The sequence below is a fragment of the Micromonospora sp. CPCC 205739 genome (genome assembly GCF_036906795.1).
In the GTDB taxonomy this organism is placed as follows: Bacteria; Actinomycetota; Actinomycetes; order Mycobacteriales; family Micromonosporaceae; genus Micromonospora.
On sequence record NZ_JBAKHS010000009.1, the window covers coordinates 1 to 111,233 of the forward strand.

The window sequence follows — 111,233 nt, forward strand, 5'->3', positions numbered from 1 at the left end:
AAATCATAATTGGCACTGGCTTTACAAGCACCCTGTTGAGTTCTCAAAGAACAACCACACACCGCCCGGAAACCCTCCGCAGAGGACCCCCGACCCGGGGCATTTTCGCTCTGTCGTGACCGCCGCTCTCGCGCCGGGCACTTTTACTACGTTACCTCACCGTCTTCCCCGTGTCAACCGGTGTGTCCCGGTGTGTCACGCTTCGTACGGGTTGGCGCCCGGGATCGGGCGCAGCGGTTACCCACTGCGTTTGATCATCGGATTCGGCAGGCCGGCCGCTGCGGTTACCCGCACGCTCGCCCGGTGCCCTGCCGGTCGTCAACCTTACCCGGTCGGTTCCGCCTCACCAAATCCGCCTCGCGGCGAATCCGGGGCACCGCCCGGTCCAGGCTCACATGGGACTCAACCCATCCGACCCTGGGGTCATTGCCGCGCTCCGGCCTCTCAGGCTTTCGCCTGTTTCGTCCGTTCCGCGCTGGCAGAGAGAAAGTTACGCGTCCGCGGGTTTGATCGTCAAATCCGCGGGGTAGCGTCCCCCGTCACACTATCTCCGACGGCCTATACCCGCAGGTCATCGGCGCATCCCGCCCCTGACCGAGGTCCCCGGAGGGGCAAAGGTCCCGCCGACAGGGGTAGCAACGCACTGGGTGGAGCAGGGATTCCGGGGCGACGCTGTGGACATGACAGTTCTGGTGACCGGAGCGACCGGCCGGGCCGGCCGGCACGTCGCCCGGATGCTGCACGACAGCGGCCACCGCGTACGCGCCGCGGTCCCGGACCGGACTTCGACCGGGCCGTGGGACGAGACGGTGGCCTTCTCCTTCACCGACCCGGGCACCTGGGACGCCGCGTTCGCCGGCGTGGACCGGATGTTCCTGATGCGGCCGCCGCAGATCGGCAACGTCAAACGCGACATGCTTCCCGCTCTGGAGCGGGCCCGGCAGCTCGGCGTACGACGGATGGTCCTGCTCTCCCTCCAGGGGGCGGAGAGGAACCCGGTGGTCCCGCACCACACGCTGGAGAAGTGGCTGCGCGCGTCGGGGCTGGAGTGGACGTTCGTCCGGGCCGCCTTCTTCATGCAGAACCTCTCCACCACGCACGCCGTCGACATCCGGGACCGCGACGAGATCGTGCTCCCGGCGGGACGGGGCCGGACGGCTTTCGTCGACGTACGGGACGTCGCCGCGGTGGCCGCGCTCGCGCTCGCCGAGGAGGGGCACGCCGGGCGGGCGTACACGCCCACCGGATCGCGGGCGCTCAGCTACGCCGAGGCGGCCGAGACGCTCAGCGCCGAGTTGGGTCGGCCCATCCGATACGTCCCGGCGGGGCCGGTGCGGTACTGGCGCAGCGCACGCCGGCAGGGGATGCCGGCGGCGATGACCCTGGTGACGTTGGCGCTCTACACGACCTGCCGGCTGGGGCTGGCGGCCGGACTCACCACCGACGTACCGGACCTGCTCGGCCGCCCACCGATCGACTTCGCCCGGTTCGCCCACGACGAACGCGCCGCCTGGGTCCCCGCCCCCGCCGTCACGCGGGGCTGATCGCTCGCCGGTGACGACCGGCGAGCAGGCGGTCAGGCGGCTCGACGGCGGGCGGCGCGCCAGCCGCGTACGCCGAGCACCCCGACGGCGGTGCCGATCGCCAGCGAGGCGACGATCAGCAGGGCGTGCACCCAGAGGAAGCCGGTCGGAGCGCCGTCGCCCACCGTGCCGGTCGACCAGGCGCGCGGGTCGTTCCAGATGGCGACCGCGAACCTCGGCCAGATCACCCAGCTCCACACCCCGACCGCGACGAGGAAGACCGACCAGCCGCGCGACAGCACCATGGCTGGGAAGTATGCCAGCGGGCGGCGCCCGCTCGGCCGGTACCCGCAGCTCAGCCGCCCCAAGGCGGGTGGAGGGGTCCGCGACGACGCGGACCGCTGGGAAGCCCGTCGGTCAGAAGCAGGTGCCGATGCCGCCGATCGCCGGGTTGGCCCGGTCGTGGTGGTGCACCGTGCCGTCCGGGTCGGCCATGAGCCCGCCCCAGATGAGGCAACCACCGCGGACGTACGCGGGTGGGGCCGGCCGCGTAGAGCCGGTTGCCGTCGTCGGTCTGCGTGGGCAGGTACTGGGCGGCGAGGTAGACCTGGGTACGGGTCGGCATCCCGACGTACGCCGCCTTCACCGTCACCGTGCAGCCGTACCCGGTCAGCGGGTGGTAGAGCAGGTGCACGGTGCCGAGGCGGGCACCGGTCGTCTGGTTGCGGACGGGGTCCTGGTCGATCTGGAGGTAGCCGGGACCGCAGAGCGACTGCGCGGTGAACGGGTTGACCGCTGCCTGCGCAGGCCCGCCGGCGCCGACGAGACCCACAGCCAGAGCCGCCACGATTCCGATCCGCCGAATGGTGCGAAACATCTGCGTCCCCTTTGCTCGGTGCTGCCGGATGCAGGACCAGAATCGTCGGCGGCACCGGCCGGACGAATGTGCCGGGTGGACACCGCCCCACCCCACCGGGTGTGCCTGGAAACGATCACAGGACCGCTGAGCAGCGGCCCGACGGCGATGGACATGGACGGCCCCGAATATGACGTATTTCGCACCGCGCGTATCCGGGTGAGCGAGGAATTGCCGTACCGTTTCCCGCGCGCGCGGGCGGGGCACTTCCTCCGGGGACGACGACGAATCGGAGGTGTGCCGAGATGCAGCCGTTCAACCCGTGGACCTGGCGCGACCCGGCGGCGCTCGCCGGCGGGTACGACCGGACGGACCCGCCCGAGGAGCCCCGGCGGCGGCCGGAGCACGACGGCCCGGACGCCCCCGGCCCGGGGACCCCGGTGGACCTGGTGGGCTACCGGGTGGAGGCCACCGACGGCCGGATCGGCGCGATCGACGAGGCCAGCGACGACGCCGACGCCCGGTACCTGGTGGTGGACACCGGACCATGGATCTTCGGCCGCAAGGTGCTGTTGCCGGTGGGCACGGTCGCCCGGGTCGACCACCTGGCGCGGGTCGTGCACGTCGACCGCACCCGGGAGCAGGTCAAGGGGTCACCGGCCTTCGAGCCGGAGGCCTTCGGCGAGCCGGACTACCGGCGCCAGGTGGGCAGCTACTACGAGGAGAGCTACCGCAGCGGCTGACCCGCCGGCCGGACCCCCGGTCCGCCCCGCAGCGGTTACCGTGGACCCATGGTCCGGCCGGTCATCCTCGCGCCGGAGGCCGTCGACGGTCTCCCGCGTGACCTCGTGCCGTCCTTCCCGACCGACCCCGGCGACGGCCGGGAGCGGATTTTCGACGTGCTTCGTGCCGGTGGGTTGCGGTTCCGCGCCGGCGCGCGATGGCGGTTCGTGCTCTGACGAGCAGACCCCACCGACCCCGGCGCCCACGCCCGGGTCGATCGCGCGCGCGTGCGCGTCCGTCAATCCTCGGCACGAAAGGCGTACCACCATGTCCGTTTCACGGATGCTCACCGGGGACCGCCCCACCGGGCGGCTGCACCTCGGTCACTACGTCGGCAGCATCGCCAACCGGGTGGCGCTGCACCGGCGGCACGAGAGCTACTTCATCATCGCCGACCTGCACATGCTGACCACCCGCCACCGCCGCGAGGACATCGCCCAGGTGTCCCGCAACGCCCGCGAGATGGTCACCGACGTCCTGGCGTGCGGGGTCGACCCGGCCCGGGCGACCTTCTACCTCCAGTCCGCCATCCCCGAGGTCGGTGACCTGAACACGCTGTTCCAGAACCTGGTCACCGTGCCGCGCCTGGAACGGGTGCCCTCGGTGCGGGAGATGGCCCGGGACGCCGGCCGCGCGGAGATCCCGTACGGCCTGCTGGGTTATCCCGTCCTCCAGGCCGCGGACATCCTCTGCGTCAAGGCGCAGGTGGTGCCGGTCGGCAAGGACAACGCGGCGCACGTCGAGGTGACCCGCGAGATCGCCCGCCGCTTCAACCACCTGTACGGGGAGGTCTTCCCGGTACCGCAGATGATCGCCTCCGACACGCCCACGCTGGTCGGCACGGACGGCTCGGGCAAGATGAGCAAGAGCAGGGGAAACGCCATCGCGCTCGCCGACGACGCGGCGACCGTGCGCCGCAAGGTGCTGGCGATGTACACCGACCCGAACCGGATCCGCGCCGACGTGCCGGGCACCGTCGAGGGCAACCCGGTCTTCGCCTACCACGACGTGTTCAACCCGGACCGGGCCGCGGTGGGAGAGCTCAAGGACCGCTACCGGGCCGGCCGGGTCGGCGACGTCGAGGTCAAGGAGGCCCTGGCGGTGGCGCTGAACCGGTTCCTCGACCCGATCCGGGAGCGGCGCGCCCGGATCGAGGCCGACGCCGGCCTGGTCGACCAGCTGATCGTGGACGGCACCGAGCGGACCCGTGAGCAGGTCCGCCGGACCGTGGTCGAGGTCCGCCGGGCGATGGGGCTCACCGGGGCGTACCAGCAGGTGCGGCGCCGGGCCGAGCGCGCCCGCAAGGCCGCCACCTCTGCCTGACGGGTCGACGGGCCGGCCGGGGAACGCGGTGTACGCGTCGCCGGCCGGCCCGCTAGGCTCTCCGACATGACCAGCGCGCCTGCCCACACCACCGGAGCGTCCTACGACGTCCAGGTCGGTGCGGAGCGACGCCGGCGATCCGTCGCCCGCCCGCGCTGACCTTCTTCCCTGCGACCGGCGGATCGAGCCGCCGGTCATCGCCGATCGTCCTCGGTCCGCCCGCACTCTCCCGTGTCCAGATCCGCGTGACCGCGCGGATCCGAGCGAGAACGGCGTACCCATGGATCTTGAAAGGCTGCTCACCGACCGGCTGGCACCGGCGTTCGCGACCGTGGCCGGCGGCCCGGTCGATCCCCTGGTACGGCGCTCGCCGCGCGCGGACTTCCAGTCCGACGCGGCGCTGGCGCTGGCCCGGCGGCTGGGACGGCCGCCGCGCGACATCGCGGCGGCGGTGCTGGAGCACGCGGAACTGGACGACGTCTGCGCCGCCGCGGAGGTCTCCGGGCCGGGTTTCCTCAACCTGACCGTGGCCGACCGGACGCTGGCCGCGCTGGTGTCCGGGCTGGCCGGCGACGAGCGGCTCGGCGTGCCGACGGCGCCCGCGCCGGAGACCGTGGTGGTCGACTACTCGGCGCCGAACGTGGCCAAGGAGATGCACGTGGGGCACCTGCGCTCCACGGTGATCGGCGACGCGGCGGTCCGGCTGCTCGACTGGCTCGGGCACCGGGTGGTGCGGATCAACCACCTGGGGGACTGGGGCACTCCGTTCGGGATGCTGATCGAGCATCTGATCGACCTGGGTGAGGCGGAGGCGGCGCAGGAGCTGTCGATGGGCGACCTGGACTCCTTCTACAAGGCGGCCCGGGTGAAGTTCGACGCCGACGAGACGTTCCAGGAGCGGTCGCGGCAGCGGGTGGTCGCGTTGCAGGGCGGCGACGAGCGGACGCTGCGGCTGTGGCGGCTGCTGGTGGAGCAGTCCGAGCGGTACTTCCTCACCGTGTACGGGCTGCTCGACGTGACGCTCACCCGGAACGACTTCCGGGGCGAGAGCGCCTACAACGACCGGCTGGGCGGGGTCGTCGACGAGCTGGACCGGCTCGGGCTGCTGCGCGCGAGCGAGGGCGCGGACTGTGTCTTCCCGCCCGGGTTCACCGGTCGGGACGGCGAGCCGTTGCCGCTGATCGTGCGCAAGGGCGACGGCGGCTACGGCTACCCGGCCACCGACCTGGCGTCGCTACGGCACCGGACCGACGACCTCGGCGCCGCCCGGCTGCTCTACGTCGTCGGCCTGCCGCAGCGGCAGCACTTCGCCATGGTCTTCGCCGTCGCCGAGGCCGCCGGCTGGCTACGGCCGCCGGCCCGGGCCGTGCACCTCGGCTTCGGCTCCATCCTCGGCGCCGACGGGCGGATGCTGCGCAGCCGGGCCGGCGGCTCGGTGAAACTGGTCGGGCTGCTGGAGGAGGCGGTCGCCCGGGCCACCGAGCTGGCCCGGGCCAAGAATCCCGAGCTGGACGCCGAGGCCGCCGCCGAGATCGGCCGGGCCGTCGGCATCGGCGCGATCAAGTACGCCGACCTGGCCACCGACCGCGGCCGGGACTACGTGCTGGACTGGGAGCGGATGCTCTCCCTGGACGGCAACACCGCGCCCTACCTCCAGTACGCCTACTCGCGGATCCGTTCGGTGTTCCGGCGGGCCGGGACGGACGCGCGGCCGGAGGCGGAGATCCTGCTCGCCGAACCGGCGGAGCGGGCGCTGGCCTTCGAGCTGCTCGGCTTCGCCGGGGTGGTCGCCGAGGTGGAGCGGACTTTGGAGTTCCACCACCTCGCCGGCTACCTGCACCGGCTGGCCAGCACGTTCAGCGCGTTCTACGAGCGCTGCCCGGTGCTGCGGGCCTCGGGTGAACTGCGGGAGAGTCGCCTGGTGCTCGCCGACCTCACCGCCCGGACGCTGCGGCAGGGGCTGCACCTGCTCGGCATCCGGACCGTCGAGCGGATGTGACTCGCAATCGCGGGCGCACCTTAATCGTTTCTCACCAACGCCTGATTAATTGCGCAAAAGCCCGGCAACAATCGCAACAAATTGCACCTAGCGCCTTGTCCTTCATGGACTTACGGCCCATGGATCGGGGGTAGCGGCCGATGCTAGGAATGGAGCGACAGGGAACGCCGACGAGCCTCCGACAAGAATCGGCGGCCCGATCCCGGTGTCGGCATCACCGACCCCGGATTTGTCGCGCGTTCCGCCATTCCCACGAGGAAAGGGGTTCCATCATGCCTGCCATGCTGCGCGCCATCGGTCGGATCGTCACGGCGTTCGCGCTGCTCACCGGGGTTTCCGCCGCGACGCTCGCGGCCGCCGCACCGGCCCGGGCCGCGTGGAGCGACGCCCACCAGGTCACCGTCACCCGCACCGGCGGATTCGCCGGGGTGAACGAACGGTACGAGGTTTCCGCCGGCACGGTGCACGTCTACACGGCGAATTTGCTGGCGACGGTCGGGACCCGCGAATTCCGTCGCCTCTGCCCGGCGTACCCGGCGGGGACCGGCGCCGACCGGTTCCACTACACGGTCACCGTGACCTACCGCAGCGGAGTCACGAAGACGGTGTCCACGGAGGACGGCGCGGAGGCACCCGAACTGCTGTGGCAGGTGATCGACATGACCATGCAGATCAGTCGGGACCTCGCGCCGATCAGCTGATCCGGCGGTGCGCCGACCGGCCCGGGGTGGGCCGGTCGGCGTCACCCGCTCATCGGCTCGTCGCCAGGAACCCCTCGACCGTGGCGGCGAAGGCGGCCGGGTCGTCGACCCAGGGGAAGTGCCCCGCCTTCGGCTGCACCAGCACCTCGGCGTGAGCGAGCAGGCGGGCCAGCTCTCGTACGGACCTGGCTGTCGGCCAGATGTCGTACTCCCCGGCCACCAGCAGGGTCGGCACCGGCAGGGCGGCCAGCCGGGCGGGCAGCGCCGGGTCGGGCGCGAAGCCGGCGTAGAAGCCGTCATTGGCGGCCTCGGCGAACTGCGCCGGTTCGGCGGACGCCTGCGCCCGGGCCGCCGCGTCCCACCGGCCGTACAGCAGCGGAGCGGCCAGCCAGCGGTACCGCTGCTGCTCCTCGACGGTGGTGGCGTCGGCGTGCAGGGCGGTCACCGCCTCGGCGTACCAGGGTTCGTGGGCCCGCTGGGCGAGCACGTCGGCCACGCCGAGGTCCGACTGGATGTCCACCACCCGCAGCGACGGCGCCACAAGGACGAGGCGGTGGAGTCGGCGCGGACGCCGGTCCGCGTAGAGCAGGCAGATCCCGCCGCTGGCCGAGTGCCCGAGCAGGTCCATCCAGTCGAGGTCCAGGTGACGGCGCAGCGCCTCGATGTCGTCGACGAGCCGGTCGACGCGGTAGCTCGCCGAATCGGTGGGCACGTCCGACGCGCCGGTGCCCCGGTTGTCGAGCAGGATCAGCGTCCTGGTCGCGCTCAACCCGCCCAGCTCGCCCAGGTACTCGACGGCCTGACCGGGCCCGCCCGGGACGCAGACCAGCGGCGGACCGGAGCCGACGCACCGGTAGGCCAGCTCCGTACCGTCCCCCGATCGGAATCGCCGCATGGCGTCCGATCCTGCCACCGTCCCGGCTGGTGCCGGGCCGCCGGTCAGTCCGGGCTCGTTTCGAGATAGCCGGTGAGGTAGGTCAGCGACGCCGTGACGTCCTCGCCGGTGCCGTGCGGCCGGCGCAACTCGTCGACGTAGCAGGCGAGGTCGGCGAGCTTCCACCAGAGGGGATAGAGGCCCAGGCCGGCCTGCGTGACGGTCCGGCCGGTGGCCCGGGTGTAGCGGTCGAGGACATCGTCGACGTCGCCGCCCGGGTCATCGCCGAGCATCCGGGCGAGGGCGGGGGTGAGCATCCACAGGTCCCGTTCCGCCGGGGCGATCCGCAGGGTGTCCCAGTCGATGAGCCGCAGACCGGCGGGCGTACGCATGACGTTGCCGGGATGGGGTTCGCCGTGCGTGACCACCCAGTCCGCCGCGACGGCGCGTACCCGGTCGACCCGCCGGTCGAAGTCGGCGAGCAACCCCTCGACGTGCCCGGCGTGGGCGGCCAGGAGCGCGCGGACACGCTCGCCGTACGGCCCGCCGGTCCACTCCCGGTCGAGGTCCCGCAGCGCGGCCTCCAGCCGCTCCCGACCGGGCAGCACCAGATCCGTCCGGGGCGCGAGGCCCGCCACGACCGGCGTCGCCCGGTGCAGCTCGGCCAGCAGGTCGACCAGCTCGGCACGGTCCTCGGGCGGGTGCGCGCCGAACCGCCCGGCGGTGCCGGCCACCATCGGGAAGACCGACAGGGCGTAGCGCGGGGTGAGCCGCCACACCGCCGCGCCGCCGCCGGACGGCATCGGCGCGAGGACGAAGTCGAGACCGGCGTCCCGCAGGGCCAGCGCCGTGCCGAAGGACCGGCCGAGCCGGTCGAATGTCGCGTCCCGCCCGGCCTCCTCGACGCCGAGGTCGTCGACCTTGACGAACCAGGTGCTGCCGCGCCGGTCGGCCACGGACCAGTGGTAGCTGCCGGCGCCGACAGGGAGGTACTGGGTCGAGCCGGCCTCGATGCCCCAGCCCACGAGCACGCCTCGGATCAGCTCGGTCTCGGTCAGGGCCGCCGGCCGATCTCTCATGCGCCGGCATTCTGCCCGGGCCGGCGGGGCACCGACGAGCGTTTTCCAGTGCCGCAGGTCGATGCGGGGCGGTCAGCTCGCCGGGACGCGCCGCAGCTCAACCGGAGGGTTGGAAGACGGCGCGCACGCAGCCGTCGGTCCTGTTCTTGAACATGTGGTAGCCGCGGGGGGCGTCGTCGAGCGGCATGGTGTGGGTGGCGAGGTGCTCGGTGACCAGCTCGCCGCGCGCCATGCGTTGCAGGAGCATCGGGATGTAGCGGTGCCCGTGCTGCTGTGCGCCGCGCAGCGTGAGGCCCTTGTTCATCACGGCGCCGAGCGGAAACTCGTCCACGAGGCCGGCGAACATCCCGAGGAGGAACACGCTGCCGCCCTTGCGGCAGTGGTAGACCGCCTCCCGGGCGGCGATCGGGCGGTCTGACTCCGGGCGCAGGCGTTGCCTGATCCGGTCGTGCCAGTACCGCGGGCCGGTGCGGTGTGCCGCCATCCCGACCGCCTCGATGCACACGTCCGGCCCGCGGCCGCCGCTGCGTTCCCGCAGTTCGCCCCGGACGTCCTGGGTGTCGTAGTTGAGCGTCTCCACACCCAGGTGGGCCTCGGCCATCGTCAGGCGGTTGTCGAGACGGTCGATGAGGATCACCCGCTCGGCGCCGAGCAGCACCGCCGCCCGCGCGGCCAGCTGCCCCACTGCGCCCGCGCCCCACACGGCGACCACGTCGCCTGGCTGCACGCCACCCAGATGAGCGCCCATCCACCCGGTCGGGGCGGCGTCGGAGGCGAACACGGCCCGCTCGTCGCCGACCTCGTCAGGGACGGTGAAGGCGCCCTGGTCGGCGTAGGGGATGCGGATGTACTCGGCGTGGCTGCCGACGAAGCCGCCGAGGGCGTGGGGGTAGCCGTAACAGCCGCCCGGCGCGAAGCCCCACGCCGCCTCGGTGACCGCCGGGTTGGTGTTGCCGTTGTCGCACAGTGAGAACTGCTGCTGCCGGCAGTACCAGCAGCGGCCGCAGGACACGAACGAGCACACCACCACCCGGTCGCCCACGCGGTGCCTGCGCACCTGCGGGCCGACCTCGACCACCTCGCCGAGGAACTCGTGGCCCAGCACGTCGCCGCGCGCCATGTAGGGGATGTGCCCGGCCAGCAGGTGCAGGTCCGAGCCGCAGGTGACGGTCCGGCGGACCTTGACGATCATGTCCTGCTCGTTGCGCAGCTGCGGGTCCGCCACCTGGATCACCGCCAGCTCGTCGACGCCCCGCCACACCAGCGCCTTCACGGTCGCCCCACCCGGCGACGCTGCCGCAGGGCCTGGACGCCGTCGCGCAGCCGCACCGCCACCCCCGTACCGCGATCGCCCTGACCTGAAATCCCCACGCCGGACAACCCTTGCATATCGGACACCGGCTCGGGTGCGATCGGTTCGCCGCCGCCGTCGGACGGCTGCTGATCGCCGTGTGGGAGGCATTGCGGATCGGTCGGTTGCTGCACTTCGCTGCTGTACTGCTGCTCTGGTCGCAAGCGGCTAGATGACCACGACCCGCGAACACTCCCGCCGCCATCGACGAAGTAGGGATGAGCCCTCGCCGCGCATGGGGGGTGCGGACAGAAGGAGGACTCATGGGTGTGGTGTCACGAGACGTGCACACCGCTAGTGGGCAGACCGACGCCGAGATCATCAGCCGAATGCACGGGGATCCGGAGCTGTTCGGCGCGATTTTCGACCGCTACTACTCGGCGATCCATGGCTACGCGAGCCGGCGGCTGGGTCGCGACCTGGCCGACGACGTGGCGGGGGAGACGTTTCTGGTCGCGTTCGACCACTGGCGGCGATATGACACCACGCACGACAGCGCCCGGCCCTGGTTGTTCGGCATCGCGTCGAACCTGATCGCCGGTCACAAGCGGACCGAGGCGCGGCAGTACCGCGCGCTGGCCCGGGCGGATCAGGCCATCACGGCCGACCCGGACAGCGTCGATGGGCCGGCCAACCGGGTCGCCGTACGGCTGGACGCGCAGGCTGTGCGCGGACGGATCGCGGGGGCGCTGGCGGCGATAGCGCCAGCAGACCGGGAGGTGATTCTCCTGATCGCCTGGGCGGACCTGACCTGCGAGGAGGTCGCCTGTGCACTGGAGATTCCGGCTGGCACCGTCCGGTCTCGGCTCCATCGGGCACGCAAGCGGTTACGGGCGGCGCTGGGTGACGCCGACCCCACGGCAACCGGAGAGGATTCCCAGTGACCAACGACATCACGGCGCTGCGGGAGAGTTGGAGCGAGGCCGAGCCGCCGTCGCCGGATGCTCAGGCCCGGGCTCGGGCGGCGCTGCTGGCCCGGATCGCGGAGCGCGGGGGCACCGTGCCGAACCGGCCGGAGCAGGTCAAGCCGCGCGGCTGGCGCCTGCCGGGCTGGGCGTGGCTGTCTGGCTTAGCCACGTTAGGGGCCGCCGCCCTGGTAGCTGGTGTCGTCGCGGTCGGTAACTTTGGCCACGGGACTCCGCCGGCGGGTCCGCCGGCACGGCAACCCTCGTACGTGGCTGGCGGATCGATGGCCCAGACCTTCGAGTTGGCCGCCATGCACGCCGAGACCGAGCCGTTCACGCCGCCGCGTCCCAATCAGTGGACCTACGTCGAGTTGAAGATCGTCCGCGGCAAGCTCGCCGAGGACAAGGGACAGGCCACCAGCGAGACAACCCGGTCGTGGCAGCGGGCTGACGGCCGGCAGAGCGCCGACCTGATTGACGGCAAGCTCGAGATCACCATCGAGGCCCCGAAGGTTCCGCATTCCATGCCACCCCGGGACTACCCAACATTGGCCGGGCTGCCCACCGAACCGCAGGCACTACTCGACTGGCTGCGAGCCCAAATACCGCCCGGCATCGGCGACAGCACCCGACGCGACTCCCTCACGTACGTCGTGATCAACTCGATGCTGCGCGACAACGTCCTTCCGTCGAAGGTGAAGGCGACACTGCTTCGGGTACTGGCCCTGATTCCGGGTGTCACCCAGTCCACCAAGCCGGTCGACTTCGACGGACGCCCGGCGCTCGCCGTCGGCATGGTCCAGGACGGCTGGCGGCACGAGGACATCCTGCTCGACCCGATCACTCACGAGTTCCTCGGAAGTCGGACTGTTGTGGTCAAGGACCACACGACGCCTGAGGGAGTCAAGCTGAAGGCAGGTGATGTCGAGGTGGAACTAATCCGGGTCACCGGCAAGATCGTGAACGCGCCGGGCCAGACCAACTAACCATCGTTGACTGAGTGGGGCTCCATTCCTGGCAACAGGGGTGGGCCTTTCACTCGCGCGCGGGCGGACCAGCGGAAGCGGATCTCCTCGTCGGGGCAGTCGCCAGACCGTTCAGCCTCCCCGGACGGGGACAAGGTGGAGCGCCGCGGTACGTGAGCGGCGTTGACCCGCGCGGATGAGGTTACGGCCGATCCGCTCCCCACATGGAGTCGGGTTCTCGCACCTGAGCAACGACGAGGTCACGAATCGCTCGTGACGCCGAAGCTCTCTCGATTTCCCCCAGCCCTTCGGACACCTTCGCCCAACGGGTCAGGGACGAACAAACCAGAGCCCACTGATCGGAGGACAGCGTGACGGAGACGACCTGTCCGTCCGACGGCCAGCTTCCTGAACCCGGGACGCCTGGCGTCCAATGTGCCACCTGATCCCAGCCGGCAACCCGGACCTGGACACCGACGTCGACAACGCCCCGCGGGTCTCCGTTCTCCGCCTCGACGCTGACCTCGTTGTCCACGGTCCTATCGATGATCTGCCACTGCCTCGTGGTCAGCCCCACCGTGTAGCCGGGGGTAGCGTCGTCCGACGTCATGCCCCGCATCGTGGTCTGGAACTCAGATGGCGTCAACCCAACGCCGGACGGTTTGGCCCACACCCTGTGAGCGGCCATGACAGCAGTTTCGTCGGCGGCCAATCTGCCCCCCGGGTCGCTGCATCTGTCGCACATCAAGTGGCGGACGAGTGTCGCGGGTCTTTGTCGGATCCGGCGTCTGGAGCGTGTGCCCAGTCTTAGAGGTCCCGGGCCACGCGGACGATGAGTCTCCGGGCGTCTTCGCCGGTGACCGCTTCCTTCCAGAGTCGTTCGACGGCCTTGACGTATGCGGCGGCTTCGTCGTCGCGGTGGGTGGTCTCGCCGACGAAGGTTTCCACGATGGCGACGTCGTCGTACATCTGCAAGGAGTTCTGCGGGGTGGTGGCGAGTCGGACGCCGAGCGGCAGGATGCCGAAGCGGACGTTCGGTACGCCAATCACGGTTTGCAGGCGGTCGGGTTGGCCCCGCATGACCTCGGGCGTGCACAACAGCCACCGCAGCACCGGTTCGGCTAGCAGGAACTCGAATCGCTTGCTGGTGTCGTACAGGAGGCGCTGGCGCTGCATTCGGGTGGCGACGGCGGCGTCTACGTCGGTCACGTCGAGGTTGTGCAGCTCGACCATCTCGGTGAGTATGCGGCGCGCGTAGTCGGCGGTCTGGAGCAAGCCGGGTACGTACACCGTATCGAAGTGCCGAATCAGGCGCGACTCGGCGACAAGCTGACTGTAGCTGTCCTGGACAGCGGCCTGACCCTGGCGCATCCGACGACGCCAGTCGCGGTGCACCGCTTGGACCTCGCCGAGCATTCGGAGCAGATCCTGAGCAGCCTCGTCGGCTCCACAGGCACGCCCCAGGCGTGAATGTCGGCGGGTGAGGGCATCTGCCGACCGTTCTCCAGCCGGGAGACCTTCGACGGCGCCCAGCCGTTGGCCTCGGCGAGCTGCTTACCCGGCGTATTCGCGTGCATGACCTGCGCCATTCCTGCGCGACGCTGCTTTACGACCAGGGCGTGCGCCGCTCGAACGGATTCAGGACGTGCTCGGCACAGCTCCCCCACCGTCACCAAGTCGATCTACCTGGAGGCGACGCGCCGGGTGCAGCAGGACGCGGGAGACCGACTCGCCTCCTCTTCGACGCGTAGGCGTCGGGGTCAGCCGTGGGGGTCAGAAAGATCAAGGGCCGGTCTCCCGTGATGGGAAACCGGCCCTTGACCTGCTGTGCGCCCGAAGGGACTCGAACCCCTAAACCTTCTGATCCGTAGGAGCGTTCCATACCCGCCGCTACCCGCCTCGCCTCCCCGCTGGCTCATGGCCGGCGTTCACCCGATGGCGGCTGTTGGCGTCGTGCTGGGGTCAGACTGGGGTCAGAGACTGGCAGCTTGGGAATCGCACAAGATCGCGTCGACGTGCGCCGCTCCTCCTGCTCGCCTCGGCCGTAGGCGGCCTCACGTAGCCCCCGATGACGTCGGCTTGTGGCCCATGGGTGGCCCGTCTCAGGAGGCAGGCAGTAGGTGGTGTAGCAACGACGCGGCTTGTGATGTCACGAACGGGCCTCGCGACCCGGCATGCGGGTAGTGATTTCCTGCAGCGTCCAGCCGTTTCCGTCCGGGTCCTGGAATGAGGCGAACGAGTTGTAGCTCTTACGTTCGGGGTCGGGGCCGGGTTGGCGCGCCTCGGGCCAGAAAGCACCGCCGGGGCCGTGGTAGACCTCGGTGACGTCGACGCCCCGCTGGGCCAGCTCCTCCCGTGTGGCCACGACGTCGGAGGTCGCTAGCTCTAGGTGCCGCATCGACCCCGGTGCAGCGGCTATCGGCAGGCCTTTGCCGAACGCGATGGACGTATGGCCGTCACCAGTCGGGGTCACTTGCACGATGCGGACGTCGTCGCTGACCTTGATGTCTGCGTCCAGTCGCCAGCCCAGGCGATCCCGGTAGAACTCCAGCGCCCTGTCGACATCCGACACCGGGATCGTGACCACCTCAAGATTGACGTCCATCGTACCCACTCCTTGTCTGTCCTGTCTGCGGTGTTCTGTCCTGACGGCGGGAACCCTTTGGTCCTGGCCCCGGCCACCCGGGCTCCCGCCGGCCATCAGTCACCAAGACCGGATCAACGCCCCTGTGATCGAGGAGCGGGAGCGGCTACTGCCGCCGCTGTTCCTACCGCCGGACGTTACCCCCCGATTGGGCCACGTCGCGGAGGATCCGGAGGTTGTGCTGGCCGGATTTCCGTCGCGAGGGTCCGTGGCCCGCTGCCGGTGACGAGTGGTTCGGCGGAGCGCAAAAAGGCCAAGAAGGCGGCGACTGGCACGTCGGCCATGCCGAAGGCCAAGGGCAAGAAGGCGGGCAAGAAGCGTGGCTAGTGGCCCGTGGATGGCCCGCCGGGCGCTGCTGGCCGCAGCAATATCGAAGGCCCTGGCTGGACTCGCGTCCTGGCCAGGGCCTTTCGTGTGGAGCGGGTGACGGGAATCGAACCCGCACTGTCAGCTTGGGAACTGTCGATCTCCGGCAGGCCGCGGGCTTGGCGGCCTGGTCTCGGCAGTCTCGCGTGGCCTCGGCTGGCCCCTGATGTCCTCGCCTAATGGCACGGTTGACGAGACAAGCCATGATCGACGCGTGAACGTTGCAGCGAGAGCCGATGCCCAGCCGTTCGAGCTGGCGCTCGTCGCGCTGCTGGTCATCGTTCTCGGCCTCATCTCCGCCGGCCAAGGCTACGTGTACCGGTGGCGTCGATCCCGAGGTAAGGAACCCCTCCTCCCTGCCTGGGCCCCGGGTGGCTGGTGGCCTCGCCATCCAACGGCAACTCTTCGCGCCGGCTGGGCAACGACTGCAGTCGGCATCGCTCTGCTACTTCTCGCGCTCTACCGGCAGGTATCGGCCTAGCTGGAGCTAGGGCCGGAGCGTCAGTTTGGAAGAGCGTTCTCAAGCAGTCGTGATGTCCGAAACGCCTGCGGACGGCGGTCGACCCGGTTGCGTCTCGTGCCCGCTCATGCCCGCTGCGTGCCACGGTTACTGGCCCACGGATGGCCCGGCGGCTGACCGCCCCCACGGCGGCTGTTGCGGCAGACTTGGGCCTTGTGCCAACTCAGCCGCTGATTCGCCCGTGGGGGTCAGAAAGATCAAGGGCCGGTCTCCCGTGATGGGAAACCGGCCCTTGACCTGCTGTGCGCCCGAAGGGACTCGAACCCCTAACCTTCTGATCCGTAGTCAGATGCTCTATCCGTTGAGCTACGGGCGCTCGGTGCTTGGCCAGTCTACACACCCGGCTTTCGCGCGGAGACTCCGGGATTCGAACCCGGGAGGGGCTTTAAAACCCCAACCGCATTAGCAGTGCGGCGCCATAGACCAGACTAGGCGAAGTCTCCCTGGTGACCTCTGCAGACCACCGCGCCCGAGGATACAGGTCCGCCCCCACCGGGAGCAAAGCGACTACCAGGGTCACGTGTTTTCACCGTGTGCGCCGTCACGTTCGCGACTACGCTCCATCGACATGCAGGAGCAGACGCCGAGCGATCCGCCCCGCCGTGAGCCCTCCGCGGGGGCTCGCCGCCGCTCTCCGAAGGCCACCTTCACCCCGCCTCCCACCTCGGAGAAAGCGGCCGGTGCCGGCCGACGGGACGGTACGGAGGCCCCGCCGGGGAAGCGCCGCCCGGCGAAGGCGGCGCCGACGGTCCTGTTCCAGCCGCCCACTCCCGAACAGCCGCTGCCCCGACAGGCGGGAGCCACGGAGAAGGCGGCCGCCACCCCGCCCGAGACCGGCGTCACCGAGGTCGGCGCGCCCGAGACCGGCGCGACCGAAACCAGCGCGCCTGAAACCGGCGCGGGCCGGAACGCCGGCCTACTGACGGGCCGAGGGGAAGACGCCCGCCCCACCGACGAGACGCCAACGGTGACCGCCGACACACCAACGGGAGGCAACGCCCGCAAGGGGAGTACGCCGAAGACGCGGCAGACCATCCGGTCGACGAGCGGGGCGAGCGCTGGCACAGCGCCGCCGACGCCCGAACCGGCCACCGGACCGGACAGCGCGCCGACCGGCACCGCCAGGACGACCGCTGGAAAGCGAGCCGACGGTCAGCGCGTCGGCCGGTCCCGGAAGGCAGCCGACCAGTCTGATCCAGCGCTCACCCCGGCCCCCGCCGCACCGGGCACAGCCGAGCCGACCGGCCCGGTGAGTTCCGGCACAGCAACCCCGACGACGGCGGCAGCGCCCGACACAGCGCAGGACACCCTCGGCACACCGCCGGCGCGGAAGACCGCGAGAAAGGCCGTCCCGCGCAAGGCCACCGAAAACAAGGCCCCCGAGAGCAAGGCCACTGAGCCGAAGAAGAGCACGCCGAAGAAGGCAGCCCCCCGGAAGGCCCCGGCCGAGCCCAGCGCACCGACACCCACCGCCGCCGGAAACACCGTCCAGCCGCTCGCCCCGGAGCAACCGGCTGGCGAGTCGAGCACGGCGGCACTCGCGTCGGGGCGTACCCGGGAACTGGACCTGGCGGAGCTTCGGAGCCGGCTGCTGGCGCACCCGGGCTTCGCGCCGGAGCTGCTCGCCCTGGCCGCCGTGGAGGGGATCGGGCCGCGCGCCCGCGACTGGGCGCAGGGGCTGCGGGCGGCGTACCCGGATGCCGGGCCGGACGGGCTGGCCCGGCTGGCCAACCGGCGGTTCGTGCGGATGGCCGGGGCGGGTGGCGCGGCGGCGGCGGTGGCCGGGTTGTTCGCGCCGGTGGCGGAGCTGGCGGCGGTGCTGTGGAGCCAGGCCGGCCTGGTGCTGCACGTGGCGGCGGCGTACGAGCGGGACCCGCTGGAGCCGGAGCGGGCGGTGGAGCTGCTGGTGCTGACGCAGGTGCACCCGGATTCGGCGAGCGCGCGTACCGCGTTGGCGGCGGCGCGGGCGGCGGACGGGCCGGGGGACCGGCCATGGCCGCGCGCAGCGGAGGCCGCCTGGCGGCTGGCGGCGCCGCTGGCCGCGCAGGCGGGTGGTTGGGCGGCGCTGCGGCTGGCCTCCCGGCTGCTGCCGGGGGCGGCGGTGCTGGCCGCGGCGGCGGGCGACGCGGCCGCCGCCGAGCGGTTGGCGGCCCGCGCGGTGGCCGTCTACCGGCCGGTCAGAGCCAGCTGAACCACTCCTTGGGCAGCGACGCGTAGCCGACGAAGGCGACCACGTCGAGCAGGGTGTGCGCCACGATCAGCGGCATCACCCGTCGGGTGCGCAGGTAGAAGAGGCTGAACACCACGCCCATGATCGCGTTGCCGACGAACGCGCCGAAGCCCTGGTAGAGGTGGTAGGAGCCGCGCAGCAGCGCGCTGGCCGCGATGATCGCGGCGAGCCGCCACTGGAGCTGGCGCAGCCGGGTGACCAGGTAGCCGACCACGATCACCTCCTCCAGCACGGCGTTCTGCACGGCGGCGAGGATCAGCACCGGCACCGCCCACCACAGGTCGGGCAGACCGGCGGGGACCAGGGTGGCGTTGATCCCGAGCTGCGCGGCCGCCCAGAACAGCGCCAGGCCGGGCAGGCCGATCAGCGCCGCCAGGCCAGCACCCCGGGCCAGGTCGGATCCGGGTCGGCGCAGGTCCACCCCGAGCGTCCGCGCCGGGTCGCCGGGGTCCCGCGCCAGCAGGTGTACGGCGAGCAGCACCGGCAGCAGCGCGAAGACGATGCCGAGGAGCTGGTACGTCAGGTCCAGCCACGGCCGGGCCGACTGCGAGGTGTTGAGCGAGGCGGTCTGCTTCGACAGCGGCCCGTCTGCGGTCAGCTTCGCGATGATCGACACCAGCGCGTACACGGCCGACTGGCCGAGCGAGAGACCGAGCACCAGCAGGGTCTCGGTGCCGAGTACCCGGCGGGTCACCGGGCGGGTGAGCTCGTCGACGGTCACCGCACCACTCTGCCGCACCGTCGGGGGCGACGGGAACGGTCGCACAGCCTGTGCGACCGGTGGGCACGCTCCGTGGACATTCTATGCGGGCCCGATCCGCCGTCAGGAGGAGGAGCGCTGCCCGTGGACAACTTCGCAAGGCTGCTGAAGGAGAGCTGGACCCTGGTCGAGGAGGACCGGGATCGGCTGATAGGCCACTTCTACGCCCGGCTGTTCCTCCTCGACCCGGACCTGCGCAAGCTCTTCCCGGTGCAGATGGCCGCCCAGCGGGACCGGCTCGTGGAAGCCATCGTCACGGCCACCCAGGTGGTGGACGACCCGGAGAGCTTCGACGAGTACCTGCGCTCGCTCGGCCGCGACCACCGCAAGTACCACGCGACCGCCGCACACTACGAGACGATGGGCGTCGCGCTGCTGGACGCGCTGCGCAGCACCGCCGGCGACGGCTGGAACCTGGAGTACGACCAGGCCTGGCGGGACGCGTACGCGGCGATCAGCGAGAAGATGCAGGCCGGCGCCGCGGCCGATGACAACCCGCCGTTCTGGCACGCCGAGGTGCTGACCCACGAGCGGCACGGGCCGGACACGGCGGTGCTGACCGTGCGCGCCCTTCAGCATCCACTGGTCTGGAAGGCCGGCCAGTACGTCAGCATCGAGGCGCCCCGGTACGTGCCCCGGGTCTGGCGGACGTACTCGGTGGCGAACGCCCCCAACGACGACAACGTGCTGGAGTTCCACATCCGTACGCCGGCCGGGGCGGGCTGGCTCTCCGGCGCGCTGGTCCGCCGGACCAAGCCCGGCGACCTGCTCCGGGTGGCCGCACCGATGGGCTCGATGACGCTGGACCGGGAGTCGACCCGGGACATCCTCTGCGTGGCCGGCGGCGTCGGCCTGGCCCCGGTGAAGGCGCTGGTCGAGGAGCTGACCGGCTGGAACCGGACGCGCTGGGTGCACGTCTTCTACGGCGCCCGCCACTCCGACGACCTGTACGGCCTGGCGGGCCTGGAGGAGCTGGTGGCCGAGCACCCGTGGCTGTCGGTGACCCCGGCGTGCACCGACGACCCGGACTTCGACGGCGAGCACGGGGACATCGCCGAGGTGATCAGCCGGTACGGCCCGTGGACGACGCACGACTGCTACGTCTCCGGCTCGGCCCCGATGGTCCGGGCCACCCTGCGGGCGCTGGCCGAGGACGAGGTGCCGCCGCCGCACATCCGGTACGACACCTTCGGCAACCTGTAGCGACTTTCCTCCCCCCGAAAAAACCGGGTCGCGTGCCCCTGCCCCCTGGGGCACGCGACCCGGTCCCCGCCCGGCCCCTGACGGCGTCCCCCAGTGCCCCCCGGACGCCGTCAGGGGCCGGTCTCCCGGTATTCCTCCACCGGCACCAGCGGCACGCCCGGCGCCATCCGGTCGGTGTAGAGCCGCCCCTGGAGGTGGTCGACCTCGTGCGCCACCAGCCGGGCCATCCCGTACGCGAACGAGGTGATGATCCGGCTGCCGTCCCAGCGGGCGTGCTCCACGTCGATGCGCAGCGGCCGGGGCACCAGGCCCCGATGGTCGGCGAAGGAGAGGCAGCCCTCGTACTGCTCGTCGGTGTCCGGGCTGGCGGCGACCACCCGGGGGTTGAGCAGCACCACCGGCGCGGCGGACCGGTCGGCGGGGCGGACCACGGCCGCCGCCGCGTCGACGCCCACCTGCGGGGCGGCCAGGCCCATGCCGGCGCTGAACGGGTGCAGCTCGTCGACGCGGGTGAGCAGCGCGGTGAGCCGGTCGACCACCTCCCGGGCGGCGGACTCGTCGCCGGGCAGGTCGAACGGTCGGGCGGGGCGGCGCAGCAGGTCGGCGTCGCGGGGCAGCACGCCGAGGGCGCGCAGCCGGTCACCGGTCCGACCGGCGGGCGCGGTGCGCGCCGTGTCGGCCGGGTCGCTCCGGAACCGCCACTGGAGGCGGTAGCGGGAGTTGAGCGGCGGGTCGTCGGTGGCCCAGTCGAAGACGGCGCGGTCGCCGCGCTCGTGCCGGCGGACGGGGGTGCGCAGGGGACCCTCGTCGGCGGAGAGGGAGGTCTCCACCCCCCACACCCGGGGGTCCAGCGGCGCCGGCAGGTCCAGCCGGACCGTCAGGTGCCGGGTGGGCAGGCGTACGGCGCGCTGGAACCAGGGCCCCCACTTCTCCCGGCCGACGTGGTAGGCGTACTCGATCTCGGCCCGTTCGCCCGGGTGCAGCGGGAACGGCCCGTCGCCGTTCTCGAAGAGCAGCCAGATCTCCTTGTACGCGTCCCGGTCGTGCTTGGCCCGCCAGTGCATCGGCTCGCGGCTGCCGCCGTCGTCCCGGTACGCCCGCAGCCGCAGCTCGGCGAAGGTGAGCGGGTGTTCCCGGTGGTGCCGGTTGGAGCGGCCGGGGTCGTCGGGGTAGCGGTCGACGGCCACCCGGACGAGGTGTCGGGTGACCGGTTCGGTGCCGACGTTGTGCAGTTGGCGGCGCACCACGCAGTGGTAGCCGTCGTCGGTGTGGGTGAGGGTGGCGGTCTCGCGCTCGACGACCAGGCCGGTGCCCGGGGGCAGCCACTGGCCGGGGGGCGGCGGTTCGCGGTGCGCCGTGACCGGGCGGGCCTGGCGGAGCTGGTCGTACTCCCGGAAGCGTTGCCAGATCGCGCCGCTGGCGTCGAGGACGGCCTCGGCCCGGCGGGCGAAGTCCTCGGTGGGTCGGTGCCGGCGCCCCTCGACGTGGCTGACGTACGACGGGTCGAAGCCCATGAGCGTGGCGAGCTGCTTCTTGGAGAGTCCTCGCCCCGTCCGGTGCCGGGCGAGCTCCGCGGCGAAGGACTCGGCGGCCCGCTCCAGGGGGGAGGTCGTCATCAGCTTCCTCACGGCCGGGACGACAAGTCTTCACGTTCGACCACCCCGGCCGCACCTGAACTGCCACATTTCCGACGTTCGGCTTGACACCACGCGCGTTTCCTCCCCCACCCACCGGGTAGTACGCGGAGCCCGGGCCGGTTCGTCGCCAGCGCCGTCGGCGGAGTGACCCGGGCCTCTCGAACGGCCTTTGGTGAGGCTTCCCTTAGACCGACGGGTGTGGTTAGGCTAGCCTTAGCTGAGCGGACGCACTTCGGACAGGGAGACGAACCAGGTGACAGCGGTGATGCCAGGGCGCGAGCTCGCCCCGCCGCTCGCCCCGGTGACCGCCACCCTCCGGGCGATGTTCGGCACCGACCACCTGCCCGGCCTCGCGCCGGGCCTGCTGGTCGCCGACGAGGCCGGCTGGAGCCCCGCGACCGACCTGATCGACGGCACCCGCCTCCCCGAGTTCCTCGCCGCCGCGGCCCGCCGCTGGGGTGGCACTCCGCACGCCTGCGCCGCGCTGGCCTGGAAGTCCTACAGCTACTGGACCGCGCTGCCGGTGGTGCTGGGCTGGGCCTCGGCCCGCCGCGTGCCGCTGCTCGACCCGGCCGACGTGCTGATCCACTTCGAGGACCACCACCAGCTGCTCACCATGGGCCTGCGCCGCTCGACCGCGGTCGCCGTCCTCCCGAACGACCCGCTGGCGCTGGCCGGGCGCCCCGAGGTGCGGGTGGTCGCCGACGAGGCGGAGCTGCTCCGCGTGCTCCGCGCGTCGCTGCTCGACGCCCACCTCGCCCCGATGATCGCCGCGATCCAGACGGAGGTCCGGGTCGGCGCCCGTACGCTGCTCGGCTCGGTCGCCTCCGGCATCGCGCACGGCATCCTGCGCGCGGCGGACTCCCTTCCCGGCTCCTCGGTCCGCAGCATCGCCACCCTGCTCGAGGCGCTCGACCTGGCCGACCTGGTGGAGCTGGTGCCCGGTCCGACGGGCGAGCCGACGGTGCAGCGCCGGACCTGCTGCCTGGCCTTCACCCTGCCGAAGCCCAAGATCTGTCAGGGCTGCTGCGTACGCCCGTCCTGATCGCGGCTATCCGGTCAGCGCGCGGACGTCCCAGAGCCACACCCCGCCGGTCCAGGTGGGGGTGATCCCGGTCAGCTCGTTCATCGCCCAGCGCAGCGCGTCGGCGTTGCGGTGCGGGCCGAGGACCACCACCCCCGCCCGCCAGTAGCGCAGGTCCTCCACCGCCGCGGCCCGGTCCTGCCGGTTGATCGGCGGGACCCTCCCGGTCCGCGCGATGCCGCCGAAGAAGTTGCTCGTCCGGCGGAAGGGCGCGGTGAAGAGGGCGACGTCCGGCTCCGGCGCCCACGGCCGGGTGTCCGGCGCGAGGAAGTAGCCCCGGGCGATCGGCATCTCCAACCGGGTCCGGGACGACCAGCGCAGCGGGTCGGCGTACGTGTTGTCGGGCAGCGGCAGGGTGACGACGCTGCGCCCGCCGGCGACGTACGGGCGCCAGGCGCCGGAGGTGACGAACGCCGGGGTCGAGTCGATGCGGGTGACGGGCAGCGGGGTCGGCAGGTTCGGCAGCAGGGCCATCACCAGGACGGTGATCGTGGCGAAGCGGATCTGCGTCCGCGCGCCCGGGTGCCGGCGGGCGAGCTGACGGGCGTGTTCCGCGCCGAGCGCGAGCAGCACCCCGATGACCGGAGTGACGGCCAGCGACCAGCGGGTGGGCACCACGGAGTGCAGCAGCGGCAGCTCCTCCAGCAGTGCCCAGGGGGCGGGCACGCCGGTGTCCCGGCCGTTGAGCTGGACCTCCCGGCCGAGCGAGAGCACGGCGAAGAACAGCGCGAGGACGGCCAGGCCGAGCACCAGGGCGCTGCGCCGCAGCCACCAGACCAGGGCAACGGTGAGGACCACCAACGGCCACCCGAAGAAGGCGTTCTCCTCGGTGGCGTTGCGGGCCAGCGGGGCGGCGGAGCGGGCGTCCCCGGCCAGCGACTCCCGGGAGTAGGCCACGAAGGCGGCCAGGTCGGTGCGGTAGCCCCGGATCAGCCGGGACAGCCCGTGGTACGAGCCGGGGCCGAAGAGCTGCACGTAGAGCGGGTACGCCAGCAGCACGGCGGAGAACGCGGCGGCGACCCCGAGCCCGGCCAGGAAGGTGCGCGTACCGCGGCGCAGTTCGGGTCGGCCGATGGCGAGCGCGCCGACGATCACGCCCAACGCGATCGCGGTCATCAGCAGGATCTCGAGGTTGAGGAAGGCCTGCCAGACGATCAGCAGGCCCAGCAGGACGCCGTTGCGCAGCCACCGGCCGGGCTCGGCGAGCCGCAGGGTCCGCCAGGCGATCAGCGGGACGACGAACTGCGACACGATGTTCGGGTGCGCGTTGGCGTGCGACACCATGGCCGGGGCGAACGCGCAGAACGCGGCGCCCACCCACGCCGGCCCCCGGGACCGGGTCACCACCCGGGAGAGGAAGAAGTACCAGGCGGTCCCGGTGGCGGCCATTCCGAGGGTGAGAAAGAGGAGGAACGACCATTGCGGCCCGAAGAGCACGGTGACGGGCGTCATTGGTAGCGAAATGGACAATACGGAAGTATTTGCCATCAGGTTCACGCCGTCGGGCACGTTCATCCGGTCCGAGGTGAACGGATAGGCGAATTCGGTCACGACCCGGGCCCCGTGCGCCATCATCCACTCGAACTGCGACTGGTCGGACGGGTTGTCCCGCAGTGCGCCCCCGGGGCGCGTCCAGAGCCGCAGGGTCACCCAGAAGGCCAGCAGCAGGAAGCTGAGCACCGCGGCGGCGTCCCACCGCCACCCCTCCCGCCGGCGTAACCCGTGGTCGTCGCCGACCTCGGCGTCCCCGACGGCGGATCGCTGGGCCCCGGGGTCCGATTCGGGAGTAGTCATGACAATTCAGAGCGTAGTTGGCGTATGGCGCTGACGTGACATGTTCTGACGGACTGCGTACTATGTGCCGGGTTCGCCGACCCCCGATCACGTGCCCTCCCCCGACCGCATTTCGGCCACCACGGTGCCCCGTTTCCTCCGCCGCCCACGCGGATGATTCACTCTGTCGGTCCAGGCGCGGGTCGAGTCATATCGTGAGGAATCGACGCATGGCAGAAATCACTGGGGATCAGCGCGTCCAGTCGGAGGTCCTGGAGGGCCTCGCGACGGCGGTCAACCACCGGAGATGGTTCGTCGAGCTGGCCGTGCCCCACCTCGGTGACAACCCCATCGAGATCGGCAGCGGGCTCGGCGACTACGCGCTGGAGTGGGCGCGGCACGTCCCCCGCTTCACCGCCACGGAGGCCGACCCGGACCGGCTGGTCCAGCTCAAGGAGCGCCTCGCCGCGGAGCCCACCATCGAGGTACGGCAGATGCTGCTGCCGCACCCCGAGCGCGGCGACTACAGCGCGGCCGTCTCGTACAACGTGCTGGAGCACATCGAGGACCACGTGGGCGCGCTGCGCAGCATGCGCGACCTGGTCCGCCCCGGCGGCGCGGTGATCATCATCGTGCCGGCCTTCCAGTTCGCGATGGGCCCGGCCGACATCGCCACCGGGCACGTGCGCCGCTACACGAAGAAGACTCTGGCCGCGGCCATGACCGAGGCCGGGCTGACGGTCGAGACCATGCACTACGCCAACGCGCTCGGCCTGATCGGGTACTTCATGGCCACCAAGGTCTTCCGGCTGATGCCGAAGGAGGGCCCGATGGTGAAGGTCTACGACAGCCTGGTGCTGCCCGCGACCAAGGCCGCCGAGCAGCGCATCCGGCCCCCGTTCGGCCAGTCCGTCTTCGCCGTCGCCCGCGTCCCGGCCTGACCCCGGCGCCGGTGGTGGCCTCCCGCCGGTCGGGGGAGGCCACCACCGGCGTCGTCAGGGCGCGTGGCGCGCCCGGGTCACTCCTTGACCTGGTACGTCGGGCGGATGACCGCCCGGGCCAGGGTGTGGAAGGCCAGGTTGAAGCCGACGTAGGCGGGGCTGGCCGTCGGGCCGACGTCGAGGCGCTCGACGTCCAGCGCGTGCACCGCGAAGACGTACCGGTGCGGGCGGTCCCCGGGCGGCGGGGCGGCGCCGCCGTAGCCGGTGTCGCCGTAGTCGTTGCGGACGCTGAACGCGCCGCCGAGGTCGGTCTCCTTCGCCCCGGTGGGCAGCTCGGTCACCGAGGCCGGCAGGTTCACCAGCACCCAGTGCCAGAAGCCGCTGCCGGTCGGGGCGTCCGGGTCGAAGCAGGTCACCACGAAGCTCTTCGTCCCGGCCGGGAAGTCCGACCAGGCCAGGTGCGGGGAGACGTTCTCGCCGCCGGCGCTGCCGTGCGCGTACCGCGCGTCCATCGGCTCGCCGTTGTGCACGTCGTCACTGGTCAGGTTGAACGACGACACGGTCGGCAGCAGCTCGTACGGATCCGGGGCGATCGGTCGTTCCAGGGTCATCGGGGGTCCTTCCGGTGCGCATGATGTCCTGTGCCCTTCTTACCCCGCCGTCGGGCCGGAACGAACCGAAAGCGCCACCGCGTCCGGATCCCTCCGAGCCACGGCAACCGAGCGGCGACGAGACGTGAGGCGGAGGGTTACGGCCCGACAACGACGTTCGCGAGCGGCTCGCCCGCCGCGTACCGCCGCACCTGGTCGACCAGCAGCCGGCGGGCCCGGGGCGCCAACGCGGCGGTCAGGCCGCCGACATGCGGGCTGATCAGCACGTTCGGTGCGGACCACAGCGGGTGGTCGGCGGGCAGCGGCTCGGGTTCGGTGACGTCCAGGGCAGCCTGCAGCCGGCCCGCGCTGAGCTCGGCGAGCAGCGCCTCGGTGTCCACCACCCGCCCCCGTGACACGTTCACCAGCAGGGCGCCGTCGGCCATCCCGGCGAGGAAGTCCTTGTTCACCAGCCCCTCGGTCTCCAAGGTCAGCGGCGTGGCCAGGATGACGACATCCGCTCGTGGCAACAGCTCCGGAAGTTCGGAGACTGGTCGTACGCCGGGGCGGGCCCTCCGTGCCACCCGGCTGACTTCCACCTCGAACCCGGCGAGCCGGCGCTCGATCGCGGCGCCGATCGAGCCGTATCCGACGATCAGCACCCGGGCGTCAGCCAGCCCGGCCGACCAACCCGAGGCCCAGCGGCCCTCGCCCTGCGCCCGGACGAAGTCCGGCAGCCGGCGTCGGGCGGCAAGGGTGAGCGCCACGGCCAGCTCGGCGGTGGCTGCGTCGTGCACGCCCCGGCCGTTGGCCAGAGTCAGGCCGGGCCGCAGGTACGGCAGGACATGGTCGTAGCCGGCGGTCACGGTCTGCACCACTCTGAGCCGGGGCATCCGGACGATCGGCTCACAGAAGCGCGGATCGATGACCCCGTACGGAACCGCGTAGAACTCGACGTCGTCCAGATTGTCGGGCACTGGTTGAGTGCCGTCGTAGAGCGCGACGTCCAGATCGCCAAGCTCGGCCAATGCGTCGGGGTGAGAGATCAGGTAGCGCACGGCGACAATCATGCTGGATCGGGCCGGGCCGGCCATGCCGGCAGGCGCGCGACATCGCTCGCCATCCACAGACCCGCCCCCTGACCGGCGTCTGCGCTGGTTGAGGGGGCGTTCTTGCTGCTCCGGGGCGGAGGGTGTGGGATTCGAACCCACGAGGACGTTGCCGCCCTACCGGTTTTCAAGACCAGCGCCATCGGCCACTAGGCGAACCCTCCCGGACCGCCACCCTCGGGTGTACGGCCGGTGCCTAGTCTGCCACGGACGCCGCACGCCGGAACCGGCCTCCCACCCCTATTGGGAGGATGTCCTGGTGTGGGACACACCGACGATCGTGCTGATCACCGGGATCATGGCAGCTGGCAAGTCCACAGTGGCCGAGGAGCTGGCCCGACGGCTGCCCCGCTCGGTGCACGTGCGTGGTGACGTCTTCCGGCGGATGGTGGTCAACGGTCGGGCGGAGATGACCGCCGAGCCTTCCGAGGAGGCGTGGCGTCAGCTCCGGCTCCGCTACGACCTCGCCGCACAGACCGCCGACGGGTACGTCGAAGCCGGCTTCACCGTCGCACTCCAGGACGTGGTCGTCGGGCCGGAACTGCCGGCGATGGTGGAACGGATCCGGCATCGGCCGCTACTGCTGGTGGTGCTCGCCCCGCGCCCCGAGGTGGTCGCCGCCCGCGAGCGCGCGCGACCCAAGACGGGGTACGGCGACTGGCCGGTCGCCGACTTCGACGCCGGGTTCCGGGCCGACACACCGCGGATCGGGCTCTGGCTGGACACCTCGGAGCAGACCCCGGCGCAGACGGTGGACGAGATCCTGACCCGGGCGTGGAGCGAGGGGCGGATCGGGTAAGACTGGGCCATGCACGCGATCACGATCCCGGAACCCGGCGGACCCGAGGCACTCGTCTGGGCGGAGGTACCCGACCCGGAGCCCGGCCCGGGCGAGGTGGTGGTCGACGTGCGGGCCAGCGCGGTGAACCGGGCCGACCTGCTGCAACGGCAGGGGCACTACCCGCCGCCGCCGGGCGCGCCCGCGTACCCCGGTCTGGAGTGCTCCGGCGTGATCAGCGCGATCGGCCCCGGCGTGACCGGGTGGGAGGTCGGCCAGGAGGTCTGCGCGCTGCTGGCCGGCGGCGGGTACGCGGAGCGGGTGGCCGTGCCGGCCGGGCAGCTGCTGCCGGTGCCGGCCGGCGTGGACCTGGTGGACGCGGCGGCGCTGCCGGAGGTGGCCTGCACGGTCTGGTCGAACGTGGTGCGGCTGGCCCGGCTCGGCAGGGGCGAGACGCTGCTGGTGCACGGCGGCGGCAGCGGAATCGGCACCTTCGCCGTCCAGCTCGGGGTGGCGCTCGGCGCGACCGTGGTGGCGACGGCCCGCCCGGCCAAGCACGACCGGCTGCGGGAGCTGGGCGCCGCGCACACCGTCGACTACCGGGAGCAGGACTTCGTCGAGGAGGTCCGCCGGGTGACTGACGGCCGCGGCGCGGACGTCATCCTCGACATCATGGGCGCCTCCTACCTGAGCCGGAACGTGGCGGCGCTGGCCGACGGCGGTCGGCTGGTGGTGATCGGCATGCAGGGCGGCCGCAAGGCCGAGCTGGACCTGGGCGCGCTGCTGGCCAAGCGGGCCTCGGTGGCCGCCACCGCGCTGCGCTCCCGCCCGCTGGACGACAAGGCGGAGATCGTGCGGGGCGTCCGTGAGCAGGTCTGGCCGCTGGTGGAGGCCGGCACGATCCGGCCCATCGTGGACCGGCGGCTGCCGATGACCGAGGCCGCCGAGGCGCACCGGCTGGTCGAGTCGAACGACCACGTGGGCAAGGTGCTGCTCACGACGGCGTGACGGTGTCGCTTCCCGGGCGGGGCAGCACCAGCCGGGCGCCGGGCCCCTCGCCGGCGAGGGAGTCGCCCGGGTTGTAGAGATTGCAGCGCTGCAACGACAGACAGCCGCAGCCGATGCAGCCGTCCAGGTCGTCGCGGAGCTTGCCGAGCAGCCGGATCTTCTCGTCCAGCCGCTCCCGCCACACCCGGGACAGGGCGGCCCAGTCGTCGGGGGTGGGGGTGCGGGAGGCGGGCAGCGAGTCCAGCGCCTCGCGGATCTCGTCCAGCGAGATGCCGACCTGCTGGGCGATCCGGACGAACGCCACCCGGCGCAGTTCGGTGCGCGGGTAGCGGCGCTGGTTGCCGCCGGTGCGTTCGGCGCGGATCAGGCCGAGCCGCTCGTAGTAGCGCAGCGCGGACGGGGCCACGCCGCTGCGGGCGGAGAGCTGCCCGATGGTGAGTGATTCGTGCATCAGTCGCCTTGAGTTGAAGTTGACTTCAACTTGCAGGCTAGCCGCATGACCATCACCACCGCCACCGCCCCACCCGTGCCGGGGCCGGTCGCCGCGCCGCTGGAGCGGCTGCGCGCCGGCCGCGAGTTCGGCCCCAACGTGTACTCCACGATCGACGTGCTCTGGGTGCTCTACGACCGGGTCCTGCGGATCACCCCTCAGACCTTGGCGGACCCGGAGCGGGACCGCTTCCTGCTCTCCAAGGGGCACGCCGTCGCCGGCTACTACGCGGTGCTCGCCGCGAAGGGTTTCGTGCCGGCCGACTGGCTCGACGACCAGGGCGGCCCGGACAGCCGCCTCGGCGACCACCCGGACCGGCTGCTGGTCCCCGGCGTGGAGATCGGCTCCGGCTCGCTCGGCCACGGCCTCGGGCTGGGCGTGGGCACCGCGCTCGGACTGCGCGCCCAGGGCCGGACCGACCCCCGGGTGTACGTCCTGCTCGGCGACGCCGAACTGGACGAGGGCTCCAACCACGAGGCGATCGCGTACGCCGGGGCGACGGGGCTGACCAACCTGACCGCGATCGTGGTGGACAACCGCTCCGCCAGCCACGGCTGGCCGGGGGGCGTGGCCAGCCGGTTCACCGTCAACGGGTGGAGCGCCGCCACCGTCGACGGGCGCGACCACGAGGCCCTGCACGCCGCCCTCACCGGGCACGACCAGCACCGGCCGCACGTCGTCGTCGCGGTCGTCGAGAACGGGGAGTGAGCATGCGGGAGACCTTCATCGCCAGCGCGACCGAACTGCTGGCGGATCCGCGTACGACGATCGTGCTGGCGGACATCTCCGCCGACGCGTTCGCCCCGGCCGCGCGCCGCTACCCCGACCGGGTGGTGAACGTCGGCATCCGGGAGCAGTTGATGATGGGCGTGGCGGGTGGGCTCGCGCTGACCGGCCAGCGCCCGATCGTGCACAGCTACGCCCCGTTCCTCGTCGAGCGGGCGTACGAGCAGATCAAGCTGGACCTCGACCACCAGGGCGTGGGCGCGGTGCTGGTCAGCGTCGGGGCGTCGTACGACCGGGCGGCGGCCGGGCGGACGCACCTCAGCCCGGCGGACGTCAGCCTGCTCGACACGCTGCACGGCTGGACCGTGCACGTGCCCGGCCATCCGGATGAGGTGCCGGAGCTGCTACGCAGCGTGGTGTGCGGGCGGGACTCGGCGTACCTGCGACTGTCCACGCAGCGGAACAGCCGCCCGTACGGCGGAGACGGTGCGCTGAAGGTGGTGCGGGACGCCGGGCCGGGCGCGGCGCTGCTGGTGGCCGTCGGGCCGGTGCTGGACGCGGCCCTCGCGGCGGTGGCCGACCTGCCGGTCACGGTGGCCTACACCCACCGGCCGCGGCCGTTCGACACCGCCGGCCTGCGGGCGCTGGCGGGCACGGAGGTGATCCTGGTCGAGCCCTACCTGGCCGGCACCTCGGCCCGGGTGGTGTCGGAGGCGCTGGCCGACCGCCCGCACCGGCTGCTCAGCCTCGGCGTGGGCCGGTCGGAGCTGCGGCGCTACGGCACGGCGGAGGACCACACCCGCTGGCACGGGCTGGACGCCGACGGGCTGCGCCGCTCGGTGGACGGCTTCCTGCGGGTGCCGTCAGCGCTTGGCTGAGCCGGCGGGACGGCGGCGGGTGCGCTCCCGGCCGAGGATCCAGAGCGCCTCGACGCCGTCCTTCCAGGTGATCTTCTTGCCCTCCTCGCGACCGCGCGCCCGGTAGCTGATCGGCACCTCGTAGGGGCGGATGCGCTGACGCAGCAGCTTGCCGGTCACCTCCGCCTCCATGCCGAAGCCGCGGGAACGGATTTCGAGGGAGCGGTACAGCTCGACCGGCATCAGCTTGAAGCAGGTCTCCAGGTCGCCGATGTAGGAGTTGAACAGCACGTTGGCGGCCATCGTGACGCCCTTGTTGCCCATCACGTACCAGAAGCTGTAGGCGCTGTGGCTGCCGAAGGTGCGATTGCCGTAGACCACCGTGGCGCGGCCGTCGAGGACCGGGTCGAGCAGGCGCGGGATGTCCTGCGGGTCGTACTCCAGGTCGGCGTCGAGGATGACCATGTACTCACCCTCGGCGTTGTCCACCGCCGTCTTGATGGCCGCGCCCTTGCCGGCGTTGCGCTGGTGGGTGATGACCCGCAGCCGCGCGTCGTCGGCCCGGCCGAGGATCTCACCGGTGCCGTCCCGGCTGCCGTCGTCGACCACGACCAGCTCGATCTCGCACGGGTAATCGACCGCCAATGCCTGCTTGAGGGCATCCGCGATGCGTTCTTCCTCGTTGTAGACCGGCATGAGGATCGAGAGCTTCACGGGGATCTCCACGGTGGCGACAGTAAGTCGGCCCTAGCCTAGCCTGGCAGCTCAGCGCCAGTCAGGCCGCCACCACCGGGATCGGGCACCCACCCGTGCGGAACATGGTGTTAACTTCCGCCCATGTCGGCAGCCGGCTGGATGGTCGTAGTGGCGCCCGTCGCCGCATTCGTCGTGCTCACGTGGGTGCTGCGGCCCCGTCGTACAGCGGTCGCACCGCTGCGGCTGGCCATCGTCCGCGCCGCGCTGCTGACCGGCGTCTTCGCCGTACTCACCGTGGAACTGCTGGGTGCGTTGCGTGCGCTCACCCTGCCGGCCGTCGCCGGAGCCTGGCTGCTTTTCCTCGCCGCCACCGTGGCCGCCGCCCGCCGGCGCCAGCGCCGCGCGACGGTCGCGTCAACCGTGTCGGCGCCCGCCGCCCGGGCCGGCACGCTGGTCGGGGCGGCGACCGGCGCCTCGGCGACCGGCCCGGGGGCCGCCACGCCGGTCTCCCCGGCCGGTCCGTCCGGCGGCGCGGAGCCCGGGCCGGCGTCCGCGCCGGGCGGCCTCGCGTCGGCCCTGGCCGGCTGGCGGGCCCGGCTGGCCGACTTCCGGCGTACGGCGAGCCGGGGCGAGCGGCTGCTGGCCGGCACGGTCGGCGGGCTGCTGCTGGTGGAGCTGCTCGTCGCGCTGCTCGCCGAGCCCAACAACTTCGACTCGCAGACCTACCACCTGCCCAAGGTGGAGCACTGGGTCGCCCAGGGCAGCCTCGACTTCTGGCCCACCGCGATCCACCGGCAGGTGACGATCCCGCCCGGCGCGGAGTACCTGCTGCTGCACCTGCGCCTGCTCACCGGCGGCGACGCGCTGCACAACCTGGTGCAGTGGGCCGCCGCGCTGGGCTGCCTGGTGGTGGCCACCCGGGTCGTCGCGCAGCTCGGCGGCGGGCGGCGGGCCCAACTGCTCACCGCGTTCCTGCTCGCCACCACGCCGATGGTGGTCCTCCAGGCGACCAGCACCCAGACCGACCTGGTGGCCGCCGCCTGGGCCGGCTGCGCCGGGACGCTGGCGCTGGACGGGCTGCGCCGGCGCGCCGGCCTCGGCAGCCTGCTGGCGCTCGGCGCCGCCACCGGCCTGACCGCGCTGACCAAGACCAGCGGACTGCTCGCAGTCGGGCCGCTGCTGGTGCTCTGGGGGATCGCCCAGCTCCGCCTGGCATTCCGCCCGGCATCGGCGGACGTGGACACGGGCTCGACGTCGGCCAGCCTGCGCTCGGCGTCGGCCAGCCCGGTGCCGGCGGGCTCGGGCTTGGCGGGCGCAGGGTCGGCGGGCGTCGTGTCGGTCGGCGCGGAGTCCGCTGGGGAGAGTCGGGGCGCTGCCGGTGTGGCGCGGACGGTCGCCGGGTCGCTGCTGGTGCTGCTGGTCGCGGCGGCGGTGGTCGGCCCGTTCCTGGCCCGGGTGACCGTCGAGTTCGGTCACCCGCTCGGCCCGCCCCGGCTGCGCGAGTCCATCCCGATGGAACGGCACGACCCGCCCTCGATCCTGGTCAACGCGCTGCGGATCGGCCACACCGCCTTCGACACCCCGCTCGCGCCGCTGCGCTCCGGGACTGCCGCGGCGATCAGCGACGGGTCGTGGGCGATCGGCGTCGACCCGCAGGACCGGGCGATCACCTTCGGCCGGGAGGTGTTCCCGGTGCCGGCCTGGTACCCGGACGAGGACCGGGTGGCGTTCCCGCTGGCCGGCTCGCTGGCGTTGCTGGGGGCGGTGTTCGCGCTGGCCCGCCCGGCCCGAATCAGCGCGACCGCGCCGGTGGCGCTGCGGGCGTACGCGCTCGCGGTGGTGGTGGCCGTCGGGCTGCACACCGCGACGATCAAGTGGCAGCCCTGGGGCAACCGGCTGCTGCTCTACGCGCTGGTGGCCGCCGTGCCGCTGGCCGGGCTCTGGCTGGACGCGCTGTTCCGGCGGCGGCTCACGCCCGGGCGCCGGTCGGTGGCGGCCGGCCTGGTGGTGAGCATGCTGGCCGCCTCCGCGCTGGCCGGCGTGCTGGCCCTGTCGTACGGTTTCCCGCGCCGGCTGGTCGGTGCCGGCTCGGTCTTCACCACCGCCGAGTGGGACACCCGTTTCCTGCGTCGGCCGCACTGGGCCGAGGAGTTCCGCTGGGCCGCCGCGGCGGTACGGGCCAGCGACGCCCGCCGGATCGGCCTGGTGCAGCAGAACGACAACTGGGAGTACCCGTGGTGGCTGCTGCTGCGTGACGAGCGGGGCCGCTCGCCGGAGCTGGTGGCGTTGCAGTCGGTGCTGCCGGAACGACCGCCCGCCGACCCGGCCTCGATGGACGCGATCGTCTGCACCGGCAGCCGTACGGCGTGCACCAAGCTGGTGCCGGCCGGCTGGACGCTGGAGTTCCGCGACTACGTCGGCTACGCCCTGCCGCCCGGCCGCTGACGGCCCGCCCCACCCACCGCCGCGCCGCCCGACCACGCCCCCCGGCCGCAGCGGCACCCGCTGCGCAGATGGCGGAAACCTTTCCGAGACATATTCACATCCATCCATCAAACGCGTTACCTTCCGGTAACTCGATCGACATCCCGCGATCGAGCCGAAAGGAGTGCGTCGATGCTTGGCACCCCCACCAGGCGCGCACCGGGGATCCGACGGGCACTGACCGTCGTCTCCGCCGCCGCGCTCGTCCTGCCCCTGCTCCTCGGGCCGGCCTCCCCCGCAGCCGCCGCCGACCGCCCGACCGTCCAGCCACTCCCGACGAACCTCGAAGCGATCCGCGCCGCCGAGGCCACCGCGCTCTACGGCGCACCGGCGATCCGCCCGCTGGAGCAGCGCCGCACCGCCCTGATCACCATGGGCGACAGCGAGATCTCCGGCGAGGGTGTGGGCAACTACGTGCCCGGCACCCACCAGCCCGGCAACTGGTGCGACCGCTCGTACGACCAGGCGGTGTTCCGCACCGGCATCGCCGCCGACGAGAAGTACAACATCGCCTGCTCCGGGGCCACCCCGTGGAACCTGATCCGGGGCGGGCCCACCCAGCACAACGAGCTCAACCAGGGCGACTACCTGGCCATCAAGGCGCGCAACACGCACATCAGGTTGATCTGGGTGGTGGTCGGCGCGAACGGCGACGGCACCATCCAGTTCGGTCCGGTGGCCACCGACTGCACCATCCGCCGGGTCTTCTTCCAGGGCCCCTGCTACCCGACCTACACCGACCAGTGGACCATCCGCACCGACGGCAGCCGGCGGGCCGTCGAGGACGCGCTCACCGACATCCGGCGGACCATGACCGACGCCGGCTACCTGGGGTCGGACTACGAGCTGGTGCTGATGTCGTACCCGAGCCCGGGCAGCCCGGACGTGGAGGACAACCCGAACTTCCCCGGCTGGTACGCGGGCGGCTGCCTGCTCTACCTGGCCGACGCCGCGTTCGCGCGGAACAAGGCGGTGCCGCTGTTCGAGTCGGCGCTGCGGGCGGCGGCCACCAGCACCGGCACCCGCTACCTGGACGCCAGCCGGCTCTTCCACGGCCACGAGGTCTGCACCGACAACACCTCGGTCCGCGGCCTCTACATCGAGGTGGGGATCTGGGACGAGAACGCCGCCCGGCAGTCGTTCCACCCCAACGCCCGCGGGCACGGCATGTTCGCCCAGTGCATCACCCAGTTCTGGAACGCAGGCCTTCAGCGGGCCACCTGCGTCGACCCGGCCAGCACCGGCGCCGGCGTGCTCCAGCCGGGGCTGCTGGAGTTCAAGCAGCTGCGCAACGCCGCCACCGGTACCTGCGTGGACGGCCGGGGCTACGACTCGCGCAACGGCACCGTCCAGCAGTCGTACGCCTGCCACGGCGGCCGTAACCAGGGCTTCTGGTACGACCCGGCCCGCCAGTCGCTGCACTCGGAGCTGTCGCACGACCGCTGCCTGGACGTGGCGGGCGGCTCGCTGACCGCCGGCACGGCGGTCAACATCCATGACTGCCACGGGGGTGCCAACCAGAAGTTCGTCTTCGCCGGCAACCAGCTCAAGCCGGCCGGCGCGACCAACCTCTGCGTGGCGTTCGACAACCCCTGGCTGGGCACGCCGCGACTGCGGCTGGCCGGTTGCTCCACCAGCAGCCGCCAGCAGTGGTCCTTCGAGTCCCGGTCGTTCGCCAACCCGGTCGGGTACGGGCACGACGACTTCATCGGATCCCGGGTCTACTGACGGTGCGGAGCCGGCGCGGTCGTCCGCGCCGGCTCCGTCCGGGTCACTGCTGCTTGACCGGGACCACGATCAGCCGCGCGACCGTCTTCTCGCCGTCCTTGGCGCCCGCGACGCCGATCTTCGTACCGACCTTGACGTCGCTCGACTGGATCGTCGTGCGCCGCTCGACCACCCGGAGCTTGTCGCCGAACGTCCAGGTCAGGGTGAAGCCGTCGGTGGACTTCACGGTCACCGAGTCGCCGTCGACCGCGGTGACCTCGCCGCGCTGCACCACGACGGTCTTCGTACCGCCGTCCTTGGTCTGCACGACGGCCTCGCCGTGCAGGGTGTTCTTCCGCAGCAGCACCCGGGCCTGACGCCGCTTGCGCCACTCCTCGGCCCGCTCACCGCGCTTGCCCTTCGGGCCGGCCTCCGGCACGGCCGACCCGGAGGCCGACGGCGCGGGAGCGGCCACCAGTTCCAGCTCGGCGGGGTCGAACCCCAGGGCGGCGAGCGCCTGGCCCTCCACGCCCATCGCCGCGGCGACGTCGACCGCGGCCTGCTGCGCCGCGCTCTCGGCGACCGGGGCCGGACCGCAGCCGGTGAGGCCGAGCGCGACCGCTGCGAGCAGCGACGTGGTGACGACGGCGAATCCCTGAAGTGCCATGACACTCCCTCTCGTCGGTGGTGCTGCCAGCGTCGCGCGGCCGGATGGGCGGCGCGTCAGGCCGATGTTCGGGTCAGGTAAGGATGGGCGGGCAGCCGGACGGTGAACGCCGCCCCGCCCTCGGCGGCGTGCCCGGCGACGATCTCCCCACCGAGCCGGCGCACCAGGCCGGCGGCGAGCGCCAGCCCGAGCCCGCTGCCCACCTTGCGCACCCCCCGGTAGCGCTGGTGCAGCGCCCCGCGCTCGAAGGCCACCGCCAGGTCGTCGTCGGTGAAGCCGGGCCCGCCGTCGCGGACCTCCAGCACCCCACCGGCGGCCGGGTCCGCGCCGGCCGGCCGGACCGCGAGCACCACCGGCGCCCCCGGGGGTACGACCCGCAGCGCGTTCTCCAGCAGCCCGTCCACCACCTGCCGGATCCGCCCCGGATCGGTGTACGCCGGCACCGCGGTCGCCGGCACCTCCAGCCGGAACGGCACCCCGACCGCCGCGCACCGGTCCGACCAGGTGCGCTCGGCGTCGGCGGCCAGCCGGGTGAGGTCGACCGGTACCGGTTCCAGCGGGAAGTCCGCCGCCTCCAGCCGGGCCAGCGCCAGCAGGTCGCTGACCAGCCGGTCCAGGTGCTCCGCCTCGGCGAGCATGGTCCGCCCGGTGCCGGGCGCCTCGTCCGCGTCGATCACCCCGTCGGCCAGCGCCTCGGCCCAGCCCCGGATCGCGGTCAGTGGGGTGCGCAGCTCGTGGGAGACGGAGAGCAGGAACTCCCGTTGCCGCCCCTCGCTGGTGGCGAGCGCGGCGGCCAGGCCGTTCAGCGCGTACGCCAGGTCGGCGACCTCGTCCGGCGGCTCCACCGGTACGCGTACCGCCCGGTCACCGGTGCGCAGCCGGGCGGCGGCGTCGGCGGCGTGCCGGATCGGCCGGGCCAGCCGGCGGGCGAGGAGCAGCCCGGCGGCGACCCCGGCGGCCAGCCCGGCGAGCAGCGGCAGCCAGAGACTGCGCAGCACCTCCCGCCAGGGGCCGCTGCTGGTGGCCCGGGTCAGCACCACGCCGTCCCCGGCGGGCAGGGCCCGCCCCTCGACCAGGGCGCGCCGGCCGTCCACCAGTCGACGGCCGGAGACGTCCTTGCCGGCGGAGATCCGGTTCAACACCTGCCTCGGCAGCCCGGGGCGGTCGACCGTGCCGGCGCGCACGACGTACACCTCGATCTCCTGCTGGCGGAGCTGGCGGATCAGCCGGTCGCCGGCGGCGTCGCGCTGCCGCACCGGGCGGACCCGCAGCACGTCGGTGGCGAGGCGGGCCTGGGCGGCGAGCGCCGCCTGGTCGCGGCGCTCCGCCCCGCGTACCGCCAGGGGGACCGCGACCAGGGCGGTGACCAGCACGGAGACCAGCGCCACCGCGCAGGTGACCAGGACCGCGCGGGCGGTGAGGGTGTCGGTGAAGCGGCGACGCCGGGGCGCGGGTGCGGGCCGGGGCCCGAGCACCGGCAGCGCGACGGTGGGCTCGTGCGGCCGGCCGGGGTCAGCCATCGGCCGCGTACCCGACGCCGCGGTGGGTACGGATCACGCTGGCCGCGCCGAGCTTGGCCCGGACCTGCGCCACGTGCACGTCGACGGTCCTGGTGCCGGCGTGCGCCGCGTACCCCCAGACCCCGGCCAGCAGTTCCTCCCGGGTGAAAACCCGGCCCGGGCGGGCCATCAGGTGGGCGAGCAGGTCGAACTCGGTGGAGGTGAGCTGGACCGGGGCGCCCTGCGCGGTGACCGTGCGGCGGGCCGGGTCGAGGGTGACGGCGCCGACCGTCCGGGCGCGCTCCGCCCCCTCGGGCGCGCCGGCCGTACGGCGCAGCACCGCGCGGACCCGGGCGACGAGTTCGCGGGGGCTGAACGGCTTGGTGACGTAGTCGTCCGCGCCGAGTTCCAGCCCGACGATCCGGTCGACCTCGTCGTCGCGGGCGGTGAGGAAGATGACCGGCGTCCAGTCGCCCGCCTCCCGAAGTCGGCGGCAGATCTCGGTGCCGGCCAGGCCGGGCAGCGTGATGTCGAGCACGCAGGCCACCGGACGCAGCCGGCGGGCAGCGGCCAGACCGGCCGTGCCGTCCCGTTCCAGGTGTACGCCGAAGCCCTCCCGGCTCAGGTAGAGCCGGACCAGGTCGGCGATGGCCGGCTCGTCCTCCACCACGAGGACCAGCCCGCGTTGCGGGGCGTCGGCGGTCACCGGCCCATGATGACCGACCGGCGGTCACCGGCGAGGTGTGGCCGTGTTCGGGTCAGGTAAGGATGCTCCTCAGCGGGCCGGTACGGGACGCAGCACCGGGCCGCCGGCGGTGGCGGGCACCTCGCCGATGGTGGCCACGACCCGCTCCTTCGGCGTGCGCAGCCGGGTGCGGAACGCGTGGTTGAGCAGCGTGTCGAGCTGCCACACCTGCTTCGGGTGCTGGGTGTGGATGACGAACCGCTCGCGGACCCCGTCGATCGCGGTGGCGGCCAGCTCGACGGACTGGGCGCGCGGGTCGGGGCTCCAGGTGACGTTGCTCAGCTCGCGCAGCTCGGTGTTGAGGTGCAGGCGGAGCCGGTGCAGCACCCGGGTCTGCTGGGTGACCACCATCCGGCGGTGGGTCAGCAGGAGGAGGTATTCGCCGGCCACCGGCCGGTCGGGGCGGCCGCACCGGGCGACCAGGATGGTGGCGTCGCCGGAGCCGACGCACTGCCGGAAGATCGGCATGTGCCGGCTCACGGTCTGGACCGCCAGGCCGGTCTCGGCGGCGGCGGGGAGGAACGTTCGGGAGAAGACGTCCATGACCTGCCCAACGAGCCTTGACCTGGGGTGATGTGGGTCACTACCGACTTTTGGAAGTTCCACGACGCCCGTCGCACCGCCTGTCCGTCGTCGGGCGGACGGACGCGAGAACGGCTCGGGTCAGCGGGTCGTACGGGTGGACCGGAACGGACCGAACCCGGCCGCGCGCGACGTGGGCCGGGTCGGCGTCACGGTCGCCGACCGGTACCGGGTCATCGACACCTCGAGGTCGAGGTAGTTGCTGTCGATGTTGAGCCGGACGCCGCCCCAGGTCTCGTGGTGGTCGCCCTGGTACTGCTTCATCCGCCGCTTCGGCGACCAGTAGGTCGCCGGGATGGCCGGGTCCGACGTGGTCTGCACGCCGTCCCAGTTGGCGAAGTCCAGGACATCCGGCCGGGTGTGGCCGGGCTGGGAGTAGGCGGCGACGTGATCCGGGAGACCGGCGGAGCGGGTGTTGGTGTAGAGGCCGGACAGGTAGCCGTGGTCGTGCAGGCGGGCGGTCCAGGCGCTGCTGAACTTCAGGACCGCGGTCGAGCAGGCGGCGTTGCCCGAGGGGTAGCGCTCCATGTCCAGGATGATCGTGCTCTGCTTCGCGAGGCCCAGGCCCCGGGCCTTGGTCACCGCGTCGTCGGCCGCCGCCCGCCCCTGCGCCGTCGCCTGCGCCGGGTCGATCCGCCGCTGGTACGTCGAGCACGGCGCCTGGAGGCCGACGTAGAGCGGGAAGAACCGCCAGCCCTTGGACTGCTGGCTCGCCACCCACTCCTTGGTGAGGTTGGCCTGCGCGCAGCCCCGGTTGATCCCACCGATGTAGATCCCGATCGCCCGGTACGGCGACTGCAACCAGGCCGTCATCTGGGCGCCGGAGGGCGCGGCACAGGTGTCGAAGCCCAGCCCGGTGAAGTTCCCCGGGTGCGGCCCGGTGTAGCCGGCGGCCCGAGCCGGGCGGTCGCTGGCGCCGACCCCGACGGTGGCGAGGAGCATTCCGGCCACGGCGGCGGTCAGCAGCCGGCGGGCGGCCCGCCGCAGACCCGACGGAGCGGAGCTGATCGTCACGGATTCCCCGTTCTGCGTGAAGGTCGTCGGAGCGGGCACGGACAGACGGCATCGACAGGCGACACCGACCGGGGCATCCTGCCCGGCCGGTGCCGCGGCTGTCCACCCCGTCGCCGTCCACCCGGTCGTGGAGTGGACGGACGCCGGAACGGCTCGGGTCAGCGGGTCGGCCTCACCACACCCGACCGGTACCGCGTCGGTGCCAGCTCCAGGTCGAGGTAGTTGCTGTCGATGTTGATCGTGACGCCGCCCCACGTCTCGTCGTGGTCGCCCTGGTACTGCTTCATCCGCCGCTTCACCCAGTAGGTCGCGGGGATGGTGGGGTCGGACACCGTCTTCACGCCGTCCCAGTTGGCGAAGTCCACCATGTCGGGAGACACGTGCCCCGGCTTCCCGTGGGCGGCCACGTGGTCCTGGAGACCGCCCCCGCCGCTGCTGGTGTAGAGACCGGAAAGGTAGCCGTGGTCGTGCAGGCGGGCGCTCCACGCGCTGCTGAACGAGAGCACCGCAGCCGAGCAGGCGGTGTCGCCCGCGTTGTAGTACTCGATGTCCAGGATGATGGTGCTCTGCAGGACGATGCCGAGGTTGAGGGCGTTCGTCGCCGCGTCGTCGGCCGCCGCCCGGCCCTGGGCCGCCGCCTGCGCCGGGTCGATCCGCCGCAGGTACGTCGTGCAGGGCGCCTGGAGGCCGACGTAGAGCGGGAAGAGCCGCCAGCCCTTCGCCTGCTGGCTCGCCACCCACTCCCGGGTCAGGTTGGGCTGGGCGCAGCCCCGGTTGACCCCGCCGATGTAGACGCCGACCGCCCGGTACGGCGACTGCAGCCAGGCGGTCATCTGGGCGTCCGACGGCGCGGTGCAGGCGTCGAAGCCCAGCCCGGTGAAGGTGCCCGGATGCGGTCCGTTGTAGCCGGCCGCCTGGGCCGGTGCGCTAGTGGCGGTGACCGACGCGGTCGCGAGAAGCATCCCGGCCACGGCGGCGGTCAGCAGCCGGCGGGCGGTCCGCCGCAGGGTCGACGGAGCGGAGGCGATCGTCACGGGTTCCCCGTTCTGGTGAAGGTCGTCGGCCGGCGGAGCGGGCGTGGACACGCGCTCGACGCCGACCGGGGGAATCCTGCCGGGCCGCCGCCCGGCTGTCCACCCCGTCCACTCCGGACCTGCCCGCCTCGGATTCGCGCCGACCACCGCGGACGGTCACACCGGCAGGGGCGCGAACAGCTCCCCGAGCCAGCCGGGCACCGCCTCGGCGTACTCGGCGCGGGCCGGGTCGGAGGTGACCAGGGCGCGCTGCCAGGAGAGTGCCCGGCTGACCGTGGTCACCCGCATCGCCAGCTCGGCGGCCTCGCGCAGCGCGGCCCGGTCGTACCGGTCGGTCCACGCCTCCAGGTACGCGTCCCGCAGCCGCAGCAGCGCCGGGTCGTCGGCGGCCAGTTTCCCGGCGTACGCCACGGAGCGGAGCGTCACCAGCAGCGTGCCGAAGGGGTGGGCGACGGAGGCGTCGCCCCAGTCGAAGAAGCGGTACCCGTCGGGGGCCACGAAGGCGTTGCCGTCGTGCAGGTCGTCGTGCTGGATGCTCGGCGGCACCCCGAAGTCCGCCAGCCGCCGGCAGAGCGTCTCGAACTCCCCCCGGTACGCCCGCAGCCGGCCGTGCAGCTCCGGTTCCAGCCCGCCCTCCGCGCCGAGCAGCAGCGCCTCCTCGTCGTCCAGCAGCACCTCGAACCGCCGCGGCATCTCCTCCGGGCGGTGGTCGGGCACCCCGAGGGCGAGCAGCCGCTGCGCGTGCGGCGCGACGGTGAGCTGGAGCGCAGCGTACCCGGGCAGCAGCCGCTCCCAGCGGGTCAGGTCCGGCTCGGCGGCGAGCGTGTCCCGCAGGCTCGGGCCGCCGTCGGGCAGCAGGGACCAGCCGCGCCCGGCGTCCACGGCGATCGGGTCGAGCACCCGGCCCGGGGTGAGCCGGGCCAGCTCGGCCAGGAGCGCCGCCTCGTGCCGGGTGCCCGGGTTGTTGGCCTTGAACCAGACGTCCCCGCTGTCGGTGGGCACCCGCCACACCAGGGACCAGGGCCGGACCCGGGGTTCCACCGGGCCGGTCACCCGGCGGCTCTGCCGGCCGAGCCGATCGGCCACCCAGTCCAGGGCGGTCGCCTGCCAGTGCGGGTCGGCCCAGTCGGCCCGGGGCGTCGAGGTCTCGGTCACGCCGGGAATCTAGGGCGTCGCCGGTCCCGCCGTCACGCGTATTCCGCCCGCGCGAGCGTCAGAGCAGCTCGACGATGGTGGCGTTGGCCATGCCGCCGCCCTCGCACATGGTCTGCAGGCCGTACCGGATGCCGTTGTCCCGCATGTGCTGGAGCATCGTCGTCATGATCCGGGCGCCACTGGCGCCGAGCGGGTGGCCGAGGGCGATCGCGCCGCCGCGCGGGTTGAGCCGCTCCGGGTCCGCCTCGGTCTCCGCCAGCCAGGCCAGCGGGACCGGGGCGAACGCCTCGTTCACCTCGTACACCCCGATCTCCTCGATGCCCAGCCCCGCGCGGCGCAGCGCCTTCGCGGTGGCCGGGATCGGCGCGGTGAGCATGGTGACCGGGTCGTCGGCGGCGACCACGGCGGTGTGGATGCGGGCCAGCGGCCGCAGGCCGTGCCGGCTGGCCCACTCGCTGGTGGTGACGGCGAGCGCGGCCGCGCCGTCGGAGATCTGCGATGCGGACCCGGCGGTGACCACGCCGTCGGCGCGGAACGGGGTCTTCAGCTCGCCGAGCTTCTCCAGCGAGGTGTCCCGGCGGATGCCCTCGTCGGCGGCGAACTTGCCGCCGTCGGCGAGCGCCACCGGGGCCAGCTCGGGGTCGAACGCGCCGGCGTCCTGCGCGGCGGCCGCCTTCTCGTGGCTGGCCAGGGCGAACTCGTCGAGCTGGGTACGGGAGAAACGCCAGCGCGCGGCGATCAGCTCGGCACCCACGCCCTGGTTGAACGGCAGCGGCTGGTCGTCGGCGAAGCCCTCCACGCCCCGGTAACGGTCGCGGAGCTGGTCGCTGAACGGCATCCCGCCGCCCACGCTGGAGCCCATCGGCACCCGGGTCATCGACTCGACGCCACCGGCGACCACCAGGTCGGCCTGGCCGGAGGCGACCGCGGCGGCGGCGAAGTGCAGCGCCTGCTGGCTCGACCCGCACTGCCGGTCCAGGGTGGTGCCGGGCACCGACTCGGGCCAGCCGGCGGCGAGCACGCCGTTGCGGGCGATGTTCCAGGACTGCTCGCCGACCTGGGACACGCAGCCCCAGACCACGTCGTCGACCTGGCCGGGCTCGATGCCGGTGCGCTCGGCGAGGGCGCGCAGCACGTGCGCCGAGAGGTCGACCGGGTGCACGGTGGCCAAGCTGCCCTTGCGCCGCCCGACCGGGGTCCGTACCGCGCCGACGATGACTGCGTCACTCATATCTACTCCCCGGTAACCTGGCTGCCGTCGATACTACGTCCTCCGGAGGCCGCTGTCGTCCGCCCCCGGGAGCGGGCCGCGTCCGGCTGGCATGCTGGACCCGTGCAGCCTCCATCGTCCCCATCCCACCAGTGGCGGGTGCCACCGGCCCTGCCGGTGGTGAAGCTGGTCGGCGCGGTCGCGCTGGTCGCGCTCGGCCTGCTGCTCTCCGACGATGACCCGGTCCAGGTGGCGCTGACCGTGGCGGTCGCCGCCGGCCTGCTCGGCTGGGCGCTGCGCGACCTGCTCGCCCCGGTCCGGCTCGCCGCCGACCCGGCGGGGGTCACCGTCATCCACGGGTACGCCGGCCGCCGCCACCTGCCGTGGCAGGTCGTCGAGGCGATCACGGTGGACCGGCGGACCCGGCTCGGGCTCTCCACCGAGACCCTGGAGATCGACGCCGGGGAGTCGCTGCACATCTTCGGCCGGTACGACCTGGACGCCCCGCCGGACGAGGTGGCCGAGACGCTGCGGGCGGTGCGGGCCGCCCACTGAGCAGCGGCTAGCCGGTCAGCGCGACGGTGCGGACCAGCACCAGGCCGAGCAGCGCCACCAGGATCACGGCCGTGCCGGCGGACTGGAAGAACGACCGGCGCATCCGCGGCGCGTACGCCATCACCCAGCCCATCGCCGCGCCGGTGACCAGGCCGCCGAGGTGCCCCGGGACGGAGATGTTCGGCACGGTGAAGGTGAAGATCAGGTTGATCACCAGGATCGGCACGATCGCCGAGGTGTCCCGGCCCAGCCGGCGCATGATCACGAAGACGGCGGCGAAGAGCCCGAAGATCGCGGTGGACGCGCCGGCCGTCGGCGCGTCCGGGTCGCTGAACAGGTAGGCCGCGACGTTGCCGCCGAGCCCGGCGACCAGATAGAGGGTGAGGAAGCGCAGCGGCCCGAGCAGCGCCTCCAGGTCCCGGCCGAGCACCCAGAGCGCCCACATGTTCAGCAGCAGGTGCACCAGGCCGTAGTGCAGGAACATCGCGGTGACCAGGCGGTACCACTCGCCGGTGGCGACGCCCTCCACCGGGAACTGCGGCGGCCACTGCGCGAGCACCGCGCCCCACTGGGTCAGTGGGGTACCCCCGCCGAGCAGCCCGCCCAGGCCGGAGCCGCCGGCCATCGAGTCGCCGCCCCGGTCGCTGAGGATCGACAGCACCATGGCCAGCACGTTCAACGCGATCAGGGTGCGGGTGACGAGGCCGCGTCGGCCGGCGGCACCGCCACCGAAGGCGGTACGCGCCGGCCGTACGCTGCGGCGTCCCTCGTTCACGCACTCCGGGCACTGGTGGCCGACGGAGGCCTCCCGCATGCACTCCGGACAGATCGGCCGGTCGCAGCGGGTGCAGCGGACGTACGTCTCCCGGCCGGGGTGGCGGTAGCAGACCGGAGTGGTCGGCACCGGCCCACCGGGGGCGTCGCCGGCCGGCCCGGGGCGTTCAGTCATGCGTGCAAAGGTACCTCGCCCGGGCGATCAGGCCGGGGTGCGCTCGATCTCGACCCGCTCGATCACGACGTCCTGCAGCGGCCGGTCGCTCGGGCCGGTCGGGGTGTTCGCGATCGCGTCCACGACCTTCGCCGACTGCTCGTCGGCGACCTGGCCGAAGATGGTGTGCCGGTTGTTCAGGTGCGGGGTCGGCGACACCGTGATGAAGAACTGCGAGCCGTTGGTGCCCGGCCCGGCGTTCGCCATCGCCAGCAGGTACGGCCGGTCGAAGCGCAGCTCCGGGTGGAACTCGTCGCCGAACTTGTAACCCGGGCCACCCCGGCCGGTGCCGGTCGGGTCACCCATCTGGATCATGAAGCCGCTGATCACCCGGTGCGAGATGGTGCCGTCGTAGTACGGCCCGCTGCCCGGCTGACCCGTCCGCGGGTCGGTGTACTCCTTGTTGCCCTCCGCCAGGTCGACGAAGTTGCGGACCGTCTTCGGAGCGTGGTTTCCGAAGAGCTCCAGCCGGATCGGGCCAGCGTTGGTGTGCAAGGTGGCGTAGACAGCCTCGGCCACGGGTACTCCTCACTCGTTGGTCAGTTCCATGCGGATCCTCCCATGTGCCCGATCTGGCAGTGCGGAGGCATCCGAAGGTGGAGGATGACGAAGGAACAACTCCCAGGAGGTGGGACCGTGTTTGGAATCGGGCGGCGCAAGACCCAGGGGCAGCTCGCGAAGGCCGAGCTCAACCAGGGCATCGGTCACCTGAGGCAGGCCGCCACGTACGCGGCGAAGGGTGCCGGTGCCACGGTGGGGCCGCGGGTGCAGGCGGCTCGTGGCGTCGTCGCGCCGACCGCCGTCGTCGTGCGGGACCGGGCGTCCAGCGGTTTCGCGTCGACGGTCGCGGCGCTCGCGCCGCTGGCCCTGGCCGTCCGCAACGCCCAGGCGCAGACGGCGGGCAAGGTCGTGACCGGCCGCAAGGCCGCCGCCGCCAAGCAGGCGGCGATGAGCAAGAAGGCGAAGGCCAAGAACCTGAAGGCCGCGAAGAAGAAGCAGAAGAAGAGCGGGTCGATGATGACCGGCCTGCTGGCCGCGGGCGCGGTCGCCGGCGTGGCCGGCGCGATGGCCATGCGCCGCCGCCGCGAGCAGCAGGAGTGGGCCGAGTACGACCCGACCCAGGGCGTGGAGACGATCCGCGACGAGGTGGACACCCTGGTCGTGGAGACGCCGTCCGCGAACGGAGGCAAGGTGACCGATTCGTCCACGATGTCCAGCGGCGCCGGCACGGCCGGTGGCCCCACCGGTGCGGGCAGCTCGGCGGTGGCCGGCGGCGACAGCGCCTCGACGACCACCCCCGGGACCCAGCCGGTGATCCACCCCAACGACAAGGTCCCCTCGGTCGCCGAGGGTGCCAAGGACGTCTCCGGTCGACCGGCGGACGACCTCGGCAAGGCGCTCGGCAAGAACGGCGCCAAGTCCAGCACCCGTCGCTGAGCAGGCGGATCGCCGGTGGCGCGGGAGGCTGCTCCCGCGCCACCGGCGTGTCCGGGGTCGGCCACCGCGCCGGCCCGTCACCGGCGGCGGCCGGTCCGGGAGGTCGGGGTCGGGGTCAGAGCCAGCCGTTGCGGCGGAACCAGCGGTACAGCGCGAGCGAGATGGCGAGCATCAGGGCCAGCACGCCCGGATAGCCGTACGTCCACTTCAGCTCGGGCATGTTCTCGAAGTTCATCCCGTAGACCCCGGCGAACGCGGTCCAGACGGCCGCGATGGCGGCCCAGGCGGCGATCTTGCGCATGTCGTTGTTCTGGTCGACGGTGACCTGCGCCAGGCGCGCCTGGAGGATCGAGTTGAGCAGGTCGTCGTAGGAGTTGACCTGCTCAACGGTGCGGCTGAGGTGGTCCAGCACGTCCCGGAAGTAGCGCCGCACCTCCTCCGGCACCTCCCGGTTGACCTGTGCGGTGAGGGTCAGCAGCGGCCGCTGCAGCGGGCTCACCGCCCGCTTGAACTCCACCAGCTCCCGCTTCATCTGGTAGATCCGCTGGATCCGGCCGGTGCTCTGCCGGTCGAAGACGTCGGCCTCCAGCACGTCCAGGTCGTCCTCCAGCTGGTCGGCCACCTCCAGGTAGAGGTCCACCACCCGGTCCGTGATCGCGTACGCCACGGCCCACGGGCCGTGCAGCAGCAGCTCCCGCTTGGCCTCCAGGTCGGCCCGGACCGGGGCGAGCCGGCAGGCGTCGCCGTGCCGGACGCTGATCAGGAAGTTCGGCCCGATGAAGAGCATCACCTGGCCGGTCTCGACCACCTCCGAGTTCTCGGTCAGCTCCGCGTGCTCGCAGTAGCGGGCCGTGCGCAGCACCAGGAAGCTCACCTCGCCGAAGCGCTCCAGCTTCGGGCGCTGCTGGGCCTTGACCGCGTCCTCGACCGCCAGCTCGTGCAGGCCGTACGTCTCGGCGATGGCGGTCATCTCGGCCAGCTCCGGCTCGTGCAGCCCGAGCCAGACGAAACCGTTGCGCTCCGCGCGGGCGGCCTCCAGCGCGTCGGCGTAGTGCCACTGGCCGGGCCGGCGTTCCCCGTCGACGTAGAGGCCGCAGTCGACGACGCCGCTGCGTCCCGGCCCCGCCGGCGCCGGGATGCGGGGGGTGCCGTCGGCGTTGAGGATGCGGGACATCGCGCGGACCGGCGCCGCCCACGCGCGAGGGCTGAGCACCCGGCCGGCCTGCTGGTTCGTCGACCGCTCCCGCTGGACCCGGTCCGTCATGGCGTCCCCCTCCCCACGCTGCTGCGGCTTGCAGGCTACGCCCCCACCGGCCGTGCGGACCCTGCGCCGGTGGCGCCGCCCGCCGCCGGTCGACCTGCCGCTGCACCGCCGGAGATCATCGGGTTCGGTGCTGGTCCGCCCCCGTGTCAGCGGTCACACGCCACGGCCGGAGGCCGGCCGGCACCCGGGTGCAAGAGCATGCAACGGGGGTGGCGCCGGGCGGGCCGCGCCGCGTTTCAGGGGGGTGAGGGGGCGACACGGCCCACCCGACGCCGGTGGGGGCGGGGGTGATGCGCAGCGGCGTCGCCCGCGTACGGGTGGCGCGGCCGGTTGGCCTCGGCCGCGTGGGCAGGTGAGCGACGCTCGCAGCATTGTGAGCCGCCGGCCGGCCCGAGGGGTGCCCCGAGCCGGCCGGCATCGCCAGATTGTCGGAAACCCGACAGATATTTTCAGCCCCGGACGGCGGCCACGGCCTCCGCGAGCCGGCGGACACCCTCGTCGATCCGGTCCGCGGTGACGGCGGAGAAGGCCAGCCGGAGCGCGTGCCGCCCGCCGTCGACCATGAAGTCGCTGCCCTTGACCACGGCGACGCCCCGCTCGGCGGCGGCTGGCGCGAGCCGGGCCACGTCCACGTCCGCCGGGAACTCCACCCAGAGGAAGTAGCCCCCGTCCGGCTCCACGAAGCTGGCCTCGGGGAGGTGCCGGCGCAGCGACTCGGCGAGCACCCGGGCCCGCTCGCCGAGGGCGGTCGACACGGTCTCGATCGACCGCTCGATGTCCCCGGAGACGCAGAACTGGTGCACGATCGCCTCGGAGACCATGCCGGGCGAGATGTAGAGACTGGTCGCCTTCTTGGCGATGTCGGCGATCAGGTCCGCCGGCCCGACCAGGTAGCCGACCCGGACGCCCGGGCAGACCGTCTTGGTGAAGCTGGAGGCGTGCACCACCACGTTGCGGGTGTCCAGCGAGAGCATCGACGGCAGCGCCTCGCCCCGGAACCGGATGTCGGCGTACGGGTCGTCCTCGAAGATCGTGAACTCGTACTCGGCGGCCAGGTCGAGCAGCTCGTGGCGCTTCTCCAGCGAGAGCGTCACGCCGGCCGGGTTCTGGTAGTTCGGGATGACGTGCGCCAGCCGGGGCCGCACCCCGGACTCCAGCAGCTTGCGCAGCTCGGCGGTGTCCAGGCCGTCCGGCTGGATCGACACGCCGTGGATCTCGCCGCCCATCCGCTGGAGGTTGAGCAGGGTGCGGTCGTACGTGGGGCGCTCCACCACCACCGCGTCGCCACGGCGCACCAGGTGGTCGAAGAGGAAGGCGTCCGCCTGGAGCGAGCCGTTGGTGATCAGCACCTGATCCGCCTCGACGCCGTGCTTCTCGGCGATCCACTTCCGCAGGGGCGGGTACCCGACGGAGGTGCCGTACGCCGTGATCCCGGCGGGGTCGGCGTCGAAGGCACGGACGGCGGCTGCCTTGAGCCCCTCGACATCCACGATGTCCAGCGAGGGAGCTCCACGGGCGAACGAGATCAGCTGCTCGGCGGTCATGCGCACGAGCCTAGGGCCTGTCCCGCCCGCTCCGACCGGCATACACGCCAAGTTCAACATGCGGGCAGATGATCGCCCGGCGGATGTGAGCCGAACTCTCGTCGGCGAGGAGTTTCGGCCGGTCAGGGGCCGCCGCGACAGGTGCGGACGACCCCCGGCCGGAGGTCAGCCCACCGCGAGTCGCTGCTGCGACCAGACCCGCATGAGGTCGCGCACGGAGATCACCCCGGCCACCTCCCGACCGTCGAACACCACCAGGTGGCGGAACCCGCCCCGGGCCATCGCCGCGGCCGCCTCCTCCACCGTCCAGTCCGGACCGGCGTAGACGACGTCCCAGCTCACGTGTGCTCTGGTCCGCTCCACGTCGCAGTCGAGCCCGGCCCCGATCGCGTTGAGCACGTCACGTTCGGTCATGATGCCGACCCCTTCGGAGTCCGGGTCGATCACCACCGCCGAGCCGACCCGACGGGCCGACATCATCTGAGCGGCCTGCCGGAGCGTGTGCTCCGGACCGACCATGAGCACCTGGTTGGACATGGCTTCCCGAACCTGCATCACGCATCACCCCTTTGGGACGGCGGCACCGGGTACACCCACATGGTGGGCCCACGTGGCAGATCGGGACAAGACCGGGCATCGGCGCGACCGGTGCCCGCTCGCTACTGTCGAGGCGTGCCCCCCGCCCCTCTCCGCTGCGCAGGCGCCCTGACCGCCGACCACGACGGCCGCCTCCTCCTCCGGCACCGGCCTCCCGAGCGGAGCCTTTCTCCCAAACCCTGGGACATCATCGACGACCATCCGGGACCGGGCGAGGGCGTCGTCACCGCGCTGGACGACCGCCCGCACGCCTTCGCCGCCGCGCTGCGGTCGACCCGTACGTGAACTCCGGCGTCGAGCTGGCGCCACACCGGTTCGCCGGGCTGGTCGCCCCGGCGGTCGACCGGACCTTCGTCGCCGGCATGCTCGCCGGCCGCGACGGCGGCGGCGCCGAACTGAGCCAGCGGTACGGCGGGCCGGCCGCCACCGGCTTCCTGGTCGAGTTCCGCACCCGGCTCGCCGCGCCGGGCGGCGCGGTCGACGGGGCGGGCTTCGCCGCCGTCACCCGCTACCGGGACCCGGCCACCTGCCAGCGAGCCCTGGACAAACAGGTGGCGCACGGCATGATCGTCCGCCGGCCGGACGGCGGCTTCGCCGCCACCGAGCGCGGCGCCGACTTCCTCACCGAGATCTACCAGGTGCACGGCGAGGTCACCGAGGAGCTGTGGGCCGGGCACGACGACCGGGTGCTGCGGCTGGCCGAGGCGTTCGGGCGGCTGCTGGCGTACGCGCTGCTGCTGGCCGGGGAGCCGGACGCCGAGCCGGGGCCGGCGTTCGCCACCATGGCCCCGCCGTACGAGCCGGACGGCACGCCGCCCGGGGTGCTCCTGCTGAACCGGCTCGGCACGCTGCGTTACCACCGGGCCGACGCGCACGCCGCCGCGTGGACCGCCGCCGGGCACACCGCGTCGAGCGTCAGCGAGCTGCCCGAGGGGCCGGAACGGCAGGCGATCGAGCTGGAGACCGACCGCCGGGCGGCCGGCCCGTACGCGGCGCTCACCGCCGAGGAGCGGCTGGCGGTCCTGGCCGACCTGGCCGCCCTGCCCGGTTGACGACGGGTCCACCGTCACGCGGGGCTATCCTCCACGGTGACCTGGAGTCGTACGAGGGAGGACCCCGCATGATCGGGATGGTGCTCGCGGCCGGTGCGGGGCGCCGACTGCGCCCGTACACCGACACCCTGCCCAAGGCGCTGGTGCCGGTGGACGGTGAGACCACCATCCTGGACATCGCGCTGCGCAACCTCGCCGAGGTCGGGCTCACCGAGATCGTCATCGTGGTCGGGTACGCCGCCGACGCGGTCCGGGAGCGGCAGGCGGCGCTGGAGGAGCGCTACGGCGTCCGGCTCACCCTCGTGCACAACGACAAGGCCGAGGAGTGGAACAACGCGTACTCGCTCTGGCTGGCCCGGGAGCACTTCGCCCGGGGCGTGCTGCTGGTCAACGGCGACACCGTGCACCCGGTGAGCGTGGAGAAGACCCTGCTCGCCGAGCGCGGCCCGGGCATCCTGCTGGCCGTCGACAACATCAAGGCGCTGGCCGAGGAGGAGATGAAGACCACCTTCGACGCCGCCGGCCAGCTCACCCGGATCACCAAGCTGATGGACCCGGGCGAGGCGTACGGGGAGTACATCGGCGCGACCCTGATCGAGCCGCAGGTGGCCGACGCGCTCGCCGACGCCCTGGAGGCGACCTGGCGGCGTGACCCGAACCTCTACTACGAGGACGGCTACCAGGAGTTCGCCGACCGGGGCGGCGAGGTGCGGGCGGCGCCGATCGGCGACGTCTCCTGGGTCGAGGTGGACAACCACGCCGATCTCGCCCGGGCGCGGGAGATCGCATGCCGCTACTAGCCCGTACGGTGCTCACCCCGCTGCACATCGACGTGCGACGGGGGGCGGTGGCCGACCTCGCCGCGATCCTCGCCGACGGGCGGATCTCCGCCGGTGGCGACGTGGCGGTGGTGGTGGGTCCCGGCCAGGGCGAGCAGATCGCCGAGTTGATCCGCCCGTCGCTGCGGTCGGCGGACGTGTTCACCGTCGCCGGTGGCACCCTCGACTCCGCCGACGACCTGGGCGGCAAGCTCCGGGCCCGCTCGTACGACGCGGTCGTCGGCATCGGCGGCGGCAAGACGATAGACGTCGCCAAGTACGCGGCCACCCGGCGCGGACTTCCCATGGTCACCGTGGCCACCAGCCTGGCCAACGACGGGATCGCCTCCCCGGTCGCCAGCCTGATCAGCGAGGGGATCAAGGGCTCCTACGGGGTGCACATCCCGATCGCGGTCATCGTCGACCTGGACTTCGTGGAGAGCGGCCCGGAACGGCACAACCGGGCGGGCATCGGCGATGCGGTGAGCAACATCAGCGCGCTGGCCGACTGGGAGCTGGCCCGGCAGGTCCGGGGCGAGCCGGTGGACGGGCTGGCCGCCTCGCTGGCCCGGATGGGCGCCGAGGCGGTGCTCAACCACCCGGGTGACATGGCCGACGACGCCTTCGTCACCGTGCTCGCCGAGGCGCTGATCTCCAGCGGCCTGGCGATGGCGGTCTGCGGCACCAGCCGGCCGGCCAGCGGTGGCTGCCACGAGATCATGCACGCCGTCGACGCGCTCTTCCCCGACACCGCCTCGCACGGTGAGCTCGCCGGGCTCGGGGCGCTGTTCTGCACCTGGCTGCGCGGCGACGGGCGGCGCTTCGCGGAGATGTCGGCCTGCCTGGCCCGGCACCAGCTGCCCCGCCTCCCCGCCGACGTGGGGCTGACCGACGACCAGTTCGTCGAGGCGGTGCAGTTCGCGCCGCGTACCCGGCCGGACCGCTACACCATCCTCGAACACCTGGCGATGTCGCCTTCCGAGACGCGGGAGCGACTGGCAGACTACGCCGGTGCAATCCGCGACCACTGTGGTTGAGCCCCGTCCCACCGTCGCCGACTTCCACCGGGTCAACCGGGGTGGCGGCCTGTTCAGCGAGTCGGTCAGCCAGTGGCTGGGCGCCGTGTTCGCGCTGGTCGCCCAGCGCCTCGGGCTGCGCCCGACCGCGCTGACCATCACCAACCTGGTGCTCGGGCTGGCCGCCTCGGTGACCGTGGTGGCGCTCGCCGACCGGGTCGCCGCGGGCGACGTACCGGCCTGGGTGGTCGGGTTGGCGGCGCTGGTCGGCTGGCAGGTCGCGTACGCGCTGGACTGCGCCGACGGTCAGCTCGCCCGGGTGACCGGGCAGGGCAGCGCGGCGGGCGCCCGGGTGGACGTGCTCTGCGACGTGGCCGCCCAGATCGCGCTGGTGGCCGCCCTGGCGGCAACCGCCGTGGCGCAGCGGCCGGAGACGCCGACCTGGCTGGTGGCGGCCTTCGCCGGCACCTGGATGGTCAACCTGGTGACCTCGGTGATGCAGTCCGGCCCGAACGCCGCCAGCATGGTCACCTCGACCTCGCTGCCGGTACGCCTGATGAAGCTGATCCGCGACTACGGCGCGGTGATCTTCGTGGCCGCGCTGGTGCTGATGGTCGCCCCGGCCCTCACCTTCTGGGTGATCGTCGCCTTCACGATCGTCAACGGCGGCTTCCTCCTGGCCAGCATCGCCTTCTCCGCCCGCGCCTCCCTCCGCTGACCCCTTCCCCGCCCCCTCGCCCCCGCGGGTCAGGGGTGGGTGAGGGAGGTGTAGATGTCGAGGAGGCGCTTGGTGACCACGTCGGGGTGGAAGGTCTGCTCGTAGCGGAGCCGGGCCGGTCCCGACAGTGCGGCGGCGTTCGCCCGGGCGACCGGGAGGGCGGCGGCCATCGCGGCGGGCTCCGGCGGGACCACCCAGCCGGCGGTACCGGGGACCACGCCGGCGGGCAGCGGCGCAACGCCCGCGCCGGGGACGGCGGAGGCGATCTCGGCCGGCCCGGTGCCGGCGGGCTCGCGGGGACCGTCCGCCCCGACCAGGTACGGGATGCCGCCGAGCGCCGTGCCGAGCACCGGCCGGCCGCTGGCCAGCGCCTCGATGATCACGGTCGGCAGGACGTCGTGCCACATGGAGGCGGCGATCACCACCGCGCTCGCCTCGACCGCGGCGCGCACCCCGGCCCGGTCGAGCTGACCCAGGTAGACCACGTCGGCGCGTTCCGCGGCGGCGGCCTCGACCAGCGGCCGCAGCTCGCCGTCCCCGGCGACGCGCAGCGTGCCCAGCGCGCCGACCGGGTGCCGGCGCCACGCCTGCAGCAGCAGGTCGAGGCCCTTCTCCGGGGTGAGCCGGGCCATGTAGAGGAACCCGTCGCCGAGCGGGGCCGGCCGGCCCGGGTCCGGCACGGCGTTGGGCTTGACCACGATCCGCTCGTCCGGGATGCCGTAGTCCCGCAGGTGGTCGGCGATCGCCGAGGTCAGCGCGATGAACCGGTCGACGGAGCGCCAGGTGCCCCGGTGCACGGCAAGGGTGGTCGCCATCAGCGCGCTCTGCGCCCGGGAGTTGCGGTAGCAGCGGTGCACGATCGCCGGCACGCCCAGCGCCCGGCCCTTGCAGTCCTGGCAGATCATCCCGTCGCGGAAGTAGATCCCGGAGGAGCAGACCTGCCGGTAGTTGTGCACCGTCTGCACCACCGGCACGCCGTGCCGGTGCGCGGTGCGCACCACCCAGGGCGAGATCAGCGGGTACGGGTTGTGCAGGTGCAGCACGTCGGGGCGGCGCTCGGTGAGCAGCCGGCCGAGGTCCTCCTGGGCGCGCGGGGCCCAGATCGGGGAGATCGGCAGCAGCGCCTTGGCCGCCTTCGACATCGACGGGATCTCGTCCGAGCTGCGGATGAACGGCAGCACCTCGACGCCGGCCTCGGTGAGCTGGGCGATCTCCGAGTCGACCATGGTGTTCTCGCCGGAGGGCTGGGCCTCCCGGTACCGGTTGTGCGCCACCACGATTCTCACGGAGCTCGCCTCTCGTTCGCGACTGTGCCGCGCTCTGCCCGCGGCTGCGGGGCTGGCGAGCTCACTCCTCGCGCTCGCGGCGGGGAGTCGCAAGCTCGTTCCTCGCGCCCACGGGAAAGAAGGCTACCGTTGGAACGTGCCCGAACTACCGGAGGTGGAGGCGCTCGCGGGTTACCTGCGTGAGCGCGCGGTGGGGCGGCGGATCGACCGGGTCGAGGTCGCCGCGATCAACGCCCTGAAGACGTACGACCCGGCGCCCTCGGCGCTGTCGGGCCGGGCGGTGGTGGACGCCGGCCGGCACGGCAAGTTCCTCGACGTGGTCGTCGACGGCGGCCTGCACCTGGTGGTGCACCTGGCCCGGGCGGGCTGGCTGCACTACCGGGAGGCCTTCCCGTCGACCGCTCCGCTGCGCCCCGGCAAGGGTCCGGTCGCCCTGCGGGTCCGCCTCGACGACGGCTCCGGCTTCGACCTGACCGAGGCCGGCACCCAGAAGAAGCTGGCCGTGTACCTGGTGACCGACCCGGCGCAGGTGCCCGGGGTGGCGAAGCTGGGTCCGGACGCCCTCGGCGCCGACCTGGCGACCTTCGGCGAGCGGCTGCGCAGCCGACGGGGGCAGGTCAAGGGGGTGCTGACCGACCAGTCGGTGCTCGCGGGCGTCGGCAACGCGTACTCCGACGAGATCCTGCACGCGGCGAAGCTCTCGCCGTTCACGATCACCGACCGGCTCACCGACGATCAGGTCGCCGCGCTGCACACGGCGACCCGGGCGGTGCTCGGCGACGCGGTCCGCCGCTCGCTGGGGCAGCGGGCGGCGGAGCTGAAGGGCGAGAAGCGCTCCGGGCTCAAGGTGCACGCCCGCACCGGCCTGCCCTGCCCGGTCTGTGGCGACACCGTGCGCGAGGTGTCCTTCGCCGATTCGAGCCTGCAGTACTGCCCGACCTGCCAGACCGGCGGCAAGCCGCTCGCTGACCGTCGGTTGTCCCGCCTCGTACGGTGAGTAACGACACTCGGTGACTACGGAGAGGAATCGTCCCGAGCGCGTGGAACCTGCCCGTCCGCGCCTCTACCGGGGCCGCCATCCATCGGTATAGTGGCTCGGTCCCCGGCTTCGAAAACTGACGTGGAGTCGGCCGGATCCCTGCTGGCGATACCAGACGCAATGTCCTTCGGGTCAGCGTCCGGCCGATTGGCAGCGTGGGAGACTGGAACGGTGGGCGACTCGGGCCCCTCACGGCGAGTGAGCGGCGCGTGTCATGCGGGAGGACATGGGTGAGGTGACGACAAGCCTCCAGCGCCCGGTAACCAACACAGGCCGGAGCAAACTCGTGCGGCACGTCGACAGCTTCGAGATCCAGCCGCCGACACCGCCGTCGCACAACGGCGTCCCCCGATCGGCGTGGGCGCGGGCCCGTCGCCGGGTGTCGCGCTGGCACCGGCCGTACACCGTCGCTCTGCTGCTGCTCGACTTCGCCGCCGTGATGCTGGCCGACTGGATGGCCCAGGAGGCGTTCGGCCAGGCGCGGGCGGGCTTCTACAACGCCCAGGAGGACCCCACCTGGTTCTACACGGTGGCGTTCCTGCTGCTGCCGCTCGGCTGGGTGGTCATCCTCTGGGGCAACCGCGCCTACGACCGGCGCTATCTCGGCCTGGGGCCGGACGAGTTCAAGCGGGTCATCCGGGGTGGGGTGGCGGTCGCCGCGACGGTCTCCTTCATCGCGTTCGCCACCAAGACGGACCTCTCCCGTTACACCGTCGGATTCGCCCTGCTCGGGGCGTTGACGCTGGTGCTGACCGGCCGGTTGACCGCCCGCTTCCTGCTGCACGCCGTGCGCCGCCGGGCCGGGCACGCCGGGCACCGGATGGTGCTGGTCGGCACGCTGCCGGAGTGCCTGGAGGTCTACACCGCGGTCACCCGAAACCCGGGCGCCGGCCTGGTGCCGGTCGCCATCCACATCACCGACGGGTACGCCGCCGCCCGGGGCATCCAGACCCCGGTCCCGGTGTACGCCGGCCGGGACGTCCTCGCCCTGGTCCGCGAGGTCGGCGGCGACACCATCGCGGTCTGCGGGTCGGCCAGCGCCGAGCCCGGCGAGCTGCGCCGGCTGGCCTGGCAGCTGGAGGGCTCCGGCGTCGACCTGGTGGTCGCCCCGCAGCTGACCGACATCGCCGGCCCGCGGGTGCACATCCGCCCGATCGAGGGCCTGCCGCTGCTGCACGTCGAGGAGCCGACCCTGTCGGGCCCGGCGCTGCTGATGAAGAGCCTGATGGACCGGGCTGCCGCCGGGCTGGGCCTGCTGCTGCTGCTGCCGGTCTTCGCGGCCATCGCCCTGGCGATCCGGATCTCCGACCCCGGGCCGGTCTTCTTCCGGCAGCCCCGGGTGGGCCACGAGGGCCGCACCTTCCGGGTCTGGAAGTTCCGCACCATGTACGTCGACGCCGAGGATCGGCTGGCCGGGCTGGTCGACCAGAACGAGACCGACGGCATGCTGTTCAAGATGAAGCAGGACCCCCGGGTCTTCCCGGTGGGCCGCTTCCTGCGCGCCTCCTCGCTGGACGAGCTGCCCCAGCTGATCAACGTGCTCTGGGGGGAGATGTCGCTGGTCGGGCCGCGTCCGCTGCCCGCCGACGACGGTGACTTCCTGGGCGACGTTCGGCGCCGGCTGCTGGTCCGGCCGGGCATGACCGGGCTGTGGCAGGTCTCCGGCCGCTCCGACCTCTCCTGGGACGAGGCGGTCCGGCTGGACCTCTACTACGTCGACAACTGGTCGCTGGCGTACGACCTGAGCATCCTGTGGCGGACCGTCGGCGTGGTGCTGGCCCGCAAGGGCGCGTACTAGCGGCTCGGCGCCAAAGGAGGCCCGGCCGGGGCTTGGCGTGGCGGCCCGCAGCGGCAAGGATCGCTGCGTGGGTGGCAACCTCTCCGCCGTCGTCGGCGTCGTCTCGCTGGTCACGGCGCTGGCCGCCGCGCTCTGGGCGGTGCTGCGGCTGCGCGGCCGGCGAGGCATCGCCACCGCCACCCAGCGGGCCACCTACGAGGTCCTGCACACCGCCGGCCTGGCCGCCGAGCCGCTGCGCACCGGGCTGAACCCGGCGGGCGCGGCCAAGGCCGTACGCCATCTGCGGACCCTGGTGGGGGCGGCCGGGCTGGCGCTCACCGACCGGGACGCGCTGCTCGCCCTCGACGGGCGCGGCACGCACCACGGCGACCAGCTGCTCGCGGCGGCCCGCCGGGCGGTCGAGGCGGGCCGGTCGACCGTGCTGGGCGAGTCGGAGCTGCACTGCGACCGCGTCGACTGCCCGGTACGCGGGGCGGTGGTCGCGCCACTGAGCGCGCAGGGCCGGGTGGTCGGGGCGCTGGTGGCGATCGCCGACGCCCCGCCCGCGCCCGGGCTGGTGCAGGCCACCCTGGAGACCGCGCACTGGGCCGGCAACCAGCTCGCCCTGGCCGAGCTGGACTCGTCCCGGGAGCGGCTGGCCCGGGCAGAGATCCGCGCGCTGCGGGCCCAGATCAGCCCGCACTTCATCTACAACGCGCTGACCGCGATCGGCTCGTTCGTCCGCACCGACCCGGAACGGGCCCGGGAGCTGATCCTGGAGTTCGCCGAGTTCACCCGCTACTCGTTCCGGGCGCACGGCGAGTTCACCACGCTGGCCGAGGAGCTGCGCTCGATCGACCGCTACCTGACCATCGAACGGGCCCGATTCGGCGACCGGTTGCAGGTGCGGTTGCAGATCGCCCCGGAGGTGCTGCCGGTGACGCTGCCGTTCCTCTGCCTCCAGCCGCTGGTGGAGAACGCCGTACGGCACGGGTTGTCCCGCAAGCCCGGCACCGGCATGGTGAGCATCGAGGCCCGCGACGCGGGCGCGGAGTGTCACATCACGGTGGAGGACGACGGAGTGGGGATGGATCCGGCCACGCTGACCGCGGGCATCGCGGAGCTGGCCCGCGCCGGCAGCGACCCGACCGACGACCCGGGCCAGCACGTCGGCCTCTCCAACGTCGACGAGCGGCTCCGGTCGGTCTTCGGGGACCGGTTCGGCCTGGTCGTCGAGACCGGCCCCGGCTCGGGTACGAAGGTGAGCCTGCGGGTGCCGAAGTTCCACCCCGGCGTACGGGCGGGATCGTGACCGGGAACGCGACGGCCGGGTTCCTCCGGGTGCTGGCGGTCGACGACGAGCCGCCCGCGCTGGACGAGCTGGCGTACCACCTGCGGGCCGACCCCCGGGTGGCCCGGCTGCACACGGCGGGCGACGCCACCGAGGCGTTGCGGGTGCTCCGCGACGCCGACGTGGACGTGGTCTTCCTGGACATCCGGATGCCCGGCCTGGACGGGATGGAGCTGGCCCGGGTGTTGCGGCGGTTCGCCCGGCCGCCGGCGATCGTCTTCGTCACCGCGTACGACGACGGCGCGGTGGACGCCTTCGACCTGGGCGCCACCGACTACGTCCGCAAGCCGGTACGCGCCGACCGGCTGGCCGAGTCGCTGCGCCGGGTGATCGGCTCCCGGGTGGTGCCGTCGCACCCGGCGGCCCTCGCCCGGGCGGAAGAGGACCCGACCATCCCGATCGAGCTGGCCGGGACGACCCGGATGCTGCCCCGTTCGGCGGTGCGCTGGGTGGAGGCGCAGGGCGACTACGCCCGGCTGCACACCGCCGACGGCTCGCACCTGGTCCGGGTGTCGCTGGCGACGCTCGCGGAGCGCTGGGCCGACGCCGGTTTCGTCCGGATCCACCGGTCGCACCTGGTGCAGCTGAAGCTGATCGCCGAGCTGCGCCTGGTCAACTCCGGGTACGTGGTGGTGATCGACTCCACCGAGCTGCCGGTGAGCCGCCGGCACACCCGGGAGTTGAAGGACAAGCTGGTGCGGGCGGCGAAGCAGGACTGGAATCGCTGACCGGGAATAATCCCGTCCGCCCGTACACTGTACGGTAGGCCCTACGACAACGGGAGGCCAACCGTGACCATGTTCGACCCCGCCACCGAGTTCGACCGCCAGCTCGACGGGCTGGTCCGCCTGGGTTACCCGGCCCTCGCCGGGCTCTCCGAAGCCGCCTTCCGGGACCTCGTCACCCCGCTGCGGGATGCCGCGGTCACGGGGGCGGCCGGGCTGCCCGCGCCGACCGAGGCCCGGGTGCCGTTCCTGCTGGTGACCACCCGCGACCTGGTCCCGGTGACCGACCGGCTGGCAATCACCACGCTGGCCGGCAAGCGCAAGACCGGCATCCTCGACCGGAACTTCCCCGTCGACGACCTGCCCCGGTTCGACCCGATCAAGGAGCTGGAGGCCCCGGCCGGGCCGGCGTACCTGCTCTTCGACGTCGACCGGGGCGAGGAGTTCCGCAACCTGGCGCCGGCCGTCGCGATGGAGCAGATGACCGCCCAGCAGCGGCTGCCGCTCACCATCGACGAGGGGATCGCCTTCATCACCCACTTCCCCGCCGCTCTCGCCAGCAACCGGTGCTTCTCGCTGGTCGGCTCGCGCTGCGGGGACAAGCGGGTGCCGGCGCTCTGGATCAGCCAGGGCGCGCCGAAGCTCGGCTGGTGCTGGTACGGCAACCCGCACACCTGGCTCGGCTCCGCCACCGCCCGCCCGGTGCGGGTGGGCCTGGACTGAGGTCCGAACGGCCGGGGCGGGTGAGCACGCACCCGCCCCGGCCGGCCCTCCACCGGACGCCCACGGTCGACCGTCGTGGGAACCCGCCGGAAGTCCCCGGGTACGCCGAAGGGCGCCCCGTACCGGGACGCCCTTCGAGGTGGACGAGTCAGCGGGCCGCCCGGCTCCCGGAGCCGAGGACGACGAAACACGAGGCGCCCCGGGGAGCCGTACCGCTCGCCGTACCGGGGTAGCGGTAGAACGTGCCGACGACGTCCCCGACCAGATGGGTGCTGCCGGAGAGGTTGTGCACGTCGAACTGGTAGGACGGGCCGATTCCGGTGATCACGGCGTTGGAGACGGTCTGCCCCGCGGCCGGATTCAGGTTGCTCGACGTCGGCTTCGGCAGGCCCATGTCCGCCGGCCACACCGTGATGACGGTGTTGTTCGTGGGCGCCACGGCGGTCACGTTCGTCACCAGCGCCTCGGTGTCCCGGGGGACCTCCTCGTAGCCGTACACGGCGACCGACCGGGTCGTGTTCGGACCGAGGGCACCGGTGACGCCGAGCCCGATCCGACTGTCGAGTACCCGGGTCGGGCGCAGCGGACGGAACCGCATGCCGTCGGGGACCTGCCCGTCGTCCATGACACCGACCACGTCCACCACGATGTTCGACGTCTGTGCGGTGTGGACGGCGAACGACGGGACGGCGTGTCCGGTGCCGCAGTCGGTGCAGGAACTGGTCTTGACGATCGTCAGGTTCGGCACCACCTTGCCGGCGCCGTAGTTGACGGTCGACGAACCCGGTACGGCCCCCTCGCCGGACCAGACGGTGAGGAAGCCGTCCTTCACCGGGCTGACCGCCGTGACGTTCAGGACCAGGCCCCGAACGTGGCCGTTCAACTCCGGGCCGAAGTCGCTCCAGAGCCGCACGGCGCTCCCCGCCGGGAGGGCGCCTCCCGTCAGCCGGGAGTCGAACAGCCGGGTCGGGTTCACCGCGCCGTACGGCCGCCGACGCCGACCTTGGCGAGGTCCAGGTGGTCACCGGCGTAGAAACCGACCACGTCGACCACCACATCGGTGGCGCCGTTGCGGTTGTAGATCGAGACCTTGCCGGCGGCACCGACCTTGACGGTGACGTTGTTGGAGCCGAGCCACCCCGCCGGAAAGTTGATCGAGGAGGCGTTGGGGCGGGTCTCGCCCGCCGGGTAGACGTTGAGGAAGCTGGCGGCCGTCGGGTTGGTCACCGTCACGTTCAGCACCACCGAGCCGACCCCGGCCGACGGTACGCCGCCGCGACCCTCGACCACGAGATCGACGGTCTGCCCGGCGCCGATCTTCGCCTTGGGCACGCCCAGTCCGGCACGGGTGTCCATCAGGCGCTGCGGTGGCAGGGGGTAGTACATGCCGGTGACGCCGTAGGCGGCGCGATAGGTCAGCGGCACCAGGCGCTGCCCGTGGCTGCTGTTGTCGGGCAGGACGAGGTGGGCGGTGTGCGTCCCGGTCAGGGTGGCCCGGCTGGCGACGGTCACCGTGCAACTGCCGTCCGGGGCCACCGTGCGGCCGGAGCAGGTGTCGGCGGTGACGGCGAACTGGCCCGGCGCGGACCCGGCCAGGCGCACCGCGCCGAAGACCTCGGGCTGGCTGCCCCGGGACGCGATGGTCACCGTGCGGGTGGTGCTCGCTCCGCCGACCTCCAGGCTGCCGAGGTCGACCTGGGCCGGGCTGGGCACGGCCGCCACGTAGTCCACCGTCGAATTCCAGCGGAGTTCGCCGCTGAGAGTGCCCGGGTCACCGTCGCAGTGGTATTCGTACGACGCCGCGAACGAGCTGAGCAACTGCGTGCCCAGGTCCCGGGCGACGTCGGCCACGGCAACCGAGGCGGTGACGGTGTTGCAGGCCGAGCCCAGCGTGGTGATCTCGATCCTGGCGTGCCCGGAGTCCGCCGACCTCGCGGCCGGATAGGTCTGCCCGGCAACCCAGGCCGATCCGGTCGGTGGGTTCAGGAGGATCTCGATGTGCTGCTCGCCCCGGACAGCCTTCAGGCGGAGCGCGTCGCCCTGTGACGGGGAGCCGGTGACCACGGCGTTGACCGGGGTCCAGACGTCGGAGGCGGGGACGGGGGTGAACCCGTGGTCACCGCGATCGGCGGTGATGGCGGTGAAGGGGGCGGTCGGAGCGGCCGAGGCCGCTTCCAGCAGCCCGGCGACCACACCTGCCAGCGCGACGCAGACGCCGAGCAGTGCGCGGAACATGCGCATGGACACCTCGGTGAGAAAGGAACAGACAAGGGTCGACACAGCGTAGGGCTGCTCCTGAACAGCGGCAACAACGTCTCCACGAACCCCACTCCGGCCCGGAAGGTTCCTGGGTACGCCGAAGGGCGCCCGGACCGACCGGGACGCCCTTCGGCGGTGGCAGGGTCAGCGGGCCCGGCTGCCGTCCCAGGAACCGGTGTCGTCGCCGCCGACCTGGGTGTCGTCGACGACCAGCGCGGTGTACGGGGCGGTGGGCGCGGCCTGGGCCGCCGCCGGCACCACCGCCGTCACACCGGCCACCGCGGCGAGCACGCCGAGGAGGGTGCGAATTCTGTGCATGAGGACCCGTGCGAGACAAGGAAGGGGAGATCGAGTCGGCCCAGCGTAGGGCGGTGATCGACAGGCGACAAGATGGTGCGCCCCTGCCGGATGATCATGCACCGTTCGGCGGATGTGCCGAAGGGCGCCCCGGCCACCGCCGAGACGCCCTTCGGGTGAAACGTCAGCCGGGTACGCCGGTGCCGCGTACGGTGAGCGGCTGCCGGCCCGCCGGCGGAAGGGGTAAGAAGAGGGGGAGAGGCCCGGCCAGCGTAAGGCGGCGGTCGATGGCCGGCAACCCCGTTCGGAAGAGCGAATGGGGGCAGTGCTGGCGCATCCGGCCAGTGCCCGCCCGTCCGCGAAAGGGGAAGGGCGCCCCGGCCGTCGGCCGGGGCGCCCTTCGGTGGTGCGGGGGCTCAGCGGTGGGACGAACCCACGATCTGAGGCTTGCTCTTGCCGGCGTCACCGGAGAGCGTGGCCGCCGGAGCGGCCGGGTAGTAGAACGTGCCGACCATGTCGGCCACCATGTGAGTGGTGCCGCTCAGGTTGTGCATCTTGAACGCCGCGGTCGGCTCGATGATGCTCAGCACGGCGTTGGACACGACCTGGTTGGCGTACGGGTTCAGGTTGCTGGTGCTCGGCTTCGGGATATCCGGGTTGTCGGCCGGCCACACGGTGATGACCGTGTTGTTGGTCGGCTTCACCGCGGTCACGTTCATGACCGCGACGCCGGTCTCCGGGGTGACCAGCGCGGCCGGCACGGTGACGCGACGGACGCTACCGGCGCCGAGAGCACCGGTGGTGCCCAGGTTGGTGCGGCTGTCCACGATCCGGGTCGGGCTCATCGGCGCGAAGCGCATGCCCCACTCCGAGAAGCCGTCGTCGACCGTGCCGACCACGTCGACCAGGACGTGCGCCGAGGCCGAGGTGAAGATCTTGAACTTCCGCGAGCCCGGGGTGCACCACTGGAACGGCTCGGCACCGGTGCACGGGGTGGTCTGGATGAACGCGGTGTTCGGCACGTTGCGACCGGCGCCGTAGTTCACCGTGGACGCGGTCGGCTTGGCGGTGAAACCCGACCACGCGGTGAGGAAGCCGGCGCTCGCCGGCGCCACCGCGGTGAGGTTGGTGACCACGGTCCGCATGTGCGGGTTGCGGTCCGGCCCGAAGTCCAGCGCGTACTCGAGGGTGGTGCCGGCCGTCGGCTTGCCCTCGGGGTCGGTGCGGGTGTCGAAGTACCTCATAGGCGCGGACCACTCGTACTGACCACCGTTGCGGTTGGTCATCGAGTTGTCCTTGGCGTAGTAGCCGACCACGTCGACCACCACGTCCGTGTAACCGGCGCGGTTGTAGACGGAGACCTTGCCGCCCGTACCGAGCTTCACGGTGACGTTGTTGGAGCCCAGCCAGCCCTTGGCGAAGTTGATCGACGAGGCGTCGGGCCGGGTCTCGCCCGCCGGGTAGGCGGTGACGAAGCTGTCCACCGTCGGGCCGGTGATGGTCACGTTCAGCACGACGGCGCCGACACCGGCGGCCGGTACGCCACCGCGGCCGGCGACCTGGAGGTCGACCTTGGCCAGCGGGCCGATCTTCGCCTTCGGCGCGCCGAGGCCCTCGCGGGTGTCCATCAGACGGGCCGGGGAGACCTCGTAGTAGGCCCCGGTCGTGTCGGCGAGGTCCGCCGTCGCCTGCTGCGGCGCGGCGGCGGGAGCCGCGGATGCCGTACCCGGCACCACGGCCAGTGCACATGCCCCGGCGAGAGTCGCGCCGAGCAGAGTGCGGAATTTACGCATAAAAACCCCGTGGGTAAGTGAGTATGGGCGGGCCCAGACTACGAGCGAGTATCGACACCCGCAAGGCCGTCGGGCGCGATCCCGACAAGGGTATTGGCGCGCGTATCAGGACCAGGGTCTGGAATGGCTTGCTCGACGGTAAGGGCGCCTCGACTTTCGGTCGGGCACCCTTACCGTCGTGCCGTCAGCGCTGGCGCTGGCTGTGCGTGTCGACCTGCGGGCTGGTCGCCGCCGGCTTCGCGGTCCGACCCGCGACGGCCGTGATCTCCGGCAGGTAGAACGAGCCCACCACGTCGACGACCAGGTTGACGCTCCCGGTCAGGTTGTGCACGTTGAACGCCTTGTACGGGCCGATCTCGGTGAGCACGCCACCGGAGACCACCTGGCCCGCCGCCGGATTGAGGTGGCTGGCGTCCGGCTTGGGGACGTCGTTGTAATCGGCCGGCCACGCCGTGATGACGGTGTTCTTGGTCGGCTGCACGGCGGTGACGTTCATCGCCAGCGCCCACGTCGCATCGGTGATCAGCTCACCCGGCGTGGTGACCTTGCGGACCGAGCCGGCGCCGAGCGGGCCCGCGATCCCCTGGTTGATCCGGCTGTCCACGATCCGGGTCGGGCTCATCGGCTGGAACCGCAGGCCGTACGGCACGGTGGTGTCGAACATGGCACCGACCAGATCGGTGATCACGTGAGTGTTCGCCGAGGTGTAGACCCGGAAGACCGGAGCCCCCTCGCACCAGGCCTCGGTGCAGGGCCGCAGCTTCACGTAGGTCAGGTTCGGCACGACCTTGCCGGCTCCGTAGTTGACCGTCGAGGCGGTCGGCCGGCTGCCCGAACCCGACCAGACGGTCACGAAACCGGCCCGCTCCGGTGCTGCCACGGTCACGTTGAGCACCAACGAGCGCAGATTGGCGTTCTCGTCGCCGAAGTCGATGGCGTAGTCGATCCACGCGCCGGCGGGCAGCTTGCCCTCACCGGGCTCGCGGGTGTCGAACATCCGGGTGGGGATGAACGGGTGGTACTGACCGCCGGCCGCCGCGGTCGAGGTGTCGTTGGCGTACCAGCCGACGACGTCGACGATCACGTCGGTGGCGCCGTTGCGGTTGTAGACGGAGACCTTGCCGCCCGCGCCGACCTTGACCGTGACGCTGTTCGAGCCCAGCCAGCCCTTCGCGAAGTTGATCGAGGAGGCGTTCGGCAGGGACTCACCGGCGGGATAGGCGGTGACGAAGCTGTTCATCGTCGCGCCGGTGATGGTCACGTTCAGCACGACGGAACCGACACCCGCGCTGGGCACACCGCCGCGGCCGGTGACCTGGAGGTCGACCTTGGACTGCGGGCCGATCTTCGCCTTCGGCGCGCCGAGGCCCTCGCGGGTGTCCATCAGACGGGCCGGAGCGAGCGGGTAGTAGGTGCCGGTGGCCTCGCCGGCCAGCGCGGCCGAGGACTGCGGGGCGGCGGGAGCGGCGGAGGCGACGCCCGGAAGCGCCGTGATTGCACATGCCCCGGCGAGAGTCGCGCCGAGCAGAGTGCGGAATTTGCGCATAGAAACCCCGTGGCAGAAGAGGAAACAGGGAATTGCCGCCTCAGCGTAGGGGGCGCGATCAATACCGGCAAGGACATACCTCGACACACCACAAGCGGTGAACGTATGGAGACTTAATGCCGTCTTAATGTTCGACCGGCGCGTTGTCCACAGGGGTGAAGCGTTCTCCACAGGTTGTCCACAACCCCGGTGGACGCTCTTGACATCCGCGCTGAGCAGGCGAGACTGCCCAGGTGACCGCCGCCGACGATCCGGTACCGGCCCCCCGGGTGCCACAGCCACCCGGGCGGGCGCGAATCGTGCTGGCAGAGGTGTCCCGCCGGGACAACCGGGCGGAACGCACCCGCGCCGAACTGGCCCAGCAGACCCAGGTCGGCGAGGCGCTGGTCCGGGGCCTGGTCCGGGCGCAACTGGCGCTCGCGCTGCGGATGAGCCTGGTGGTGCTGATCGGGCTCGGCGGCCTGCCCTGGTTGTTCGCGATCGCGCCGGCCGTCGGGCGGGTCACCGTCTTCGGCGTCAACCTGCCCTGGCTGCTGCTCGGGGTGGCCTCCTTCCCCTTCCTGATCGCGATCGGCTGGGCGTACGTGCGGCTGGCCGAACGCAACGAGCAGGACTTCACCGACCTGGTCCAGCGGCCGGAGCGCTGAGATGGGCAACGGCTACGTCGTCCCGGCCATCGTGGCGGTCACCCTGGTCACCCTCGGCATCGGCTTCTACGGGCTGCGGCTGGCCCGTACCACCTCCGACTTCCTGGTCGCCTCCCGCGCGGTGAGTCCGACCTGGAACGCCGCCGCGATCGGCGGGGAGTACCTGTCGGCCGCGAGCTTCCTCGGCGTGGCCGGGCTGATCCTCAAGTACGGCGTGGACGTGCTCTGGTACCCGGTGGGTTTCGCCGCCGGGTACCTCGCCCTGCTGCTCTTCGTGGCCGCGCCGCTGCGCCGCTCCGGCGCGTTCACCCTGCCCGACTTCTGCGAGCTGCGGCTCGGCTCGCGCCGGCTGCGTACCCTGGCCACCGTCTTCGTGATCTTCATCGGCTGGCTCTACCTGGTGCCCCAGTTGCAGGGCGCGGGGCTGACCCTGGCCACGGTCGCCGGCTCGCCGTACCCGGTGGGGGCACTGCTGGTCGCCGCCGTGGTCACCACGAACGTGGCGTTCGGCGGGATGCGGGCGATCACCTTCGTCCAGGCCTTTCAGTACTGGCTCAAGCTGACCGCGCTGGCCGTACCGGCGATCTTCCTGGCCTTGCAGTGGCAGGCCGACGCCCGCCCGGCGGTGACCCCGCCCGACGGGCCGGCGTTCCGGACCGCGACCACCGTCGTGGTCGAGCACCGCGCGGCCCTCACCTTCGCCGACGGCACCGTCCGGGAGGTACGCCCCGGCGACCGCCTCGACTTCGACGCCGGCGAGCCGGTGCCCGAGGTGTCCGGCGTGGCCACCGGCGCGGCGGACTGGCTGCTGCCCAGCGCCGCCGGGGACGACGACCGGGGCCTCTTCGCGACGTACTCGCTGATCCTGGCCACGTTCCTGGGCACCATGGGGCTGCCGCACGTGCTGGTCCGCTTCTACACCAACCCGGACGGGGCGGCCGCCCGGCGCACCACCCTGGTGGTGCTCGCCCTGGTCGGCGTCTTCTATCTGCTGCCCACCCTCTACGGCGTGCTCGGCCGGATCTACACCCCGCAGCTGCTGGTCAGCGGGCAGACCGACGCGGTGGTGGTGCTGCTGCCCGGGGCGGCGCTCGGTGACGGGGTGACCAGCCGGCTGCTCGCCGCGCTGGTCGCGGCCGGCGCGTTCGCGGCCTTCCTCTCCACCTCGTCGGGGCTGCTCACCAGCGTCGCCGGGGTGATCTCGACCGACGTGCTCGGGCGCGGCTCGGTGCGCGGCTTCCGGCTGGCCACGGTGATCGCCGGCGGGGTGCCCGCGGTGCTCGCGCTCAACGTCTCCGGGCTGAACGTCTCCCAGGTGGTCGGGCTGGCCTTCGCGGTCGCCGCGTCCAGCTTCTGCCCGCTGCTGGTGCTCGGCATCTGGTGGCGCGGACTGACCGACCTGGGCGCGGCGGCCGGGGTGCTGGTCGGCGGCGGGGCGGCCGTCGCGGCCGTCCTGGTCACCGTGCTCGGGCCACCGCTGTCCGGCTGGCCGGCCACGCTCATCGCGCAGCCGGCCGCCTGGACGGTGCCGCTCGCCTTCACCGTGATGGTCGCCGTCTCGATGGCGACCCGCCGCCGGGCGCCGGCCGACGTCGGGGCCACCATGCTCCGGCTGCACGCCCCGGAGGCGCTCCGCCTCTGACGCCCGACCAGAAGGGCGGTGCGTCCGTGGTGGATCAGCAGCTGTCGGTGCCGGCGCAGAGCCGGCGGGCGGCGTCGCGGCCGAGTTCCCGGCTCGCCGCCAGGTCGGTCAGCCCCTTCTGCCACAGCTCGCTGACCAGGTCACCCTGGCGGACGAAGAGGTGCAGCGACTCGCCGCCGCTGGTGTACCTGGCGCGGACCAGCACGGACTCCTCGCCGGCGAAGCCGCTGGCCACCACGGTCAGCGTCACGCTCCCACCGCCGCACGAGTCCACCCGGTCCCGCACCAGGCCGAGGTAGCGGTCGGCGTCGCGGGAAGAGAGGCGCTCGACGCGCTGCAACACCATCCGGTCGGGACCGCCCGACAGGCGGCGGCCCCGCTCCGCGCGAGCGTCCAGCCGGAACAGCGGGTGGTCCGCCCGGGTACAACCGGCAGCGCTGAAGGCGAGGTTCCAGTCGCCGTCGATGTCGCCGCCGGACACCCGGTAGCCGGCCGGGCCGTCACCGTTCTGCAGCATCGCCGCCGTCGGGATCGCCGGGTCGGCGGCGGCGGTGGTCGGCCGGGAGCTGGTCTGCGGCGGGCGGGACGACGACGCGCCGTCGGGACGAGACGGGGCGCTCGGCGACCGGTTCGGGCCCGGGGTGGTCGACGGTGTGGACGTCGGCGTGGACGTCGGTGTGGGCGAACCGGTGCCCGGCGTCACCGGCAGCGGGGCGGCGTCCGGGCCGCCGGCCAGGGCGGCCACGCCACCGGCCACCACGGCGACGGCCACCACGCTCGCCAGGCTCGCCGCGATCCGGGTACGGCGGGTGCGCTGCCGGCCGCGCCGCCGCACCTGCTCGGTGGGCGCCCAGCTCAGGTGCTCGGTGTCGCGGTACAGGTCGGCGAAGAGCGGATCAGGCATTGCGAACCTCCTCGGGGAGGGTGGTGTCGAGCAGGTCAGCCAGGGCGCGGCGGCCCCGGGCGAGACGGGCCTTGACGGTGCCGGCGGGCGCGTTGGTCTGGGCGGCGATCTCGGCGATCGACAGGTCGGCCAGGTGGTGCAGGACGATCGCCTGGCGCTGCTCGGCCGGCAGCTTCCGCAGCGCGCTCACCAGCGCGACGGTGTTCTCCGACGGTGGTGCGACGGCGGGGTCGGGGCCGTGCCGCCGGTAGGCGGTCAACCCGTTGCGGATCTTGCGCCACCGGTTGACCAGCAGCCGGTAGCCGACGGTGCGGACCCACGCCTCCGGGTCGCCGTACCCGCTGATCCGGTCCCAGCGCTGCCAGGCCCGCACGTACGCCTCCTGCGCCGCGTCCTGGGCCTCGGTCGGATCGCCGCTGAGCGCGTACAGCACGGTGACGACCCGGTGTCTGGTGGTCCGGTAGAACTCCTCGAACCCCTCGTCTGTGTCCACAGTTCCTCCCCGTCCCGGTCCTGCTCCTGTCACCCGCCGGCAACCCGCCCGGTTGCGCCGGGCGCGGCTACGTCGCGGGGATGACCGGGGATCATCCTGCGGCCGGAGGAGGGGCTGGTCCGGCCCGGATACGGTCGGATCCATGACTGGTGGGCACCCCGCGCTGGCGCTGCGCGGCCTGGCGAAGCAGTTCGACGGCAAGGTGGCGGTGGCCGGCGTCGACCTGGCCGTACCGGCCGGCTCCTTCTACGGGTTGCTCGGCCCGAACGGCGCCGGCAAGACCACCACCCTGTCGATGGCGGTCGGGCTGCTGCGGCCCGACCACGGCCGGGCCTGGGTACTCGGGCACGACGTGTGGGCCGACCCGGTCGGCGCGAAGCGGCTGCTCGGAGTGATGCCGGACGGGGTACGGCTCTTCGACCGGCTCAGCGGGGCGGAGCTGCTGGCGTACCACGGTCTGTTGCGCGGGATGGACCCGGCGGTGGTCGACCAGCGTGCCGCGGAGCTGCTGGACGTGCTGGCGCTCACCGACGCGGGCCGGACCCTGGTGGTCGACTACTCGGCCGGCATGAAGAAGAAGATCGGTCTGGCCTGCGCGCTGCTGCACGGCCCCCGGCTGCTGGTGCTGGACGAGCCGTTCGAGGCGGTCGACCCGGTCTCCGCGGCGCTGATCCGCGACATCCTCCAGCGGTACGTCGTCGGGGGCGGCACGGTGGTCTTCTCCAGCCACGTGATGGAGGTCGTCGAGCGGCTCTGCTCGCACGTGGCGATCCTCGCCGAGGGCACCATCAAGCGGGTCGGCACGCTGGACGAGGTGCGCGGGGAGCGGTTCCTGGAGGAGGTCTTCGTCGAGGTGGTCGGAGGCCGCACCGCGACCGGCGAGGAGCTGTCGTGGCTGTCCCGGTGACCGTCCCGGCGGAGCCGGTCCGGCGGGTCTCCGCCCGGCACTTCGTCCGGCTCAAGCTGCGGGTGATGGGCAACAACTTCCGGGGCCAGGGCTGGCGGATCGCGATGTTCGTGGCCGGTGTCCTGGTCGGCCTCTGGTTCGCCGCCGGCAGCTTCCTGGCGCTGGCCGCGCCGGGCTTCGCCGGCGAGCCGCGGTACGCGCTGCTCACCGCCGCGTTCGGCGGCGGCCTACTGGTGCTCGGCTGGCTGCTGCTGCCGCTGGTCTTCTTCGGGGTGGACGAGACCCTCGACCCGGCCCGGTTCGCGCTGCTGCCGCTGTCCCGCCGCACCCTGGTCGCCGGGCTGTTCGCGGCGGCGCTGGTCAGCGTCCCGGTGCTCGCGGTGCTGCTCGCCGTCTCCGGGCTGGTGGTCACCGCCGCCGCGCTGGGCGGGTGGGCGGCCGGGCTGGTCGCGGCCGTCGGGGTGGTCGCGGGGCTGCTGCTCTGCGTCGCGGCCAGCCGCGCGGTGACCAGCGCGTTCGCCACCATGCTGCGGTCCCGCCGGGTACGCGACCTGGCCGCCGTGCTGCTCGCGGTGGTCGCCGCCCTGCTCGGTCCGTTGCAGATCGCGGTGCTGGCGGCGGTGCGGGAGGCCGACTGGGACCGGCTCACCGGGGTGGCCGAGGTGGTGGGCTGGACGCCCTTCGGCGCGCCCTGGACGGTCGGCCTGGACGTGGCCGAGGGACGGGCCTGGGCCGTACCGGTGAAGTTGCTGATCACGGCGGTGACCATCGGTCTGCTGCTGCTCTGGTGGTCGCGGTCGCTGGAGTCGGCGATGGTCGGCGCGGCCAGTGCCGCCCCCGCGAAGAGCCGGCGCGGGCCGGCGGGCGGGCCCGTCGCGCAGCTCTTCCCGCGGGTGCTGGCCTGGACCCGCCGGGACCGGTTCGGCGCGCTGGTCGCCCGGGAGGCCCGCTACTGGTGGCGGGACGCCCGGCGCCGGGCCAACCTGATCACCGTCGCGGTGGTGGGGGTCTTCGTGCCGGTGATGGTGAACCTCGGCGGTCCGCAGTTCGCCGCCGAGGAGGGTCCGGACCTCACCGCCGGCAACTCGTCGCCGGTCCTGCTCAGCCTGTCGATGCTCTTCGTCGGGGTGCTCGCCTCGGTGACGCTGGCCAACCAGTTCGGCTTCGACGGCAGCGCGTACGCGGCGAACGTGGTGGCCGGGGTGCCGGGGCGGCTGGAGCTGCGCGCCCGGATGACGGCCTTCTCGGTGTACGTGGTGCCGATGCTGGGCGTGGTGTCGGTGGTGATCGCCCTGGTGCTGGGCGAGCCGGGCTGGATCGGCGTGGCCGCCGGCGCGCTGCTCGCCGCGTACGGGGCCGGGCTGGCGATCAACGGGTTCGTGTCGGTGCTCGGGGCGTACTCGCTGCCGGAGACGAGCAACCCGTTCGCGATGAACACCGGGGCGGGGGTGGCGAAGAGCTTCCTCACCCTGCTGTCCATGGTCGCCTCGGCGGCCGCCGCGATACCGATGGTGGTGGCCGCAGCGCTGCTCGGGGACGCCTGGCTCTGGCTGGCCCTCCCACTCGGCGCGGCGTACGGGCTGGGGGCGGCGCTGCTCGGCTCGTACCTGGCCGGGGACGTGCTGGACCGGCGGATGCCGGAACTGCTCGCCACCGTCACCCCGCGCCGCTGATGCCGGTCGTCGAGGCGGTGGCGACCGTACCGGTCCCGCCCGAGCTGGCCTTCGCGGTCTCGCAGACCACCGCGCCGGTGCGCTACCGGTGGGACCCGTTCGTCCGGGAGCAGCACTTCACCGACGGGGCGACCCGCCCCGGCAAGGGGGTGCGGACCTTCACCCGGTCCCGGCACGGCTTGGTCATGGTCAGCGAGTACGTCTCGTTCGCGCCGCCGACGAACGTCGGCATGAAGATGGTGCGCGGGCCGTGGTTCTTCGAGATGTTCGCCGGCGGCTGGCGGTTCGCGCCCGCCCCGGAGCCCGGCCACACCGTCGCCACCTGGCGGTACAGCTTCCGCTGTCGGCCGGCGTTCCTGCGGCCGGTCGCCGACCGGGTCGGCGTCTGGCTGCTCACCCGGGACATCCGGCGCCGCATCGCCGGCTACGTCGCCGGCTGCGCCGACCCGGAGGTGCTGGCCGCCGCCCGCCGCTCACTCGCCGCCGACGACCCGCCCGACGGGGGTACGACCTGAGCCGCCCTCGCCCCGCAAAATCGAGTCGGCACCGATGGAACGGGACTGGGCGAGCTGCGGCGGCGTCACGAAGGCCATGCCCGGCACGATAGGCCGTTCGGGCGACGGTGCCGTGCCGGCGAGATGGCGGCTTGACGCTTTGCTCTGGCGGGTCGCGCCGGGAAGGCGGACATGACCGTGAGCGTGATGCCTCTGAGTCATAAATATGCCTCTGAGTCATATCGCTCGTTGCGACAAGCGCCTCCGGCAGCCCGACACGCCGGAACGCGCCCGGCGCTCGACACGCAGGCGGCACCGGCCGAACTGCGCGAGCGCTTCCTCGACTGGGCGTGGGCCCGGGGCGGCACAATGTTTCACGTGAATCATGAGCCGGGTGCCGAGATCCACCACACCGATCCGTTCGCCGTGCCCGTCGGGGAACGCTCGCCTGTACGCCGGTTGCGGGGTCGGTTGGCGGCGCCGGTGACCCTCTGGACGGCGCCGGGTCCGGCGGGGCTGACCGTCTCGTCCACCCTGGTCGCCGAGGGCGAGCCCGACCGGCTGCTCGGACTGATCGACCCGGAGTCGGACCTGTGGGCTGCGGTGGAGGAGGCCGGACGGTTCGCGGTGGCGCCGCTGGGGCCGCCGCACCGGCAGCTCGCCGACCGGTTCGCCGGGCTCTTTCCCTCCCCGGGCGGGCTCTTCGCCACCGGCGAGTGGCTCGACACCCCCTACGGCCCGGTCCCCGCCGACGCCGGCGGGTGGGCCGGTTGCCGGCTCGACGCCGCCCGGGAGTACGGCTGGGGCCTGCTGGTCGAGGCCACCATCGAGGCGGTCGACCTGACCGAGGAGACCATGCCGCTGCTGCACTACCGGGGCCGGTACCACGGGCTGACCTGACCGCCCGCCCGTCGACCATCCGGGCTACCGCTCGTCGAAGTGACGTACGTCACTCAGCGCAGCCGGCAGACCGTTCGGCGCAGCCGCCGACCGGGTCCGATCTCGGCCTTCCGTGGACGGGAGCGCGCTCTCTACGGTGCGCGAAACTCCCCACGCCTGTGAAGGTGGTGATCCACAGATGTCCACGGACACACCCGCGTCCGCGCCCGCCGAGTCGGCGGCGGAGCGGTACCTCGCCGTACAACGGTCGGACGAGTTCGCCGGGTTGCGTCGCGCGTTGCGCGGCTTCGTCTTCCCGATGACCGTCGCGTTCTTCCTGTGGTACGCGCTCTACGTCATCCTTTCCGCGTACGCGCGGGACTTCATGGGCACGAAGCTCTTCGGCAGCAACATCAACGTCGCCCTCGTCTTCGGCCTGCTCCAGTTCGTCTCCACCTTCCTGATCGCCTGGCTCTACTCCCGGTACGCCGACCGGAAGATCGACCCGGTCGCCGACCGGATCCGCGCCGAGATCGGGGAGGTGACCCATGAACACGGTCCTCGCGGCTGAGGCGGGCAGCACCACCGCCCGCAACCTCACCATCACGCTCTTCCTGGTCTTCGTGGCGGTGACCCTGGCCATCACCATCTGGGCCAGCCGGCAGACCAAGACCGCCACCGACTTCTACGCCGGCGGCCGGTCCTTCTCCGGCTTCCAGAACGGCATGGCGATCGGCGGCGACTACATGTCGGCCGCCTCGTTCCTCGGCATCGCCGGCATCATCGCCCTCTACGGCTACGACGGCTTCCTCTACTCGATCGGCTTCCTGGTCGCCTGGCTGGTGGCCCTGTTGCTGGTGGCCGAACTGCTGCGCAACTCCGGCCGGTACACGATGGCCGACGTGCTGGCCTTCCGGATGCGGCAGCGCCCGGTGCGTACCGCGGCGGCCGTCTCCACCATCACGGTGTCGATCTTCTACCTGCTGGCCCAGATGGTGGGCGCGGGCGCGCTGGTCGCGCTGCTGCTCGGCATCAAGCCGGGAACGACCTTCCTCGGCATGGACGCGGACACCGCCAAGGTCGCCACCATCATCATGGTCGGCGCCCTGATGATCATCTACGTCACGGTGGGTGGCATGAAGGGCACCACCTACGTGCAGATCGTCAAGGCGTTCCTGCTGATGGGCGGCGCGCTGGTGATGACGCTGCTGGTGCTGGCGAAGTACAAGTTCAACCTGTCCTCGCTGCTCGGTGACGCCGCCGCCTCCTCGGGCAAGGGCAGCGCCTTCCTCGAACCCGGGCTGCGCTACGGCGTCGAGGTGGCCGGCAACTCGACCCAGACGTTCTACAACAAGATCGACCTGCTCTCGCTCGGCATCGCGCTGGTGCTCGGCACGGCCGGCCTGCCGCACATCCTGATCCGCTTCTACACGGTCCCGACCGCCAAGGCGGCCCGCAAGAGCGTGCTCTGGGCGATCGGCATCATCGGCACCTTCTACCTGCTCACCCTGGCGCTCGGCTTCGGCGCCGCGGCGCTGGTGGGCGGCAAGGCGATCACCGCCCAGGACAAGGCGGGCAACACCGCCGCGCCACAGCTGGCCGAGGCGCTCGGCATCGACTTCCTCGGCGGCAACCTCGGTGGGGCGACAATGCTGGCGATCATCGCGGCTGTCGCCTTCGCCACCATCCTGGCCGTGGTCGCCGGGCTGACCCTGGCCTCCTCCTCCAGCCTGGCGCACGACTTCTACGCCAACGTGCTGAAGAAGGGCCAGGCCTCGGAACGGCAGGAGGTGACCGTCGCCCGCGTCTCCGCCCTGGTCATCGGCGCGGTCTCGATCGTGCTCTCGATCTTCGCGCAGAGCCTGAACGTGGCCTTCCTGGTGGCGCTGGCCTTCGCGGTGGCCGCGTCGGGCAACCTGCCGGCCATCCTCTACAGCCTCTTCTGGAAGCGGTTCAACACCTCGGGAGCGGTCTGGGCCATCTACGGCGGACTGCTGGCCGCCGTGTTCCTGGTCTTCTTCTCGCCGGTGGTCTCCGGGGCGCCGACGTCGATGTTCCCGGACCAGGACTGGCAGTGGTTCCCGCTGTCCAACCCGGGCATCCTGTCGATCCCGTTCGGCTTCCTGTGCGGCTGGATCGGCACGGTCATCTCCAAGGAGCGGAACGACGAGAAGTACGCCGAGCTGGAGGTCCGCGCCCTCACCGGCGCCGGCGCCCACTGAGTCACGACGCGCCGACGCCCGGCGCACTGGAGGGGGCCCTGCGGGACGGGGGCCCCTCCGTCGTGCCTGGGGTGCGGCTGAGGGTGCGCGGGCGGGGCGGTCGGTAGGCTGACGCGCATGAAGGTTGCTGCGCGCTTCGGACCCGGTCACCGCATCCTCGTCACCGGCGGCGCCGGCTTCGTACCGTCGCACCTGGTCGACGCCCTGATCGCCCGTGGCTGCACGGTGGTCGCGCTGGACAACTTCGTCACCGGGTCGAAGGAGAACGTCGCCCACCTGCTGGAGAACCCGTCCTTCACCCTGGTCGAGGCCGACATCTCCGACGGGCTGCCGGCCCACCCGGCGCTGGCGGAGCGGTTCGACGCCATCCTGCACATGGCCTCCCCGGCCAGCCCGACGGACTTCGAGAAGCTGCCGGTGGAGATCCTCCGGGTCGGCTCGGTGGGCACCCTGCACCTGCTGGACCGTGCGCTCGCCGACGGCGCCCGGTTCCTGATGGCCTCCACCTCGGAGGCGTACGGGGACCCGAAGGAGCACCCGCAGCGCGAGACGTACTGGGGCAACGTCAACCCGATCGGGGTACGCGCCGTCTACGACGAGGCGAAGCGCTTCTCCGAGGCGGCCACCATGGCGTACCACCGGAGCAAGGGTCTGGACGCGGCGATCGTGCGGATCTTCAACACGTACGGCCCGCGGATGCGCCCCGACGACGGCCGGGCCATCCCCACCTTCATCTCTCAGGCGCTGCGCGGCGAGCCGATCACCGTGCACGGCACCGGCAACCAGACCCGCTCGATCTGCTACGTGGACGACCTGGTGCGCGGCATCCTGCTGCTGCTCGACTCCACCGAGACCGGGCCGATCAACTGCGGCACCGAGCACGAGATGAGCATGCGGCAACTCGCCGAGACGATCGTGTCACTCTGCGGAAGCGGCTCCGAGGTGACCTACATCACTCGTAGCGCGGACGACCCGGAGATGCGGCGACCGGATCTCACCCTCGCCCGGGAGCTGCTGGGATACGAGCCGACCGTGGCGCCCGAAGACGGACTGCGACGCACGATCGACCACTTCCGGGCGCGGCTAGGGTAGCTTCCCGCCCGGCGCCCGGGACGCCACGCGGCGTACGCCTTCGGGCAACGCTCGACCGGCCTACGTACGCTGAATCGCATGTCCGCCACATCGTCAGCCGGCGTCCCGCTTCCGTACCTGCACCGAAGCGCCGGACGCGCCGCGGTCCCCGGTCCCGACCGGGCCGCCGGGCGCGCCCGGCCGTCCGACGCGCAGTGGTACCCGTCGTACGACGAGGAGCGGCCCCGCTCCGGCGCGCCCGGCGGCCCGGGCGGACCCGGCACACCGCCGGGGCCGGGTGGCCCGGGCGGTCCCGGCCGGCGTGGCCCCCGCCCGCGCTGGGGGCGGATCGGCCTGGTGGCCGGGGCGGCGGTGCTGGTGCTGGCGCTGCTCGGCGGCCTGGGCGCGTGGGTCTACACCGACAACCTGGACGAGGGCCTGGCCCGCACCGACCCGTTCTCGGAGATCACCGGCGGGCGGCCGGCCAAGGCGGTGAACGGGGCGCTGAACATCCTGCTGGTCGGCTCGGACTCGCGGGACCCGGACGCGCCGGTCGACAAGCAGAGCCAGTGGCGGGCCGACACGATCATCGTCATGCACATCCCCGCCGACCACAAGTCCGCCTACCTGGTCTCCGTCCCGCGTGACCTGTACGTGCCGATCCCGGAAAGCGCCGGTGCGGACTGCGACTCCGGACGGCGCGCGAAGATCAACGCGGCGTTCGCGTTCGGCGGCCTCCCGCTGGCGGTCCGCACCGTGGAGTGCTTCACCGACGTCCGGATCGACCACGTGATGGCGATCGACTTCGGCGGCTTCAAGGAGGTCACCGACGCGCTCGGCGGGGTGGACCTCAAGGTGGAGCGGAGCATCACCTCGATCCACAAGCCGTACCGGAAGTTCACCAAGGGCACCATGCACATGGACGGCGCCACGGCGCTGGACTGGATCCGGCAGCGCAAGCAGTTCCCGGACGGCGACTTCGCCCGGATGCGCCACCAGCAGGAGTTCCTGCGGGCGCTGATGGACAAGGCGGCCAGCACGGGCACGCTGGCCAATCCGAAGAAGCTGAACGCGTTCCTCCAGTCGGTCACCGACGCGGTGACCGTGGACAACGGCTTCTCGCTGGTGGACATGGGCGTGCAGTTCCGCAGCCTGCGCGGCGAGAACCTGACCTTCCTCACCAGTCCGAACACGGGCAGTGACACGATCAACGGTGAGTCGGTGGTGGTCTCCGACCGGACGAAGGCGCTGGCCATGTACAAGGCCATGTCGGCGGACACGATGGCGGCCTGGGTGGCGGCCAACGATCCGGACACCAAGGGCAACTGACCCGGTTCCTCCCGGGGCGGCCGGGCCTCCCGGCCGCCCCGGAGGCCGGTGGCCGAGCCGGTGGCGGCGACCGCGGTGGCCGGCACGTTTCGACGGACGTCATCAGAGGTGCATTCACGTCTGGTTCAATCATCGGTCGCCAACCACCGACCAGACGCATTGACTCATCCGTTCGGTTGAAATGCCGTCGCAACTGTCGGGATATCTGAGAATTGAGCGCCTGACGATCTCGCCTTGACGGGAAGCGGTACGTACAGTGGGTCCGCCCCCCGACAACGCGAACTGGAGCATGCATGCCGGTTCAGACCAGCCCCCGCCCCTCGCTGGATTCCGACCCGTACGCGCGGTCGTCGACGATCCCGTCCCAGCGCGGTCGGGGCGGTCAGCGCACCGGCGGCGCCAGGAAGCGCACCAAGCGCAAGGACCCGCTCTGGGCCCGCCTCACGGTGATCTTCGGCGCCGTGCTGATGATGACCAGCGGCGTCGCCATCGTCGGCAGCAAGGCGCTGATCAGCCAGGCCACCGGCAACATCGCGCAGAAGAACCTGCTGGGCGGGGCCGGCAAGACCGACGCCGAGGGCGGCGCCGACCTGGACGGCCCGATCGACATGCTGCTGCTGGGCGTCGACGCCCGCGAGCGGTGGGCCGCCGATGACGTCCGGGCGGACAGCATCATCGTGCTGCACATCCCGGCCAGCCACGACCAGGCGTACATGATCTCGATCCCGCGAGACACCGAGGCGAAGATTCCCGCCTTCAAGAAGAGCGGCTACGCCGGCGGCACCGACAAGATCAACGCGGCGTTCCAGGCCGGTGCCCGCAACGGCGGCGGCTGGGAGGGCGGAGCTCAGCTGATGGCCCAGACCATCAAGAACATGACCGGGATCAGCTTCGACGGTGCCGCGATCATCAACTTCGGCGGATTCAAGAACGTCATCGACACCCTGGGCAGCGTCCGGATCTGCGTCAAGCACGAGGTGAAGTCGATCCACACGGTGATGGTCGACGGCAAGCAGATGTGGAAGGCGGACGCCAAGAAGACCGGCCGGCCGATGACCCCGGTGGTCTACAAGAAGGGCTGCCGCCAGATGTCCGGCCTCGAGGCGCTGGACTACTCCCGGCAGCGCTACGGCCTGCCGAACAGCGACTACGACCGGCAGCAGAACCAGCAGCAGCTCATCAAGGCGATGGCCCGCAAGGCCACCGAGAAGGGCATGCTGACCAACCCGGTCAAGATCAACCAGCTGATCCGGGCGGCCGGCAAGGCCTTCATCCTCGACGTCGGCGACGCGCCGGTCGCCAACTTCATCTTCACCCTGCGCGGCATCAGCGCCAGCGAGCTGACCATGCTCCGCACCAACGGCGGCACCTACAACGGCAACGGCAACGGCAGCGAGGCGCTCAGCCCGCAGACTCTGGAGATGTTCCAGGCGGTCAAGAACGACAAGCTGGGCGAATTCGTGTACGCCAACCCGCAGGTGCTCTCCACCCGTAGCTGACCCCGGCGACCGGCCGGCAGCCACGGCGAAACCGGCCCCCGAGCGCGGTGACCGCCCGTAGCCTGAAGTGAGCAGGTCTCACGTAACGGCCACGGGGAGGGCGTCACGGCCAGGTCAGCGGGGTCCGACCGAGGGCTGGACACACCGCCACCCGGCCGCTGGCCGGGGGTCCTGTTCCGGTTCGGACTCGCCCTGGTGCTGGTGGCCGTCGTGGCCGTGGTCGGCATCAAGGCACTCACCGCGCGGTACGAGCGCACCATCACCCGGGAGCAACTGCTCGCCCCGGACGCCCGGCAGGCCCGAACCGACCTCTCCGAAGGGCTGAACTACCTGCTCGTCGGCACCGACCGGCGGGGTGCCACCGACGGGCCGGACCAGCGCTCCGACACCATCCTCCTCGTGCACGTCCCGCCCGGCCTGCGGCAGGGATACCTGATCTCCGTCCCGCGCGACCTGCTGGTGGCCATCCCACCCGGCGGCAACGGCTACGGCGGCGGCCAGGACAAGATCAACGCCGCGTACGAGCACGGCGGCGGCGGCCAGGGCGGCGCCCGGCTGCTCTCCTCCACCCTCACCCGGCTCACCGGCATCCGCTTCGACGGGGCCGCGCTGGTCGATTTCACCGGCTTCAAGCGGGTCATCGACCTGCTCGGCGGGATCCGCATGTGCGTCGACGCCGAGGTCCGGTCGATCCACACCGGGACCCTCTTCACCCCCGGCTGCGAGCAGATGGACGGCGCCCGGGCGCTGGACTACGTACGGCAGCGCTACGACCTGCCCGGCGGCGACTACGACCGGCAGCGGCACCAGCAGCAGATGCTGCGGGCGGTGCTTGAGCGGGCCGGCGAGACCGACCTGCGCGGCGACCCGGTCAAGCTGGACCGGGTGCTGCGTGCGGTCGGCGGATCGCTGACCCTGGACACCAACGGCGTACCCGTCGAGGACCTGCTGATGGCCCTCCGGTCGCTGCCGGCGGAGCGGCTGAGCGGGGTGCAGGTGCCGTCGTACCCGCAGACCATCGACGGGGTCTCCTACGTCGTGCTCGACAACGGCGGCAGCGGCCTCTTCGACGCCGTACGCGGCGAACGGGTGCCGGGCTGGGCACAGGCCAACGCGCGCTGGGTCACCCGGTTGTGACCGGACGTACCGCCCCCGCCCGGTGCCGGGTCCGCCGACGAGGATCTAGGCTTTGACGCGTGTTCGGACCCCAGGTACCCAGCGTTCCCGTGACCGAGATCGACGACGAGACCTACCTGCTGGACGTCCGTGAGGACGACGAGTGGGCGGCGGGCCACGCCCCCGGCGCCCACCATTTGCCGATGATGGAGCTGCCGGCCCGACTGGCCGAGGTCCCCACCGACCGGGACGTCGCGGTGATCTGCCGCTCCGGCGGACGCTCCGCCCAGGTCGTCGGCTACCTGCTCAACAACGGATGGGAGCAGGTGCGCAACGCCGACGGCGGGATGCGGCAGTGGGAGGCCGTCGGCCGGCCCGTGGTCGGCGGTGACGGGCAGCCCGGCCGGGTCATCTGAGCGCCGACGCCATGGGCGATCCCCTGGTCTTCGCGCACCGCGGCGCGTCGGCCGACCTGCCCGAGCACACCCTCGCGGCGTACCTGCGGGCCCTGGACGAGGGCGCCGACGGGCTGGAGTGCGACGTCCGGCTCACCCGGGACGGGCACCTGGTCTGCGTACACGACCGCCGGCTGGACCGGACCAGCAACGGGCGCGGGCTGGTCAGCGCCCGCACCCTCGCCGAGCTGGAGCTGCTCGACTTCGGCTCCTGGCATCCGGGCTGCGTGCCGGCCGAGGGCGACGAGGTGCTGGACGAGTCGCACACCCGGCTGCTCACGCTGGAGCGGCTGCTGGAGGCCGTACTGGCCGCCGACCGGCCGGTCCGGCTGCTGGTGGAGACGAAGCACCCGTCCCGGTACGGCGGGGACGTCGAGCGCCGGCTGGTCACGCTGCTGCGCCGGTACGGGCTCGCCGAGCCCCGCCCGGACGACCGGGTCCGGGTCACCGTCATGTCCTTCTCCCCGCTGGCCGTACGCCGGGTCCGGGAACTGGCCCCGGCGCTGCCGACGGTGCTGCTGCTGGAGGTGCTGCCGCGCTGGCTGCGGCTCGGCCGACTGCCGTTCGGCGCGCGGATCGCCGGGCCCGGCATCGGCCTGGTCCGGGCCCGCCCGCAGCTGGTGCCCGCCCTGCGCGCCGCCGGCCACCAGGTGTACGTCTGGACGGTCAACGAGCCGGACGACCTGGAGCTGGTGCTGGACGCCGGAGTGGACGGGGTGATCACCGACCGGCCGGCGCGGACACTGGCCCGGCTGGGCCGGTGAGGCCCACCGGACGGGGCTGCCCGAATTCCGGCCGAGGGGGCACACTCGGGACATGCCGGAGCGTACCGATCTTGCCGCCCTCGTCACCGGCCACAGCGCGGTGATCGAAATGATCAACGCCGGCGACGCCGGGCTGCCGGTCCTCACCCAACTGCTCCGGGTCGCCCGCTCGGCGGTGGGTGCGGTCAGCGTGGCCTTCGTCGAGTTCGCTCCGACCGGCGGCCGGGTCATCGCGGCCAGCGGCAACGCCGAATGGATGATCGGCCGCCCGCTGCCGGCGTCCGACCCGGTGACCGTCTGCCTGCTCTCCGGTCCCCGCGTCCGACAGATCCGGGTGGACCATTTCCCCGGTCACCTCGCCGGCGAGCTGACCGACCGGGGGCTGCGCCGCATGATCATGGCCCGCGCCGAGATCGGCGGGCTCACCGTGGGCAGCCTGCACGCCCTCTACGCCGACGGCGAGGACTCCGCCGACCCCGAGGGGCAGGCCGTGCTGGGCTACGTCGCCGCCTGCATCGCGCACATGTATGGCGACCAGAGCGGCCTGCCGGTGCACGGCGACGGCCCGGTGGTCGCGGCGCTCGCCGACGGCCTGGCCGTGGTGGACCGGGAGGGGCACGTGCGGCTCTGGAACCCGGCCGCCGCCCAGGTGACCGGCCGCTCCTCCGCCGAGGCGCTGAACCGGCCGCTGCCCTTCCCGCTCCCCCCGTCCGGCCAGGTGCTCGACCACCAGATGCCCGACGGGCGCTGGCTGCGGATCACCTCGGGGGAGCTGGCCGGGCCCGGCACCCAGCGGGTGGTCACCTTCCGCGACATCACCGACCAGCAGCGCCGCGACTCCGAGCGGGACCTCTTCGTCGCGGTGACCAGCCACGAGCTGCGCACCCCGGTCACCGTGATCAAGGGGTACGCGGACACCCTCACCGACCACTGGGAGTCGCTGACCGACAATGACCGTCGGCAGGCCGCCCGGGTCATCGGGCAGCGCGCCAACGAGCTGGCCCGACTGATCGACCGGCTGCTCTCCTCGGCCATCGACGGGCGGTCCGCCGGCGAGCCGGCCGTCCCGTTCGACCTGGGCGACGCGCTGCGCGCCGCGGTGCCGGACCTCCCCGCCGACCTGCGCCACCGACTCGTCCTCGACCTGCCGGCCCACCTGCCCAAGGCGCTCGGCGACCGGCACAGCATGGCCACCGTGCTGACCGAGCTGAGCACCAACGCCGGCAAGTACTCGCCGCCGGAGACGCCGATCGAGGTCACCGCCGGCACCGACGGGCAGACCGTCCTGTTCCGGGTCAGCGATTGGGGCATCGGCATCCGGCCCGAGCACGTGGAGCGGGCCTTCGACCGGTTCTGGCAGGGCGAGTCCGGGGACCGCCGGGGCTATCCCGGGGCGGGGCTCGGTCTCTATCTCGTCCGCCGGATCGTTGAACAGCAGAATGGATGGGTATCCCTTCGGCCGAGGAACGGCGGCGGTACGGTCGCAGAGGTGCGGCTGCCGCGGGGATGACCCGCCGGGGCACCGGGGGGACGGCCGAGAAGGAGCGAGGGTGTCGGCGTACGCGGTCGAGCGTTCGTGGTGCGTGGTGGTTCCCCACCACGCCACCGGAGCGCGGCTGGCCCGGCACCGGCTCGCCGACGAACTCGCCGAGGTCGTACCCCCGGTCCTGCTGGCCGACCTGGTGGCGGTCCTGGCCGAGCTGGTGGGCAACGCGGTCCGGCACGCCGACCCGCTGCCCGGCGGAGTGGTCCGGGTGGCCTGGCGGTTGCGGCCCACACCGGGCGGCCCCGTCCTGTCGGTCCGGGTGACCGACGGCGGCGCGCCCGCCGGTCCGCGGCTGCGGGCGGCCAGCCCGGACGCGGTCGACGGCCGGGGCCTGCACATCGTCTCCGGCCTGGCCAGCCGCTGGGGCGTCGAGCGGGACGGCCTGGGCCAGAGCGTCTGGGCGGAGTTCGACCCGGCCGGCTCGCCCCGATCCGACCTGGTCGTCGCCGGGTGACCGGCCCCCGGGGGCGGGTCCTCCCCACGCCGTCCCGGTCCGGCCTCTAGGCTGTCTCGCCGTGAGCAAGCGTCGAAAGAACCAGCGCGCCGTCGAAGCGACTCCCCGTCGGGAGAAGGTCCGCGACATCTTCGTCCCGCGTCCCTTCGAGGGGCTGACGGACGAACCGGAGTGGATCGCCCTGCGCGAGCTGGTGCCGGCCGCCTCCGCGCCGCTGCGGCTCACCCCGGAGCTGGTCGAGGAGTACGGCGACCGCCCGGTCACCCTCGCCACCGTGCTGCCGATGGCCGCCCCGGCGATGACCAAGCCGGACGGGCGGGTCTTCATCGGGTTGCAGCGCCACCAGCAGTCCGGTGACGTCTCCCGCGACCTGGCCGAGGCGCTGCTCTGCGCGCTGCGCACCGAGCCGGGCGGCCAGGTGGCCGTGCCGCCGCTGCCGGGCGCCGGCCCGCGCCTGCAGGACGTGCTGGTGGACGGCCCGCTGGAGATCACCATGCACGACGGCTTCGAGTTCTGGCTCGACCCGGGCGCGGCCGACGACCCGACGGTGCAGGCCTCCCTGGAGCGGGCGAACGCCGCGATCTACCCGACCGTACGGCTCGCCGCCGCCCGGGCCGCCTACTGGTGTCAGGTGCCGGAGAAGGCCCACGTGCGCTGGGTGCTGCCGGAGGACGAGGACACCGCCCTGGACGCGCTGTCCCGGCTCTCCGCCGCCGGCACCCTGACCCTGGGCGAGGGCACCCGGTTCGCCGGCATGTTCCGCGCGCACGGTCGGCTGGTACCGGTCTGGGACCTGCCCGAGGACGTCCCGGCCGCCGACTGGGAGGCCCCGGTGACCGGCTTCGCCGAGCGGTACGCCGAGATGCTGGAGGAGAAGGAGCCGCTGGACGCCGCCGGACGGCGCGCCCGCCAGGGCCTGCTCGGCCGCCAACTCACCCTGCGCTGAGCGCGGCTTGCCCCGCCGCCCCCCGCCCCGCCTCGCCTCGTGGTCAGGCGGGGCGGAGTGGTTGGCGGACCACCGGGCAGGACATGCAGCGGGGGCCACCCCGGCCGGAGCCCAGTTCGGAACCGGCGATCGGGATGACCTCGATGCCGGCCCGTTCGAGCTGGGCGTTGGTCTCGGTGTTGCGCTCGTAGCCGACGCAGAGCCGGGGCGCCAGGGCGAGGGTGTTGTTGCCGTCGTCCCACTGCTCACGTTCGGCGGTGACCGGGTCCAGCCCGGTGTCGATCACTCTCAGCTGGTCGAGGTCCATCGCGTCGGCGGCGGCGCGCAGGAACGGCGCGGGCCCGTCCACCCGCGGCTCGCCGTCCGGCCCGGCGATCACCGTGTACGCCGAGAGGCTGCTGGCGATGTTCGGGTACATCAGCACGGCGTCGACGTCGACCATGGTGCAGACCGTGTCGAGGTGCATGGTGGCGCGCTCCTGGGCGATCGGCACCACCAGGATGGTGTGCGCCAGCCCGGCGGCGAAGACCTGCCGGGCCAGCCGTTCCGCGCCCGCCGGGGTGGTCCGCTCGCCCACCCCGACCGCCAGCACACCGGGGGCGAGCAGCAGCACGTCGCCGCCCTCCAGGTGCTCCAGCTCGGGGTGGTAGACGAACTCGGTGCCGACGAAGCGCGGATGGTGGCGGTAGATCGCGTCGGTCAGCGTGGTCTCCCGCCGGCGGGCCGGCATGGCGAGGCTGGTGACCCCGACCCGGTCGCCGATCCACAGTGACGAGTCGCGGGTGAAGAGCAGGTTGGGCAGCGGGTCGATGACGAAGTCGTGCCGGTCCATCAGCGTCCACACCAGCCCGCCGGGGCGTTCCGGGCTGACCCGCACCTCCTCGTGGGCGAGCCCGGCGATGAGCACGTCCGCGAGCGCCGCCGGATCGAGGTAGGCGAGGTGTTCGGTGACCCGGCGGCGCAGGGTGTCGCCCAGTCGTGGCGAGCGGAGCACCTGCTCGGTCAGTTCGGCGCGCGCGTCGGGGACGGCCAGGGTCTCGGCGAGCAGGGTGGCGAGGTAGAGCACCTCCACGCCGCGTTCGCGCAGCGCCGCCGCGAAGGCGTCGTGCTCCTCCTGCGCACGTCCCACCCATGGGATAGCGTCGAAGAGCAACGAGTCGTTGTTGCGGGGGGTGAGCCGGGCCAGCTCGGGCCCCGGGCGGTGCAGCAGCACCGTGCCGAGCCGACCGACCTCGCTGTCCACGTAGTGGGTCACCCTCGCAGCGTAGGGCAGGCGCGAAGAGTGTTCATGGAAAGAAGTGTGGATGAATATGGCATTCATCCACACTCATTCCGGCGCTCCAACTTGCCGTACCCCCCGGATGGCGACGTAGGGTAGTGAGGACATAACTTCGAGGGACCTTTTGCCGGAGGTCGCGATGACTGTCTTTCCCGCTCGTCGAGCCGTACCCACCCGGGCACTGCCGCCCGTGACGGTGCCGCACCCCCGGGCCGAAGCGCCGTCGGCGCTGGAGCCGGCCCGCCCGACCCCGCTGGAGTGGGCCCGCCGCCGTAGGGCGGAGCGGGGCGCGCGCCGGCTGGAGGCCGCCGGGGCCCGCGCGCTCGGCCAGCTCGACCACCTGGGCCCCGCCTGGCACGTCATCGAGTGGCCGCGCACCGACGTCGCGGACGTGCTGCTCGACCGCGGCCAGGACGACCGGGCCGGCTTCCTCGCCATCGGCCCGAGCGGGCTCTTCGCGGTGAGCATCGCCGACCACGGACGCGCCCGGGTGCTGGTCGCCGGCGACGTGGTCCAGATCAACGGCAAGCGGCCGCCGTACGTGGCCGAGGCCCGGCGCGACGCCAAGCGGGCGAGCAAGGCGCTCTCCGATGCCGTCGGCCTGCCGATCCCGGTGACGCCGGTGCTGACCTTCGTCGGCTCCGGCGTCATCAGCGTGTACGGCCTGCCGAAGGACTGCCTCATGGCGACCCACCGGGAGCTGGACCGGCTCCTCGTGGCCGGGGGCAACCGGATCAGCCCGGCCACCGCCGAAAAGCTGTCCCGGGTCGCGCAGCAGCCGCAGACGTGGCTCAACGGCACGTACCGTCCCGCCGCCGACTACCGGTGGTACGACGAGGGCCGAACGGCCGCTGACAAGCCGGCCGCCCGCCGGTAACGTCACCGACGACGCCACGCGGCCCACTGTTCACCGAGGTCACCTATGGTCCGCGCCGTCGCCGGCCGCCCGGTCGTTCCGGGTATCCGATCGTCACCGGCGGCCGGTGGCAGCAGCGCGGTACAGCGACCGTCGCGACGACCGGCTAGCGTGGACAGACCGTCGGTGTACATAGGAGGCTCGGTGGCCCACGTCGAACTCTCGCTCTCCGAAGTGTTCGCGCCGGAGTCGCGGACACCGACCGAGCAGGAGTCCGACAATGTCGGGCAATGGTCCGCCACGGTCTCCCACGCCGACGAGCCCTGCCTGCTGATCGACTCGGACACCCGGGTCGTGGCCATCTCGTCGTCCGGGTGCCGCCTGCTCTGCCTCGGCGCCCCCGAGGACGTGGTGGGCCTGCCGCTGCTGGAGGGTCGGCTGCGGCTGCTCGACTTCACGGCGGCCCGGGGCGAGCTGACCGAGCAGGACACCGACAAGATCCCACCGTTGCTCGCACTGCACTCCGGCCGGCTCGCCCGGGGCCTGCTGCGGATCCAGGCCGCCGGCGAGGACGCCCCCGACGCCACGGTCGACGCCATCTCCACCCCGGTGCTCGCCGCCGGCTCGGTCGCCGGCTCGCTCACCTTCTTCTCCGAGGTCTGACCTGCGGGTGAGATGTGGCATGCGCCGCACGCCGCGATGCTGGGGCTGGCACTCGCCGACGCCGTAAGGTGCCCTCATGCTCGATGTCGCCCTGCTCCCGGGGGAGTACGCCGTGTGCCGGCTGGCCGCCGGCACCCACCTGCCCCCCGCCCTGTGGGCCGAGCCGGGCGTCGCGGACGTGGTCACGGTGAGCTGGACGGCGGACGGGATCTCGGTCATCTGCCCCGCCGGGCGGGCGCCCGCCGAGGCGGACGTGGAGACCGACTGGCGGTGCCTGCGCGTGGTCGGACCGCTCGACCTCGCGGTCACCGGCACCCTCGCCTCCCTGGTCGACCCGCTCGCCGAGGCCCGGGTCAGCGTGGTCGCCTTCTCCACCTACGACACCGACCACGTGCTGGTCCCCGCGGTACGCCTGCGGGTGGCGACCGCCGCGCTGGAACGGGCCGGGCACAGGGTGCTGCGCTGACCTTCACCGCGCCGCCGGATCCTCCTACGATGGGCTCGGCCACCCCCTCCCGGCCGCCACGATCCGATGCCGTCGAGGCTCGCTCCCCCTGAGGACCGGTCCGTGCCGCCTGACGCACCGCACCGCACCCCGCCCCGCCGGCTGGTCGTCACCGGCGCCCTGGTCGCCGTCCTGCCGCTGGCCGCCTGCGCCGCCCCGCCGGAACGACGCCCGCCCGCACCGCCCGTCACCTCCCGGCCGGCGCTCGTCACCCCGGCGGCGCCGACCGCCACCCCGCCGGTGACCCCGCCGCTGGGCATCGCGCCGACGCTTCCCCCGACGCCCAGTCCCACGCCCGGGCTGGTCGCCGTCGCGTGCGCCGGCCGCCCCACCGCCGACCGGGTGGTGGGGCTGCTGCGCGGCCGGGTGCTCCCCCGGGGCGTGTCGGTGCGGGCCACCCAGGGGCCGCTGTGCGCGGCCGACTGGCAGTACACCGTCCTCGCCGTCACCGGGCACGAGGAACTCCAGGTGGTCACCCGCACCGAGTCCGCCGCCCTGCGGCTGGTCACCGCCGGCACCGACGTCTGCTCGATCGAGGTACGCACCATCGCGCCGCCCGGCATCCGGACGTTGGCCTGCGACGCCGGCACGGGGGCGCTGCCCGGTGCGTAGGCTGGTCGACATGCCCGGTACCCCACCGACCCGCTTCGTCTACCTCGGACCCGAGGGCACCTTCGCCGAGCAGGCGCTGCGCACCGTGCCCGCCGCCGAGCACGGCAGCCGTACGCCGGCGCGCAGCGTCGGCGAGGCGCTGGAGAGCGTACGGGCGGGGGAGGCCGACGCCGCCCTGGTGCCGCTGGAGAACTCGATCGGCGGCGCGGTCGGGGTGACCCTGGACGAGCTGGCCGAGGGGGACCCGGTGGTGATCACCCGGGAGGTGATCCTGCCGGTCGAGTTCGTGCTCGGCGCCCGCCCCGGCACGACGCTCGGCGCGGTGCGCAGCGTGGCGGCCCACCCGCAGGCCTCCACCCAGTGCCGCAACTGGCTGCGGAACCACCTGCCCGACGCGACGGTGGTCGACGTGCTCTCCAACGGCGCGGCGGCGGCCGGCGCGGCCGCCGGTGACTACGACGCGGCCATCTGCGCCCCGATCGGGGCCACCCGGCACCGGCTGGCCGTGCTCGCCGACAAGATCGCCGATCATCCCGACGCGGTGACCCGCTTCGCGCTGGTGTCCCGCCCCGGCCCGCCGCCGCCCCCGACCGGGGACGACGTTACCTCGCTGGCCGTGTACATCGCCCACGACCGGGTGGGCGCCCTGCTGTCGGTGCTGATGGAGCTGGCCGTACGCGGGGTCAACCTGACCCGGATCGAGTCCCGCCCGACCGGCGAGGCGCTGGGCCGGTACGTCTTCTTCCTCGACTGCACCGGGCACGTCGCGGACGTACGGATGGGCGAGGCGTTGCAGGGGCTGCGCCGGGTCTGCGCCGACGTGCGGTTCCTCGGGTCGTACCCCCGGCACCGCTGGACCGACGGGGCGGCCGAGCGGCCGGTCCCGGCGCCCGCCGGGCTCTCCGACGCCGACTACGCCGACGCGGCGGCCTGGCTGGCCCGGCTGCGGGCCGGCGAGCTGAGCTGACCCTGAGCCGACCCGGCGGAGCGCCCGGGACGGGCGCCCCGCCGACCCGGTCAGCTCAGCAGGCCGCCGAGCAGGCCGCCCTGTTGCTGCTGCTGGGTGCCGCTGCCCATGACCGGCGGCTCCTCGGAGGGCTGCACCACCACGAAGCCCTGGCCGGCGAAGCTCATCGTGAACGCCTCGCCGGTGCTGCGGCCGAGCAGCGTGCCCAGGCCGAGCTGCTCGGCGCGGTGGTAGCCCGTCTGGAGGTTGGCCGACCAGCAGACGGCGGCCTGCGGGTCGACGTAGGTCGGGGCGTCGACGTTGAGCACCACCGGGGTGCCGTTGGTGGTGATGGCGATCCGGCCGTGGCCGGTGAAGACACAGTTGAACAGCCCCGACGACGAGGCCATGCCGGCACCGCCGACCATCTTGATGTCGTACGAGAGGCTGGAGTCGAAGGCCAGCACGCTGGAGCCGTTGATGGAGAGGGCGTCGCCCGGCTCCAGGTCGATGATGTGCACGTCCTTGGCCAGCTCGGCGAGGAAGACGTCGCCCTGGCCGCTGAGCTTCATCAGCGGCACACCCTCACCGGTCAGGCGCTGCTTGATGAACTTGCCGAGGCCACCGGAGCCGAGCGCCTGGAACTGCACCTGCCCCTGGTAGGCGACCATCGAGCCGACCCGGGCCATGGCCTCGCCGTTGAGCTCGATCTTCAGCATCTTGGAGTTCTGCAGCCGCATGCCGGGCTGGGCGGACTCCTTCTCGAGGTTCTCCGCGGAGAACAGCGCGCTGCGCATCGGTTTCCTCCTGATTCGGGTGTGTCTCACCGGAGGGTAGGTGACCGGCGCAACCGGCGGCATCGGCCGAGCGGGGTCGCCGAGCGGGGTCGATCAGCCCCAGCCCAGCGCGTGCAGCCGGTCGTCGTCGATGCCGAAGTGGTGGGCGATCTCGTGGACCACGGTCACCGCCACCTCGTCGACCACGTCGTCCTCCGTGTCGCAGATGCGCAGGATCGGGCGACGGTAGATGAGGATCCGGTCCGGCAGCACGCCGGCGTAGTCCCAGCCCCGCTCGGTGAGCGCGTGCCCCTCGTAGAGGCCGAGCAGGTCCTCGCCGGGCGGCGGGTCGTCCTCGACCAGGATCACCACGTTGCTCATCAGCCCGAGCAGCTCTTCGGGCACCTCGTCGAGGGCCTCCCCGACCAGTTCCTCGAAGCGCTCCCGGCTCATCTCTACCGCCACGCCGTCCATTGTCCCCGACGCCGGGCGCCCCGCCCCGTCACGAACGGGGCGGGGCCGAGGGAACGGGTGCCGGTCCGGCACCCTCTCCACGGGTCTGGGTCAGGAGACCAGGCGGGCGGTGAGGCTGATCTGCGCGCCCGGGGCGAGCAGCCGCGAGATCGGGCAGTTGTCCTTGGCGGCCTCGGCCAGCTTGGTGAACTGGGCCTCGTCCATGCCCGGCACCTGGCCGACGGTCTCCAGGTCGATCCGGGTCACGGTCATGCCCGCGTCGGTCTTGTCGAAGTGGACCTTGGCGGTGGTCTCCACCGAGGTGCCGGTCGCGCCGGCGTCGCCGAGCTGCTTGGAGAGCGCCATGGAGAAGCAGCCGGCGTGCGCGGCGCCGATCAGCTCCTCGGGGTTGGTCCCCTCGCCCTCTTCGAAGCGCGACTTGAAGGAGTAGTTCCCCTCCAGTCCGCCCTTGCCGGTGCGGACGGTGCCGGAACCGTCGGTGAGATTGCCCTGCCAGCTTGCGGAAGCGGTACGGATAGGCATGCACCCGACGCTAACCGAAACCGCTCCGCCGGGCGACCGACCCGGCGGACACCGCCCGACGTCGTACCCCGGGCGGTGCCGCCGGGCGTGTCATGATGCGGTTCAGGCCCGCGACAGCGGAAGGTGGCCGATGTCCCAGGATCTCCCCGTCCCGCGACAGGACGACCGCTCCGACGGCACGGCCGTCGTCGAGTGGGGCACCCCGGAGCCCGCCCCGGCCGGGCGGTTCGGGCGGGCCCTGACCGGGCTCGGCCGGGACCGCCGGCTGCCCCTGGTGCTGGCCGTCCTCGCCGCGGTCGCGGCGATGGCCTCCCTGGTCGGTGAGTGGCTGGTGATGACGCTGCCAAACGGTGGCCCGGAGGGCAACGTCAGCGTCCGGGTGCCCGGCGGGGTGGCCGAGGTCGACGGCTTCGGGGTCGCGTACCTGGTGGGGCTGCTGCTGCTCGCCGCCGCGACGGCGCTGGCGCTGCGGGGCGGCCCGGCCGTCCGGCGGGAGGCGCGGGTGGTCGGCCTCGCCGTGGCCGGCGCGCTGCTGGCACTGCTGACGGCGACCGCCTTCTCGCTCGACGACTCCGGGCAGCGGGCCCTGTTCTACTCGTCGGAGGACGGTTTCCAGGTGGACTACGGGCGGGGCCTGGTGATGGCCTTCGTCGCGACCGCGCTGGTCGGGGCCGCGCTCCAGCTCGCCGGCCGGCAGGCGGCCCCCGACCTGCCGGAGGCGGACGCCGACGGCGAGGAGGAGCCGGTCGACTTCCGCCGGCCCGGCCGCGCAGCGGACGACCGACCGCCCGCGCCGGCCGACCTCACCGTCACCCCGACGGTGCCGTTCGCCCGGCGCGAGTCGGCCGGCTGACCGGACATCTCCGCGCCGGTGACCCGGCGCCGCCCGGCACGGGACGCAGCGTCACCGGGCGTTGGCGCCGGATTCGCCGGAACGCCATGGTCGCGACCGGTACCGCGAGGTACGGTTGCTGCCCGCCGTCACTCCGGGTCGAGGCACCGATGACCGAAACGGCTGGCTGCGACGGCGGCGGGCGAAGGAGGAACCATGATCCGCCCGGGCCTGCCCAAGCTGGTCGCCACCGATCTCGACAGGACGCTCGTCCGCAGCGACGAGACCGTCTCCGCGTACACCCACCAGGTGCTCGACCGGGTGCGGGCCGCCGGTATCCCGGTGGTCGGCGCCACCGGCCGGGGTCCCCGGCTCAAGGAACTCACCCGCAACGACATCCGGGCCGCCGACTTCCTGGTGATGGCCGGCGGCGGTTGCGTGGTGGACCAGAGCGACCCCGCCGGCCCCGTGGTGCTGCGCGACGAGCGGCTGCGCGGCGAGGTGCTGGCCGGGCTGCTGGCCGGCCTGGAGGCCGAGGTCGGGCCGCTCACCGTGATGGTCGAGGCGTCCGCCGAGCAGGACGCCCCGCTCTGGGGCGACTACCACCCGAGCTGGCCCTACCAGGACCGGTTCGAGGCGCGCAGCCGCGCCGAGTGCCTCTCCTGCGACGTGATCAAGGCATTCGTCCGGACCGCCGACCACCACGTGGACGAGCTGCTGGCCACCGCCCGCCGGATCGTGCCGCCGCAGGTGGCCACGCTCACCCAGGCCGGTCTGGGCTTCGTCGAGATCTGCCCGCCGGGGGTGGACAAGGCCACCGGCCTCAGCGTGGTGGCGGAGCGGCTCGGCGTCGACCCGGCCGACGTGCTGGTCTTCGGGGACATGCCCAACGACCTGCCGATGTTCGACTGGGCCGGCTGGGGCCGGGTGGCCGTCTCCAACGCGCACCCCGCGGTCCGGGCCGCCGCGGACGAGGTCACCCTGCGCAACGACGACGACGGAGTCGCGGTCTACCTGGACCGGCTACTCTCCCGGTAATGGGAGAGACACCCCGACTGGTCGCTACCGACATCGACGGCACCCTGCTCGCCGACGACCGCACGCTCAGCGCGCGTACCGCGACGGTGCTGGAGCGGATCTGCGCGCAGGGCACGCCGGTCGTGCTGGTCACCGGCCGTCCGATCCGCTGGCTCCAGCTCGTGTACGACCAGCTCGCCGCCCCGCTGCCGGCCATCTGCGCCAACGGCGCGGTGGTGTACGACCCGGTCGCCGACGAGGTGCTGCGGGCCGACCCGCTCGCCCCGGAACTCCTCGCCGAGGTGGCCCGCCGACTGCGGGCGGCGGTGCCCGAGGTGAGCTTCGCGGTGGAGATCGTCGACAGCCGGGAGATGCGGCACGAGGCGCACTACCCGCTGCGCTGGGACGCCGACCACGACGCCATCCGGGCCGTCGAGTCGCCGGAGGAGCTGCACTCCGTGCCGGCGGTGAAGCTGCTCGCCCGGGCCGGGGAGCAGGACCCGGACGCCTTCGTCCAGGTGGTGGCCGGGGCGCTGAAGGGGCTCGCCGAGGCGACGCACTCGTCGTACAGCGGGCTGGTGGAGATCTCCGCCGCCGGGGTGACCAAGGCGGCCGGGCTGGCCTGGTACGCCGCCCGCCTCGGCATCGACGAACGCGACGTGCTCGCGTTCGGCGACATGCCCAACGACCTGCCGATGCTGACCTGGGCCGGTCGGGCGGTGGCGGTGGCCAACGCGCACCCCGCCGTCCTGGAGATCGCCGACGAGGTGACCGGGGCGAACTCCGCCGACGGCGTGGCGGCGTACCTGGAGAAGGTTTTCGGGGTGGGCTGACCGGCCGGTCAGAGGTACTGGCCGGTGGGATGCCCCTCGCCGCCCTGCGGCTGGCCGATGCCCGGCATGCCGGGCATCATCCCGCCCGGACCGCTCGGCAGCGCCTGCCGGCCGGAGCGCATCTGCTCCAGCTGCACCCGGGCGGCCATCTGCTGGGCGACCAGCGCGGCCTGGATGCCGTGGAACAGCCCCTCCAGCCAGCCGACGAGCTGGGCGTGGGCGATGCGCAGCTCGCCCTCGCTGGGCGCCTTCTCCTCGGTGAAGGGCAGGGAGATCCGCTCCAGCTCCTCGCGCAGCTCGGGGGCCAGGCCCTCCTTGAGCTCGACGATCGACCGCTCGTGGATCTCGCGCATCCGGTGCCGGCTGGCGTCGTCCAGCGGGGCGGACTTGACCTCCTCCAGCAGCTGCTTGATCATGCTGCCGATCCGCATCACCTTGGCCGGCTGCTCGACCAGGCGGGTCGGGTCCTCGCCCGCCTGCTCGTCGGTCTGCACGGTGCCGACCGGGTGGCCGTCCGGGCCGACCACCACCACGGTTCCGGAGTGCCCGGTGTCCTCGGTGCCCGGCTCGTCGTTCTGTCCAGCGGAGTGCGCGTCGGTCATGGCACCCATCTTTACCCACGCCCGCGAGCGGCACGCGGTGGGACCGGTCACGACCACCGGCCGGTGGCGGGTCGCGCTACCGTCGCCCACATGCCCGCCGACCCGCGCGCCGTGCTCACCCGGCCCGCTGCGCCCCCCGACCTGACCGTCGCCTACGGCGACCACCCCGACCAGATCGCCGACCTGCGCCGCCCCGCCGGGGACGGCCCGGCCCGGCCGCTGGTCGCGGTGCTGCACGGCGGCTTCTGGCGGGCCGAGTACGACCGCACCCACACCGGGCCGCTGGCCGTCGCGCTGGCCGAGCTGGGCTGGCCGGTGGCCCAGTTGGAGTACCGCCGGACCGGGCAGCCGGGCGGCGGCTGGCCGGGCACCCTCACCGACGTGCTGGCCGGGGTGGCGGCACTGCCCGAGCTGGCGGCGCGCGCCCTGCCCGGCCGGGTGGCCGCCGGGCCGCCGCTGCTGCTCGGGCACTCGGCCGGCGGGCACCTCGCGCTCTACGCGGCGGCGCACGCCCCGGCCGCCGTACGCGGGGTGCTGGCGCTGGCTCCGGTCGCCGACCTCGCCGAGGCGTACCGGCTGGACCTGGACGCGGGGGCGGTGGCCGCGCTGCTCGGCGGCGGCCCGGCGGAGCAGCCGGACCGGTACGCGGCCGCCGATCCACGGGAGTTGGTACCGCTTCGGACACGTACCGTGATCCTGCACGGGGTCCAGGACCGCCAGGTGCCGATCGCGCTCAGCCGGGGTTACGCGGCCGCCGCTCGGGCTGCGGGCGGCGATGTGCGCCTCGTTGAACTGCCCGAATGCGAGCACTTCGGGCTCATCGACCCGGATTCGGCGGCCTGGCCGCAGGTGAGGGATGCGTTGCAGTCGCTGCACAAAGATCACTAGCCATTGACGCAGCGTCGCCAAGCGGGTAGAACGCCGAGGGGGCGGTGACGCCCGGCAACGCTCCCGGAAGGATTTTGGTGTCGCAGATGAACCGCAGGCGCGCCCTGCAGCTGCTGGCCGCGCTCGGTACCACCGGGCTGGTCGCCGGCTGCGGCACGGACGACGAGGGCGAGCAGCCAGCGGCCGGCTCGCCGATCAAGATCGGTCTCGTCGCCCCTGAGAGTGGCTCGGGCAAGACCATCGGCCAGGACGTCGTCAACGGCTTCGAGCTCTACCTCGCCACCCACGACCAGCGCCTCGGCGGGCACCCGGTGACCCTGGTGAAGGCCGACGAGGGCGACAACGCCAAGTCCGGCCAGGCCGCCGTCAACGACCTGCTCAAGCAGGGCGTGCTCGCCCTCACCGGGGTGGTCAACCCGACGGTGATGTCCGGCATCCGGGACATCGTGGAGCAGGCCCGGGTGCCGCTGATCGGGTCGAACGCCTCGCCGGTCAGCCTGCAGAGCGTGGTCTACATCTGGCGCACCTCGTACGTGCTGGACGAGCCGGGCCGGGCGCTCGGGGCGTACCTGAAGCGGCGGCTGCCGGCCGACAGCCGGCTGGTGATCATCGCGCCGGAGGGCGGCGCCAGCATTGACGTGGTGGGGGGCTTCCGCCAGGGCTTCGGCGTCGGCGACCCGCGGATCTCCGGCGAGCCGGTCTGGACGGACCCCACCGCCGATCCGGACGAGAACACGTACGCCTACGACATCCGCCAGGCGCTGAGCCGCAAGCCCACCGCGCTCTTCTGCCACTTCTCCGGCACCGCCGCCATCCAGTTCGTCCGGCAGCTGCGCCGGCACCGTCCGGCCTACACCGGGCCGATCTACGCGCCCGGGTTCCTCACCGAGGGCAGCGTGCTCAACGAGGTACGCGGGGTGCTGGTGGACGACAAGAAGGACCAGCTGCTGCCCGGCCCGATCCAGACCGTGTCGAACTACTCGGCCGACCTGAACAACAACGCCAACCGGATCTTCGCCTCCGCGTACCGCAAGACGTACAACGTCTCCCCCAGCACGTACGCGATGGCCTCGTACGACGCCGCGCAGGTGCTCGACCGGGCGATCCGGATCGCCGGGGCCAACCCGACCTCGCAGCAGGTCAACCTGGCCCTCGGCAAGGTCGGGCAGATCGACAGCCCGCGCGGGGTGTGGCAGTTCAACCAGCCGCGGACGCCGCAGCAGCGGTGGTACCTGCGCACCGTTCAGTTCGACGGCCGACTGCTCTCCAACGTCATGCTCAACGAGATCGCCACGCTCGGCTGAGCGCCGGGCCCCGTACGCACCGAGGGCCGGTCTCCCCATGGGGAGGCCGGCCCTCGGCGTACGTCCTGGTGGCGTCAGTGGCGCAGCTCGGCGATGCAGCACTTCACGCTGCCGCCGCCCTTCTTCAGCTCGGCCAGCTCGACCGGCACCGGGTGGTAGCCGGCCGCCTTGAGCTTGCCGGCGAGCCGGCTCGCCTCGCTGTTGAGCACGACGTTGAGCCCGTCGCTGACCAGGTTGAGGCCGAAGGTCATCGCGTCCTCGTCGTCCGCGACCACCGCGTCGGGGAAGAGCTGGGCGAGCACCTTCTGGCTGGCCGCCGAGAAGGCGCCCGGGAAGTAGACGATGTTCTCGTCGTCGATCGAGGCGAGCGCCACGTCGAGGTGGTAGAAGCGCGGGTCGACCAGGCGCAGCGACACCACCGGCCGACCGAGCGCCTCCTGCGCCTCGGCGTGCGCCGGCAGTTCGGTGCGGAAGCCGTGCCCGGCGAGGATCAGCCCGCCGTGCGCCTCCGGCAGGTACGCGAAGTCACCCTCGCCCTCGTTGGTCTCGCTCGGCGCGATGAACCGCCAGCCCTGCGACTCGTAGAAGGCCCGGTGGGCGGCGGCCTCGGCGGCGCGCTGCTCGTGCTTGAACTGGGCGCCGTAGACCGTCCCGTCCACCACGAAGGCACCGTTGGCGGCGAAGACCATGTCCGGCAGCCCGGCCTCGGGGCTGAGCAGGTGCACGTCGTGGCCGAGGCCGACCAGCGTCTCCCGCAGACGGTCCCACTGCTTGACCGCCAGTTCCGCGTCGACGTCGGTGGTGACGTCCATCCACGGGTTGATCGCGTACTCGACGGCGAAATGCTCGGGCGAGCACATGAGATATGTCCGCTTTCGCGAGACTCGCTGCTGGTTCACGGTCACCAAGAGTAGGTAGCCTGGAACTTTGGTAACAGCCACAACTCTTGCTTTCTGAAGGCGGAACGTTGCAGATAGATGCGGTCGACCAGCGAATCATTGCGTTGCTCGTGGCGGACGCCCGCGCGTCGTACGCCGACATCGGTGCTCGGGTGTCACTCTCCGCTCCGGCGGTCAAGAGACGCGTCGATCGGCTGCGCTCCGCCGGGGTGATCCGGGGCTTCACCGCGGTGGTCGACCCGGCCGCCGTCGGCTGGACCACGGAGGCCTTCGTCGAGCTCTTCTGCGCCGGCCGGACCACCCCGGCGCAGATCGGGGTGGCCGCCCGGCGGCACCCGGAGGTGGTCGGGGCGTACACGGTCTCCGGCGAGGCGGACGCCCTGGTGCACCTGCGGGCCGCCGACATCGCCCACCTCGAGGACGCGCTCGAACGGCTGCGGGCGGAGTCGTTCGTGACCTCCACCCGGAGCACCATCGTGCTCTCCCGCCTGGTGGAGTCCCCCGGCGTCGGCCCGTCCACCGCGTGACCCGCCCTTGACCTCAACCCCGCTTCATGTCGTCGACTGTGCTGGAGGGCGACGGAGAGGGAGATCGTGCGGGCGGTGTGGCTGCGGGAGTTCGGCGGGCCGGAGGTGCTGGTGCCGGGGACGGCGCCCGACCCCACGCCCGGGCCGGGGCAGGTGCTGATCGAGGTGGGGCACGTCAACCTGACGTTCGTCGAGACGATGTTCCGGGCCACCGGCTTCGGGCCGTTCCGGGGCCCGCTGCCGGTGATCCCCGGCAACGGGGTCGGTGGGGTGATCGGCGCGGTGGGCCCGGACGTGGACCCGGGCCTGGTCGGCCGGCGGGTGGTCAGCGGCACCGGTGGCTCCGGCGGGTACGCCGAACGGGTGGTGGTGGACCGGGCCGCGCCGGTCGAGGTGCCCGACGGACTGGCGCTGGACAAGGCGGTGGCGCTGCTCGCCGACGGCCGGACCGCGCTGCTGCTGACCGACGCCGCCGCGCCGCGCGCCGGGGAACGCGTACTGGTCGAGGCGGCCGCCGGTGGGGTGGGCGGCCTGCTGGTCCAGCTCGCCGCGCGGGCGGGGACCCGGGTGGTGGCGCTGGCCGGCGGCCCCCGCAAGACGGAGCTGGTCCGCGCCGCCGGCGCCGACGTGGTGATCGACTACCGGGAGCCAGACTGGGCCGACCGGGTACGCGCTGCGACCGGCGGGGTCGACGTCGTCTTCGACGGCGTCGGCGGCGAGGTGGGGCGCACGGCGTTCGACCTGCTCGACCCCGGCGGCCGGATGCTCAGCTTCGGGTTGGCCGGCGGCAGCTGGACCGACGTGCCGCAGGAGACCGCCGCGGCGCGCGGGGTGACCCTGCTCCGGCCGACCGCCGACCCGGACGCGCTGCGCGCGTTGACCGTCCGGGCGCTCGCCGAGGGCGCGGCGGGACGGCTGCGCCCACGGATCGGGCAGCGCTTTCCGCTGGAGCGGGCCGCCGACGCGCACGCCGCGATGCAGTCGCGGGCCACCGTCGGCAAGACCCTGCTCGACGTGCACTGACGCTCGCCGCCGCCTGACGCTCACCCGTCGACCGACGCGCGACGTCGACCGGCGGAGGCGTCGCCGACCGCTCCCGGCGAACCGCGCGGCGCGGGAGAGTCAGAGGTACATGCCCGTCCGGTGCTCGGAATCCGCCGGCCGGCTCGGCTTGTCCCCCTCGCCGAAGAACCGCTTGCCGCCGAACTCGCCGTGCAGCCGGTCGTCCAGCTCATCGGCCAGCCCAGTCATCACCTGCACCGCGAGCATCAGGTGGGTGGCCTGGAAGTTGCGGCCGAAGACCGGGATGGAGGCCCAGACGGTGTCGTCGGCGCAGTAGAGCCGGCCGATAGGCATCCGGTTGGTCAGCTCGGAGAGCTTCACGTAGAGGCGCTCGGTCGGCTCCACCTCGGTGAGCACCGGGGAGAAGACGTCGACCAGGGGCGGGTTGTCGCGGACCCGGACGAACACCATCGCCGAGCCGGCCCGGATGTTGATGTCGCCGTCCGAGTCGACCTGGAGCTGGTCGGACTTCGACTTGAGCATGGTCGACACGACGGTGCGGACGCGGTCCTCCAGCGCCAGCACGTCGTCGCCCTCGTCGCTCTTCTGCGCGCTCGCGGCGGCGGCCAGCGCCTCGTCGAGGTCCGCCTCGACGTCCCGGTCCGGGCCGAACTCGCTGCGCGCGGTGCCGAGCGGATCGACCGGCAGCGGCTCCCCCTGGGCGTCGTGCACGAGGTAGACGAGGAAAGCCGGATGCGGGGCGCCGTAGACGTCGCGCAGGGTACGGGAGAGCAGCGCGGCCAGCTTGCTGGCGTCGCCGGTCGAGCCCTCCAGGCCGAACTGCTCCCGGGAGCCCTCCAGCACGCCCGGCGGCGACCAGCCGAGCGCGATCATGTCCGCGACGGCGGCCCGGTCCAGCCGGTAGCCCTGCGGCAGGGTGGCGTTGCCGACCGCCCGCGCGGAGAGCAGGCCCCCGTCGCCCACGTCCAGGCTGATCGAGTAGACCGCCTCGCCGATGCCGGACGCCGTCGGGTCGAGGGTCAGCTCGACGTGCGCCCCGGTGGGCAGCGCGGGCAGCCGCTCGGCCAGCGCCCGGGCGAACTCCCGCCACGCCTCGGTCACCTTGGCCCGCAGGTCGGCCGTGGTCGGCTCGTCCAGCAGGACCGACTCGTGCTGCCCCGGCGAGCCGCCGGGCTGATCACCTGTCGGCTTCGAGGGGTGCTCTGCCGTCATGATCGCCTCCGTCCGTCAAGGTCACCCTACCCAGGCCCGCCCGGGATCAAATCCACGCGACCGGGATCGGACAACGCGGCCCGGGCGGCTCAGTCGGGGCGCTCGCCGCCCAGCTCCACCGGCCAGGTCGCGGCGAGCCCGCTCAGCCGGGCCGCCGCGTCCGCCGCGTCCGCGCCGCGCCCGACGGCAACCCCGATCAGGTACGCGCTGACCGGCGCGCCCGGCCGCAGCACCTGGTGGGCGACGTCCTTGGCCAGCCCGAGCACCGTCGGCACCGGCACCTCGGCCGGGTCGAGCCCCAGCTCGGCGCAGGCGGCCGTGACCCAGTCGTCCATCACCGTCATCGCGTCCACTCCTCCGCCCGGCGTACGTCGGAGTCAGTGTCGCAGTCGAACCAGGGCGGCGGGCCGCTCCCGGACCACGACAGGTCACGCACCCTCAGCTCGGCCAGCAGCTCCCGCATCGAGGCGCCGTCGCAGGTCCCGCCCCGACGCCCGGCGAGGCGGGTCAGCGCCTCCCGCAGCGCGGCGACCCGCCACACCCCGCACAGCGGCTGCCGCCGACCCCGGTCGTCGAGGAGGCAGACCCCGTCGGGCCGCGCGACGTCGCCCACGCCGCCGGGCTCCCCGGTGCCGTCCGGCGGCACCCCGCCGGGCTCCGGGCCCAGCTCGCGCAGCAGGACCCCGACCGCCTCCCGGGTGAGCAGCGGCAGGTCGGCGGCGAGCAGGGCGACTGTGGTCGTGTCCGGGGGCAGCAGGGCGAGCCCGGCCGCGGTGGCCGCCACGGGTCCGCCGCCCGGCGGTCGCTCGCGGGTCACCAGCACGTCGCCGGGGACCGCGTCGGCCGGCCCGACCAGGATGCGCGGGGCCGCGTCGGCGACGGCCGTCAGCACCCGGTCCCGCATCGGCCGCCCGCCCACCGGCACGGCCGGCTTGTCCCGCCCGCCCATCCGGCGCGCCGCGCCGCCCGCGAGCACCACCGCCGCGTACGCCGTCACCGGGCCACCGTAGCCGCGCGCGGACCCGCCCGCCCCGCCGGCTTCACCGTGCGGTCGCCGCCGGGCCGCGCCGTGGCATCGCCGCCGTCGGTGCGGGTCCTCGGCCGGCCGTGCCCTCGCCGGTCGACGTCGTCGTGCGGGTCGTCGGGCGGGCAGGGGAGGATGGCGGGATGGGACGGGCGACTGACCGGCGGGGCGTGCTCCGCATCGACCTCGACGCGGTGGCCGACGGACGCCCCCCGGTACGCCGGCAGGACACCCTCTCGGTGGAGGAACCGCTGGAGATCCGGGTCGGCCCGGCCGGCCCGGGCCGCCGGAGGCCGCTCGCGGTCACCATGCGCACCCCCGGCGACGACATCGACCTGGCGATCGGCTTCCTGCTCACCGAGGGCCTGATCCGGTCGACCGACGACGTGCTCACCGCCCAGCTCTGCGCCGGGGCGGAGACCCCGAACACGTACAACGTTGTCGACGTGGTGCTCGCCCCGGGCGTGCCGGAGCCCGCCACCGACCCGTCGCGGAACTTCTACACCACCAGCTCGTGCGGAGTCTGCGGCAAGGCCAGCATCGAGGCGGTGCGGACCCGGTCGCCGTACCCGGTGGCGGAGGATGCGCTCACCGTCCGGGCGGACGTGCTCGCGGCGCTGCCGGACCGGCTGCGCGCGGCCCAGCGGGCCTTCGACCGCACCGGTGGCCTGCACGCGGCGGGCCTGTTCACCGCCGAGGGCGAGCCGGTGGTGCTGCGCGAGGACGTCGGTCGGCACAACGCGGTCGACAAGGTGGTCGGCTGGGCGGTGCGGGAACGCCGTCTCCCGCTGGCCGGGCACCTCCTGCTGGTCTCCGGTCGGGCCAGCTTCGAGCTGACCCAGAAGGCGTGGATGGCCGGCGTACCGCTGCTCGCGGCGGTCTCCGCGCCCAGCTCGCTCGCCGCCGACCTGGCCGCGGAGGCCGGGATGACGCTGGTCGGCTTCCTGCGCGGCCGGACGATGAACGTCTACGCCGGCGGGCAGCGGGTGCTCGTCGACTGACCCGCTCCCCGGACGTGAGGTCGACGGCAGGGCCGCCCCGCAAACCCGGGGTGTCCACCGGACGTGCCGTCGGCGCCGGACCCACGGCCCCGGCTCACCCGACGCCCCGCCGGACGTGCCGGCGGCGAGGGGGCCGGCGGCGGACGACGCGCGGCTCGCCGACGGCCGGCCAGCCGTCCAGCTCGGAGGGGGGCACGCCGCGGCGGAGCAGGTCGTCGAGGAGCTGGGCCAGCGAGTAGTCGGGGTGGGCGGCCAGCGCCCGTTCCAACGCCACCGCCGCCAGGGCGCCCTGCCCGGCCCGCCACGCGGCGAAGGCCAGCAGGCTCGCCGGTGCCGCGATCAACTCCTCCTCGGCGCGGCGCAGCACGTCGCCCCAGAGGCTGATGTCCTCCTCCCGCCCGTCGGTGCGTTCCCAGGCGTGGTCGCGGACCGGGAGGTGGGTCAGGAGCAGGCTCAGCCAGGCCACCTCGTCGTCGGTGAGGCGCTCGCCCCGCCGGTGTGCCCGCAGGGCGGCCCGGACGGCGGCAACCCCGGCCTTGCGGACCGCGCGACCGCCGAGCAGGTCGGCGGCGGGCGCCTCCTCCAGCAGGGTGAGCAGCCGCCGCTCCGCCCGGACCCCGGCCTGCCGCATCGCCGCCCGGTCCGGCCCGTCGGCGGGCGCCACCTGGGCGGTGAGGGCGGCCCGGTCGGGCAGCGCCACCTGACCGGCGAAGACCGCGGCGGCGCTGACCTCGCTGCTGCCCGGGTCGTACGGGGTGCCGTCGGGCGGGCAGCAGGCCGCCTCGGCGCACAGGTACGACCAGTACCGGCCGTCGGTCACCCGCAGCGCTTCGAGCACGGTCAGGCCGGCCGCGGTCAGTGCCGCGCGTACCGCGTCGACGGTGGGGGTGACCCGCTCGGCCGGGCCGTACCCGAGGACGGTGGCGGCGTCGGCGTCCTGCCGGCGGAGGACGTCGCCGAGGTGGCCGGCGGGCAGGCGGGGGTCGGCGCCGCGTTCGGGCAGGTCGGCGCGGGCGGCGAAGACGACCCGCTGCGCCCGCATCGCCACCACGACGACGCTGTCGGCGGGGTGGAAGCCGAGCAGGTACGGCACGGCGGCGAGGAGGTCGGCGGGCGAGCGGACGGTGAGCCGGGGGCGGTCGGTCGCGGTCATGCCGGCAGCCTGCTGTCCCGGGGTCGCGCTCGACAGACCCTGTGGACGACACGCGGGTTGTCCACAGACACGGAGCGTGTTCCCGCAGCGCAGCGCGATCCGGCACGTCGCGCCGGGCCCACCCTGGGCGGGCGGAGCGGCTACCTTGCGCTGATGGACCTGGCGTACCTGCGGGCGCACCCGGAGCACCTGCCGACGTTCCTGACCCACCAGCGGATCCGGGAGACGCCGGTCTCCGGCGGGGACGTCTGCGTCGCCTCCCGGCTCACCCTGGACGACGGCCACTCCGTCTTCGCCAAGAGCTGGCCGGAGCGGGCTGGCCGACCGGTGCCGGAGGGCTTCTTCGCCACCGAGGCCGCCGGGCTGCGCTGGCTGCGCGCGGCGGGCACGGTGGCCGTACCGGAGGTGGTGGTGGCGCTGCCGGAGCTGCTGGCGCTGGCCTGGGTCGAGCCTGGCGAGGCGACGCCGGAGGCGGCCGAACGGTTCGGCCGGGAACTGGCCGGGATGCATCGGGCCGGGGCGAGCACGTTCGGCGCCGACTGGCCCGGCTTCATCGGCCCGCTGCGGCAGGACAACACCCCCGACGCGGCGCCCTGGCCGGACTGGTTCGCCCGGCGCCGGCTGCTGCCGTACCTGGAGTTGTCGGTGGCCGGCGGCGCGCTCGACAAGGCGGACGCCGCCCTGGTGGAGCAGGTCGTCGCCCGGATCGGCGAGTTCGGCGGCGACGAGCCGCCGGCCCGGGTGCACGGCGACCTGTGGCCGGGCAACGTGCTCTGGGGCGCGGACGACCGGGCCTGGCTGGTCGACCCGGCCGCGCACGGCGGTCACCGGGAGACCGACCTGGCCCAGTTGGCGCTCTTCGGCGGCGCGCCGCACCTCGACCGGATCATGAGCGCCTACCGGGAGGAGTGGCCGCTGGCCGACGGCTGGCGGGAACGACTGCCCCTGCACCAGCTCCACCTGCTGCTCGTGCACACCGCCGCCTTCGGAGCGGCGTACCGGGATGCGGTCACCCGGGCCGCCCGAGCAACGCTGGGCGGGACCGGCCGCGCTACGGTCGACGGGTGACCGCCGCCCCGCCCCCCGAGGGCGTCCTCGTCGACCGGTACGGCCGTGTCGCGCAGGACCTGCGCGTGTCGCTGACCGACAAGTGCAACCTGCGCTGCACGTACTGCATGCCTGCGGAGGGGCTGCCCTGGCTGGCCGGGCCGCAGCTGCTCGGCGACGACGAGATCGTCCGGCTGGTCCGGGTCGCCGTGGAGCGGCTCGGGGTGACCGAGGTCCGCTTCACCGGCGGCGAGCCGCTGATCCGCCCCGGGCTGGTCGAAATCGTCGCCGAGGTGGCCGCGCTGACGCCCCGCCCCCGGATCTCCCTCACCACCAACGGCATCGGCCTGAACCGGCTCGCCCCCACGCTGCGCGGGGCCGGGCTGGACCGGGTGAACGTGTCGCTGGACACCCTGGACCGCGACCGGTTCACCCGGCTGACCCGGCGGGACCGGCTGGCCGACGTGCTCGCCGGGCTGGCCGGCGCCGCCGCCGCCGGGCTCACCCCGGTCAAGGTCAACTCGGTGCTGATGCGGGGCGTCAACGACGACGAGGCTCCGGCGCTGCTGCAGTTCGCCCTCGACCACGGCTACGAGCTGCGGTTCATCGAGCAGATGCCGCTGGACGCCCAGCACGGCTGGGACCGGGCCAGCATGGTCACCGCCGACGAGATCCTGGCCTCGCTGGCCGGCGCGTTCGCCCTGACGCCCGACCCGGCCGAGCGGGGCGCGGCCCCCGCCGAGACCTGGCTGGTCGGCGGCGGACCCGCCCGGGTCGGGGTGATCGCGAGCGTGACCCGGCCGTTCTGCGGCGACTGCGACCGGACCCGGCTCACCGCCGACGGCCAGATCCGGGCCTGCCTCTTCGCCACCGACGAGTCCGACCTGCGCGGCGCACTGCGCGCCGGGGCGGACGACGTCGAACTGGCCCGCCGCTGGCAGGCGGCGATGCGGGGCAAGCGCGCCGGGCACGGCATCGACGACCCGACCTTCCTGCAACCGGCCCGGCCGATGTCGGCGATCGGAGGCTGAGCCGTGGACCTCACCGTCCGCTACTTCGCCGGAGCCCGGGCCGCCGCCGGCCGTACCGAGGAGACCGCATCCGCCGGCCGGTCCCTGGACGAACTGATCGGTGAACTCGCCGAGCGGCACGGGCCGCGGCTGGCCGCCGTGCTGGCGGTGGCGAGTTTCCTGGTCGACGGGGTCAACTGCCATGATCGTCGGGAGCCGTTGCCGGCCGGGGTCACGATCGACGTGCTGCCCCCCTTCGCGGGCGGCTGAGAGAGGGCTGGCATGTTGGCGATCCTGGCGTTCGTGGCCACCCTGGCCCTGATCACCGGCCTGATCCACTTCTACCTGTGGAAGCGGCTGGTCAAGGACACCACCCGCCCGGGGCGGTGGCGGCGTATCGGCAGCGTCGCGGCGCTGCTGCTGGCGCTGCTCGTACCCGCCACGATGGCCGGCACCCGGGTCGCCGGGGCGTTCTGGCTGGCCTGGCCGGGCTACCTCTGGCTGGCGGTGATGTTCTACCTGCTGGTCCTGCTGCTGGTGCTGGAAGCGCCGATGGCGGTCGCCAAGCTGGTGCTGCGCCGCCGGTCGACGGTCGCCGAGCCGACCACCGCCGCGCCGGAGCCGGTGCTGGTCGGCGCGGCCGGCACCGCCGACCCGCCCGCCGTCGAGGCCGTCGACCAGCCCGACCACGACGCCTCGCGGCGGTTGCTGCTGGCCCGGGGCGCGGCGATCTTCGCCGGTCTGACCGCGGCCGGTGTCACCGGCTACGGCGTGCGGGTCGCGACCGGCCCGCCCGAGCTGGACCGGGTCCGCATCCCGCTGGCGAAGCTTCCCCGGAGCATGGACGGGCTGCGGATCGCCACCGTCTCCGACATCCACCTCGGGCCGCTGCGCGGGCGGGAGCACACCGAGCGGATCGTCGCCGCGATCAACCGCCTCGACGCCGATCTCGTCGCGGTCGTCGGTGACCTGGTCGACGGCTCGGTCGCCGAACTGGGCGGGGCGGCGGCGCCGCTGCGCGGGCTGCGCTCCCGCTACGGCAACTTCTTCGTCACCGGCAACCACGAGTACTACTCCGGCGTGGAGGAGTGGGTCCAGGAGGTCGACCGGCTCGGCCTGCGGGTGCTGCAGAACCAGCGGCAGGAGATCCGCGCCCGCGGCGGTGTGCTCGACCTGGCCGGCGTCAACGATGTGACCGCCGCCGGCACCGGGCTGGCCGCGCCCGCCGACTACGCCGCCGCACTCGCCGACCGCGACCCGAGCCGTCCGGTGGTGCTGCTGGCCCACCAGCCCGTCGCCGCCCACGAGGCCGCGAAGTTCGGGGTCGACCTCCAACTGTCCGGGCACACCCACGGCGGTCAGATCGTGCCGTTCAACCTGGCCGTCAAGCTTCAGCAACCGGTCGTCTCCGGGCTCGGCGAGGTCGACGGGACCAAGGTGTACGTCACCAACGGCGCCGGCTTCTGGGGTCCCCCGGTACGCGTCGGCGCCCCACCCCAGATCACCCTGGTCGAACTGCGCGCCCCATAGCGCGCCGGGGCGGCGGAGTCCAGCACCGGATTGCTCAGGTCACGCGTACGCGTGGCGGCGGGCGGGTAGGGGACCGGCCGTGACAGGATGCGGCGTGCCTCCGTTCAGCGCCGCACCCCCCGGTGGCGTCCCGCCGTTCGTCGCGGACCTGCACATCCACTCGAAGTACTCGCGCGCGTGCAGCCGCGACCTCACCCTGCCCAACCTCGGCTGGTGGGCCCGGCGCAAGGGCATCGGCGTGCTCGGGACCGGGGACTTCACCCACCCCGCCTGGTACGACCACCTGCGCGAGACGCTGCACCCGGCCGAGCCCGGGCTCTACCGGCTCAGCCCCGAGGCGGAGCGGGACATCGCCCGCCGGCTGCCGCCCCGGCTGGCCGGCGCGGCGGAGGCGGACCCGGTCCGGTTCATGCTCAGCGTGGAGATCTCCACGATCTACAAGCGCGACGACCGGACCCGCAAGGTCCACCACCTGATCTACCTGCCCGACCTGGACGCGGTGGCCCGGTTCAACACCGCGCTCGGCCGGATCGGCAACCTCGGCTCGGACGGCCGGCCGATCCTCGGGCTGGACTCCCGGGACCTGCTGGAGATCACCCTGGAGGCCAGCGCCGACGGCTACCTGGTCCCCGCGCACATCTGGACGCCCTGGTTCTCCGCGCTCGGTTCGAAGTCCGGCTTCGACGCGATCGCCGACTGCTACGCCGACCTGGCCGAGCACATCTTCGCGGTGGAGACCGGCCTCTCCTCCGACCCCGAGATGAACTGGCGGGTCGGCAGCCTGGACGACTACCGGCTCGTCTCCAACTCCGACGCGCACTCCCCGCCGGCGCTGGCCCGGGAGGCGACGGTCTTCCGCTCCGACCGCGACTACTTCGCCATCCGCGAGGCCCTGCGCACCGGCGACGGGCTGGCCGGGACGATCGAGTTCTTCCCGGAAGAAGGGAAGTACCACGCGGACGGGCACCGGCTCTGCGGCGTCAACTGGTCGCCCGAGCGGACCCGGCAGGCCGGTGGCCGCTGCCCGGAGTGCGGCAAGCCGCTGACCGTCGGTGTGCTGAGCCGGGTCGAGGAGCTGGCCGACCGGCCGGCGGGGCACCGGCCCGCGCACGCCCCCGAGGTCACCCACCTGGTGCCGCTGGCCGAGATCCTCGGCGAGATCAACAAGGTGGGCGCGCGCTCCAAGAAGGTCGAGGGCAAGCTCAACGAGCTGGTCGCCGCGCTCGGCCCGGAGCTGGAGATCCTCACCCGTACCCCGCTGGACGAGATCGGTCGGGTCGGCGGTGAGCTGCTGGCCGAGGGCATCGGCCGGCTGCGCCGCGGCGACGTCCGCCGGGTGCCGGGCTACGACGGTGAGTACGGCGTGATCACCCTCTTCGACCCCGCCGAGCTGGGCGCGAAGGCGACCGGTACGCAGGCGGAGACGCTCTTCGACGTACCCGTGCCAGCGCAGCGGCGACCCGCGGAGCCGGCGGCGAAGCCCAAGGCCCGGCGCCCGGCGGCGCCCAAGGCCGAGCCGAAGCGGAAGGCCACGCCGCCACCCCCGCCGCCGATCGCGCCGGCGCCCTCGCCGCACGAGCCGTTCGAGCCGATGCTCGCCGGCATGGAGGAGGTCGGCACCGGCCTGCTCGACCGGTTGGACGCGATGCAGCGGGTGGCCGCGTCCGCGCCGGGTGGCCCGCTGCTGATCGTGGCCGGCCCCGGCACCGGCAAGACCCGGACGCTGACCCACCGGATCGCCTACCTCTGCGCCGAGCTGAACGTCTTCCCCGAGCAGTGCCTGGCGATCACCTTCACCCGGCGGGCCGCCGAGGAGCTGCGGCACCGCCTCGACGGACTGCTCGGCCCGGTGGCCGAGGACGTCACCGTCGGCACGTTCCACTCGCTCGGGCTGACCATCCTGCGGGAGAACGCGGACGCCGCCGGGCTGCCGGCGGACTTCCGGATCGCCGACGACGCGGACCGGGCCGCCGCCCGCGCCGAGGCCGGTGACGATCCGGACCGCTACACCGCGCTGCTGCGCAAACAGGACCTGGTCGACCTGGACGAGCTGCTGACCCTGCCGGTCGCGCTGCTGCGGGCCGACAAGAAGCTGGTACGCGACTACCGCGAGCGCTGGCGGTGGATCTTCGTCGACGAGTACCAGGACGTCGACGCGGTCCAGTACGAGCTGCTGCGCCTGCTCAGCCCCGCCGACGGCAACCTCTGCGCGATCGGCGACCCGGACCAGGCGATCTACTCGTTCCGGGGCGCGGACGTGGGGTACTTCCTGCGCTTCTCGCAGGACTTCACCGACGCCCGGCTGGTCCGGCTGAACCGCAACTACCGCTCGTCGGCCCCGATCCTCGCCGCCGCCGTGCAGGCCATCGCGCCGTCGTCGCTGGTGCGCGGCCGCCGGCTCGACCCGGCCCGGCTCGACCCGGAGGCCCCGCTGGTCGGCCGCTACCCGGCGGCCTCCGTCGCCGACGAGGCCGATTTCGTGGTACGCACCATCGACGAGCTGGTCGGCGGTCTCTCCCACCGGTCCCTGGACTCGGGGCGGATCGACGGCCGGTCGACCACGCTCTCCTTCTCCGACATCGCGGTGCTCTACCGCACCGACTCGCAGGCCGCCCCGATCGTGGACGCCCTCGCCCGGGCGAACATCCCGGTGCAGAAGCGCTCGCACGACCGGCTGCGGGACCGGCCCGGGGTGACCGCCATCGCCCGGGAACTGCGGCACGCCGACGGCCTCGGCGGCGGGCTGCCCGCCCGGGTACGCCTCGCCGGTCAGGTGCTCGCCGAGCGGTTCGCCGCGCCCACCCTGGACGGCTCCGGCACGGTACGCCCCGAGGACGTCCGTACGGCGGTCGACCTGCTCACCCCGCTGGCCCGCCGGTGCGGCGACGACCTCGGGCTGTTCCTGTCGCAGCTCGCCACCGGCGCGGAGGTGGACGCGCTCGACCCGCGCGCCGAGGCGGTCACCCTGCTCACCCTGCACGCCGCCAAGGGGCTGGAGTTCCCG

The 111,233-nt window shown here is 73.0% G+C and carries 113 protein-coding genes and 3 tRNA genes (1 of these 116 running past the window's edge); 65 read left to right on the forward strand and 51 right to left on the reverse strand.

The window, feature by feature from the left end; genetic code table 11:
- The first annotated feature begins 680 nt into the window (after positions 1-680).
- Positions 681-1,544 (forward strand): NmrA family NAD(P)-binding protein, encoded by an 864-nt coding sequence (locus V6U88_RS15175; RefSeq protein WP_334453519.1) that lies wholly within the window; start codon positions 681-683, stop codon positions 1,542-1,544.
- Between the two features lie 32 nt (positions 1,545-1,576).
- Here the strand turns inward: V6U88_RS15175 and V6U88_RS15180 are convergent, their stop codons facing one another.
- A complete protein-coding gene (locus V6U88_RS15180; protein ID WP_334453521.1) occupies positions 1,577-1,828 on the reverse strand; it encodes an SCO4848 family membrane protein in 252 nt (83 codons plus the stop codon).
- A gap of 50 nt (positions 1,829-1,878) precedes the next feature.
- A complete protein-coding gene (locus tag V6U88_RS15185; protein WP_334453522.1) occupies positions 1,879-2,370 on the reverse strand; it encodes a hypothetical protein in 492 nt (163 codons plus the stop codon).
- A gap of 314 nt (positions 2,371-2,684) precedes the next feature.
- On the opposite strand from V6U88_RS15185, the gene V6U88_RS15190 reads away from it, so the two are divergent.
- The 5 genes from V6U88_RS15190 (at position 2,685) to V6U88_RS15210 (ending at position 7,185) form a co-directional block, all read left to right on the forward strand.
- A complete protein-coding gene (locus V6U88_RS15190; protein WP_334453524.1) occupies positions 2,685-3,122 on the forward strand; it encodes a PRC-barrel domain-containing protein in 438 nt (145 codons plus the stop codon).
- 48 nt (positions 3,123-3,170) lie between these two features.
- Entirely contained in the window at positions 3,171-3,338 is a 168-nt protein-coding gene (locus tag V6U88_RS15195) for a hypothetical protein (protein WP_334453526.1), read from the forward strand.
- A gap of 91 nt (positions 3,339-3,429) precedes the next feature.
- The gene (gene trpS, locus V6U88_RS15200; RefSeq protein ID WP_334453528.1) at positions 3,430-4,485 is read left to right on the forward strand and encodes a tryptophan--tRNA ligase; all 1,056 of its coding nucleotides are present in this window, start codon (positions 3,430-3,432) and stop codon (positions 4,483-4,485) included.
- A gap of 280 nt (positions 4,486-4,765) precedes the next feature.
- Positions 4,766-6,484 carry an arginine--tRNA ligase gene (gene argS, locus V6U88_RS15205; protein ID WP_334453529.1) on the forward strand — a complete coding sequence of 573 codons (1,719 nt, stop codon included), beginning with the start codon at positions 4,766-4,768 and terminating at the stop codon, positions 6,482-6,484.
- 272 nt (positions 6,485-6,756) lie between these two features.
- The gene (locus V6U88_RS15210) at positions 6,757-7,185 is read left to right on the forward strand and encodes a protealysin inhibitor emfourin (RefSeq protein WP_334453531.1); all 429 of its coding nucleotides are present in this window, start codon (positions 6,757-6,759) and stop codon (positions 7,183-7,185) included.
- A 49-nt stretch (positions 7,186-7,234) separates the two neighbouring features.
- On the opposite strand, the gene V6U88_RS15215 is transcribed toward V6U88_RS15210, so the two are convergent.
- The 4 genes from V6U88_RS15215 to V6U88_RS15230 all read right to left on the reverse strand — a co-directional run bounded on the left by V6U88_RS15215 (position 7,235) and on the right by V6U88_RS15230 (position 10,623).
- Positions 7,235-8,080: an alpha/beta fold hydrolase gene (locus V6U88_RS15215; RefSeq protein WP_334453532.1), complete on the reverse strand. Its 846-nt coding sequence runs from the start codon at positions 8,078-8,080 to the stop codon at positions 7,235-7,237.
- A 44-nt stretch (positions 8,081-8,124) separates the two neighbouring features.
- Positions 8,125-9,138 carry a phosphotransferase gene (locus tag V6U88_RS15220; protein ID WP_334453533.1) on the reverse strand — a complete coding sequence of 338 codons (1,014 nt, stop codon included), beginning with the start codon at positions 9,136-9,138 and terminating at the stop codon, positions 8,125-8,127.
- A 97-nt stretch (positions 9,139-9,235) separates the two neighbouring features.
- Entirely contained in the window at positions 9,236-10,411 is a 1,176-nt protein-coding gene (locus V6U88_RS15225) for a zinc-dependent alcohol dehydrogenase (protein ID WP_334453534.1), read from the reverse strand.
- The gene (locus tag V6U88_RS15230) at positions 10,408-10,623 is read right to left on the reverse strand and encodes a hypothetical protein (RefSeq protein WP_334453535.1); all 216 of its coding nucleotides are present in this window, start codon (positions 10,621-10,623) and stop codon (positions 10,408-10,410) included. Before V6U88_RS15230 ends, V6U88_RS15225 begins: the two co-directional genes overlap by 4 nt.
- Positions 10,624-10,752: 129 nt before the next feature.
- Here V6U88_RS15230 and V6U88_RS15235 point away from each other — a divergent pair, with 129 nt between their 5' ends.
- Positions 10,753-11,373 carry an RNA polymerase sigma factor gene (locus V6U88_RS15235; protein WP_334453536.1) on the forward strand — a complete coding sequence of 207 codons (621 nt, stop codon included), beginning with the start codon at positions 10,753-10,755 and terminating at the stop codon, positions 11,371-11,373.
- On the forward strand, positions 11,370-12,380 hold the full coding sequence (locus V6U88_RS15240; RefSeq protein ID WP_334453538.1) for a CU044_5270 family protein: 1,011 nt from the start codon (positions 11,370-11,372) through the stop codon (positions 12,378-12,380). Before V6U88_RS15235 ends, V6U88_RS15240 begins: the two co-directional genes overlap by 4 nt.
- Before the next feature lie 181 nt (positions 12,381-12,561).
- Here V6U88_RS15240 and V6U88_RS15245 read toward each other — a convergent pair whose 3' ends face one another.
- From V6U88_RS15245 to V6U88_RS15265, 6 genes are all read right to left on the reverse strand, one after another.
- On the reverse strand, positions 12,562-12,969 hold the full coding sequence (locus V6U88_RS15245) for a hypothetical protein (protein ID WP_334453540.1): 408 nt from the start codon (positions 12,967-12,969) through the stop codon (positions 12,562-12,564).
- A gap of 197 nt (positions 12,970-13,166) precedes the next feature.
- Entirely contained in the window at positions 13,167-13,775 is a 609-nt protein-coding gene (locus V6U88_RS15250; RefSeq protein ID WP_334453541.1) for a DUF5753 domain-containing protein, read from the reverse strand.
- Positions 13,667-13,948, reverse strand: coding sequence for a helix-turn-helix domain-containing protein (locus V6U88_RS30275; RefSeq protein ID WP_442934633.1), 282 nt, complete (start codon positions 13,946-13,948; stop codon positions 13,667-13,669). The genes V6U88_RS15250 and V6U88_RS30275 overlap by 109 nt, the downstream gene beginning before the upstream one ends.
- 560 nt (positions 13,949-14,508) lie before the next feature.
- A complete protein-coding gene (locus V6U88_RS15255; protein WP_334453542.1) occupies positions 14,509-14,964 on the reverse strand; it encodes a VOC family protein in 456 nt (151 codons plus the stop codon).
- A gap of 1,168 nt (positions 14,965-16,132) precedes the next feature.
- A tRNA-Arg gene (locus V6U88_RS15260) sits at positions 16,133-16,205 on the reverse strand.
- A gap of 36 nt (positions 16,206-16,241) precedes the next feature.
- Positions 16,242-16,332, reverse strand: a tRNA-Ser gene (locus V6U88_RS15265).
- 806 nt (positions 16,333-17,138) lie between these two features.
- Between V6U88_RS15265 and V6U88_RS15270 the strand changes: the two genes are divergently transcribed.
- The gene (locus tag V6U88_RS15270; protein ID WP_334453543.1) at positions 17,139-18,080 is read left to right on the forward strand and encodes a hypothetical protein; all 942 of its coding nucleotides are present in this window, start codon (positions 17,139-17,141) and stop codon (positions 18,078-18,080) included.
- Here the strand turns inward: V6U88_RS15270 and V6U88_RS15275 are convergent.
- On the reverse strand, positions 18,067-18,840 hold the full coding sequence (locus tag V6U88_RS15275) for a CPBP family intramembrane glutamic endopeptidase (RefSeq protein WP_334453545.1): 774 nt from the start codon (positions 18,838-18,840) through the stop codon (positions 18,067-18,069). The two genes, V6U88_RS15270 and V6U88_RS15275, sit on opposite strands and share 14 nt — an antisense overlap.
- A 123-nt stretch (positions 18,841-18,963) precedes the next feature.
- On the opposite strand from V6U88_RS15275, the gene V6U88_RS15280 reads away from it, so the two are divergent.
- The gene (locus tag V6U88_RS15280; protein ID WP_334453547.1) at positions 18,964-20,082 is read left to right on the forward strand and encodes a globin domain-containing protein; all 1,119 of its coding nucleotides are present in this window, start codon (positions 18,964-18,966) and stop codon (positions 20,080-20,082) included.
- A 110-nt stretch (positions 20,083-20,192) separates the two neighbouring features.
- Here the strand turns inward: V6U88_RS15280 and V6U88_RS15285 are convergent, their stop codons facing one another.
- Entirely contained in the window at positions 20,193-21,698 is a 1,506-nt protein-coding gene (locus V6U88_RS15285) for a peptide deformylase (RefSeq protein ID WP_334453548.1), read from the reverse strand.
- 286 nt (positions 21,699-21,984) lie between these two features.
- Here V6U88_RS15285 and V6U88_RS15290 point away from each other — a divergent pair, with 286 nt between their 5' ends.
- Positions 21,985-22,764 (forward strand): IucA/IucC family C-terminal-domain containing protein, encoded by a 780-nt coding sequence (locus V6U88_RS15290; RefSeq protein WP_334453549.1) that lies wholly within the window; start codon positions 21,985-21,987, stop codon positions 22,762-22,764.
- A gap of 6 nt (positions 22,765-22,770) precedes the next feature.
- Here V6U88_RS15290 and V6U88_RS15295 read toward each other — a convergent pair whose 3' ends face one another.
- A complete protein-coding gene (locus V6U88_RS15295; protein ID WP_334453551.1) occupies positions 22,771-24,597 on the reverse strand; it encodes a hypothetical protein in 1,827 nt (608 codons plus the stop codon).
- Positions 24,598-24,806: 209 nt separating this feature from the next.
- On the opposite strand from V6U88_RS15295, the gene V6U88_RS15300 reads away from it, so the two are divergent.
- Entirely contained in the window at positions 24,807-25,517 is a 711-nt protein-coding gene (locus V6U88_RS15300; protein ID WP_334453553.1) for a class I SAM-dependent methyltransferase, read from the forward strand.
- A gap of 77 nt (positions 25,518-25,594) precedes the next feature.
- On the opposite strand, the gene V6U88_RS15305 is transcribed toward V6U88_RS15300, so the two are convergent.
- The 3 genes from V6U88_RS15305 to V6U88_RS15315 form a co-directional block, all read right to left on the reverse strand.
- Positions 25,595-26,128 carry a YbhB/YbcL family Raf kinase inhibitor-like protein gene (locus V6U88_RS15305; protein WP_334453554.1) on the reverse strand — a complete coding sequence of 178 codons (534 nt, stop codon included), beginning with the start codon at positions 26,126-26,128 and terminating at the stop codon, positions 25,595-25,597.
- A 137-nt stretch (positions 26,129-26,265) separates the two neighbouring features.
- Positions 26,266-27,165, reverse strand: a complete 900-nt coding sequence (locus V6U88_RS15310) for a 2-hydroxyacid dehydrogenase (RefSeq protein ID WP_334453556.1) — start codon at positions 27,163-27,165, stop codon at positions 26,266-26,268.
- 128 nt (positions 27,166-27,293) lie between these two features.
- A tRNA-Ser gene (locus tag V6U88_RS15315) sits at positions 27,294-27,380 on the reverse strand.
- Positions 27,381-27,475: 95 nt separating this feature from the next.
- Between V6U88_RS15315 and V6U88_RS15320 the strand changes: the two genes are divergently transcribed.
- Entirely contained in the window at positions 27,476-28,015 is a 540-nt protein-coding gene (locus V6U88_RS15320) for an AAA family ATPase (protein WP_334453558.1), read from the forward strand.
- Between the two features lie 9 nt (positions 28,016-28,024).
- Positions 28,025-29,002, forward strand: coding sequence for an NAD(P)H-quinone oxidoreductase (locus V6U88_RS15325; protein ID WP_334453560.1), 978 nt, complete (start codon positions 28,025-28,027; stop codon positions 29,000-29,002).
- Here V6U88_RS15325 and soxR read toward each other — a convergent pair.
- Entirely contained in the window at positions 28,989-29,453 is a 465-nt protein-coding gene (gene soxR / locus V6U88_RS15330; RefSeq protein ID WP_334453562.1) for a redox-sensitive transcriptional activator SoxR, read from the reverse strand. The genes V6U88_RS15325 and soxR overlap by 14 nt on opposite strands.
- Positions 29,454-29,498: 45 nt before the next feature.
- Between soxR and V6U88_RS15335 the strand changes: the two genes are divergently transcribed.
- Together V6U88_RS15335 and V6U88_RS15340 are read left to right on the forward strand one after the other, a co-directional pair.
- Positions 29,499-30,200, forward strand: coding sequence for a transketolase (locus V6U88_RS15335; RefSeq protein WP_334453563.1), 702 nt, complete (start codon positions 29,499-29,501; stop codon positions 30,198-30,200).
- Between the two features lie 2 nt (positions 30,201-30,202).
- Entirely contained in the window at positions 30,203-31,096 is an 894-nt protein-coding gene (locus V6U88_RS15340) for a transketolase family protein (protein WP_334453565.1), read from the forward strand.
- Here the strand turns inward: V6U88_RS15340 and V6U88_RS15345 are convergent.
- Positions 31,082-31,789: a glycosyltransferase family 2 protein gene (locus V6U88_RS15345; RefSeq protein ID WP_334453971.1), complete on the reverse strand. Its 708-nt coding sequence runs from the start codon at positions 31,787-31,789 to the stop codon at positions 31,082-31,084. The genes V6U88_RS15340 and V6U88_RS15345 overlap by 15 nt on opposite strands.
- 123 nt (positions 31,790-31,912) lie before the next feature.
- Between V6U88_RS15345 and V6U88_RS15350 the strand changes: the two genes are divergently transcribed.
- Both V6U88_RS15350 and V6U88_RS15355 read left to right on the forward strand, forming a co-directional pair.
- On the forward strand, positions 31,913-34,216 hold the full coding sequence (locus V6U88_RS15350) for a hypothetical protein (RefSeq protein WP_334453567.1): 2,304 nt from the start codon (positions 31,913-31,915) through the stop codon (positions 34,214-34,216).
- 171 nt (positions 34,217-34,387) lie between these two features.
- Entirely contained in the window at positions 34,388-35,983 is a 1,596-nt protein-coding gene (locus V6U88_RS15355) for a ricin-type beta-trefoil lectin domain protein (RefSeq protein WP_334453568.1), read from the forward strand.
- A gap of 43 nt (positions 35,984-36,026) precedes the next feature.
- Here the strand turns inward: V6U88_RS15355 and V6U88_RS15360 are convergent, their stop codons facing one another.
- The 8 genes from V6U88_RS15360 to V6U88_RS15395 form a co-directional block, all read right to left on the reverse strand.
- Positions 36,027-36,629 (reverse strand): hypothetical protein, encoded by a 603-nt coding sequence (locus V6U88_RS15360; protein WP_334453570.1) that lies wholly within the window; start codon positions 36,627-36,629, stop codon positions 36,027-36,029.
- Between the two features lie 56 nt (positions 36,630-36,685).
- The gene (locus V6U88_RS15365) at positions 36,686-38,149 is read right to left on the reverse strand and encodes a sensor histidine kinase (protein ID WP_334453571.1); all 1,464 of its coding nucleotides are present in this window, start codon (positions 38,147-38,149) and stop codon (positions 36,686-36,688) included.
- Positions 38,142-38,834: a response regulator transcription factor gene (locus V6U88_RS15370; RefSeq protein WP_334453573.1), complete on the reverse strand. Its 693-nt coding sequence runs from the start codon at positions 38,832-38,834 to the stop codon at positions 38,142-38,144. The genes V6U88_RS15365 and V6U88_RS15370 overlap by 8 nt, the downstream gene beginning before the upstream one ends.
- Positions 38,835-38,903: 69 nt before the next feature.
- Positions 38,904-39,416 (reverse strand): hypothetical protein, encoded by a 513-nt coding sequence (locus tag V6U88_RS15375; protein ID WP_334453574.1) that lies wholly within the window; start codon positions 39,414-39,416, stop codon positions 38,904-38,906.
- A 120-nt stretch (positions 39,417-39,536) separates the two neighbouring features.
- Complete coding sequence (locus V6U88_RS15380) at positions 39,537-40,469, reverse strand: DUF1906 domain-containing protein (RefSeq protein WP_334453576.1); 933 nt, start codon at positions 40,467-40,469, stop codon at positions 39,537-39,539.
- A 158-nt stretch (positions 40,470-40,627) separates the two neighbouring features.
- Positions 40,628-41,503, reverse strand: a complete 876-nt coding sequence (locus tag V6U88_RS15385; RefSeq protein WP_334453577.1) for a DUF1906 domain-containing protein — start codon at positions 41,501-41,503, stop codon at positions 40,628-40,630.
- 156 nt (positions 41,504-41,659) lie between these two features.
- Positions 41,660-42,658 carry a phosphotransferase gene (locus V6U88_RS15390; protein ID WP_334453578.1) on the reverse strand — a complete coding sequence of 333 codons (999 nt, stop codon included), beginning with the start codon at positions 42,656-42,658 and terminating at the stop codon, positions 41,660-41,662.
- 58 nt (positions 42,659-42,716) lie between these two features.
- On the reverse strand, positions 42,717-43,889 hold the full coding sequence (locus tag V6U88_RS15395; protein ID WP_334453580.1) for a thiolase family protein: 1,173 nt from the start codon (positions 43,887-43,889) through the stop codon (positions 42,717-42,719).
- Positions 43,890-43,991: 102 nt separating this feature from the next.
- On the opposite strand from V6U88_RS15395, the gene V6U88_RS15400 reads away from it, so the two are divergent.
- On the forward strand, positions 43,992-44,423 hold the full coding sequence (locus tag V6U88_RS15400; protein ID WP_334453582.1) for a PH domain-containing protein: 432 nt from the start codon (positions 43,992-43,994) through the stop codon (positions 44,421-44,423).
- 7 nt (positions 44,424-44,430) lie between these two features.
- Here V6U88_RS15400 and V6U88_RS15405 read toward each other — a convergent pair whose 3' ends face one another.
- Together V6U88_RS15405 and V6U88_RS15410 are read right to left on the reverse strand one after the other, a co-directional pair.
- Entirely contained in the window at positions 44,431-45,372 is a 942-nt protein-coding gene (locus V6U88_RS15405) for a rhomboid family intramembrane serine protease (RefSeq protein WP_334453584.1), read from the reverse strand.
- 27 nt (positions 45,373-45,399) lie between these two features.
- Positions 45,400-45,930: a peptidylprolyl isomerase gene (locus tag V6U88_RS15410; RefSeq protein WP_334453586.1), complete on the reverse strand. Its 531-nt coding sequence runs from the start codon at positions 45,928-45,930 to the stop codon at positions 45,400-45,402.
- Positions 45,931-46,014: 84 nt separating this feature from the next.
- Here V6U88_RS15410 and V6U88_RS15415 point away from each other — a divergent pair, with 84 nt between their 5' ends.
- The gene (locus V6U88_RS15415; RefSeq protein ID WP_334453588.1) at positions 46,015-46,848 is read left to right on the forward strand and encodes a hypothetical protein; all 834 of its coding nucleotides are present in this window, start codon (positions 46,015-46,017) and stop codon (positions 46,846-46,848) included.
- 115 nt (positions 46,849-46,963) lie between these two features.
- Here the strand turns inward: V6U88_RS15415 and corA are convergent, their stop codons facing one another.
- The 3 genes from corA to V6U88_RS15430 all read right to left on the reverse strand — a co-directional run bounded on the left by corA (position 46,964) and on the right by V6U88_RS15430 (position 50,211).
- Positions 46,964-48,112, reverse strand: a complete 1,149-nt coding sequence (gene corA / locus V6U88_RS15420) for a magnesium/cobalt transporter CorA (protein ID WP_334453590.1) — start codon at positions 48,110-48,112, stop codon at positions 46,964-46,966.
- A gap of 449 nt (positions 48,113-48,561) precedes the next feature.
- On the reverse strand, positions 48,562-49,656 hold the full coding sequence (locus V6U88_RS15425; protein ID WP_334453591.1) for an aminotransferase-like domain-containing protein: 1,095 nt from the start codon (positions 49,654-49,656) through the stop codon (positions 48,562-48,564).
- A gap of 165 nt (positions 49,657-49,821) precedes the next feature.
- Positions 49,822-50,211: a CBS domain-containing protein gene (locus V6U88_RS15430; RefSeq protein ID WP_334453592.1), complete on the reverse strand. Its 390-nt coding sequence runs from the start codon at positions 50,209-50,211 to the stop codon at positions 49,822-49,824.
- A 117-nt stretch (positions 50,212-50,328) separates the two neighbouring features.
- Between V6U88_RS15430 and V6U88_RS15435 the strand changes: the two genes are divergently transcribed.
- From V6U88_RS15435 to V6U88_RS15455, 5 genes are all read left to right on the forward strand, one after another.
- Complete coding sequence (locus tag V6U88_RS15435) at positions 50,329-50,538, forward strand: hypothetical protein (protein ID WP_334453594.1); 210 nt, start codon at positions 50,329-50,331, stop codon at positions 50,536-50,538.
- Positions 50,535-51,305, forward strand: a complete 771-nt coding sequence (locus V6U88_RS15440; protein ID WP_334453596.1) for a hypothetical protein — start codon at positions 50,535-50,537, stop codon at positions 51,303-51,305. Before V6U88_RS15435 ends, V6U88_RS15440 begins: the two co-directional genes overlap by 4 nt.
- Before the next feature lie 68 nt (positions 51,306-51,373).
- Positions 51,374-52,105, forward strand: coding sequence for a phosphocholine cytidylyltransferase family protein (locus V6U88_RS15445; protein WP_334453597.1), 732 nt, complete (start codon positions 51,374-51,376; stop codon positions 52,103-52,105).
- A complete protein-coding gene (locus tag V6U88_RS15450; RefSeq protein ID WP_334453599.1) occupies positions 52,093-53,160 on the forward strand; it encodes an iron-containing alcohol dehydrogenase family protein in 1,068 nt (355 codons plus the stop codon). The genes V6U88_RS15445 and V6U88_RS15450 overlap by 13 nt, the downstream gene beginning before the upstream one ends.
- On the forward strand, positions 53,135-53,857 hold the full coding sequence (locus tag V6U88_RS15455) for a CDP-alcohol phosphatidyltransferase family protein (RefSeq protein ID WP_334453600.1): 723 nt from the start codon (positions 53,135-53,137) through the stop codon (positions 53,855-53,857). Before V6U88_RS15450 ends, V6U88_RS15455 begins: the two co-directional genes overlap by 26 nt.
- Positions 53,858-53,886: 29 nt before the next feature.
- On the opposite strand, the gene V6U88_RS15460 is transcribed toward V6U88_RS15455, so the two are convergent.
- Positions 53,887-55,143 (reverse strand): glycosyltransferase family 4 protein, encoded by a 1,257-nt coding sequence (locus V6U88_RS15460; RefSeq protein WP_334453602.1) that lies wholly within the window; start codon positions 55,141-55,143, stop codon positions 53,887-53,889.
- A gap of 136 nt (positions 55,144-55,279) precedes the next feature.
- On the opposite strand from V6U88_RS15460, the gene V6U88_RS15465 reads away from it, so the two are divergent.
- The 5 genes from V6U88_RS15465 to V6U88_RS15485 all read left to right on the forward strand — a co-directional run bounded on the left by V6U88_RS15465 (position 55,280) and on the right by V6U88_RS15485 (position 60,758).
- Positions 55,280-56,140, forward strand: a complete 861-nt coding sequence (locus V6U88_RS15465; RefSeq protein WP_334453604.1) for an Fpg/Nei family DNA glycosylase — start codon at positions 55,280-55,282, stop codon at positions 56,138-56,140.
- Positions 56,141-56,408: 268 nt separating this feature from the next.
- A complete protein-coding gene (locus V6U88_RS15470; protein WP_334453972.1) occupies positions 56,409-57,980 on the forward strand; it encodes a sugar transferase in 1,572 nt (523 codons plus the stop codon).
- Positions 57,981-58,047: 67 nt separating this feature from the next.
- Positions 58,048-59,271: a sensor histidine kinase gene (locus V6U88_RS15475; protein WP_334453607.1), complete on the forward strand. Its 1,224-nt coding sequence runs from the start codon at positions 58,048-58,050 to the stop codon at positions 59,269-59,271.
- On the forward strand, positions 59,268-60,038 hold the full coding sequence (locus V6U88_RS15480) for a LytR/AlgR family response regulator transcription factor (protein ID WP_334453608.1): 771 nt from the start codon (positions 59,268-59,270) through the stop codon (positions 60,036-60,038). Before V6U88_RS15475 ends, V6U88_RS15480 begins: the two co-directional genes overlap by 4 nt.
- Before the next feature lie 27 nt (positions 60,039-60,065).
- Positions 60,066-60,758, forward strand: coding sequence for a DUF5701 family protein (locus V6U88_RS15485; RefSeq protein WP_442934638.1), 693 nt, complete (start codon positions 60,066-60,068; stop codon positions 60,756-60,758).
- Between the two features lie 148 nt (positions 60,759-60,906).
- Here the strand turns inward: V6U88_RS15485 and V6U88_RS15490 are convergent, their stop codons facing one another.
- From V6U88_RS15490 to V6U88_RS15510, 5 genes are all read right to left on the reverse strand, one after another.
- A complete protein-coding gene (locus tag V6U88_RS15490; RefSeq protein ID WP_334453610.1) occupies positions 60,907-61,671 on the reverse strand; it encodes a hypothetical protein in 765 nt (254 codons plus the stop codon).
- Between the two features lie 59 nt (positions 61,672-61,730).
- Positions 61,731-62,999, reverse strand: coding sequence for a choice-of-anchor D domain-containing protein (locus V6U88_RS15495; protein WP_334453612.1), 1,269 nt, complete (start codon positions 62,997-62,999; stop codon positions 61,731-61,733).
- A 162-nt stretch (positions 63,000-63,161) separates the two neighbouring features.
- A complete protein-coding gene (locus V6U88_RS15500; RefSeq protein ID WP_334453614.1) occupies positions 63,162-63,335 on the reverse strand; it encodes a hypothetical protein in 174 nt (57 codons plus the stop codon).
- Between the two features lie 395 nt (positions 63,336-63,730).
- On the reverse strand, positions 63,731-65,107 hold the full coding sequence (locus V6U88_RS15505) for a hypothetical protein (protein WP_334453615.1): 1,377 nt from the start codon (positions 65,105-65,107) through the stop codon (positions 63,731-63,733).
- Between the two features lie 184 nt (positions 65,108-65,291).
- Positions 65,292-66,653 carry a hypothetical protein gene (locus tag V6U88_RS15510; protein WP_334453617.1) on the reverse strand — a complete coding sequence of 454 codons (1,362 nt, stop codon included), beginning with the start codon at positions 66,651-66,653 and terminating at the stop codon, positions 65,292-65,294.
- A gap of 233 nt (positions 66,654-66,886) precedes the next feature.
- On the opposite strand from V6U88_RS15510, the gene V6U88_RS15515 reads away from it, so the two are divergent.
- Together V6U88_RS15515 and V6U88_RS15520 are read left to right on the forward strand one after the other, a co-directional pair.
- The gene (locus V6U88_RS15515) at positions 66,887-67,300 is read left to right on the forward strand and encodes a hypothetical protein (protein ID WP_442934634.1); all 414 of its coding nucleotides are present in this window, start codon (positions 66,887-66,889) and stop codon (positions 67,298-67,300) included.
- Between the two features lies 1 nt (position 67,301).
- Positions 67,302-68,942, forward strand: coding sequence for a sodium/solute symporter (locus tag V6U88_RS15520; RefSeq protein WP_334453618.1), 1,641 nt, complete (start codon positions 67,302-67,304; stop codon positions 68,940-68,942).
- 34 nt (positions 68,943-68,976) lie between these two features.
- Here V6U88_RS15520 and V6U88_RS15525 read toward each other — a convergent pair whose 3' ends face one another.
- Positions 68,977-69,846: a hypothetical protein gene (locus tag V6U88_RS15525; protein ID WP_334453619.1), complete on the reverse strand. Its 870-nt coding sequence runs from the start codon at positions 69,844-69,846 to the stop codon at positions 68,977-68,979.
- Positions 69,839-70,339, reverse strand: coding sequence for a SigE family RNA polymerase sigma factor (locus V6U88_RS15530; protein ID WP_334453621.1), 501 nt, complete (start codon positions 70,337-70,339; stop codon positions 69,839-69,841). The genes V6U88_RS15525 and V6U88_RS15530 overlap by 8 nt, the downstream gene beginning before the upstream one ends.
- A gap of 142 nt (positions 70,340-70,481) precedes the next feature.
- Here V6U88_RS15530 and V6U88_RS15535 point away from each other — a divergent pair, with 142 nt between their 5' ends.
- From V6U88_RS15535 to V6U88_RS15605, 15 genes are all read left to right on the forward strand, one after another.
- Complete coding sequence (locus V6U88_RS15535; RefSeq protein ID WP_334453622.1) at positions 70,482-71,246, forward strand: ABC transporter ATP-binding protein; 765 nt, start codon at positions 70,482-70,484, stop codon at positions 71,244-71,246.
- On the forward strand, positions 71,231-72,919 hold the full coding sequence (locus V6U88_RS15540; RefSeq protein ID WP_334453623.1) for an ABC transporter permease: 1,689 nt from the start codon (positions 71,231-71,233) through the stop codon (positions 72,917-72,919). The genes V6U88_RS15535 and V6U88_RS15540 overlap by 16 nt, the downstream gene beginning before the upstream one ends.
- Positions 72,919-73,434: an SRPBCC family protein gene (locus tag V6U88_RS15545; protein ID WP_334453625.1), complete on the forward strand. Its 516-nt coding sequence runs from the start codon at positions 72,919-72,921 to the stop codon at positions 73,432-73,434. Before V6U88_RS15540 ends, V6U88_RS15545 begins: the two co-directional genes overlap by 1 nt.
- Before the next feature lie 303 nt (positions 73,435-73,737).
- Positions 73,738-74,313 (forward strand): flavin reductase family protein, encoded by a 576-nt coding sequence (locus tag V6U88_RS15550; RefSeq protein WP_334453975.1) that lies wholly within the window; start codon positions 73,738-73,740, stop codon positions 74,311-74,313.
- 178 nt (positions 74,314-74,491) lie between these two features.
- Entirely contained in the window at positions 74,492-74,863 is a 372-nt protein-coding gene (locus V6U88_RS15555; RefSeq protein ID WP_334453627.1) for a DUF485 domain-containing protein, read from the forward strand.
- The gene (locus V6U88_RS15560) at positions 74,841-76,514 is read left to right on the forward strand and encodes a solute symporter family protein (protein WP_334453629.1); all 1,674 of its coding nucleotides are present in this window, start codon (positions 74,841-74,843) and stop codon (positions 76,512-76,514) included. Before V6U88_RS15555 ends, V6U88_RS15560 begins: the two co-directional genes overlap by 23 nt.
- Positions 76,515-76,631: 117 nt before the next feature.
- The gene (locus tag V6U88_RS15565; protein WP_334453631.1) at positions 76,632-77,606 is read left to right on the forward strand and encodes a UDP-glucuronic acid decarboxylase family protein; all 975 of its coding nucleotides are present in this window, start codon (positions 76,632-76,634) and stop codon (positions 77,604-77,606) included.
- Positions 77,607-77,684: 78 nt separating this feature from the next.
- Positions 77,685-78,914: an LCP family protein gene (locus V6U88_RS15570; protein WP_334453632.1), complete on the forward strand. Its 1,230-nt coding sequence runs from the start codon at positions 77,685-77,687 to the stop codon at positions 78,912-78,914.
- 293 nt (positions 78,915-79,207) lie between these two features.
- Positions 79,208-80,413 (forward strand): LCP family protein, encoded by a 1,206-nt coding sequence (locus V6U88_RS15575; protein ID WP_334453633.1) that lies wholly within the window; start codon positions 79,208-79,210, stop codon positions 80,411-80,413.
- Between the two features lie 195 nt (positions 80,414-80,608).
- Positions 80,609-81,550, forward strand: a complete 942-nt coding sequence (locus V6U88_RS15580) for an LCP family protein (protein ID WP_334453634.1) — start codon at positions 80,609-80,611, stop codon at positions 81,548-81,550.
- Positions 81,551-81,609: 59 nt separating this feature from the next.
- Entirely contained in the window at positions 81,610-81,945 is a 336-nt protein-coding gene (locus V6U88_RS15585) for a rhodanese-like domain-containing protein (RefSeq protein ID WP_334453636.1), read from the forward strand.
- 11 nt (positions 81,946-81,956) lie between these two features.
- The gene (locus V6U88_RS15590) at positions 81,957-82,748 is read left to right on the forward strand and encodes a glycerophosphodiester phosphodiesterase (protein WP_334453637.1); all 792 of its coding nucleotides are present in this window, start codon (positions 81,957-81,959) and stop codon (positions 82,746-82,748) included.
- Positions 82,749-82,800: 52 nt separating this feature from the next.
- Complete coding sequence (locus tag V6U88_RS15595; RefSeq protein WP_334453639.1) at positions 82,801-84,258, forward strand: PAS domain-containing sensor histidine kinase; 1,458 nt, start codon at positions 82,801-82,803, stop codon at positions 84,256-84,258.
- Between the two features lie 73 nt (positions 84,259-84,331).
- Positions 84,332-84,748 carry an ATP-binding protein gene (locus V6U88_RS15600; RefSeq protein ID WP_334453976.1) on the forward strand — a complete coding sequence of 139 codons (417 nt, stop codon included), beginning with the start codon at positions 84,332-84,334 and terminating at the stop codon, positions 84,746-84,748.
- Positions 84,749-84,809: 61 nt separating this feature from the next.
- Entirely contained in the window at positions 84,810-85,694 is an 885-nt protein-coding gene (locus V6U88_RS15605) for a DUF5926 family protein (protein WP_334453641.1), read from the forward strand.
- Positions 85,695-85,737: 43 nt separating this feature from the next.
- Here the strand turns inward: V6U88_RS15605 and V6U88_RS15610 are convergent, their stop codons facing one another.
- On the reverse strand, positions 85,738-86,949 hold the full coding sequence (locus V6U88_RS15610; protein WP_334453643.1) for an arginine deiminase: 1,212 nt from the start codon (positions 86,947-86,949) through the stop codon (positions 85,738-85,740).
- Positions 86,950-87,112: 163 nt separating this feature from the next.
- Between V6U88_RS15610 and V6U88_RS15615 the strand changes: the two genes are divergently transcribed.
- The 5 genes from V6U88_RS15615 to pheA all read left to right on the forward strand — a co-directional run bounded on the left by V6U88_RS15615 (position 87,113) and on the right by pheA (position 90,576).
- On the forward strand, positions 87,113-87,850 hold the full coding sequence (locus tag V6U88_RS15615; protein WP_334453644.1) for a hypothetical protein: 738 nt from the start codon (positions 87,113-87,115) through the stop codon (positions 87,848-87,850).
- 183 nt (positions 87,851-88,033) lie between these two features.
- Positions 88,034-88,492: a PAS domain-containing protein gene (locus V6U88_RS15620; RefSeq protein WP_334453647.1), complete on the forward strand. Its 459-nt coding sequence runs from the start codon at positions 88,034-88,036 to the stop codon at positions 88,490-88,492.
- A gap of 76 nt (positions 88,493-88,568) precedes the next feature.
- Positions 88,569-88,958 (forward strand): ACT domain-containing protein, encoded by a 390-nt coding sequence (locus V6U88_RS15625; RefSeq protein WP_334453650.1) that lies wholly within the window; start codon positions 88,569-88,571, stop codon positions 88,956-88,958.
- A 102-nt stretch (positions 88,959-89,060) separates the two neighbouring features.
- The gene (locus tag V6U88_RS15630; protein WP_334453653.1) at positions 89,061-89,609 is read left to right on the forward strand and encodes a hypothetical protein; all 549 of its coding nucleotides are present in this window, start codon (positions 89,061-89,063) and stop codon (positions 89,607-89,609) included.
- Positions 89,610-89,619: 10 nt separating this feature from the next.
- On the forward strand, positions 89,620-90,576 hold the full coding sequence (gene pheA / locus V6U88_RS15635; protein ID WP_334453655.1) for a prephenate dehydratase: 957 nt from the start codon (positions 89,620-89,622) through the stop codon (positions 90,574-90,576).
- Positions 90,577-90,626: 50 nt separating this feature from the next.
- Here the strand turns inward: pheA and V6U88_RS15640 are convergent, their stop codons facing one another.
- The 3 genes from V6U88_RS15640 to V6U88_RS15650 all read right to left on the reverse strand — a co-directional run bounded on the left by V6U88_RS15640 (position 90,627) and on the right by V6U88_RS15650 (position 92,327).
- On the reverse strand, positions 90,627-91,352 hold the full coding sequence (locus V6U88_RS15640; RefSeq protein WP_334453656.1) for an AIM24 family protein: 726 nt from the start codon (positions 91,350-91,352) through the stop codon (positions 90,627-90,629).
- Positions 91,353-91,445: 93 nt separating this feature from the next.
- Positions 91,446-91,805, reverse strand: coding sequence for a metallopeptidase family protein (locus tag V6U88_RS15645; protein WP_334453658.1), 360 nt, complete (start codon positions 91,803-91,805; stop codon positions 91,446-91,448).
- A 90-nt stretch (positions 91,806-91,895) separates the two neighbouring features.
- Positions 91,896-92,327 carry an OsmC family protein gene (locus V6U88_RS15650; RefSeq protein ID WP_334453660.1) on the reverse strand — a complete coding sequence of 144 codons (432 nt, stop codon included), beginning with the start codon at positions 92,325-92,327 and terminating at the stop codon, positions 91,896-91,898.
- A 130-nt stretch (positions 92,328-92,457) separates the two neighbouring features.
- Between V6U88_RS15650 and V6U88_RS15655 the strand changes: the two genes are divergently transcribed.
- The 3 genes from V6U88_RS15655 (at position 92,458) to V6U88_RS15665 (ending at position 95,009) form a co-directional block, all read left to right on the forward strand.
- Positions 92,458-93,180 carry a hypothetical protein gene (locus V6U88_RS15655; protein ID WP_334453663.1) on the forward strand — a complete coding sequence of 241 codons (723 nt, stop codon included), beginning with the start codon at positions 92,458-92,460 and terminating at the stop codon, positions 93,178-93,180.
- Positions 93,181-93,375: 195 nt separating this feature from the next.
- Complete coding sequence (locus tag V6U88_RS15660) at positions 93,376-94,197, forward strand: HAD family hydrolase (protein WP_334453666.1); 822 nt, start codon at positions 93,376-93,378, stop codon at positions 94,195-94,197.
- Complete coding sequence (locus V6U88_RS15665) at positions 94,197-95,009, forward strand: HAD family hydrolase (protein ID WP_334453668.1); 813 nt, start codon at positions 94,197-94,199, stop codon at positions 95,007-95,009. Before V6U88_RS15660 ends, V6U88_RS15665 begins: the two co-directional genes overlap by 1 nt.
- Before the next feature lie 8 nt (positions 95,010-95,017).
- Here V6U88_RS15665 and V6U88_RS15670 read toward each other — a convergent pair whose 3' ends face one another.
- A complete protein-coding gene (locus V6U88_RS15670) occupies positions 95,018-95,620 on the reverse strand; it encodes a bacterial proteasome activator family protein (protein ID WP_334453670.1) in 603 nt (200 codons plus the stop codon).
- 81 nt (positions 95,621-95,701) lie between these two features.
- On the opposite strand from V6U88_RS15670, the gene V6U88_RS15675 reads away from it, so the two are divergent.
- Together V6U88_RS15675 and V6U88_RS15680 are read left to right on the forward strand one after the other, a co-directional pair.
- On the forward strand, positions 95,702-96,499 hold the full coding sequence (locus V6U88_RS15675; RefSeq protein ID WP_334453672.1) for an alpha/beta hydrolase family protein: 798 nt from the start codon (positions 95,702-95,704) through the stop codon (positions 96,497-96,499).
- A 77-nt stretch (positions 96,500-96,576) separates the two neighbouring features.
- Positions 96,577-97,803 carry an ABC transporter substrate-binding protein gene (locus V6U88_RS15680; protein WP_334453674.1) on the forward strand — a complete coding sequence of 409 codons (1,227 nt, stop codon included), beginning with the start codon at positions 96,577-96,579 and terminating at the stop codon, positions 97,801-97,803.
- A 74-nt stretch (positions 97,804-97,877) separates the two neighbouring features.
- On the opposite strand, the gene ddaH is transcribed toward V6U88_RS15680, so the two are convergent.
- The gene (gene ddaH, locus V6U88_RS15685) at positions 97,878-98,711 is read right to left on the reverse strand and encodes a dimethylargininase (protein WP_334453675.1); all 834 of its coding nucleotides are present in this window, start codon (positions 98,709-98,711) and stop codon (positions 97,878-97,880) included.
- Between the two features lie 59 nt (positions 98,712-98,770).
- Here ddaH and V6U88_RS15690 point away from each other — a divergent pair, with 59 nt between their 5' ends.
- Together V6U88_RS15690 and V6U88_RS15695 are read left to right on the forward strand one after the other, a co-directional pair.
- A complete protein-coding gene (locus V6U88_RS15690; protein ID WP_334453677.1) occupies positions 98,771-99,229 on the forward strand; it encodes an Lrp/AsnC family transcriptional regulator in 459 nt (152 codons plus the stop codon).
- Between the two features lie 66 nt (positions 99,230-99,295).
- Positions 99,296-100,252 (forward strand): zinc-binding dehydrogenase, encoded by a 957-nt coding sequence (locus V6U88_RS15695; RefSeq protein ID WP_334453679.1) that lies wholly within the window; start codon positions 99,296-99,298, stop codon positions 100,250-100,252.
- A 99-nt stretch (positions 100,253-100,351) separates the two neighbouring features.
- Here the strand turns inward: V6U88_RS15695 and V6U88_RS15700 are convergent, their stop codons facing one another.
- From V6U88_RS15700 to mobA, 3 genes are all read right to left on the reverse strand, one after another.
- Positions 100,352-101,464 (reverse strand): T3SS (YopN, CesT) and YbjN peptide-binding chaperone 1, encoded by a 1,113-nt coding sequence (locus tag V6U88_RS15700; RefSeq protein ID WP_334453681.1) that lies wholly within the window; start codon positions 101,462-101,464, stop codon positions 100,352-100,354.
- A gap of 89 nt (positions 101,465-101,553) precedes the next feature.
- Positions 101,554-101,808 carry a DUF6457 domain-containing protein gene (locus tag V6U88_RS15705; protein ID WP_334453683.1) on the reverse strand — a complete coding sequence of 85 codons (255 nt, stop codon included), beginning with the start codon at positions 101,806-101,808 and terminating at the stop codon, positions 101,554-101,556.
- Positions 101,805-102,461: a molybdenum cofactor guanylyltransferase gene (gene mobA, locus V6U88_RS15710; protein WP_334453685.1), complete on the reverse strand. Its 657-nt coding sequence runs from the start codon at positions 102,459-102,461 to the stop codon at positions 101,805-101,807. Before mobA ends, V6U88_RS15705 begins: the two co-directional genes overlap by 4 nt.
- Positions 102,462-102,631: 170 nt before the next feature.
- On the opposite strand from mobA, the gene fdhD reads away from it, so the two are divergent.
- Positions 102,632-103,489, forward strand: coding sequence for a formate dehydrogenase accessory sulfurtransferase FdhD (gene fdhD, locus V6U88_RS15715; RefSeq protein WP_334453687.1), 858 nt, complete (start codon positions 102,632-102,634; stop codon positions 103,487-103,489).
- 94 nt (positions 103,490-103,583) lie between these two features.
- On the opposite strand, the gene V6U88_RS15720 is transcribed toward fdhD, so the two are convergent.
- On the reverse strand, positions 103,584-104,642 hold the full coding sequence (locus V6U88_RS15720) for a DUF4192 domain-containing protein (protein ID WP_334453689.1): 1,059 nt from the start codon (positions 104,640-104,642) through the stop codon (positions 103,584-103,586).
- 153 nt (positions 104,643-104,795) lie between these two features.
- Between V6U88_RS15720 and V6U88_RS15725 the strand changes: the two genes are divergently transcribed.
- The 5 genes from V6U88_RS15725 to V6U88_RS15745 all read left to right on the forward strand — a co-directional run.
- Positions 104,796-105,710, forward strand: coding sequence for a fructosamine kinase family protein (locus V6U88_RS15725; protein ID WP_334453691.1), 915 nt, complete (start codon positions 104,796-104,798; stop codon positions 105,708-105,710).
- A complete protein-coding gene (gene moaA, locus V6U88_RS15730; protein WP_334453693.1) occupies positions 105,707-106,720 on the forward strand; it encodes a GTP 3',8-cyclase MoaA in 1,014 nt (337 codons plus the stop codon). The genes V6U88_RS15725 and moaA overlap by 4 nt, the downstream gene beginning before the upstream one ends.
- 3 nt (positions 106,721-106,723) lie before the next feature.
- The gene (locus V6U88_RS15735) at positions 106,724-106,969 is read left to right on the forward strand and encodes a MoaD/ThiS family protein (protein ID WP_334453695.1); all 246 of its coding nucleotides are present in this window, start codon (positions 106,724-106,726) and stop codon (positions 106,967-106,969) included.
- A 12-nt stretch (positions 106,970-106,981) separates the two neighbouring features.
- Positions 106,982-108,229, forward strand: coding sequence for a metallophosphoesterase (locus tag V6U88_RS15740; RefSeq protein ID WP_334453696.1), 1,248 nt, complete (start codon positions 106,982-106,984; stop codon positions 108,227-108,229).
- 94 nt (positions 108,230-108,323) lie between these two features.
- Positions 108,324-111,233 carry the 5' portion of a UvrD-helicase domain-containing protein gene (locus V6U88_RS15745; protein WP_334453697.1) on the forward strand. It continues 285 nt past the right edge of the window, so only the first 2,910 of its 3,195 coding nucleotides appear in the window; its start codon is at positions 108,324-108,326; the stop codon falls past the right edge of the window.

What these genes read in the sequence shown, in the direction of transcription:
- V6U88_RS15365 (WP_334453571.1), bottom strand. Translation starts at nt 38,149, where the DNA reads ATGGCTGACCCCGGCCGGCCGCACGAGCCCACCGTCGCGCTGCCGGTG.
- V6U88_RS15305 (WP_334453554.1), bottom strand. Translation starts at nt 26,128, where the DNA reads ATGACCCTGGAACGACCGATCGCCCCGGATCCGTACGAGCTGCTGCCG.
- V6U88_RS15405 (WP_334453584.1), bottom strand. Translation starts at nt 45,372, where the DNA reads ATGACTGAACGCCCCGGGCCGGCCGGCGACGCCCCCGGTGGGCCGGTG.
- V6U88_RS30275 (WP_442934633.1), bottom strand. Translation starts at nt 13,948, where the DNA reads ATGGCGCAGGTCATGCACGCGAATACGCCGGGTAAGCAGCTCGCCGAG.
- V6U88_RS15575 (WP_334453633.1), top strand. Translation starts at nt 79,208, where the DNA reads ATGCCGGTTCAGACCAGCCCCCGCCCCTCGCTGGATTCCGACCCGTAC.
- V6U88_RS15375 (WP_334453574.1), bottom strand. Translation starts at nt 39,416, where the DNA reads ATGGACGTCTTCTCCCGAACGTTCCTCCCCGCCGCCGCCGAGACCGGC.
- V6U88_RS15395 (WP_334453580.1), bottom strand. Translation starts at nt 43,889, where the DNA reads ATGAGTGACGCAGTCATCGTCGGCGCGGTACGGACCCCGGTCGGGCGG.
- V6U88_RS15505 (WP_334453615.1), bottom strand. Translation starts at nt 65,107, where the DNA reads ATGCGTAAATTCCGCACTCTGCTCGGCGCGACTCTCGCCGGGGCATGT.
- V6U88_RS15560 (WP_334453629.1), top strand. Translation starts at nt 74,841, where the DNA reads ATGAACACGGTCCTCGCGGCTGAGGCGGGCAGCACCACCGCCCGCAAC.
- V6U88_RS15555 (WP_334453627.1), top strand. Translation starts at nt 74,492, where the DNA reads ATGTCCACGGACACACCCGCGTCCGCGCCCGCCGAGTCGGCGGCGGAG.
- trpS (WP_334453528.1), top strand. Translation starts at nt 3,430, where the DNA reads ATGTCCGTTTCACGGATGCTCACCGGGGACCGCCCCACCGGGCGGCTG.
- V6U88_RS15285 (WP_334453548.1), bottom strand. Translation starts at nt 21,698, where the DNA reads ATGACGACCTCCCCCCTGGAGCGGGCCGCCGAGTCCTTCGCCGCGGAG.
- V6U88_RS15640 (WP_334453656.1), bottom strand. Translation starts at nt 91,352, where the DNA reads ATGCGCAGCGCGCTGTTCTCCGCGGAGAACCTCGAGAAGGAGTCCGCC.
- V6U88_RS15215 (WP_334453532.1), bottom strand. Translation starts at nt 8,080, where the DNA reads ATGCGGCGATTCCGATCGGGGGACGGTACGGAGCTGGCCTACCGGTGC.
- V6U88_RS15355 (WP_334453568.1), top strand. Translation starts at nt 34,388, where the DNA reads ATGCTTGGCACCCCCACCAGGCGCGCACCGGGGATCCGACGGGCACTG.
- fdhD (WP_334453687.1), top strand. Translation starts at nt 102,632, where the DNA reads ATGGGACGGGCGACTGACCGGCGGGGCGTGCTCCGCATCGACCTCGAC.
- V6U88_RS15510 (WP_334453617.1), bottom strand. Translation starts at nt 66,653, where the DNA reads ATGCGCAAATTCCGCACTCTGCTCGGCGCGACTCTCGCCGGGGCATGT.
- V6U88_RS15325 (WP_334453560.1), top strand. Translation starts at nt 28,025, where the DNA reads ATGCACGCGATCACGATCCCGGAACCCGGCGGACCCGAGGCACTCGTC.
- V6U88_RS15565 (WP_334453631.1), top strand. Translation starts at nt 76,632, where the DNA reads ATGAAGGTTGCTGCGCGCTTCGGACCCGGTCACCGCATCCTCGTCACC.
- V6U88_RS15675 (WP_334453672.1), top strand. Translation starts at nt 95,702, where the DNA reads ATGCCCGCCGACCCGCGCGCCGTGCTCACCCGGCCCGCTGCGCCCCCC.
- V6U88_RS15655 (WP_334453663.1), top strand. Translation starts at nt 92,458, where the DNA reads ATGTCCCAGGATCTCCCCGTCCCGCGACAGGACGACCGCTCCGACGGC.
- V6U88_RS15470 (WP_334453972.1), top strand. Translation starts at nt 56,409, where the DNA reads ATGGGTGAGGTGACGACAAGCCTCCAGCGCCCGGTAACCAACACAGGC.
- V6U88_RS15180 (WP_334453521.1), bottom strand. Translation starts at nt 1,828, where the DNA reads ATGGTGCTGTCGCGCGGCTGGTCGGTCTTCCTCGTCGCGGTCGGGGTG.
- V6U88_RS15190 (WP_334453524.1), top strand. Translation starts at nt 2,685, where the DNA reads ATGCAGCCGTTCAACCCGTGGACCTGGCGCGACCCGGCGGCGCTCGCC.
- V6U88_RS15415 (WP_334453588.1), top strand. Translation starts at nt 46,015, where the DNA reads ATGACGAAGGAACAACTCCCAGGAGGTGGGACCGTGTTTGGAATCGGG.
- V6U88_RS15360 (WP_334453570.1), bottom strand. Translation starts at nt 36,629, where the DNA reads ATGGCACTTCAGGGATTCGCCGTCGTCACCACGTCGCTGCTCGCAGCG.
- V6U88_RS15195 (WP_334453526.1), top strand. Translation starts at nt 3,171, where the DNA reads ATGGTCCGGCCGGTCATCCTCGCGCCGGAGGCCGTCGACGGTCTCCCG.
- corA (WP_334453590.1), bottom strand. Translation starts at nt 48,112, where the DNA reads ATGACGGACCGGGTCCAGCGGGAGCGGTCGACGAACCAGCAGGCCGGC.
- V6U88_RS15670 (WP_334453670.1), bottom strand. Translation starts at nt 95,620, where the DNA reads ATGGGTGCCATGACCGACGCGCACTCCGCTGGACAGAACGACGAGCCG.
- V6U88_RS15545 (WP_334453625.1), top strand. Translation starts at nt 72,919, where the DNA reads ATGCCGGTCGTCGAGGCGGTGGCGACCGTACCGGTCCCGCCCGAGCTG.
- V6U88_RS15525 (WP_334453619.1), bottom strand. Translation starts at nt 69,846, where the DNA reads ATGCCTGATCCGCTCTTCGCCGACCTGTACCGCGACACCGAGCACCTG.
- V6U88_RS15295 (WP_334453551.1), bottom strand. Translation starts at nt 24,597, where the DNA reads ATGACTACTCCCGAATCGGACCCCGGGGCCCAGCGATCCGCCGTCGGG.
- V6U88_RS15445 (WP_334453597.1), top strand. Translation starts at nt 51,374, where the DNA reads ATGATCGGGATGGTGCTCGCGGCCGGTGCGGGGCGCCGACTGCGCCCG.
- V6U88_RS15705 (WP_334453683.1), bottom strand. Translation starts at nt 101,808, where the DNA reads ATGACGGTGATGGACGACTGGGTCACGGCCGCCTGCGCCGAGCTGGGG.
- V6U88_RS15590 (WP_334453637.1), top strand. Translation starts at nt 81,957, where the DNA reads ATGGGCGATCCCCTGGTCTTCGCGCACCGCGGCGCGTCGGCCGACCTG.
- V6U88_RS15535 (WP_334453622.1), top strand. Translation starts at nt 70,482, where the DNA reads ATGACTGGTGGGCACCCCGCGCTGGCGCTGCGCGGCCTGGCGAAGCAG.
- V6U88_RS15300 (WP_334453553.1), top strand. Translation starts at nt 24,807, where the DNA reads ATGGCAGAAATCACTGGGGATCAGCGCGTCCAGTCGGAGGTCCTGGAG.
- V6U88_RS15500 (WP_334453614.1), bottom strand. Translation starts at nt 63,335, where the DNA reads ATGCACAGAATTCGCACCCTCCTCGGCGTGCTCGCCGCGGTGGCCGGT.
- V6U88_RS15595 (WP_334453639.1), top strand. Translation starts at nt 82,801, where the DNA reads ATGCCGGAGCGTACCGATCTTGCCGCCCTCGTCACCGGCCACAGCGCG.
- V6U88_RS15430 (WP_334453592.1), bottom strand. Translation starts at nt 50,211, where the DNA reads ATGCAGGTTCGGGAAGCCATGTCCAACCAGGTGCTCATGGTCGGTCCG.
- V6U88_RS15340 (WP_334453565.1), top strand. Translation starts at nt 30,203, where the DNA reads ATGCGGGAGACCTTCATCGCCAGCGCGACCGAACTGCTGGCGGATCCG.
- V6U88_RS15235 (WP_334453536.1), top strand. Translation starts at nt 10,753, where the DNA reads ATGGGTGTGGTGTCACGAGACGTGCACACCGCTAGTGGGCAGACCGAC.
- V6U88_RS15520 (WP_334453618.1), top strand. Translation starts at nt 67,302, where the DNA reads ATGGGCAACGGCTACGTCGTCCCGGCCATCGTGGCGGTCACCCTGGTC.
- V6U88_RS15660 (WP_334453666.1), top strand. Translation starts at nt 93,376, where the DNA reads ATGATCCGCCCGGGCCTGCCCAAGCTGGTCGCCACCGATCTCGACAGG.
- V6U88_RS15250 (WP_334453541.1), bottom strand. Translation starts at nt 13,775, where the DNA reads ATGCTCGGCGAGGTCCAAGCGGTGCACCGCGACTGGCGTCGTCGGATG.
- V6U88_RS15700 (WP_334453681.1), bottom strand. Translation starts at nt 101,464, where the DNA reads ATGACGGCAGAGCACCCCTCGAAGCCGACAGGTGATCAGCCCGGCGGC.
- soxR (WP_334453562.1), bottom strand. Translation starts at nt 29,453, where the DNA reads ATGCACGAATCACTCACCATCGGGCAGCTCTCCGCCCGCAGCGGCGTG.
- V6U88_RS15615 (WP_334453644.1), top strand. Translation starts at nt 87,113, where the DNA reads ATGACTGTCTTTCCCGCTCGTCGAGCCGTACCCACCCGGGCACTGCCG.
- V6U88_RS15450 (WP_334453599.1), top strand. Translation starts at nt 52,093, where the DNA reads ATGCCGCTACTAGCCCGTACGGTGCTCACCCCGCTGCACATCGACGTG.
- V6U88_RS15255 (WP_334453542.1), bottom strand. Translation starts at nt 14,964, where the DNA reads ATGGACGTCAATCTTGAGGTGGTCACGATCCCGGTGTCGGATGTCGAC.
- V6U88_RS15720 (WP_334453689.1), bottom strand. Translation starts at nt 104,642, where the DNA reads ATGACCGCGACCGACCGCCCCCGGCTCACCGTCCGCTCGCCCGCCGAC.
- V6U88_RS15570 (WP_334453632.1), top strand. Translation starts at nt 77,685, where the DNA reads ATGTCCGCCACATCGTCAGCCGGCGTCCCGCTTCCGTACCTGCACCGA.
- V6U88_RS15220 (WP_334453533.1), bottom strand. Translation starts at nt 9,138, where the DNA reads ATGAGAGATCGGCCGGCGGCCCTGACCGAGACCGAGCTGATCCGAGGC.
- V6U88_RS15495 (WP_334453612.1), bottom strand. Translation starts at nt 62,999, where the DNA reads ATGCGCATGTTCCGCGCACTGCTCGGCGTCTGCGTCGCGCTGGCAGGT.
- V6U88_RS15175 (WP_334453519.1), top strand. Translation starts at nt 681, where the DNA reads ATGACAGTTCTGGTGACCGGAGCGACCGGCCGGGCCGGCCGGCACGTC.
- V6U88_RS15210 (WP_334453531.1), top strand. Translation starts at nt 6,757, where the DNA reads ATGCCTGCCATGCTGCGCGCCATCGGTCGGATCGTCACGGCGTTCGCG.
- V6U88_RS15335 (WP_334453563.1), top strand. Translation starts at nt 29,499, where the DNA reads ATGACCATCACCACCGCCACCGCCCCACCCGTGCCGGGGCCGGTCGCC.
- V6U88_RS15245 (WP_334453540.1), bottom strand. Translation starts at nt 12,969, where the DNA reads ATGACGTCGGACGACGCTACCCCCGGCTACACGGTGGGGCTGACCACG.
- V6U88_RS15645 (WP_334453658.1), bottom strand. Translation starts at nt 91,805, where the DNA reads ATGGACGGCGTGGCGGTAGAGATGAGCCGGGAGCGCTTCGAGGAACTG.
- pheA (WP_334453655.1), top strand. Translation starts at nt 89,620, where the DNA reads ATGCCCGGTACCCCACCGACCCGCTTCGTCTACCTCGGACCCGAGGGC.
- V6U88_RS15665 (WP_334453668.1), top strand. Translation starts at nt 94,197, where the DNA reads ATGGGAGAGACACCCCGACTGGTCGCTACCGACATCGACGGCACCCTG.
- argS (WP_334453529.1), top strand. Translation starts at nt 4,766, where the DNA reads ATGGATCTTGAAAGGCTGCTCACCGACCGGCTGGCACCGGCGTTCGCG.
- V6U88_RS15290 (WP_334453549.1), top strand. Translation starts at nt 21,985, where the DNA reads ATGCCAGGGCGCGAGCTCGCCCCGCCGCTCGCCCCGGTGACCGCCACC.
- V6U88_RS15425 (WP_334453591.1), bottom strand. Translation starts at nt 49,656, where the DNA reads ATGACCGCCGAGCAGCTGATCTCGTTCGCCCGTGGAGCTCCCTCGCTG.
- V6U88_RS15650 (WP_334453660.1), bottom strand. Translation starts at nt 92,327, where the DNA reads ATGCCTATCCGTACCGCTTCCGCAAGCTGGCAGGGCAATCTCACCGAC.
- V6U88_RS15725 (WP_334453691.1), top strand. Translation starts at nt 104,796, where the DNA reads ATGGACCTGGCGTACCTGCGGGCGCACCCGGAGCACCTGCCGACGTTC.
- V6U88_RS15625 (WP_334453650.1), top strand. Translation starts at nt 88,569, where the DNA reads ATGCTCGATGTCGCCCTGCTCCCGGGGGAGTACGCCGTGTGCCGGCTG.
- V6U88_RS15740 (WP_334453696.1), top strand. Translation starts at nt 106,982, where the DNA reads ATGTTGGCGATCCTGGCGTTCGTGGCCACCCTGGCCCTGATCACCGGC.
- V6U88_RS15350 (WP_334453567.1), top strand. Translation starts at nt 31,913, where the DNA reads ATGTCGGCAGCCGGCTGGATGGTCGTAGTGGCGCCCGTCGCCGCATTC.